The 115,343-nt window shown below is 46.7% G+C and carries 92 protein-coding genes, 1 tRNA gene and 3 pseudogenes (2 of these 96 cut by a window edge); 46 read left to right on the top strand and 50 right to left on the bottom strand.

Annotation, left to right across the window (positions count from 1 at the left end; all coding sequences use genetic code 11):
• Both ACUJFK_RS02415 and ACUJFK_RS02410 read right to left on the bottom strand, forming a co-directional pair.
• Positions 1 to 1,191, bottom strand: partial view of an EAL and HDOD domain-containing protein gene (locus ACUJFK_RS02415; protein ID WP_445425964.1) — the 5' portion only. It extends 18 nt beyond the left edge of the window; the window shows 1,191 of its 1,209 coding nt (coding positions 1-1,191); it begins with the start codon at positions 1,189 to 1,191; the stop codon falls past the left edge of the window.
• A 110-nt stretch (positions 1,192 to 1,301) separates the two neighbouring features.
• Positions 1,302 to 2,558, bottom strand: coding sequence for a DEAD/DEAH box helicase (locus tag ACUJFK_RS02410; RefSeq protein ID WP_445425963.1), 1,257 nt, complete (start codon positions 2,556 to 2,558; stop codon positions 1,302 to 1,304).
• A gap of 276 nt (positions 2,559 to 2,834) precedes the next feature.
• Here ACUJFK_RS02410 and ACUJFK_RS02405 point away from each other — a divergent pair, with 276 nt between their 5' ends.
• A complete protein-coding gene (locus ACUJFK_RS02405) occupies positions 2,835 to 4,256 on the top strand; it encodes a hypothetical protein (RefSeq protein WP_445425962.1) in 1,422 nt (473 codons plus the stop codon).
• A 65-nt stretch (positions 4,257 to 4,321) separates the two neighbouring features.
• Positions 4,322 to 4,504 carry a hypothetical protein gene (locus ACUJFK_RS02400; protein WP_445425961.1) on the top strand — a complete coding sequence of 61 codons (183 nt, stop codon included), beginning with the start codon at positions 4,322 to 4,324 and terminating at the stop codon, positions 4,502 to 4,504.
• Here ACUJFK_RS02400 and ACUJFK_RS02395 read toward each other — a convergent pair.
• Both ACUJFK_RS02395 and ACUJFK_RS02390 read right to left on the bottom strand, forming a co-directional pair.
• On the bottom strand, positions 4,461 to 5,960 hold the full coding sequence (locus tag ACUJFK_RS02395; RefSeq protein ID WP_445426749.1) for a tryptophan halogenase family protein: 1,500 nt from the start codon (positions 5,958 to 5,960) through the stop codon (positions 4,461 to 4,463). The two genes, ACUJFK_RS02400 and ACUJFK_RS02395, sit on opposite strands and share 44 nt — an antisense overlap.
• A gap of 81 nt (positions 5,961 to 6,041) precedes the next feature.
• Positions 6,042 to 8,750 carry a TonB-dependent receptor gene (locus ACUJFK_RS02390; RefSeq protein WP_445425960.1) on the bottom strand — a complete coding sequence of 903 codons (2,709 nt, stop codon included), beginning with the start codon at positions 8,748 to 8,750 and terminating at the stop codon, positions 6,042 to 6,044.
• A gap of 377 nt (positions 8,751 to 9,127) precedes the next feature.
• On the opposite strand from ACUJFK_RS02390, the gene malQ reads away from it, so the two are divergent.
• Entirely contained in the window at positions 9,128 to 11,266 is a 2,139-nt protein-coding gene (gene malQ, locus ACUJFK_RS02385; protein WP_445425959.1) for a 4-alpha-glucanotransferase, read from the top strand.
• A gap of 74 nt (positions 11,267 to 11,340) precedes the next feature.
• On the opposite strand, the gene ACUJFK_RS02380 is transcribed toward malQ, so the two are convergent.
• Positions 11,341 to 13,614: a CHRD domain-containing protein gene (locus ACUJFK_RS02380; RefSeq protein ID WP_306177356.1), complete on the bottom strand. Its 2,274-nt coding sequence runs from the start codon at positions 13,612 to 13,614 to the stop codon at positions 11,341 to 11,343.
• 446 nt (positions 13,615 to 14,060) lie between these two features.
• On the opposite strand from ACUJFK_RS02380, the gene ACUJFK_RS02375 reads away from it, so the two are divergent.
• Both ACUJFK_RS02375 and ACUJFK_RS02370 read left to right on the top strand, forming a co-directional pair.
• Positions 14,061 to 15,296 carry a cystathionine gamma-synthase family protein gene (locus tag ACUJFK_RS02375; protein WP_445425958.1) on the top strand — a complete coding sequence of 412 codons (1,236 nt, stop codon included), beginning with the start codon at positions 14,061 to 14,063 and terminating at the stop codon, positions 15,294 to 15,296.
• 89 nt (positions 15,297 to 15,385) lie between these two features.
• Complete coding sequence (locus ACUJFK_RS02370) at positions 15,386 to 15,898, top strand: SixA phosphatase family protein (protein WP_445425957.1); 513 nt, start codon at positions 15,386 to 15,388, stop codon at positions 15,896 to 15,898.
• A gap of 233 nt (positions 15,899 to 16,131) precedes the next feature.
• Here ACUJFK_RS02370 and ACUJFK_RS02365 read toward each other — a convergent pair whose 3' ends face one another.
• Positions 16,132 to 18,552 (bottom strand): prolyl oligopeptidase family serine peptidase, encoded by a 2,421-nt coding sequence (locus ACUJFK_RS02365; RefSeq protein WP_445425956.1) that lies wholly within the window; start codon positions 18,550 to 18,552, stop codon positions 16,132 to 16,134.
• Between the two features lie 244 nt (positions 18,553 to 18,796).
• Here ACUJFK_RS02365 and ACUJFK_RS02360 point away from each other — a divergent pair, with 244 nt between their 5' ends.
• Positions 18,797 to 19,372: a porin family protein gene (locus ACUJFK_RS02360; RefSeq protein ID WP_445425955.1), complete on the top strand. Its 576-nt coding sequence runs from the start codon at positions 18,797 to 18,799 to the stop codon at positions 19,370 to 19,372.
• 106 nt (positions 19,373 to 19,478) lie between these two features.
• Here ACUJFK_RS02360 and ACUJFK_RS02355 read toward each other — a convergent pair whose 3' ends face one another.
• Positions 19,479 to 21,539 carry a M13 family metallopeptidase gene (locus tag ACUJFK_RS02355; protein ID WP_445425954.1) on the bottom strand — a complete coding sequence of 687 codons (2,061 nt, stop codon included), beginning with the start codon at positions 21,537 to 21,539 and terminating at the stop codon, positions 19,479 to 19,481.
• 203 nt (positions 21,540 to 21,742) lie between these two features.
• Between ACUJFK_RS02355 and ACUJFK_RS02350 the strand changes: the two genes are divergently transcribed.
• The 4 genes from ACUJFK_RS02350 (at position 21,743) to argA (ending at position 25,396) form a co-directional block, all read left to right on the top strand.
• Positions 21,743 to 22,156, top strand: a complete 414-nt coding sequence (locus ACUJFK_RS02350) for a DUF350 domain-containing protein (protein ID WP_306177362.1) — start codon at positions 21,743 to 21,745, stop codon at positions 22,154 to 22,156.
• A gap of 10 nt (positions 22,157 to 22,166) precedes the next feature.
• Complete coding sequence (locus tag ACUJFK_RS02345; protein WP_306177363.1) at positions 22,167 to 22,784, top strand: DUF1190 domain-containing protein; 618 nt, start codon at positions 22,167 to 22,169, stop codon at positions 22,782 to 22,784.
• Position 22,785: 1 nt separating this feature from the next.
• A complete protein-coding gene (locus ACUJFK_RS02340; protein WP_445425953.1) occupies positions 22,786 to 23,937 on the top strand; it encodes a glutathionylspermidine synthase family protein in 1,152 nt (383 codons plus the stop codon).
• A gap of 139 nt (positions 23,938 to 24,076) precedes the next feature.
• Entirely contained in the window at positions 24,077 to 25,396 is a 1,320-nt protein-coding gene (argA, locus tag ACUJFK_RS02335; RefSeq protein WP_226750490.1) for an amino-acid N-acetyltransferase, read from the top strand.
• 13 nt (positions 25,397 to 25,409) lie between these two features.
• Here argA and proB read toward each other — a convergent pair.
• Positions 25,410 to 26,532: pseudogene (gene proB / locus ACUJFK_RS02330) on the bottom strand (glutamate 5-kinase).
• Between the two features lie 158 nt (positions 26,533 to 26,690).
• Here proB and ACUJFK_RS02325 point away from each other — a divergent pair.
• Complete coding sequence (locus ACUJFK_RS02325) at positions 26,691 to 27,329, top strand: OmpA family protein (RefSeq protein WP_445425952.1); 639 nt, start codon at positions 26,691 to 26,693, stop codon at positions 27,327 to 27,329.
• Positions 27,330 to 27,458: 129 nt separating this feature from the next.
• Here ACUJFK_RS02325 and ACUJFK_RS02320 read toward each other — a convergent pair whose 3' ends face one another.
• Complete coding sequence (locus ACUJFK_RS02320) at positions 27,459 to 28,208, bottom strand: LamG-like jellyroll fold domain-containing protein (protein WP_445425951.1); 750 nt, start codon at positions 28,206 to 28,208, stop codon at positions 27,459 to 27,461.
• Between the two features lie 396 nt (positions 28,209 to 28,604).
• Between ACUJFK_RS02320 and ACUJFK_RS02315 the strand changes: the two genes are divergently transcribed.
• The 3 genes from ACUJFK_RS02315 (at position 28,605) to ACUJFK_RS02305 (ending at position 32,026) form a co-directional block, all read left to right on the top strand.
• Positions 28,605 to 29,570 (top strand): hypothetical protein, encoded by a 966-nt coding sequence (locus ACUJFK_RS02315; RefSeq protein ID WP_445425950.1) that lies wholly within the window; start codon positions 28,605 to 28,607, stop codon positions 29,568 to 29,570.
• A 196-nt stretch (positions 29,571 to 29,766) separates the two neighbouring features.
• On the top strand, positions 29,767 to 31,374 hold the full coding sequence (locus ACUJFK_RS02310; RefSeq protein WP_445425949.1) for a sensor histidine kinase: 1,608 nt from the start codon (positions 29,767 to 29,769) through the stop codon (positions 31,372 to 31,374).
• Complete coding sequence (locus ACUJFK_RS02305; protein WP_445425948.1) at positions 31,355 to 32,026, top strand: response regulator transcription factor; 672 nt, start codon at positions 31,355 to 31,357, stop codon at positions 32,024 to 32,026. The genes ACUJFK_RS02310 and ACUJFK_RS02305 overlap by 20 nt, the downstream gene beginning before the upstream one ends.
• A 135-nt stretch (positions 32,027 to 32,161) precedes the next feature.
• On the opposite strand, the gene ACUJFK_RS02300 is transcribed toward ACUJFK_RS02305, so the two are convergent.
• On the bottom strand, positions 32,162 to 32,719 hold the full coding sequence (locus ACUJFK_RS02300; protein ID WP_445425947.1) for a phosphoribosyl-AMP cyclohydrolase: 558 nt from the start codon (positions 32,717 to 32,719) through the stop codon (positions 32,162 to 32,164).
• A 361-nt stretch (positions 32,720 to 33,080) separates the two neighbouring features.
• On the opposite strand from ACUJFK_RS02300, the gene ACUJFK_RS02295 reads away from it, so the two are divergent.
• The 3 genes from ACUJFK_RS02295 to ACUJFK_RS02285 are packed head-to-tail and all read left to right on the top strand — an operon-like array spanning position 33,081 to position 35,228.
• A complete protein-coding gene (locus ACUJFK_RS02295) occupies positions 33,081 to 33,461 on the top strand; it encodes a MerC domain-containing protein (RefSeq protein ID WP_445425946.1) in 381 nt (126 codons plus the stop codon).
• On the top strand, positions 33,442 to 34,662 hold the full coding sequence (zigA, locus tag ACUJFK_RS02290) for a zinc metallochaperone GTPase ZigA (RefSeq protein WP_445425945.1): 1,221 nt from the start codon (positions 33,442 to 33,444) through the stop codon (positions 34,660 to 34,662). Before ACUJFK_RS02295 ends, zigA begins: the two co-directional genes overlap by 20 nt.
• Entirely contained in the window at positions 34,659 to 35,228 is a 570-nt protein-coding gene (locus tag ACUJFK_RS02285) for a DUF1826 domain-containing protein (protein WP_445425944.1), read from the top strand. The genes zigA and ACUJFK_RS02285 overlap by 4 nt, the downstream gene beginning before the upstream one ends.
• A gap of 94 nt (positions 35,229 to 35,322) precedes the next feature.
• On the opposite strand, the gene ACUJFK_RS02280 is transcribed toward ACUJFK_RS02285, so the two are convergent.
• Positions 35,323 to 35,790, bottom strand: a complete 468-nt coding sequence (locus ACUJFK_RS02280) for a CreA family protein (RefSeq protein WP_306177375.1) — start codon at positions 35,788 to 35,790, stop codon at positions 35,323 to 35,325.
• Between the two features lie 248 nt (positions 35,791 to 36,038).
• Here ACUJFK_RS02280 and ACUJFK_RS02275 point away from each other — a divergent pair, with 248 nt between their 5' ends.
• Positions 36,039 to 36,857, top strand: a complete 819-nt coding sequence (locus ACUJFK_RS02275) for an HAD family hydrolase (RefSeq protein WP_445425943.1) — start codon at positions 36,039 to 36,041, stop codon at positions 36,855 to 36,857.
• A 273-nt stretch (positions 36,858 to 37,130) separates the two neighbouring features.
• On the opposite strand, the gene speE is transcribed toward ACUJFK_RS02275, so the two are convergent.
• On the bottom strand, positions 37,131 to 37,997 hold the full coding sequence (speE, locus tag ACUJFK_RS02270) for a polyamine aminopropyltransferase (protein ID WP_306177377.1): 867 nt from the start codon (positions 37,995 to 37,997) through the stop codon (positions 37,131 to 37,133).
• A gap of 134 nt (positions 37,998 to 38,131) precedes the next feature.
• On the opposite strand from speE, the gene speA reads away from it, so the two are divergent.
• From speA to ACUJFK_RS02255, 3 genes are all read left to right on the top strand, one after another.
• Positions 38,132 to 40,018, top strand: a complete 1,887-nt coding sequence (gene speA / locus ACUJFK_RS02265) for a biosynthetic arginine decarboxylase (RefSeq protein WP_226750505.1) — start codon at positions 38,132 to 38,134, stop codon at positions 40,016 to 40,018.
• A 107-nt stretch (positions 40,019 to 40,125) separates the two neighbouring features.
• Complete coding sequence (locus tag ACUJFK_RS02260; protein WP_445425942.1) at positions 40,126 to 41,016, top strand: acyltransferase; 891 nt, start codon at positions 40,126 to 40,128, stop codon at positions 41,014 to 41,016.
• A gap of 14 nt (positions 41,017 to 41,030) precedes the next feature.
• Entirely contained in the window at positions 41,031 to 41,960 is a 930-nt protein-coding gene (locus tag ACUJFK_RS02255) for an acyltransferase (RefSeq protein WP_445425941.1), read from the top strand.
• Between the two features lie 66 nt (positions 41,961 to 42,026).
• On the opposite strand, the gene ACUJFK_RS02250 is transcribed toward ACUJFK_RS02255, so the two are convergent.
• Positions 42,027 to 43,235, bottom strand: coding sequence for a methyltransferase (locus tag ACUJFK_RS02250; RefSeq protein ID WP_445425940.1), 1,209 nt, complete (start codon positions 43,233 to 43,235; stop codon positions 42,027 to 42,029).
• Positions 43,235 to 44,080 carry a co-chaperone YbbN gene (locus ACUJFK_RS02245; RefSeq protein WP_445425939.1) on the bottom strand — a complete coding sequence of 282 codons (846 nt, stop codon included), beginning with the start codon at positions 44,078 to 44,080 and terminating at the stop codon, positions 43,235 to 43,237. The genes ACUJFK_RS02250 and ACUJFK_RS02245 overlap by 1 nt, the downstream gene beginning before the upstream one ends.
• 312 nt (positions 44,081 to 44,392) lie before the next feature.
• Between ACUJFK_RS02245 and ACUJFK_RS02240 the strand changes: the two genes are divergently transcribed.
• A complete protein-coding gene (locus ACUJFK_RS02240) occupies positions 44,393 to 46,132 on the top strand; it encodes an acetolactate synthase 3 large subunit (RefSeq protein ID WP_445425938.1) in 1,740 nt (579 codons plus the stop codon).
• 2 nt (positions 46,133 to 46,134) lie between these two features.
• Complete coding sequence (gene ilvN / locus ACUJFK_RS02235; protein WP_226750511.1) at positions 46,135 to 46,626, top strand: acetolactate synthase small subunit; 492 nt, start codon at positions 46,135 to 46,137, stop codon at positions 46,624 to 46,626.
• A gap of 27 nt (positions 46,627 to 46,653) precedes the next feature.
• Here ilvN and ACUJFK_RS02230 read toward each other — a convergent pair whose 3' ends face one another.
• Positions 46,654 to 47,901, bottom strand: coding sequence for a cation:proton antiporter (locus ACUJFK_RS02230; RefSeq protein ID WP_445425937.1), 1,248 nt, complete (start codon positions 47,899 to 47,901; stop codon positions 46,654 to 46,656).
• Positions 47,902 to 47,923: 22 nt separating this feature from the next.
• Positions 47,924 to 49,112 (bottom strand): annotated as a pseudogene (locus ACUJFK_RS02225) (NRAMP family divalent metal transporter).
• Between the two features lie 152 nt (positions 49,113 to 49,264).
• On the opposite strand from ACUJFK_RS02225, the gene ACUJFK_RS02220 reads away from it, so the two are divergent.
• Positions 49,265 to 49,531: a hypothetical protein gene (locus ACUJFK_RS02220; protein WP_229584614.1), complete on the top strand. Its 267-nt coding sequence runs from the start codon at positions 49,265 to 49,267 to the stop codon at positions 49,529 to 49,531.
• A 3-nt stretch (positions 49,532 to 49,534) separates the two neighbouring features.
• Positions 49,535 to 49,780, top strand: a complete 246-nt coding sequence (locus tag ACUJFK_RS02215; RefSeq protein ID WP_226750515.1) for a GNAT family N-acetyltransferase — start codon at positions 49,535 to 49,537, stop codon at positions 49,778 to 49,780.
• Positions 49,781 to 49,829: 49 nt separating this feature from the next.
• Here ACUJFK_RS02215 and ACUJFK_RS02210 read toward each other — a convergent pair whose 3' ends face one another.
• Both ACUJFK_RS02210 and ACUJFK_RS02205 read right to left on the bottom strand, forming a co-directional pair.
• On the bottom strand, positions 49,830 to 52,670 hold the full coding sequence (locus ACUJFK_RS02210; protein ID WP_445425936.1) for a M16 family metallopeptidase: 2,841 nt from the start codon (positions 52,668 to 52,670) through the stop codon (positions 49,830 to 49,832).
• Between the two features lie 313 nt (positions 52,671 to 52,983).
• Positions 52,984 to 53,433, bottom strand: a complete 450-nt coding sequence (locus tag ACUJFK_RS02205; protein WP_306177387.1) for a MarR family winged helix-turn-helix transcriptional regulator — start codon at positions 53,431 to 53,433, stop codon at positions 52,984 to 52,986.
• A gap of 161 nt (positions 53,434 to 53,594) precedes the next feature.
• On the opposite strand from ACUJFK_RS02205, the gene ACUJFK_RS02200 reads away from it, so the two are divergent.
• Positions 53,595 to 54,011, top strand: coding sequence for an organic hydroperoxide resistance protein (locus tag ACUJFK_RS02200; protein ID WP_226750518.1), 417 nt, complete (start codon positions 53,595 to 53,597; stop codon positions 54,009 to 54,011).
• 52 nt (positions 54,012 to 54,063) lie between these two features.
• Here ACUJFK_RS02200 and yjjX read toward each other — a convergent pair whose 3' ends face one another.
• From yjjX to ilvG, 6 genes are all read right to left on the bottom strand, one after another.
• Complete coding sequence (gene yjjX / locus ACUJFK_RS02195; RefSeq protein ID WP_445425935.1) at positions 54,064 to 54,576, bottom strand: inosine/xanthosine triphosphatase; 513 nt, start codon at positions 54,574 to 54,576, stop codon at positions 54,064 to 54,066.
• 217 nt (positions 54,577 to 54,793) lie between these two features.
• Positions 54,794 to 54,979: a ribosome alternative rescue factor ArfA gene (locus ACUJFK_RS02190; RefSeq protein WP_226750520.1), complete on the bottom strand. Its 186-nt coding sequence runs from the start codon at positions 54,977 to 54,979 to the stop codon at positions 54,794 to 54,796.
• A gap of 142 nt (positions 54,980 to 55,121) precedes the next feature.
• On the bottom strand, positions 55,122 to 56,693 hold the full coding sequence (gene ilvA, locus ACUJFK_RS02185) for a threonine ammonia-lyase, biosynthetic (protein ID WP_445425934.1): 1,572 nt from the start codon (positions 56,691 to 56,693) through the stop codon (positions 55,122 to 55,124).
• 390 nt (positions 56,694 to 57,083) lie between these two features.
• Entirely contained in the window at positions 57,084 to 58,934 is a 1,851-nt protein-coding gene (gene ilvD, locus ACUJFK_RS02180) for a dihydroxy-acid dehydratase (RefSeq protein WP_445425933.1), read from the bottom strand.
• 24 nt (positions 58,935 to 58,958) lie between these two features.
• Complete coding sequence (gene ilvM, locus ACUJFK_RS02175; protein ID WP_226750523.1) at positions 58,959 to 59,213, bottom strand: acetolactate synthase 2 small subunit; 255 nt, start codon at positions 59,211 to 59,213, stop codon at positions 58,959 to 58,961.
• Positions 59,213 to 60,859 carry an acetolactate synthase 2 catalytic subunit gene (gene ilvG, locus ACUJFK_RS02170; RefSeq protein ID WP_445425932.1) on the bottom strand — a complete coding sequence of 549 codons (1,647 nt, stop codon included), beginning with the start codon at positions 60,857 to 60,859 and terminating at the stop codon, positions 59,213 to 59,215. The genes ilvM and ilvG overlap by 1 nt, the downstream gene beginning before the upstream one ends.
• 436 nt (positions 60,860 to 61,295) lie before the next feature.
• Here ilvG and ACUJFK_RS02165 point away from each other — a divergent pair, with 436 nt between their 5' ends.
• Together ACUJFK_RS02165 and ACUJFK_RS02160 are read left to right on the top strand one after the other, a co-directional pair.
• Positions 61,296 to 61,433 (top strand): hypothetical protein, encoded by a 138-nt coding sequence (locus ACUJFK_RS02165; RefSeq protein ID WP_226750525.1) that lies wholly within the window; start codon positions 61,296 to 61,298, stop codon positions 61,431 to 61,433.
• Between the two features lie 60 nt (positions 61,434 to 61,493).
• A complete protein-coding gene (locus tag ACUJFK_RS02160; protein ID WP_445425931.1) occupies positions 61,494 to 61,736 on the top strand; it encodes a DUF1289 domain-containing protein in 243 nt (80 codons plus the stop codon).
• A gap of 28 nt (positions 61,737 to 61,764) precedes the next feature.
• On the opposite strand, the gene ACUJFK_RS02155 is transcribed toward ACUJFK_RS02160, so the two are convergent.
• The 16 genes from ACUJFK_RS02155 to ACUJFK_RS02080 all read right to left on the bottom strand — a co-directional run bounded on the left by ACUJFK_RS02155 (position 61,765) and on the right by ACUJFK_RS02080 (position 77,025).
• On the bottom strand, positions 61,765 to 62,007 hold the full coding sequence (locus ACUJFK_RS02155; RefSeq protein ID WP_226750527.1) for a GlsB/YeaQ/YmgE family stress response membrane protein: 243 nt from the start codon (positions 62,005 to 62,007) through the stop codon (positions 61,765 to 61,767).
• 115 nt (positions 62,008 to 62,122) lie between these two features.
• Positions 62,123 to 62,797, bottom strand: a complete 675-nt coding sequence (locus ACUJFK_RS02150; RefSeq protein WP_226750528.1) for a GNA1162 family protein — start codon at positions 62,795 to 62,797, stop codon at positions 62,123 to 62,125.
• A complete protein-coding gene (locus tag ACUJFK_RS02145; RefSeq protein ID WP_226750529.1) occupies positions 62,794 to 63,159 on the bottom strand; it encodes a DUF4810 domain-containing protein in 366 nt (121 codons plus the stop codon). The genes ACUJFK_RS02150 and ACUJFK_RS02145 overlap by 4 nt, the downstream gene beginning before the upstream one ends.
• On the bottom strand, positions 63,156 to 63,473 hold the full coding sequence (locus ACUJFK_RS02140; protein WP_226750530.1) for a hypothetical protein: 318 nt from the start codon (positions 63,471 to 63,473) through the stop codon (positions 63,156 to 63,158). The genes ACUJFK_RS02145 and ACUJFK_RS02140 overlap by 4 nt, the downstream gene beginning before the upstream one ends.
• Before the next feature lies 1 nt (position 63,474).
• Positions 63,475 to 64,422: a CsgG/HfaB family protein gene (locus ACUJFK_RS02135; protein ID WP_226750531.1), complete on the bottom strand. Its 948-nt coding sequence runs from the start codon at positions 64,420 to 64,422 to the stop codon at positions 63,475 to 63,477.
• A gap of 209 nt (positions 64,423 to 64,631) precedes the next feature.
• Positions 64,632 to 65,240: a porin family protein gene (locus ACUJFK_RS02130; protein WP_226750532.1), complete on the bottom strand. Its 609-nt coding sequence runs from the start codon at positions 65,238 to 65,240 to the stop codon at positions 64,632 to 64,634.
• A 124-nt stretch (positions 65,241 to 65,364) separates the two neighbouring features.
• Positions 65,365 to 66,057, bottom strand: coding sequence for a 16S rRNA pseudouridine(516) synthase RsuA (rsuA, locus tag ACUJFK_RS02125; RefSeq protein ID WP_445425930.1), 693 nt, complete (start codon positions 66,055 to 66,057; stop codon positions 65,365 to 65,367).
• 45 nt (positions 66,058 to 66,102) lie between these two features.
• Positions 66,103 to 66,864, bottom strand: coding sequence for a 3'(2'),5'-bisphosphate nucleotidase CysQ (gene cysQ / locus ACUJFK_RS02120; protein ID WP_445425929.1), 762 nt, complete (start codon positions 66,862 to 66,864; stop codon positions 66,103 to 66,105).
• 75 nt (positions 66,865 to 66,939) lie between these two features.
• The gene (cysC, locus tag ACUJFK_RS02115) at positions 66,940 to 67,542 is read right to left on the bottom strand and encodes an adenylyl-sulfate kinase (RefSeq protein ID WP_445425928.1); all 603 of its coding nucleotides are present in this window, start codon (positions 67,540 to 67,542) and stop codon (positions 66,940 to 66,942) included.
• Between the two features lie 50 nt (positions 67,543 to 67,592).
• Positions 67,593 to 69,017, bottom strand: a complete 1,425-nt coding sequence (gene cysG / locus ACUJFK_RS02110; protein WP_445425927.1) for a siroheme synthase CysG — start codon at positions 69,015 to 69,017, stop codon at positions 67,593 to 67,595.
• 291 nt (positions 69,018 to 69,308) lie between these two features.
• Entirely contained in the window at positions 69,309 to 70,853 is a 1,545-nt protein-coding gene (gene ahpF / locus ACUJFK_RS02105) for an alkyl hydroperoxide reductase subunit F (protein WP_226750537.1), read from the bottom strand.
• A gap of 181 nt (positions 70,854 to 71,034) precedes the next feature.
• The gene (gene ahpC / locus ACUJFK_RS02100; RefSeq protein ID WP_226750538.1) at positions 71,035 to 71,601 is read right to left on the bottom strand and encodes an alkyl hydroperoxide reductase subunit C; all 567 of its coding nucleotides are present in this window, start codon (positions 71,599 to 71,601) and stop codon (positions 71,035 to 71,037) included.
• A 304-nt stretch (positions 71,602 to 71,905) separates the two neighbouring features.
• Complete coding sequence (locus ACUJFK_RS02095; RefSeq protein ID WP_445425926.1) at positions 71,906 to 72,658, bottom strand: substrate-binding periplasmic protein; 753 nt, start codon at positions 72,656 to 72,658, stop codon at positions 71,906 to 71,908.
• An 81-nt stretch (positions 72,659 to 72,739) separates the two neighbouring features.
• Complete coding sequence (locus ACUJFK_RS02090; protein WP_445425925.1) at positions 72,740 to 73,489, bottom strand: phosphoadenylyl-sulfate reductase; 750 nt, start codon at positions 73,487 to 73,489, stop codon at positions 72,740 to 72,742.
• Between the two features lie 12 nt (positions 73,490 to 73,501).
• The gene (cysI, locus tag ACUJFK_RS02085) at positions 73,502 to 75,220 is read right to left on the bottom strand and encodes an assimilatory sulfite reductase (NADPH) hemoprotein subunit (protein ID WP_306177400.1); all 1,719 of its coding nucleotides are present in this window, start codon (positions 75,218 to 75,220) and stop codon (positions 73,502 to 73,504) included.
• A complete protein-coding gene (locus ACUJFK_RS02080) occupies positions 75,220 to 77,025 on the bottom strand; it encodes an assimilatory sulfite reductase (NADPH) flavoprotein subunit (RefSeq protein ID WP_445425924.1) in 1,806 nt (601 codons plus the stop codon). The genes cysI and ACUJFK_RS02080 overlap by 1 nt, the downstream gene beginning before the upstream one ends.
• Positions 77,026 to 77,311: 286 nt before the next feature.
• Here ACUJFK_RS02080 and ACUJFK_RS02075 point away from each other — a divergent pair, with 286 nt between their 5' ends.
• The 5 genes from ACUJFK_RS02075 to ACUJFK_RS02055 all read left to right on the top strand — a co-directional run bounded on the left by ACUJFK_RS02075 (position 77,312) and on the right by ACUJFK_RS02055 (position 81,241).
• Positions 77,312 to 78,094, top strand: coding sequence for a DUF2884 family protein (locus tag ACUJFK_RS02075; RefSeq protein WP_445425923.1), 783 nt, complete (start codon positions 77,312 to 77,314; stop codon positions 78,092 to 78,094).
• Positions 78,095 to 78,227: 133 nt separating this feature from the next.
• Complete coding sequence (locus ACUJFK_RS02070; protein ID WP_226750543.1) at positions 78,228 to 78,575, top strand: RidA family protein; 348 nt, start codon at positions 78,228 to 78,230, stop codon at positions 78,573 to 78,575.
• A gap of 80 nt (positions 78,576 to 78,655) precedes the next feature.
• Complete coding sequence (locus ACUJFK_RS02065; protein WP_445425922.1) at positions 78,656 to 79,732, top strand: M28 family peptidase; 1,077 nt, start codon at positions 78,656 to 78,658, stop codon at positions 79,730 to 79,732.
• 93 nt (positions 79,733 to 79,825) lie between these two features.
• Positions 79,826 to 80,278, top strand: coding sequence for an NfeD family protein (locus ACUJFK_RS02060; protein ID WP_226750545.1), 453 nt, complete (start codon positions 79,826 to 79,828; stop codon positions 80,276 to 80,278).
• A 33-nt stretch (positions 80,279 to 80,311) separates the two neighbouring features.
• On the top strand, positions 80,312 to 81,241 hold the full coding sequence (locus ACUJFK_RS02055) for an SPFH domain-containing protein (RefSeq protein WP_226750546.1): 930 nt from the start codon (positions 80,312 to 80,314) through the stop codon (positions 81,239 to 81,241).
• Between the two features lie 32 nt (positions 81,242 to 81,273).
• On the opposite strand, the gene ubiK is transcribed toward ACUJFK_RS02055, so the two are convergent.
• Complete coding sequence (gene ubiK / locus ACUJFK_RS02050; RefSeq protein WP_226750547.1) at positions 81,274 to 81,561, bottom strand: ubiquinone biosynthesis accessory factor UbiK; 288 nt, start codon at positions 81,559 to 81,561, stop codon at positions 81,274 to 81,276.
• Between the two features lie 143 nt (positions 81,562 to 81,704).
• Between ubiK and rep the strand changes: the two genes are divergently transcribed.
• On the top strand, positions 81,705 to 83,720 hold the full coding sequence (rep, locus tag ACUJFK_RS02045; RefSeq protein WP_445425921.1) for a DNA helicase Rep: 2,016 nt from the start codon (positions 81,705 to 81,707) through the stop codon (positions 83,718 to 83,720).
• A gap of 27 nt (positions 83,721 to 83,747) precedes the next feature.
• Here the strand turns inward: rep and ACUJFK_RS02040 are convergent, their stop codons facing one another.
• Positions 83,748 to 85,619 carry a diguanylate cyclase domain-containing protein gene (locus ACUJFK_RS02040; RefSeq protein WP_445425920.1) on the bottom strand — a complete coding sequence of 624 codons (1,872 nt, stop codon included), beginning with the start codon at positions 85,617 to 85,619 and terminating at the stop codon, positions 83,748 to 83,750.
• A 202-nt stretch (positions 85,620 to 85,821) separates the two neighbouring features.
• Positions 85,822 to 86,217, bottom strand: a complete 396-nt coding sequence (locus ACUJFK_RS02035; protein WP_226750550.1) for a c-type cytochrome — start codon at positions 86,215 to 86,217, stop codon at positions 85,822 to 85,824.
• 564 nt (positions 86,218 to 86,781) lie between these two features.
• Between ACUJFK_RS02035 and polA the strand changes: the two genes are divergently transcribed.
• Complete coding sequence (gene polA / locus ACUJFK_RS02030) at positions 86,782 to 89,580, top strand: DNA polymerase I (protein WP_445425919.1); 2,799 nt, start codon at positions 86,782 to 86,784, stop codon at positions 89,578 to 89,580.
• 470 nt (positions 89,581 to 90,050) lie between these two features.
• Here the strand turns inward: polA and yihA are convergent, their stop codons facing one another.
• Positions 90,051 to 90,668: a ribosome biogenesis GTP-binding protein YihA/YsxC gene (gene yihA, locus ACUJFK_RS02025; protein WP_226750552.1), complete on the bottom strand. Its 618-nt coding sequence runs from the start codon at positions 90,666 to 90,668 to the stop codon at positions 90,051 to 90,053.
• A 193-nt stretch (positions 90,669 to 90,861) separates the two neighbouring features.
• Between yihA and ACUJFK_RS02020 the strand changes: the two genes are divergently transcribed.
• The 4 genes from ACUJFK_RS02020 (at position 90,862) to ACUJFK_RS02005 (ending at position 93,780) form a co-directional block, all read left to right on the top strand.
• Positions 90,862 to 91,488 carry a c-type cytochrome gene (locus ACUJFK_RS02020; RefSeq protein ID WP_306177408.1) on the top strand — a complete coding sequence of 209 codons (627 nt, stop codon included), beginning with the start codon at positions 90,862 to 90,864 and terminating at the stop codon, positions 91,486 to 91,488.
• A gap of 547 nt (positions 91,489 to 92,035) precedes the next feature.
• Positions 92,036 to 92,683 (top strand): class I SAM-dependent methyltransferase, encoded by a 648-nt coding sequence (locus tag ACUJFK_RS02015; protein ID WP_226750554.1) that lies wholly within the window; start codon positions 92,036 to 92,038, stop codon positions 92,681 to 92,683.
• Positions 92,684 to 92,716: 33 nt separating this feature from the next.
• The gene (gene yihI, locus ACUJFK_RS02010; RefSeq protein WP_306177409.1) at positions 92,717 to 93,301 is read left to right on the top strand and encodes a Der GTPase-activating protein YihI; all 585 of its coding nucleotides are present in this window, start codon (positions 92,717 to 92,719) and stop codon (positions 93,299 to 93,301) included.
• A gap of 2 nt (positions 93,302 to 93,303) precedes the next feature.
• A complete protein-coding gene (locus ACUJFK_RS02005) occupies positions 93,304 to 93,780 on the top strand; it encodes a DUF2489 domain-containing protein (protein WP_445425918.1) in 477 nt (158 codons plus the stop codon).
• A 19-nt stretch (positions 93,781 to 93,799) separates the two neighbouring features.
• Here ACUJFK_RS02005 and ACUJFK_RS02000 read toward each other — a convergent pair whose 3' ends face one another.
• From ACUJFK_RS02000 to ACUJFK_RS01990, 3 genes are all read right to left on the bottom strand, one after another.
• Positions 93,800 to 95,086 (bottom strand): amidohydrolase family protein, encoded by a 1,287-nt coding sequence (locus ACUJFK_RS02000; protein WP_445425917.1) that lies wholly within the window; start codon positions 95,084 to 95,086, stop codon positions 93,800 to 93,802.
• A 106-nt stretch (positions 95,087 to 95,192) separates the two neighbouring features.
• Positions 95,193 to 95,753, bottom strand: coding sequence for a DUF1285 domain-containing protein (locus tag ACUJFK_RS01995; RefSeq protein WP_445425916.1), 561 nt, complete (start codon positions 95,751 to 95,753; stop codon positions 95,193 to 95,195).
• A 90-nt stretch (positions 95,754 to 95,843) separates the two neighbouring features.
• Positions 95,844 to 95,919 (bottom strand) — tRNA-His (locus ACUJFK_RS01990).
• 191 nt (positions 95,920 to 96,110) lie between these two features.
• On the opposite strand from ACUJFK_RS01990, the gene ACUJFK_RS01985 reads away from it, so the two are divergent.
• The 5 genes from ACUJFK_RS01985 (at position 96,111) to ACUJFK_RS01965 (ending at position 105,112) form a co-directional block, all read left to right on the top strand.
• Positions 96,111 to 96,935, top strand: a complete 825-nt coding sequence (locus tag ACUJFK_RS01985; RefSeq protein ID WP_226750559.1) for a mechanosensitive ion channel domain-containing protein — start codon at positions 96,111 to 96,113, stop codon at positions 96,933 to 96,935.
• 2 nt (positions 96,936 to 96,937) lie between these two features.
• A complete protein-coding gene (locus ACUJFK_RS01980) occupies positions 96,938 to 97,687 on the top strand; it encodes a DUF481 domain-containing protein (RefSeq protein WP_445425915.1) in 750 nt (249 codons plus the stop codon).
• A gap of 174 nt (positions 97,688 to 97,861) precedes the next feature.
• Positions 97,862 to 100,171 carry a sensor domain-containing protein gene (locus ACUJFK_RS01975; protein ID WP_445425914.1) on the top strand — a complete coding sequence of 770 codons (2,310 nt, stop codon included), beginning with the start codon at positions 97,862 to 97,864 and terminating at the stop codon, positions 100,169 to 100,171.
• Between the two features lie 49 nt (positions 100,172 to 100,220).
• The gene (gene sbcD / locus ACUJFK_RS01970) at positions 100,221 to 101,444 is read left to right on the top strand and encodes an exonuclease subunit SbcD (protein ID WP_445425913.1); all 1,224 of its coding nucleotides are present in this window, start codon (positions 100,221 to 100,223) and stop codon (positions 101,442 to 101,444) included.
• Positions 101,441 to 105,112, top strand: coding sequence for an SbcC/MukB-like Walker B domain-containing protein (locus tag ACUJFK_RS01965; RefSeq protein ID WP_445425912.1), 3,672 nt, complete (start codon positions 101,441 to 101,443; stop codon positions 105,110 to 105,112). The genes sbcD and ACUJFK_RS01965 overlap by 4 nt, the downstream gene beginning before the upstream one ends.
• A gap of 414 nt (positions 105,113 to 105,526) precedes the next feature.
• Here ACUJFK_RS01965 and ACUJFK_RS01960 read toward each other — a convergent pair.
• The 3 genes and pseudogenes from ACUJFK_RS01960 to ACUJFK_RS01950 form a co-directional block, all read right to left on the bottom strand.
• A pseudogene (locus ACUJFK_RS01960) lies at positions 105,527 to 108,534 on the bottom strand (efflux RND transporter permease subunit).
• Between the two features lie 65 nt (positions 108,535 to 108,599).
• Positions 108,600 to 111,677: a multidrug efflux RND transporter permease subunit gene (locus tag ACUJFK_RS01955; protein WP_445425911.1), complete on the bottom strand. Its 3,078-nt coding sequence runs from the start codon at positions 111,675 to 111,677 to the stop codon at positions 108,600 to 108,602.
• Entirely contained in the window at positions 111,677 to 112,885 is a 1,209-nt protein-coding gene (locus ACUJFK_RS01950) for an MdtA/MuxA family multidrug efflux RND transporter periplasmic adaptor subunit (protein ID WP_445425910.1), read from the bottom strand. Before ACUJFK_RS01950 ends, ACUJFK_RS01955 begins: the two co-directional genes overlap by 1 nt.
• 297 nt (positions 112,886 to 113,182) lie before the next feature.
• Here ACUJFK_RS01950 and ACUJFK_RS01945 point away from each other — a divergent pair, with 297 nt between their 5' ends.
• Positions 113,183 to 113,818, top strand: a complete 636-nt coding sequence (locus ACUJFK_RS01945; RefSeq protein ID WP_445425909.1) for an NAD(P)H-dependent oxidoreductase — start codon at positions 113,183 to 113,185, stop codon at positions 113,816 to 113,818.
• A 263-nt stretch (positions 113,819 to 114,081) separates the two neighbouring features.
• A protein-coding gene (locus tag ACUJFK_RS01940; protein WP_445425908.1) for a CHASE domain-containing protein crosses the window boundary here: on the top strand, positions 114,082 to 115,343 show its 5' portion. It continues 3,025 nt past the right edge of the window; only the first 1,262 of its 4,287 coding nucleotides appear in the window; the start codon lies at positions 114,082 to 114,084; its stop codon lies beyond the right edge, outside the window.

Below are 115,343 nucleotides of genomic sequence, written 5' to 3'. Positions count from 1 at the left end.
TTCGGTCCAGAGCACCGCTTCTTGGTAAAGCTCCTGCAAGTCGGTCAGTGGATCAAGTGCCTGTTTTAGTTGCTCCATTCTTGGCCAATCAGCTTGTTCAAAGGCTTCGATTAATTGCAAGAACTGCCCTAACACGCCTTTTCTTGTTAACAGTGCTTGTTTTACATTGTCTAATAGCGGTAATTGTTGCAATAACTCGGCTAGCGGTTGCTCGACTATTTCATGCACATTTGAAAACAGCCCAGTCAAAAATGCGCTCGGCGGATTGTCGGGCAGATTTTTTTGTTTGGCGAGCTGCCCGCAAAAGTAAGCCCGCACTAAAGATTGGGTGATCCGCTCATCAATGCCGCCATCCGCTAAATTGGCTAACGCTAACAACGAAATAAATTTCTTTAATTCCGTTTCGCCCATAAAGACCATGGCATGCTTTAAGGAAGAAATTTTTTCTGCACGCATGGGCCCGGAATTATTAATAAAACTCAGCAATTTATAAGATAAGCCCACATCGCGCTGACAACACTCGGCTAGCCGATTAAAATTCATTTTGCTGGATGAAGCTTCAGCAATTAACTCCAATAAGGTCGTTTTGTTTACCGGTAATTGTTTATGCTTCATCATCTCTGGGCGAGCGAATAAATAGCCTTGAAACAAATGAAAACCCAAAACCTTTAACTGCTCAAATTGTTCAGCGGTTTCTACACGCTCGGCTAACAAAATTAACGGAAACTGTTTTAACTCGCGCAATTGGCGGCTAATTTGCAGCATATTAAACTGCTGAATATCGACTTTTAAATAAGTAATGTAGGGTAAGAAAGGTTGCCATTTCGGATCGAAATCGTGATCATCTAATGCCAATTTATAACCGCGACTATGTAAAAATTTTAAAGTATGCAGCAGCTCCTCAGTCGCAGGTACCGATTCTAATACTTCAATCACCATGCCTTCTGGGCGAATTGATGTCGGAAAATGGTAAATCAAGGTATCTTCAGAGAAATTGATAAAAGCCAGTTTATTGGCGGCGACTTTTTCGACGCCCATCAATAAATGATGTTGCATCAGGAGTTTAGAAGTGGCCTCGTCAGCGTTAATATTAGGAAAGGCATTGGCTTCGCCATCACGAAATAACAGCTCGTAACCGATTGTTTCCCTTGAGACATTAAAGATGGGTTGCCTTGCAATAAAACCATACATATTCAATAACTCTAAGCACTACTTTTGATGAGTATAAACTTTAACGCTATTAGCACAAGAGCGCAGCAGAATAAATCCGCTGCGCATAATGTACACAAAAAAGTAAGGCTTTAGTGTTTTTGTGAAGCGCTGCGCTGACCCGCTCGGTGATCACGTGCCTGCGGTCTTTTTGCTGCAACGGCCCGAGGCGCTTTGCTGTTAGTCGTGGTAACCGGTAACGGTTGCTGTGGCGTAAAACCGGCAATCATCTGTCTTGGCAGTAGTTGCTTAATTAACCGCTCAATACCCACCAACTCTTTTAACTCTTCTGCACACACTAATGACACCGCTAAACCTGCGGCGCCAGCGCGACCTGTGCGGCCTATGCGGTGCACGTAGTCTTCAGGAACATTGGGTAATTCAAAGTTGACGACTTGTGGCAGTTGCTGAATATCTAAACCACGGGCGGCGATATCAGTCGCCACTAACACCCGTACTCCGCCCGCTTTAAATTCAGCGAGGGCTTTGGTGCGGGCGTTTTGGCTTTTATTACCATGGATAGCCATAGCCGTGATGCCCGCTTTTTCTAATTGTAGCGTTAGCTTGTTGGCGCCGTGTTTGGTTTTGGTAAACACCAATACCTGCTGCCATTTATGCTCGTTAATTTGTTGAATGAGCAAGGCAGCTTTTTGGCTTTTATCTACCGGATACAGCCACTGTTCGATGCGCTCGACCGTACTGTTTGGCGGAGTTACCGTCACTTCTAATGGGTCGTTTAACAGGCCTTTAGCCAAAGTACGGATTTCGTTAGAGAACGTCGCCGAAAACAACAGATTTTGCCGCTTAGGCGGTAATAATGCTAAGATTTTTTTAATATCGCGAATAAAGCCCATATCGAGCATACGGTCAGCTTCGTCTAAAACTAGCACTTCTAATTGATTAAACCGCACGGCATTTTGCTGATATAAATCCATTAAACGACCTGGGGTCGCAATCAGGATATCAACGCCTTTGCGTAGCGCCATCATCTGCGGATTAATTTTAACGCCGCCAAATACTAAGGTGCTTCGAAGTGGTAAATATTTACCATATAACGCCACGTTTTCTGCAATTTGCGCCGCTAACTCACGGGTCGGCGTTAGGATCAAGGCACGTACCTGATTCGGTTGTACTTTGCGCCCTTGCTTGCGACCTTCTTCCAACAATTGTAATAACGGTAAGGTGAAACCGGCCGTCTTACCGGTACCCGTTTGCGCCGCCGCCATCAGATCGCGCCCCGCCAAAACGGCAGGAATAGCTTGTTGCTGGATAGGAGATGGTGTGGTGTAACCTTTTTCTGCTACAGCTTTTAAAATGTCAGCCGATAACGGTAAATCTGTAAATTGCATGCGTAGTCCCGCAATTGTCGCTGCGAAAATCTCTGCCCGCAGCTGCAGTACCCTTCCAAATGAAGGGCGCGCAGCTTACATGAAATTGCAGCAAAAAACGAGTAAATCACTTACTTAGTCCCGTTAATTGGTAATTATGCGGTGAATCGTGCAGAAAATAACTTTTTCGTAAAAACAAAATGTTTTTTAATTTCAACTTTTGCTCTATTGCTACTTTGCAGCCTAGATCGGGAATGGTATTTTGTTTTATAAATCAACTCATATCGGGGCTTAGTTTTGAATCTTGCGCTTCCCAAAAAATCGGTTTTTGTGCGGAACCTTGAGCAGCTATTGGCACAGTTTTATAGCACTCAGCAAGCTTGTTTTTATAACGAGGCGGTAGATTTTTTTGCGCAATATCAAGAACAACAACGTGCTTTACATCAAGCGGAACTTGTTTGGAAGCAAAGTCAACAAGCGGGTGATATTGCCGAGGTTCAACGCAAAAACCGTAGCCTTTTTACTGATTTGCAATTTGAAGACGAAAAGCGACGTATCCGGTGTTGGACGTTGTTGCGCCAAGCCGCAGAAGCCCTGCTAAAACTGAGTGAAGGTACCACGCCGCTCGAAACACAAACGGCTAGTGCTCGCTTGCTTGGTGGTTTGTTAATGACTGCAAGCTCAAATAAACGCAAAACGCTCTTACTGGAAAACGCCTATAAACCTTGTTATCGCGCCTTACTTACCTTGCGCTTGTTAGAAGACTTACTAGAACAAAACATCTTAAAAGAACCACTTTGGCAAGAGTGGTATCAAGAACGCAATGTGGGCTCTTTAACAGACTGCCCCTATCGGCAAAAGCTGCAAATACCGATAGTGATGGGCTGTATCATTCAACATGCGGGCTTAATGTGTTTACCAGCACAGCAATTGCTTGCCAAACAAAATGGTGGTGACAAGGCCGAGCGAGCCTTGACTCAGGAGCAACGGCAAGAGTTATTAAGCCATTGCCTTACCGGCAGCCTCGACTTATTAAAATATGGCCTGGGCGAATTACCTTATAGAGGTAATAAACGCGAAGAACGTGATTTACATCAACAGCAACACGTACGCTTATTAAAACAATTACAACGTTTTATTAGTGCCAAACCCAATACCCCGCTAGGCAGCTTATTTAAAGTGCCGCAAGCTTATGCCTCTGTCGCCTTACCGGGCCGGCCGCGCTATAACTATGATGCCTTACCTAAAGCAGCATTGTTAATGCGAGATGGTGTGCAACGTGGTGATTACCATGGCGTGTTAGTTGACAGGCTGTTTCGGATTGTTGGTTTGTTCCCGCAAGGCTATGGCGTAGTGTTCACGCCTCTGGGTGATGATGGTAAACCACAAATGAAATATGAGTTTGCCATTGTGAACACCCTTTATCCCGAAAAACCGGATCAACCTGGCTGTCGTGTAGTGAGCCGTAATATGCAATATCGCAATACGGGGCATAATATTAGTTTAAGCAGCGAGCTGAATTTATTTTTTAAACCCGCGCGAGACCGTTTAAAGCGGCTGCCAGAAGAGCGGTTAAAAGAGTTGCTAAATATACTGTTTAAAGACGGCGAAGAGAACTACATGAATGTGCTCTTGCCTAAGTGCTGGTATCCAGAAAGCTTCTTTAGCGTGCCAGAAAACCAGAACCTATGGCAAACTGTTCATTTAAAACAAAACTAAGTAAAAATTCAGGTTTTCGCCGCTTTTACGCTGTATTTAAACGCAGTAGACAACATACAGACGGTATGTCGTCTACTGCCAGTACGGTGACTTTCTCTTACTTTGATGGCATTATCCATCCCACATTAGCGGCTTTTCCTCAGCACGGTTATGTACTGTTACCCGTTTCTTTAACAGCACGCTGTCAGCATCAACGTTTAGCCTTTACTGCCCGGCCGCGCTTCGCTGCAAAAATTGTTGGTGACTAGGTAGTTGGGCTGCGGTGCGCTGCATAATTAACTGGATATCATCTAAAAAGCCGGTTAACTGCCCAGCTGACAAACTTTCCGCCAAGGGATGATAGTGCTTAGGTAAGACATGTTGCCCTAGCATCACTTGCTGCCAAGCGACTTCGGTAAATAACTCATCTTGTTGACGAAACACGGCAGCATTTTCAGCAAACAGCGCTATACGTTGCGCCAGCGAATCAGGCAAGGTCATTTGCTGACAATATTGCCACAAGCCCTGATCAGTGCGCTGATTTAAATGATAATGCAGAATAATAAAATCACGGATAGCAACGTATTCCTCAGCGGATTGCCGATTATATTCTTGGCGTAATTTAGCCATATCCACCGAAGTAGGAAAGCACTGTACTAAGCGCACTATGGCACTTTGGATCAGATGAATACTGGTCGATTCTAACGGTTCGAGAAAGCCACTTGATAAGCCAATCGCCACACAGTTGTGCTGCCATTGCTGTTTACGCCGGCCCGTTACAAAGCTAATTTTGCGCGGATCGGCTAAGGCCGGTGCATCTAAATGATCCATTAAAGTGTGCTGTGCTTGTTCATCGCTTAAAAATTGGCTGCTGTACACCAAGCCATTACCGGTTCGATGCTGTAACGGAATACGCCATTGCCATCCAGCATCTCGGGCGATAGCGCGCGTGTACGGTAAAATAGGTTGTGTTGCGGCTGATGGTACCGCTAAAGCGCTGTCACAAGGCAACCAGTGTTGCCAATCTTCATAGCCTACGGCTAATTGCTGCCCAATTAATAAAGCGCGACTGCCCGAACAATCAATAAATAAATCGGCTGCCAACTTTTGGCCATCGGTTAATACCACCTCTGCAATTGCCTCAGAAGGATGCTGGGTTACCGCAGCGATAGTGCCTTCGGTGCGGCTAACGCCTAAGCGCTCACTGTATTGGCGTAAAAAAGCGGCATATAAACCGGCGTCAAAATGATAGGCATGCACTAAACCTTGTAAGGGCGTATTCGGGATCTGCGCTAAAGGCTGGTATTTACCGGCACGCGCGGCCTGATAATTTAATGAAAACTCCCAAAAACTGCGGCGATCACCGCGAGCACGTGCCGCTAACCAAAAATGATGAAACGAGGTAAACCCTAAGGGTTTGCCGATCGGGCCAAAGGCATGCATGTAACTGTCGCCCGGCTTGCCCCAATTCTCAAATTGTATGCCTAATTTGATGGTGCCCTTGGTGGCTTGCAAAAACTCGGCTTCGTTAATACCGAGCGCCGCATTAAAGTGTTGAATGGCCGGAATGGTTGCTTCGCCCACACCAACAGTGGCAATAGCATCAGATTCAATAAGTTGGATTTGTACTTGTTGGCCCATAAACCTTGCCAGCATAGCTGCTGACATCCAGCCTGCTGTACCACCGCCAACAATTAATACTTTTTTAATCGCGCCTTGCTGCATCATCCGTCTGTTGTCTCCATGATAAAAAAGCCCCTGGTTATCGATGATAACAGCAGGGGCGGCTTAGTCAGTTAGACTTTATTAAAACTTATACGACACACCGGCCATAAATGAGCGACCGTAGCGCTGATACTCAATCACGCGACGCGTGTCATCACCTTCAACCCGCACAAAAGGTTCATCGGTAATGTTGTTCGCTTGCAGTAACAAGGTCAGACCTTCATAGTCACCCGAGAAGCTGTAGCTTAACTGAGCATCCACGACGGTTTCTGCTTCAATCATACGTAAGTTACGACCATTACCAAAGCCAGAGATTTCACCTAAGAAGTCTGAACGGTAACGGCTGCTGATCCGCGCAGAGAAGCCTTCGTTTTCGTAGTAGAACGTTAAGTTAGCCACTTTCTCTGATAAACCGGGTAACGGCGTAGCAGGATCATCGGGATTCGCTTTAATATTACTATCAGTCCAAGAACCCGTTAATACCGCACCAAAGTTGTCTAACGCTGGCGTTAGCATGCCGCCGCTAGCCGATAAGGTAAATTCTAAACCGTTGATCCGACCGCCTTCACCATTTTGTGGTGTCGTCGCAATACCTTGGTTAATCACCGGCACTTCGCCACCTGATGGGAAACCAGTAAAGTCTTGGATCACTCGCTGATCATAGATGTAGCTTTCTAAATCTTTGTAGAAAGCAGCAATGGCCACATAACCCATGCTGTTGTCAAAGTACTGCTCGTAAGAGACATCCAGTGAATTAGCAATCCAAGGGCGTAAGGCAGGGTTACCACCACTAGCGCTCCAAGGAGAATTTTGCTCTGGCGTTGCTTGTGCGTTATTCAGTGCAGGGTTGAAGCCGAAATCTTGGCTCGCCCGCATCTGATCCATCCGCGCCCGCGCCATGGTCCGCGCTAAACCAACACGGACATATTTCGCCATACCTACTTCAAAATTCAGGTTTAAGCTAGGCAGTACTTCCCAGTATTTATCGCCACCGTCTAAACGGAAGGACGATACGTTAATACCTGAGCCTGACGCCGCTAACGCGAAAGAAGATTGGTCAGTGTGCACTAATTGCGTACCCACATTACCGGTGACGGGGATTTCACCAATACGGCTGTTAATACCCACTTTGATATAACCGGTGATCACGTCTTCTTCTACGTTCCAATCTTTAATCAAAACGTCAGCATTGGGGTTACGCACTTTGACGAGCGCACCGGTATCAATCAACTCGCGCGGATCATAGCTCACCATGCCTGGAATACCGAAAGCGGCTAAGCTGGTTGTGCCAGCCACGTTCGGGATCGGCGCAGATAAGGCGCCATTAGGTAATGCCAGGAAGAACTCGTTAGCTTGCTTGTCTTTTTCACGGTTGCTGTAGTTAATACCGACTTCTAATGAATCGAAGTTTTCGCTTTCTAGCATGGTTTGTGCACTAAAACGCAGCTGATTCAAATCATCGGTAATACCAGGTGAGTTGAAATAACCTAACTGTCCGCCAGGGATAATATCGCCACCCCAACCTTGCGGGCTGGTGAGTAAAATTAAGCTGGGATCAGCATAGTTAAGCGTAGTGTTAAAGACAGGGCCATTCGGGCCCATGGCGAAAGATAAGTTATCTAAAGCGCCTGTTCCAGCAGGGCCAGTACCGGCATCTGATTCTAAAATTAAATCGGTACGGTCTAAGGATGAGTGACTAATATCTAACGTAGCATCCCAACGATCAGATAACTTGAACTCGTTTTTCCAACCCAACGAGAACAATTCACTTTCGCGGTAGTTGCCGTGGTTACGCACAATGCCTTTTACGCCAGTATAGCCACCTGAGGTCACTAAACCGTTTTCTACCGTTGCATTAACCAGTGGTGCGCCACCCCAAAATAAGGGTAACTCAATAAAGCTGGTGCGCTGCGTTTCATCAAACTGTGAGTAATAGAAATCAAGGGTGCTGCTGAATTTATCGCTAGGCTTGTATTCTAACACGCCGATAAAACCGTCGCGCTCTAATAAGTTAGAGTTTGCATACACTTTACCGCCGCCGATCACTTTATTGCCATCCGCTGTATCAGCATAACCCCATGCTTCAAACCGCTCGATTTGCACTGGGTTAGACATGTTGGCATAACCTAAGGCCACGCCAATGGTGTTATCGGCAAATTGGTCGATATAAGAGATGCTAAAACGTTTACCCGTGTCATCGGCACCGGCATTTAACGCATCAATTTGGCTCCATTCGTAACGCGCGTTCACCACTACCGTGGTTTCACCGTGTGTTAATGGGCTAACCAAACGCATATCCGCCGTACCGGCTAAACCTTGGCCCAGTAAAGCCGCGTCTGGCGTTTTATAAACGACCACGCCACTGAGTAATTCAGAGGGATACTGGTCAAACTCGACGCCGCGGTTGTCGCCTGAGCTCACTTGCTCACGGCCATTTAATAACGCAGTAGAGAAATCGGGAGCTAAACCACGGATACTGATGACCTGGCTGCGACCATTTAAACGCTGTGCCGTTAAACCGGGTAAGCGAGCTAATGATTCAGCAATACTGACGTCAGGTAACTTACCAATATCTTCTGCAGAAACCGCTTCTACAATTGAACTATTGAACATCTTAATGTTCTGAGACTCTTGTAAGCTGCGGCGAAAACCACGTACTGAAATCACTTCAATCGCTTCTTCTTGCGCTTGAGCAGCTTGTGCGTCTGTCGCCTCTTGTGCCAACACCATTGAGCTGCTGCCCGCTGCCGTTAACGCCAATGTCAGCATACTGAGTTTAAATTTATTCATAACCCTACCTTCCCCGGTCTGTTGTTGTTTTATTGCTGCGAAATCCGTAAGCCTGCCCGTAAGTAATCAGTCTCGGTTTCGCCATGCTCATTTATTAAACTTATTCTGTCGTTCACTCAAGATGAATACGTATTCATAAGCAAAATTATGCCCAAATGCTGTGCATCGCAAGATAAGCTTGCACCTTTAATGCACAAAGCTAACATTGGTAGAGCTTTGTTTTTTCTTGAAAAACACAGCACGCCACGCATAAAACACCGTTATCAAGCAGAAGTTTGCACCAAAATGAACTGCATACGTATGCAGCATGTTCCCTAATGTCAGGGAGCTGTTTATGCTTGTGAGGGTAATATCTACACCAGACTAACAGGTGCTTTATGGAACAACTTCAACAGCTAGCCGATCTTGCCGGATTGCAACAAAGCTATGTGCATGCCAATGGTCACCCTGTGACCATTGCGCCAGAGGTGCAACAGGCCATCTTAAATGCCATGGGTTTTAACCTTTCAAATGAACAGGTTATTGCCGAGCAAGTTCAGCAAGCTATTGCATCACGCTGGCAAGAGCCCATAGCGCCGGTTACGGTGGTCACCCAAGGCCAGCCACTACAAGTCAGACTCCAACTCGATGCACAGTACGCTAGCAGCTTGTGGCAATGGCAACTTAACTTAGAAGAGGGTGAAGTACGGCAAGGCGAAATTAGTCTGCAACCAAAAGATATTATTGAACAAGCCGTTTTAGCCGAGCAAAAAATGCTGGCCTTTATGCTGCAGTTACCCGACGATTTGCCACTGGGCTATCATCAATTACAATTGAGCGATGGTCATCATCACTGGCAGCAGCAGGTGATTGTCGCGCCAAGCCGCTGTTTTCAGTTACATGACAGTGCCATCTTACACAAAACGATGGGCCCGGCTATTCAGTTATACGCTATTCGCTCGGCCCGAAATTGGGGGATCGGCGATTTCCTTGATCTTAAAAACATGGTGGCGCCGTTAGCGGCACTGGGTAACGACTTTATTGGTTTAAACCCATTGCATGCGCTCTACCCTATGTTGCCGCAAGATTGCAGCCCTTATAGCCCGAACAGCCGCTTGTGGCTCAATACGCAGTACGTTGCGCTTGAACACAGCGCCGAATTTCAACACTGTAGCGCTGCCCAACAGCTAGTGGCGTCAGCGGAGTTTCAGCAACAATTGGCCGCCTGTCGTGCCGCCAGTGATGTTGATTATGCCCAAGTTGCGGCATTAAAAGCCCCAGTGGCTAAATTGCTTTACCAAACTTTTAAAACCCAAGAGTTGGCCAAACAGAGTGCGCGAGCACAAGCATTTCAGCAATTTGTGCAGCAAGGCGGCGCATCGTTAAAACAAACTGCGCTATTCAAAGTGCTACAAGGTACCCTGTTTTGGCAAGATCACGCGATGGCGGCTTGGCAAAACTTTCCACCGGAATATCAAAATCCGCAAAGCACGGCGGTGCAACAGTTTGCCCAAGAGCATGCAGAACAAATTCATCAGCAATTGTATTTACAATGGCTAGCTCAACAGCAATTAGCCGAAGTAAAAGCTGAGTGTCAAAAGCAAGGTATGGCCATTGGTTTGTATTGTGATGTCGCGGTAGGCACCAGTCGCAGCAGTGCCGAAAGCTGGGCCGCGCCTGAAGATTTCTTACTGGATTTAAGCGTGGGTGCACCACCGGATATTATGGCTCCGAAAGGCCAAAACTGGGGTTTACTGGCTTATAACCCACACACCTTACGTCAAAAAGCGTATCAGCCATTTATTGAATTGATCCGTGCCAATATGCGAAATGCTGGCGCCTTGCGTCTTGATCATGTAATGGCACTGCTGCGTTTGTGGTGCTGTCCCTTAGGCGCGGATGCTACCGCAGGCGCCTATATTGGCATGCCCGCCACGGCGCTTTTTGCCATACTCGCATTAGAAAGCCAGCGTAATCATTGTGTGGTTATCGGCGAAGACTTAGGCACAGTGCCTGTTGCCATCAGCGAATTGATGCAGCGCTATCAGGTGTTGTCATATCGCGTGTTTATGTTAGAACAAAAACACGGCAGCTATGATTATCGTGATCAAACTTATCCGGCTCGTGCACTCGCCACCGTGACAACACATGATATGCCGACGCTGATTGGCTATTGGCAAGAGCATGATTTAGCGCTGCGGCATAAACTGGATTTATTTCCAAGCGCTGAGGTGGCGGCTAATTTGCAGCAACTGCGTAAAGATGAAAAACAGCTGTTACAGCAGCAACTGCAATTACATGAGCCCGATGCCGCCGCCTTAGTAACGGCGTGTCATTTGTATGCAGCTGCTACACCGGCGCAGCTATTTGCCTATCAGTTAGAAGATTTGGTGTTGTTGGATACACCGGTTAATATTCCGGGAACCAGCACCGAATACCCCAATTGGCGTCGTAAATTGCCGAGCAATATTGATGACATTTTAGCGCAAGCGGATGTCCAGCAATTATTACTCAAAATCAAACAGGCACGGGCCTAAAACGAAAAAACCCGATAGCTTACTTACCATCGGGTTCTTTTATGCTTAATCGTCAGGTGACTGGTTAAGCCAACTTATTCAATTTGACCACGGATCTCGCCACTTGGGAAAGCTGGGGTATGAATGTTGACATAGTGCCCACCCGACGCCAACACGGCAAAAATCGCTGCATTCAGGTTAGTACCGGTGCTTGTCTGCCAACGATTCACATCCGCGGTATTTCGCTCAAGCGCAACAAGAACCGGACCATTACTTCCTCTGACACCTGTATGAATGTGCGCCATGGTGGCATCCGCAACGCCGCTCGTCAGCACTTGTAATTCCACATTAAAGTCTTGTAACCGCACTAAGGCATAACCATCACCTCGCGCCATCGTTGTCACTGCAGGTACTTCTTGCGCACCAGACAGCGGGAACGTGACTAAAGCATAATCGCTAGCCCGAATGATTTGACCACGCAATTCACCACCTGGATTGGTTGGCGTATGAATATTCACGTAATGTCCGCCATCTGCTAACACCGCCAAAATTTCTGCGTTTATCATAGTATCTGCTGGCGTAGACCATTTACCTGCATTATCTGCGGCACGCTCCAGTGCAACCAACACACTGCCATTTTGACCAATGCGGCCAGTATGAATGTGCGCCATAGTGGCTGCATCTGCGCCTTGAGTTAAAGCAACCAGCTCTAGATTAAAGTTGCTCGTATTCACTAAAGCATAACCCTGACCCGTTGCCGTTGTGGTTACCGCTGGCACTTCTTGTGCACCGCTGAGGTTAAACGTCGCTAATACAAAATTATCCGTTAAGATTTGCCCACGTAATTCGCCACCAGGATTAGCCGGCGTGTGTATATTGACATAGTGCCCACCTGAGGCCAGTACCGCAAAGATATCCGCATTGATCTCGGTTTCAGCAGGCGTAGACCATTTACCTAAGTTAGTTTGGTCTTGCTCAAGCGCCACTAACACTGGGCCGTTATTCCCCACGCGGCCAGTATGAATATGCGCCATCGTCGCGTCATTAACACCCTGTGTTACCGCAACCACTTCCACACTGTAATCTGTGGTATTGACTAACGCATAACCATCGCCCGAAGCGGTGGTAGTTACACGCGGTACTTCTTGTGCACCACTGAGTTTAAACGTAGCCAAGGCAAAATTATCGGTTAAAATTTGACCGCGCAACTCACCGCTTGGATTCGCCGGTGTATGCACATTGACATAATGACCGCCTGAGGCAAGCACGGCAAAAATTTCAGCATTAATCGCGGTGTTTTCAGGCGTAACCCAAACGCCAACTTCACCATCAGCTTGCTCTAAAGCAACTAATACACTGCCGTTATTACCAACACGACCGGTATGAATATGTGCCATCGTCGCATCATTGACGCCAGAAGTAACAGCGACCACTTCTACAGCATAATTCGTGGTATTAACCAGCGCATAACCATTACCCGAAGCTTGGGTTGCTACTGCGGGCACTTCTTGTGCTCCGCTTAACGGAAAGGTCGCCAGAACAAAGTCATTGGTCAGAATTTGACCACGCAATTCACCACTTGGATTAGCTGGCGTATGCACATTAACGTAATGCCCACCGCTGGCTAAAACAGCAAAGGTTGGCGCATCTAATAATGTGTTATCAGCCAGCACCCAAACATTCGGATCATCCGATAATTGCTCTAACGCCGCTAACACCCCGCCATTCATGCCAATGCGGCCTGTGTGGATGTGCGCCATAGTCGCATCTTCTACGCCCGAGGTGCGTACCGTTAGATTGACTTCAAAATCGGTTTGGTCAACGGCAGCATAAGCATAGCCCATACCTGCCGATGCAACTGCCGGTACTTGCTGCATACCAGACAAGGGGAAAGTGACAATAAGCGTTTGGTCATTAACAATTTGACCGCGTATTTCGCCATCTGGGTAAGCGCTAGTATGCACGTTAATATACCAATCGCCATCTTTCAGATCCGTCATTAAATCTGCAGAAATGGTGGTCTCGGCTAATTGATATATCCCATCATTATTACCATCGGTGAAACTGAACGCGACGGGCCCATTTAAACCCAAATCACCATCATGAATATGCACAGCTTGCACATTGGCGACACTGGTTAAGTTTATCGATGCTCTGACTTGCATCAGGTTTTCATCAATTTCAACAGTACCCGTTGCCATTGCGGTAGACGGCGTGCGTGGCACTTGTTGATCGCCAGAAAGTGCGGCATTAAAGGTTTGTGATACGGTGAATACCGGTGGTGGTGGGACTTCAATTTTATCATTGTCGTTATCATTACAGCCCATTAGCAGTAACCCAATGACACTGAAACAAATCAGCTTTTTCATATGTGGATCCTTAACCGTTATAAGCCAAAACACGCCGTGCTTGGCAAGAGGAAATCTCTGTACATCTAAGGTTGCACATGTTGTAACGTAATGACGGCGAAAAAGGATCGTTAAAAGTGGTGATTATTTAAGCGCGAAGTTTGCAGGTGTTCTTATTAATCGGCTGCAGGCTAAAAGCGGCAAGCCCTTAAGGCATTACTTGCCATTAAAAAATAATTCAGCTCAACATTAAAGTTGCAACACAAAAATTAAATCAACTATTACGCTATTAACTTGGCCAAAATTAGGCATCTATGCTGCTACCTATTTATTATTCTTCGGTTTAGTATGCGTTGACGCTGAAATAGCAACAAATAACCAACACTTATCAGAGAAGCAGAAATCATGGCTAACGACGGCAACTACAAAAAAAGAAAATTGGCGAACATACCTTAAAACCGGAAACCATGATGATGTCTTATGGTTATAACCCGCAATTTTCCGAAGGCTCAGTGAAGCCACCGGTGTTTTTAACCTCGACTTTTGCTTACCAAACCCCTGAAGAAGGCGAAGAGTTTTTTCATATTATGGCGGGGCGAAAACCGGCTCCAGCAGGCAGTGTCGGTGGCTTAATTTATAGCCGTTTTAACCACCCTAATGTTGAGATTATTGAAGATCGTTTGTCGTTATTTGAAGGGTCAGAAAGCTCGGTGGTTTGCTCCAGCGGCATGGGTGCGATCAGCGCTATTTTACTGGCTTACCTGCGTCCCGGTGATGTGATCGTGCAAAGTGCCCCACTGTATGGCGGCACTGAAACCTTGATCCGTAAGTTTTTGCCAGAGTTTAATATTCACACCGGGGAATTTCATAATGGCTTAGATGAAATGGGCATGTTGAGCGCACTGAGAGCGGCTGCAAAAAAAGGCCGCCTGGCCATGGTGTTTGTCGAATCTCCCGCCAACCCAACCAATTCGTTAGTTGATTTTGCTGCCTTAAACCGCGTACTGGATATCATCAAAACGGAAACAGGTCATCGGCCGATCAGTGTGTGTGATAACACGTTAATGGGCCCCGTATTTCAGCAAGCTGTGCCACAAGGCATTGATATGGCGATGTACTCACTGACCAAATATGTGGGCGGCCACAGCGATTTAGTCGCGGGTGCGGTGTGTGGCAGCCGCGATATATTGCGCCCAGTACGGGCTATTCGCGGGGCCATTGGTCTTAACCTCGATCCACACACCAGCTGGATGATTTCACGCTCATTAGAAACCTTAAGTATTCGGATGGAACGTGCTGCTGCCAGTGGGCGTAAAGTGGCAGAATGGCTGGCGAATAACCCTTATAAGCCAGCCAAAGTGCTGCATCCAGACTTGATTACTGACGCGGCTTATCAGGCGGTCTATCAACGGCAGTGCTCTGGCCCCAGCTCAACCTTTTCTTTTGTTATGGACATAGCAAAAGCCGATGCGTTTCGTTTAATCAATAACCTGTCGATTTTTAAATCGGCGGTCAGTCTCGGTGGTAGCGAAAGTTTAGTGTGCCACCCAGGCAGCACCACACACTCTGGTGTGCCAGCCGAGCTGCGCGATCGTTTTGGCATCAGCAACGGGCTGATCCGTTTATCGATTGGCTTAGAACACCCAGACGATTTAATTGCCGATTTGGACCATGCGTTCGCCGCCACTTTTGGTACGAACTAACCACAGCATGCGGTCGGGGGCATCAACCGCCACCGACCGCGCAACCTCGATGCGTTGCACCTAGCAACGATTTTAAAGCGGAATTATTCATGTTGAAGTTATCTCAGGCTCTGGCCATCTGCAGCAGTATGTTTTGCTTATGGCTGCCACAAGTTAATGCCCAGACCTTATATCTGGTGCGGCATGCCGAAAAACTCAGTGGTGCCGATCCGACACTCTCGGCGTGTGGCCAAGCCAGAGCCGAGGCACTGGCCGAGTATTTCCAAGCCATCCCATTGCAAGCAGTCTATGCCACGCCCTATCAACGTACGCAACAAACAGCCGCCGCGGTAGCAAAGCGCCAGCAGTTAACCGTAACAAGTTACCATCCAGCCGCACCTGAGCAGTTAAAACAACAGCTGAGTAGTGCAAACCACACGGTATTAATCGTTGGCCACAGCAACACCGTGCCGGCTTTAGTCAAACTGTTTAGTGAGATCGACGTTGCACCGCTGACGGAACAAGATTACGCCATGCTGTACCAAATCGACTTAAGCGGGCAGCCGACCGTATTACTGCGCAAACAACAGTTTCGTTGCCAACCAGACACAGCCGCTGATTAACACATTACACAGCGTCATTGCTTAATAGTGATTAGTTGAGTGTTGAGTGTTGAGTGTTGAGTGTTGAGTGTTGAGTGTTGAGTGTTGAGCATGACTTGGATTAATTACCTGCAGTGTTCTTTCCAAAAAAAACATCAAATACTGTACTCTTCAGCCTGTAAAACAAAAACCGCCGGTAGCCTTAGGTTACCAGCGGTTTTATTATAACTTAATAAAATACAGCCGTTTAGCCGTTATTTTTGGCTGGCGGGCTCAGCGTTTTTCACAAATTCATCTAACCAAGCCGTCGTTTCCCACAGCATATGTAAGATCGATTCGCGCGCACGGTAACCGTGAGATTCTAAAGGCAACATCACTAAACGTGTGGTGCCGCCATTACCTTTGATGGCTTGGTATAAACGCTCACTTTGAAGCGGGAAAGTGCCTGAGTTGTTATCGTCTGTACCATGGATCATCAGTAACGGTGTTTTGATTTTTTGCGCATGGAAAAACGGAGACATGCGGCTGTATAACTCAGGATCATCCCACAAGGTACGCTGTTCACGCTGAAAACCAAACGGCGTTAAACTGCGGTTATAAGCACCACTACGCGCAATACCGGCTTTAAATAAGTTGGTGTGCGCCAACAAATTCGCGGTCATAAAGGCACCGTAAGAATGCCCCCCTACCGCTACGCGATTAGCATCCGTTACGCCCAGCTTTACACCGGCCGCAATCGCGGCTTCGGCGTTCATGACTAATTGCTTGATAAAGGTATCATTTGGCTCTTGCTCGCCCTCCCCAACGATCGGCATGGTGGCATTGTCCATCACCGCATAACCTTGCGTTGCTAAAAACTGTGGCGTCCAATAACTGATGCGATTAAAACGATAAGGTGAATCACTCACCTGGCCTGCGGCGGCCGCACTTCTGAACTCACGTGGATAAGCCCAAATTACCGTGGGTAAGGCGCCATCACGCGCTTTATCGTAACCGGCTGGCAGTAATAAGGTTGCCGACATCGGCACACCATCGGCGCGTTGATAATTAATTAACTCGCGGCTAATACCCTGGGTATGCGGCATCGGATGTGCAGTTTGTGTTAACGCCGTCAGCTCACCATTTTGCAAATCGCGCAGGTAAAAGTCAGGCGGTAGATCGCTTGACTCACGCTGGGTCAATAATTTGCCTGACGCAAGTAAGGTGTACGGATATTCATAGAAAGGCGCTTCTGAGCGCCATAAGCGACTGGTTTCACCACTGATTAATTGGCGCTTATCAATAAACGGGCGGTTACCTTCGGTAGAAGCACCAATACCGATTAAATAAATCGCGCCATCTTCTATGCGTAATAAACTTTGGCCATTAGCAGCAGTGGTCATTAACGGTGTACCAGGATCGTTATAACGATCTTCAGATGAACGCTCCCACATTAATTGCGCTGGCTGTTTTGGCGCTAAATACCACACTTTTTCGTTGCGATCTTGCCACCAACGCTCCGACACCATCAAGCTACCATCAGCGCCAGCGCGCAGATTAGCAAAGCGATAACTTAAATCTAGCAGCTTTTCAGCGGGTTGCGTAAAGGGGGCTGGCAGTTGGAATAACTGATCACGCACTGTGGCCGTATTGGCCGGATCACCGCCATCTGCCGCTTCCGCCCAATAGAGGGTAGCCGCATGATCGGCACGCCAGCCGATATCACGCCGACCGGTGGGTACCGCATCAAAGGCAATGGGTAAATTATCAGCAACCGGTTGCTGCACCACGTTATAAACTAACTTACCCGTGGCATCCCATACTTCAGCAGTATAGCCAAAACGAAATACCGGTACGGCATAGGAAAACGGCTGCTCTAAACGATTGACTAAAATAAAGTTATTATCAGGAGACACTTCAATACCGCGAAATAACTGCGGTTTGCCAATGGCAGTTACTTTATTATTTAGGCCAATTTTTACTAATTGACTGGTGAAGTAATGGCTAAACAAGGCTTCATCATGTTTATCTTTCAGTAAATCTTGATAAGTCCGCGCTGGCGCGGTGCGACCACGCGCTTCCGTCACGACAGGGCCAGTGGGCACTTTACTCGCTTGCGGCTCGGCACCACGTTTTGCCGGCACACTGCTGGCGAAAATCGCTTTGCTATCAGCTGACCACTGTAAAGCCCCACCCCAGATCGCATTAATGGGTGTTTTACTCCACTGACTGGCTTTCGCTTTAGCAATATCAACCCGCCATAAAGTCGCGATAGTGTCATCTAACTGAATAAACGCGAAATAACGACTGTCGGGCGACCAGCTTAAATTCACCGCTTTTAGGCTTTTTGGTAAACCACTGATCGCTCGACTTTGCTGAGTGGCAAGATCAATAAGTTGTAAAGAAGAGACGTAGCGTGGTTGCGCTGGGCCATTATTCGCTGGGTTAAAACGGACGCCCGCTAAACGGTACTCGGGTGCAGCTAAATCGGCAATACTGGGTAACGCAGGAAAAGCCGTGCTTAGCAATGTACGCCCATCAGGGCTTAAACTGGCACTGGGTGCCGGTGCTGCATCGACAATATCGATAATGTCTTGGCTAGGCTGTTGGTAATTAATATCAACGGCTGTGGCAAGCGCATAGCTACCACAAGCAAGCGCAGCCCCCAGCAGCAGAGTACGTAATAAGCTGTTCATGTTGTTTTCCTAATAAGTTATCAACTTCTTTTTAGCATGTTCTAGCACAGGCTGCTGTCAGTTTCGACCATCTAGGGAAAAGCTGAGATAAATGCACAAAACAGCGTTAAATCTTCATCATTTTTATGAACGGCAGATGAATAAAAAATGTTATTAAAATAAACCATATATGTAAAATCATTCAGATTATATTCAGGCGTTGCAGCAGATAGTAAGGGCGTATAACAACCCACAAGGAAAGACCATGTTAAATAAAATTTTAGCCATTGCCCTGGCAAGCAGTTTAGTGACGCCCGTTTTCGCAGCCGACTCACCTTTTTATATCGGTGGCCAAATCAGTAATACCACCTTAAAAGAATCTGCGGCTGGTTTTAGCGATGATTTTGATTTTACGGTATTAAGCGCCATCGCTGGTTATCAATTCACGCCTTTTTTTGCCACAGAATTACGCTTAGGTAAGGGCGTTAGCGGTGAAAGCTTTCAAGATATCGGCTATTCCGAAAAACTGGACGTAAGCCAACAAACCGCAGTGTTAATGAAAGGCAGCGTACCCATTACCGACGCATTTTCTCTGTATGGTGTTGCCGGTTATGCTGCCAGTAAGTTCACTTACAAAGAACGCGACGGCGATTTCTATTACTCTGATTCAGAAACCGTAGACGGTTTAACTTGGGGTGTTGGCGCGGGGGTAAAATTTACTCAGAACTTATCTGCAACCGTTGAGTATTTACAAATGCCAAGTGAAAAGTTTAACGACGATGGCTTTGGCTACAAGCTAAAAAGTCATAACCTGAGCTTAGGTGTCATTTATCAGTTTTAATTGCAGCGCTTACTAAAAATCCGGTTTGCTCTTCAGCAAGAATGCAGCAAGCAAACCGGATGTTATAAAACATGGCACTAAGGGCCTAGACCCTTAGTGACCACCACTACCAAATTTTCACGCGCACATCTTCTTCACGATACATACCGTCACCCGGTTTGATATCGAAGGCTTCGTAAAACTCTGGCATATTCGACAGTACACCTAACACGCGGTACATGCCTGGCGAATGCGGGCCAGTGATCACTTGCTGGCGCAAGGCTTCATCACGGAATTTAATGCGCCACACTTGCGCCCAACCAATAAAGAAGCGCTGATCAGGAGTAAAACCGGCAATGGTTTGCTGTGGTTTATCTTTAGTGGCGGCCTTATATGCTTTATAGGCCACGGTTAACCCGCCTAAGTCCGCGATGTTCTCACCTAAACCCAAAGCACCTTGCAAGGTTAAGTTATCAATAGGATTAAACGCATTGTATTGATCAATCATCCGCTGCGCGCGCTCGCTAAATTGCTTCGCATCACTGGGAGTCCACCAATCACGCAAGTTTCCGTCACCATCAGAACGGCGACCTTGATCATCAAAACCGTGCGTAAATTCATGGCCAATAACACCACCAATGGCGCCATAGTTAATGGCGTCATCCGCAGCTACATTAAAAAAGGGCGGCTGCAAAATAGCGGCAGGGAAAACGATTTCATTCATGGTAGAGCTGTAATAGGCATTCACGGTTTGCGGTGTCATGCCCCATTCATCACGATTCACTGGCTGGCCTAAACGCGCCACCATGCGTTGGTATTCGCACTCGCTGCTGCGGCGTAAATTGCCAATAAGATCATTAGCGTCAATTGTTAAACAGTCATAATCACGCCAAACATCAGGATAACCGATTTTCGTATTAAATTTGGCTAATTTGGCCTGCGCTTCCACCTTAGTCGGTTCGCTCATCCATTCTAACTCAGCAATGGCGACCTTAAATGAACCGCGTAGGTTTTCGATCATCTCGTCCATACGCGCTTTGGCTTCTGCTTTGAAGTAGCGATCGACATATTGCTTACCAACCATAAAGCCTAAGCTGCTGTCCACCACTCCCACTGCACGTTTTTCTCGGCTGCGCTGCTCTTGTAAACCACTGAGTGTTTTACCATAAAATTCAAAGCTCGCTTGCACAAAAGGCTCACTTAAATTACTGGCATTACTGCGAAGTAAATGAAATTTTAAGTAGGTTTGCCACTGTGCCACTGGCACATCACCCTGCATTTTGGCGAACGCCGTAAAATAAGATGGCTGACGTACCACAACTTCATTCACCTTATCCAGCTCGGCGGCAGCCATAAAACGCGACCAATCAAAGCCCGGTGCCACTTGTTGTAACTCGGCTAAAGTGTATTTGTTATAAGTGGCGTTACGATCACGATTTTGAATACGGCTCCACTGTGCTTCTGCCAATTGGGTTTCTAACGCAATAATTTGCGCCGCAGCTTGCGCTGGATTATCCCAGCCGGCCAACTGCCACAAGGTTTGAATAAAGTCACTATATTGGCTTAACAGTTTTTTAGAGCGCTCATCATCTTTGATGTAGTAATCGCGATCAGGTAAACCTAAACCCCCTTGGCTAGCACCTGTAATATATTGATCAGATTGACGTTGATCCTGACCAACATAAACAGACACCGGTGTCCCGAAACGGTAACGCTGTAACTCGCCCCATAACTCGGTAAGATCTTGGTGTGTGCGTAACTGTTCAATACGCACAATGTCGCCCCGCAACGGATTTAACCCCAAGACGTTAATTAATGGCTCATTTAAATAAGAAGAGTATAAATCAGCAATCTTTTGCGCATCAGAGCCTTTAGCATGTTCACCCGCCGCCAGCTCGCGGATAATCTCTAACACTTGTTTTTCGGCATTTTCACGCAGTTCATCAAAGCTACCCCAACGTGAACGATCACCAGGAATGTCGGTACTGTTTAACCAGTTACCATTAACAAAACGGAAAAAGTCTTGCTGAGGCGCTACCGTTTGGTCAAAGTTTTTTAACTCAAAACCGGCTTTCTGTTCTTGCATCGCCAGTGTTTGCGCGGTTTGTTCCACGGTCGGCTGACTGCTACAGGCCGCTAGTCCCAACGCGGCAGCAATGCCCAGCGCCAGTAAAGAAAGTTTTTTCATCATAGTTCCTTGGTTTTTTGTTTTATTGTTTTAAAACGACTTGTCGAGTGTAGAAAAAGTCAGCAAAGCCTGTCCAATAAACAGGATATTAGCCCTGCCGGCTGCGATAAACTTCGGTAGTTTTTACCTTGATACGGTTTTACTTGAATTACGTCGCAAATTTCCGCAGGATCAGTGCATCATTTAGGTAATAGGACCTTACTATGTTAGATACAGCGTTAAGCTCATTAACCGGTTTACCCTCTTTTTTGGCTTACTTTGCTTTGGCCATTATTTCTTTGCTGCTGTTCATTCGCTTATATAGCTGGGTAACACCGCATGATGAGTTTGGTTTAATTCGGGCAAATAATCCCGCTGCTGCAGTGGCTTTTGCCGGTGCCTTGATCGGTTTTGCTTGGCCACTGTCTAGCGCCATCACCCATTCATTGTCATTGTTAGATTGTGCCATCTGGGGTGCAGTGGCCTTGCTAGTGCAAGTGCTAACCTTTTTTGTTAGCCAGTTGGCCTTAAAACAACTACCAGAACGTATCACCAAAGGCGATATCGCTGCAGGGATTTTTTCTGCAGGCTGTTCAATCAGCGTCGGTATGTTAAATGCCGCCTGTATGAGTTACTAAGGAGCAGATCATGCCAAAAACCACATGTAAACGTAGCCGCAAAGCGGCGCTCATTTTTATGGTGCCCGCCGCCACCTTGTTACTACAAGGCTGTGGCCAAGAAAAAACGGTAGAAGCTCAGGTTTACAATACACCAGATGAGTGTGCTGCTTTTTATAATCCACCGGCTCAATGCCAAGCTGCGTTTGAAGAAGCCGCCGCATTGCATCCGCAAGTGGCTCCTCGTTATGCCAATAAACAAGAGTGTGAGGCTGACTTTGGTACGGGCAGTTGCGAAACCGCACCGCAACAACAAAGTGCTCAAGGCAGTTTTTTTATGCCCATGATGATGGGCTTTATGGCCGGACAAATGCTCAATCGCGGTGGTATGGGTGCACAAGCGCCACAACAAAGCAGTGCAGCGGCGCGCAACAGTGTGCCGACGCAACCGTTGTACAAATCACGGGATGATCGCAGTACTTTTCGCACTGCAAGCAATGCACCGGTAGCTAGCCAATCTGGCCCAACACAGGTTCGGCCATCGGCCGTGCAGCCTAAACCTGCCAGCTTAGCGCGTCGTGGTGGCTTTGGCTCACAAGCGCAGCAACGCGCTACTGCCGCACAGCGCAGCAGCAGTTTCGGCGGTTAACATGAAACGCATCCCCATAGCACCGCGCCCAGGTTGGCAAGATTTCGCTGAAAGTGTGGGCTTTGATTTTCATACCATAGATGGCGAAGTCTACTGGGATGAATCGGCTTATTATCAATTCAGCTTGGCGCAAATTGAGCAAGACTTAGAAGCGCCAACCGAAGAGCTGCATCAAATGGCGTTGGATCTGATCCCCGACATTTTGCAAAACGAACAACAACTTACCCAGCTCGCTGTACCTGAGCGCTTTTGGGATGCGGTGCGTGATAGCTGGAATAATGCTGAACCTCATTTATACGGTCGCCTCGACTTTGCTTACAACGGCCAAGGCCCAGCTAAACTGTTAGAGTTAAATTACGATACCCCAACGTCTTTATATGAAACGGGCTTTTTTCAGTGGGTATGGCTAGAAGATCAGCAGATGAGGGGTGTGCTACCCGCCAATGCCGATCAATTTAACTCCTTGCAAGATAAGTTAGAGCAAGCCTTTGCCGAATTACCCTTACCCCAACCGTTTTATTTTAGTAGCGTGACGCAAAGTATCGAAGATAAAGGCACCGTCGATTATCTGATGGATATTGCGCTGCAAAGCGGCCTAGACAGCCGGTATATTCAATTAGAACAACTGGGTGATATTGACGGCCAGTTAGTCGATTTAGCCGGTTTCCCGATCCAAGGGTTGTTTAAACTATACCCGTGGGAATTTATGCTGCAAGAAGAGTTTGCCGCTACCTTACTGACTACAGAAACGCGTTTCTTAGAACCTCTGTGGAAAACCTTGTTATCTAACAAAGGTATCTTGCCACTGTTGTGGCAAAAATATCAGGGCCATCCTAATTTATTACCGTCATTTTTTGATGACGGTAAAAAGCCATTAACACCCGGCTGGGTACGTAAACCCTTATTCTCCCGTGAAGGTGCCAATATCGAAATGATCACTCCGGATGGACAAAGCTTGTTTGAACCCGGCCCATATAACGATAATGGCTATATTCGACAAGCCTTTGCACCTTTACCCCGTTTTGGTGAACACTTTACTTTAATTGGTAGCTGGGTGGTCGGTGATATGGCCGCAGGTATTGGCATCCGTGAGGATAACAGCCTCATCACTAAAGATAGTTCTCGATTTGTACCGCATATCATCCTAGATTAAAGAATAATTATTCACTTATTGTGGATATAAAGTCACTTTAATGCTATGTTGCCTGCGTTATTTCCGTTCAAGTCTGGCAGTTTATGCCAATAGCTGCCAGACTTAACCTTAAATGTTAACCAAAGGATCTTCATCGCCCGTGCGCACTACTGAACTTGTCAGCGGTTTCCGCCAATCTGCCCCTTATGTGAATGCCCACCGCGGTAAAACCTTTGTCATCATGCTCGGTGGCGAAGCGATTATGCAATCGGGTATCCGCAGTATCGTTAACGATATTGCCTTGTTAAATAGCCTCGGTATTAAAATCGTTCTAGTGTATGGCGCTAGGCCGCAGATCAATCAGGCCTTGCAACAAGCCGGCTTAGAGCCACAATACCATAATCGCGTGCGCGTCACTGACGACGAATCCTTTCGACTGATTAAACAAGTCGCCGGTGCCTTACAATTAGATATTACCGCTCGCTTATCGATGAGTTTGAGCAATACGCCCATGCAAGGCGCACAAATTAACGTGGTGAGTGGTAACTTCGTTATTGCGCAGCCGCTAGGCGTTGACGAAGGTGTCGATTATTTCCACAGTGGTAAAGTAAGACGCATTGATACCAACGGTATTCGCCGGCAATTAGACAACAACGGTATCGTACTGATGGGACCCATTGCGGCGTCTGTCACCGGGGAAAGTTTTAATCTGACCGCCGAAGAAATTGCCACGCAGGTCGCGATCCGTTTAAAAGCCGATAAGATGATTGGCTTTAACGAAGCAGGGGGCATTACTGACGAAGATGGGCAAATTACCGCCGAATTAATGCCAAACCGTGCTGAAGAAATTATGCAGCGATTAGCGGCAGACAGTGATGCTTGTGTAGGTACGGTAGCTTTTTTAAATGCCGCCATTACGGCGTGTCGAGCGGGCGTACCACGCTGTCACTTGGTTTGTTACAACGAAGATGGCTCAATCTTACAAGAATTGTTCTCACGTGATGGTATCGGTACGCAAGTAGTTACCGAATCCGCAGAAAAACTCCGGCGCGCGGCGATCAGCGATATCGGTGGTATCCTTGATTTAATCCGGCCGTTAGAGCAGCAAGGCCTGTTGGTGCGCCGCTCACGCGAGCAATTAGAAATGGAAATTGAACATTTCACTCTGATCGAACGTGACGGTTTAGTCATTGGTTGTGCAGCGCTGTATCCGTTTCCTGAAGATAATGTCGGCGAGTTTGCCTGTTTAGCCGTGCATCCTGATTATCGCGATGCCGACCGTGGCAGCATCTTGTTAAAAAGCGTGATCCAGCAAGCACGACAGCGCAAGTATGACCGGTTATTTGCCTTAACCACCCGCAGCATTCACTGGTTTTTGGAGCAAGGCTTCCAGTTGGTGACTGTCGATGACTTACCTAGTCAGAAAAAGCAGCTGTATAATTACCAGCGCCGCTCAAAAATTTTAGCGCTCGATTTTTAAAACACCACGCCAGCTAAGCTGGCGTTGTTGTTTCAAACAGGGCTAAATCATCTCGATGCACGGCCACTTCACTTGGGCAATACCCTAACAAGCTGGCAATCTGCTGGCTTTTCGCACCACGAATTTTGGCCAGTTCTAAAGCACTGTACTGACTGATCCCCTGCGCCAAGGTAAGCCCCGCCTCTGTTTGCAGCAATACTGCATCACCCTTATCAAAACTTCCTTCTGTCGCCGTAATGCCCGAGGGCAGTAATGATGCGCCGCGCTGTTGTAACGCCTGAGCAGCACCCGCATCAACCACAATACTTCCCTGCGGTTTTAAGTTGTGCCGCAACCAATGTTTCTTGGCGCTGATGCGCTCTTGTTGCCGCTGAAACAAAGTACCACAGTGCCGATCGGCTAATAACGCATCAAAGGTGGTAGCCTTTTGTCCATTAATAATCAGCGTATCAATACCGGCCTTAGTGGCTTTATCTGCCGCTTGAATTTTCGTTGCCATACCGCCCGTGCCAATGGCATGGTGGCTTGCCGCCCGCCATCGCATAAATAGCGGGAGTTACATGCTCAACTAAGGGAATAAGCTTGGCCTCTGGTGTAGTCCGCGGATTGGCATTAAACAAACCGTCAATATCAGAGCAAATTAATAAGGCATCAGCATCGGCTAAAATCGCAACCATCGCGGCGAGATTATCGTTATCGCCCACTTTTAATTCCGCTGTGGCTACCGTGTCGTTTTCATTGACTATCGGCAGCACCTGATTTGCTAACAAAGTGCGCAAGGTGTTATCGATATTCAGATAACGGCGCCGATCTTTTAAATCATCGTGGGTCAGTAAAACCTGCGCACAATCAAAATCAAAAAGCTGTGCCCAGCAAGCCATCATGCGGCTTTGCCCTACTGCCGCCATCGCTTGTTTAATGTTAATCGGCAAAGGTAACTGCTTAAAACTAATCGCATTGCGCCCAGCAGCGACACTGCCAGATGAAACCAGCACCACTTCAGTACCCGCAGCGCGACACTCGGCAATAAAGCGCGCAATCGACAATAAATAGCGTGTTGAACAGCCGTCTGCCGAAGGTGCAATTAAAGCACTACCCACTTTTAACACTATACGTTTCCAACCTCGAACGGGCATATCCTGCATCCTTAGCACTCATTTAACTTACCTAGCTTAAAGTTTGGAAGTCTATATGTCTATTGCTATTTATCTGCTAACACTGATATCAATTCAGCCATGATTCAGCCGCTAGGCCTAAGCTTAGCCTTAATTACCTTGCTTCACGGAGTAACACCATGAATTTAAAAGTCACTACCGCCTTAATAATGTCAGCCAGCTTAGTCTTAGCCGGTTGTGCAACCACAGAAAATCAAAAAACTGCGCGCGGTGCCGCTATTGGCGCCGTTGTTGGTGCTGTTGCGGGTAAAGCTACGGGTAACCATAAAGACAAGCGTATCGTAATTGGTGCTGCCGTAGGCGCATTAGCCGGTGCTGCCGTTGGTAGTTACATGGATAAGCAAGAAAAAGCCCTGCGCGAAGAGCTTAGTGGCTCAGGCGTTAAAGTGATCCGCAATGGCGATAAACTGATGTTGGATATCCCAGCTCAGCTGACCTTCGAGATTAACCGCTCAGACGTGCGTGCCAGCTTATACCCTGTATTAAATGATATCGCCAAAGTATTGCGCGATTATCCTAAAACCATGTTAGTGATTGCTGGCCACACCGATGATACCGGTACACGCCAATACAACATGACCTTATCTACCGCCCGTGCTAATGCCGTAAAAAATTACCTCGTGGCGCAAAGTGTGCAGCCGATACGTTTAGAAACCATTGGTTATGGCCCAGATTACCCGGCTTTACCGAATAATTCAGATGCCAATCGTGCAGCAAACCGCCGTGTCGAAATTCATATTGAGCCAGTAGTTGAATAACCTACAAGCCTTAAACAAAAACGCAGCCTAAAGGCTGCGTTTACTATTTTAATATTTTACCCATGCAACTTTTAGCTTTAGCTAACTCAACACTAAAAGCAGACTTAAAGTAAAGTGGATATCAGCGAATTATTTTTTACCTAATCTGGTTCTAACCGCCATGATTAATCCAAAACCAAACAGCAACAATGTTGCAGGTGCCGGCACGGCAACAGTGTCAGAAACAGAACTAGCACCAGGACCTGTACGATATAATCCGGCCACATCTTCCGCACTTAGCAAGCTATCATTCCATATTTGAATATTATCAATGTAACCTGTGTAGCTTTCTGTTGTTGCTCTGTTAATACCCACTCTGAAATTTTGTAATCCGCCTGGGTTATAACCAATGTTTTGTACGAAAACACCATTAAAATATAAGCGGGCATTACTTCCACTAAATTTTTGCACCACGATATGCTGCCAATCATTCGCAACCGCCGCACCAATAGTTGAGTTAGCACCGTTAGCAGAGATCAGTCTATAATCGCCATCAAAGCTATCTATTTGCCAAGAGTTTGTGGTGTTAGGGTCTACTAAATTTGAAAATATTCCTTTAAATTGGCCTTGGTTTGCTTGCTCAGTGAAAAGCCATAGAGACAAAGTCCAATCCGTTAAACCACCTGGCCCGGTTACGTTTAAATAATTTGCACCATTACCATCAGAGAAATAAGCTTGTTTAGAAAAGTCCGCTGTGCCAACTGTGGCTAAATTGTAAACGGATGATTGGGTGTTGTTGGCAGCATTTCCGTCAAAATCATAAGCGGCAATGAGGCCTGCTGAGGCCTGTGTTGAAATAACAGCCATTGCTGCAAATGCTAATACCCGAACAAATTTCATAGTGCTTATCCCTAAATTAAAACTGTCATTGTTAAGTAAAAATACTTAGTAATACTAAAGTATTAACAAGCAAAAATAATGCCAAAAATTAAACTCATGATTTTATTGAATTTAAAAAAATCCGCTGTTGAGACTGTAAAAAATCCTGACGCTTAAAAAATAGCCAAAATGCTTTATGCCGGGTGAAACGCTTAGCTATAAATAATAATCAGTAAGCTCGGCTTTTTATCGTTTGGCTAACCATAGCGGAGACAACAAAGGGTAACTCAGCGTGATTAGCTAAATGTGTTCTCTTAACATCAACTGTTTTAAAATGTATTACTAAACACTTTCTTTGTGATAAAACGCTGAGCTATTCATGCTCTATATTTGACGATATGCCGCTAAGCAGCCATAGTGGCAGTATTGCAACCGGCATTCATTTTCAATGGCAGTAACGTTTTTATGCGCTTGTCTCTGGTCATTTTACTATTTACAGCTTTCAGCATCAGCGCTTCAGAAAACCTGAGTGACCACGAAGCGTTTTGTCAGCAAGACAACACGATAAGCTGTGAGCATTATCTGCAACAGCAACTTACTGCAACTACCCCCTACAGCAATAATTGGTTTCGGATAAAAGCCTACCAACTCAATTATCTGTTTGATAAACAGCATTTTTTACAATTACAACATGAAGCAGAGTATTTATTAACGCAGCCCGCTATGCCTGATGTGTTTCGGGTACAACTCTATTTTTACTATGCTAAAGCGCTGTTTTATTTTAAAAAAACCGATGAAGCAAAAATCTATGCTGCCAAAGCAGTGGCAATCTTAAAGGAGGTTTACACCGCTTTTGGTAACCCACTGCGAATAGTCGAGTTGGCCAACCTGCAATACTATTTAGGCGAACTTGATCAGGCAGAGCAACTCCTGCGTTTTGCTCAATCGCATTATTCTAAAAGTATCGATCCTCTGTTCTTATTCGAACTGAATTCTAATTTGGCACATATCAGCCATCAGCGAAATGATTTGGCGTCTGCAGCGGCTTACCGTGCAGACGCATTGGCTGCTGCTATTTCGCTTGGTCATACTGGCAAAATGATTATCGGGATGGGCAATCTGGCCCGCACACAACAACTACTAGGCCAGTTAGCGGCGGCAGATCAGCTCTACCAAGATTCGCTAAAGTATACCGCCGAGCCAGAGCACCAAGTGCAACACCATATTCATCTGCTGCGACTGCTGGAGATAAACCTACAGCTCAAACGTCCAGCGCAGGCTTACAGCTACTTTAAGCAAATCGAGCCAGCAGCACTGGGCAGTTTTCATCAACAACTGTATCAGCAACTCGCCACTCGCTTGGCGCAAACCGCTGAGGAATAAAGCATGCATTGCTGCTTAATGTTGTAAAGAAAAACACCGCACTCTATTTTTGCTTAGCGAAGTGTCACAACCCCTGATCACAGCAGTAGAATAGTTTGCTTGATCGATTTACGCACAATGTTAACGTTATTTTCATGCTTAAACCCATTTAACTGCCTATACTGCGCTCATGTTCCGCTCTCAATAAATTAAGTCTATGTACCAACGCAAACTGATTGTCTCGCTTTGTATTTTATTAACCGTGGTACTACTGCAGTCTGTCATCAGCTTTTGGGCGCACCAAAATTCTGAATTTCATACAGAGCGTAACCGAATTGCCAATCAGATGCTGGCAGAGTTTTTCTCGCTGCGTGCGGATAAGCAACGGCTAAAAGTGTGGTTGGCAGAATATCTGCTCACCGAAAATGCCAATACGGATTTTCGTGACACCTTGTCATCCCGTATGCAGGCACAATTGACGGATCTAGACCAACTGGCTATTCGCGATCAACTATACAGTACCAGTGAGGCCGATTTACAACATATCATGGCACAAGTGAAAGTCATTTCACTGCTGCAAAGCAACTTACAAACCTTAGAGCGGGCGCTAAAAACACAAGAAATTGCGCTATATAGCGATGATGCCGAACGGTGGCGTATTTTAATCGCCATGTTTGACACCTTTCAAGACACCGATTTAGCGGAATTGCTGCAACAGGCGATCTTGCAACAAAAACAACGTGCTGAGCTCACCGAGCAAGATGCGCTAAACGCACTGCTGTTAGTCAAACGCGCTATTGCCGCGATCAGTGTCATTGCCATTTTGCTTACCTTATGGCTGGCGATATATCTGTCACGGGCGTTGAGTCGCCCTTTGCAAAATTTGCTAAGCGGCACGCAACAATTGCAGCAAGGGCATTTTTCACACCGCATTCATGAAAGTGGCTCGACCGAGTTTACTGAACTCGCCCGGCAATTTAATCTCATGTCGGGCTATATTTTTGCTTACGCCGAACAAGAAAAGAAAACCCAACAAGCCACCGAGCAACTGGTGCAAACCCGCACCAGTGAGTTGCAAAATGCTTTAACGCAGTTGCATCATGCTGAACAGCGACAAAAACAGCTGTTAACCGACATTAGCCATGAATTACGAACACCGGCCACCAGCATTCAGGGTGAAGCTGAAATCAGCTTACGCGGTAAAGACAAAGATATTGCTGAATATAAAGAAGCATTCGAGCGTATCCTCGCGGCCAGCAACCAACTGAATCAACGCATTGATGATTTGTTATTTTTGGCTAGAGGTGAAGACCGTCTGGTACAGGTTAGCCTTAAACCTTTGCTTACCAGCACTTTTATGGGCATGGCATTGAATATCATTAAGCAACATCTGAATAGCCGTTTTGAACTGGAGCATTGCCTCGTGCCTAGCCTACCTGAAGATCAATGGTTACTGCTCGACGTTGAAAAGTTTGCGGTGGTATTGCGTATTATTACCGACAATGCCCAACATTATTCACGCCAACATACCTGCCTGAAACTGGCGTTTAGCGCTGATCAAAACGAGCTTCGACTGCAACTGACAGACCAAGGTATTGGCCTACAACCGGCAGATAGGCAACAGCTGTTTCAACGACATTACCGCAGTGCAGCAGCACGGCAGGCGCGTCCAGATGGCTTGGGTGTGGGCTTATGTATCGCTAAAGCCATTGTTGAAGCGCATGACGGCAGCATCCGCCTTGACGCTAATGATATTAAAGGCTGCACGGTAACGATTGGCCTCCCTCACTTTTGTGGAACTGAAGATGAAAATACTGATTGTTGAAGATGATGAAAAAGTGGGGAGTTTTTTATCCCGAGGGCTGAAAGCCGAAGGTTACTTGACTTTGTTACTGGACTCCGGCGCAGGTATTTTTGACGTGTTAAGCCAATTTGAGCCCGACGTTATCGTCTTAGACCGCATGCTCCCACAAACAGACGGTATAACCTTGTGTCAGCAATTACGCAGCCAAAAAGTCAATGCCCGTATTCTTATTTTATCCGCACTGTCTGAAGTGGACGAACGTGTTAAAGGGTTACGCGCCGGTGCCGATGATTACCTAGGTAAACCTTTTCATTTTGAAGAGTTACTGGCGCGTATTGAAGCATTAGGTAATCGCATGGCCGCAGGCGAACGCACCAGGCAACTAACAGTAGCCGACTTGCAGCTCGATTTAGATAGCATGACCGCGCAGCGTGCCGGCACCACTCTGACGTTAACCGCCAAAGAGCTCGGCATACTGGAACTGTTAATGAGTAACAGTGGCAAAGTGTATAGCCGCGAGCGCATCCTGACCAATGTGTGGGGCCTAAATGAAGATCCCCTGACCAACATTGTTGATGTGTATATGGCGAGGCTACGGAAAAAAATTGACGATCCTTACCCAATTAAATTGCTCCACACCCGGCGTGGCTTGGGTTACTGCCTGCAAGAATGATTGACTGCGCGACAAGGCATTACGTTTGTCACGTTTTTTCGGAGACTTTTCGATAAAAAGGGCTAGTAACGCTGTTGTGTTACTAGCCAAGGTTGGGATGAGCTGGGTAATACGCGTCAAACACGCGTTGGCAATTTATTGGCTATAAGGTAAAGAAGAATGGTGCAATACGATGCGCAGCGCGCCTTGCTCATCCTTCTTAAAGCCCCAAGTTTTATCCACGGTGGTTACGTTACCGCTTTTGTCAGTCAGCATAACGTGACCCATCGTTAAGGCTAAATCACCATTAATATAGACACTGGCATTGCTAAAGTCATAACCCTGCCAACCTTTTAGCGCAAAGCCGCTGTCATTGGCATATTCGGCATTGTTGCCGATAAAATAAGACAAGGCGCCGTTATAGTTGGTGCGAAATGTCTGGTTGCCATTAGCTAAAGTGGGTTTAAACAACACCGCACCTAAATTGTAACCATAGGCGGCATCTAACACTTGGCGGGCCACTTTTTCAGCTTGCGCTTGTCCACCTGCGGTGTAAGCCGCGCTAATGTCAATGAGTGCTTGTCCCCAAGCTTGCTGCGCTGTTTTCACTTCAGCTTCAGTAATATTGTTGTTTACTACCGGCGAGGCCATAACCGCACTGCTTGCCAACACAGACAGCGCTATTGAAACCATTACTAACTTTTTGTTCATCATAATTATTGTTCCGTTCTATTAAGTTACAAGAGGTTGTATTTAACTGCTGACCACTTTACTCAGACAATCTGAACAACAACTCCCACTAAACATGAACACAACGCAGCACTTAGATTAAAAATAAATGAACAACGGCAACTACGTCGTTTGTTTCAACACACTGGCTTATTTAAAGCGGCACTGTTTGACGCTTGCGCTAACCAGCACTTGTCACTTCTGACAATTCGCATTTGACGGCCATAATGTTACGTTATAACATATGGTAATTGTTATACTGTAACAATTTCCCATGCGCATATTCTGCAAAATACGGCTCGTCATTACTGACAACAGGACCGGATATCGCACACTGAGAGATTTTATGAAAGACATTATCGCCGCGGCGTTATCAGGCCTGTGTATCGTCCATTGCCTTGCTACCCCGATTTTATTGCTGTTGGGCAGCTCTGGCTTAATGCTTGGCGTATTAAGCTCAGAGTGGTTTCATTATTTGATGTTACTTCCCATCAGTGTATTACTGGCTTGGAGTCTGCCTGGTGGTTGGTGCGTACACAAGCATACCGCCCCTTTTGTCTTGGGTTTGGCAGGTTTTTTACTGCTAATCATCTCTCTTTTCGCCTCGCACCATGCAGAAACCGCATTGTCTTTGATTGGAGGTGGGCTGTTAATCGGCGCGCATCTCTATAACCGTCAACTGCTTCTTCAAGCACAAGGAATGCAACATGCTGCCCACTCAGCGTAGTAACGACAAACGCCTCCCCGTTACCGTGTTATCAGGCTTTTTAGGTGCCGGTAAAACCACATTACTCAATCATGTTTTAAATAACCGCGACGGTTTGCGCGTGGCGGTTATTGTGAATGACATGAGTGAAATTAACATTGATGCCCATCAGTTAAATAAAGAGGTCAGCCTTAACCGTGCTGAGGAAAAACTGATTGAAATGAGCAATGGCTGTATTTGCTGCACCTTACGTGAAGATTTATTGATCGAAATTAGTAAACTGGCTAAAGCCGGCCGTTTTGATTATTTATTAATTGAATCGACCGGTATTTCAGAGCCGCTACCCATTGCAGAAACCTTTACTTTTGAGCACGAAGACGGCCAAAGCTTAGCCGATATTGCTCGGCTAGATACACTGGTAACAGTGGTAGATGCCGTAAACTTTATGGCTGACTTTGAGACCGCGCATGACTTAGCCGAACGAGGAGAAAGTTTAGGTGAAGACGACGAACGCAGTGTCGCTGATCTACTTATTGAGCAAGTCGAGTTTTGCGATGTCTTGGTGATCAGTAAAACCGATTTAGTTAGTGCAGAGCAATTAGCACGCTTCAGCGCCATTTTACGTAGTTTAAACAGCCGTGCTCGCATTATTTATGCTGAGAAGGGCCATGTCGCATTGCCGCAAATACTCAACACAGGCTTATTTAATTTTGAACAGGCTCAGCAAGCTGCAGGCTGGTTAAAAGAGTTACGCGGCGAACATAAACCCGAAACGGAAGAATTCGGCATTAGCAGTTTTGCTTTTTATGCTCGTAAGCCTTTTCATCCAGAGCGATTTTACCATTTTTTACATCAAGACTGGCCAAGTGGGCGTTTATTGCGATCTAAAGGCTATTTCTGGTTAGCTAACACGCCTGAGCATGCTTGGCTGTGGCATCAGGCGGGCGGCATTGCTCGTTATCATATCGCAGGACTGTTTTGGCAGGCGGTACCCTCAGAGCAATGGCCCGAAGAGGCAGAGATGCAAGACGCGATTAAACAAAGCTGGCAGGAACCCTTTGGCGACCGCCGCCAAGAGTTGGTATTTATAGGGCAGCAACTGGATAAAACGGCAATACTGGCACAATTGAACGCGTGCTTACTTACTGACAGCGAACTAGCGCAAGGCGAACAGCATTGGCAGCAGCTGCCCAGCTTATTTGTTCAGGAGCTAACCGTATGAGTGCGCTAGCCTTCAATGCATTTCGCCCCCAGATACAACAGGTCATGGCTGAGGATCCCACTGACCTGACCCGCATATTTAATGATGATGTGAACTTAGTCAGCTGGCAACGTAATGCCGATAACGCCATCGCAGAATACTGCCGTACACTGGCGCTCACGATGCCAATCAAACGTATTGTTCACGTCGATTCGATACAAACCGATATTGGTCATGCCTTACCTGATGCGCAGGGAAAAGAGGCTTTTCTGCACGATATTGCCCTGCTCTGCCACATGTTCAGTTGCTTAATGGATTGCCAGCAACTGGGGCTACGTTTAGAAACCTTACGTCAACCGATGTGCCCCAAATTTCATACTGATCATCTGGTGTGCCGTTTGGTATGCACTTATCTTGGCCCTGGCACCGAATGGCTAGACGCGAACGCTAATACCTTAAAAGCTGCCCCCTTTGCCGTTACGTTGCTTAAAGGCTCAGGCTGGGAGGGTAACGAGCAGCACGCTATTGTTCACCGCTCACCCGCCGGTGACGCTCCCCGCGTGTTGCTAACTTTAGATCCGATGTAACATCACACATATCATGACAAACCCGCTAATCGCTGCAATGTGTAATTATCGGCAGCAACGCAAATAAGCTTGTTATCCCAGCTAGTTAAGTAAATTAAGGCTGTACCGTCTTCGCTTCGCTGTAAGCTTGCGTGCCCCACAGCGGTACCGTCGACAGGCTGTGTTTAAAGCTGCCTGAGGTTTCTTTGGTGGAGTAAGACAAATACATTAACGTCTGGTTTTCAGCATCGAAAATACGTCGAATTTTCATGCTTTTAAAAAAGATGCTTTTTGATTTGGTAAACAGCACTTCACCGCTTTTGCTCTTATCTATTTTAGCGATCATCTCAGCAGTAATCGGGCCTGTTTGGCGACAAGCAATACCGCTATCAGAAGGGTCTGAAAGATTTAGATTGGCTTCAATGCTGGATACATGACAAGTCACACCGGTGACCAGCGGATCAGTAAAGGCATCAAGTTTAATATCCTTAGTGGTAAAGACGCCTAATGACACGTCACCTACTTCATTGCGGTTACACCCCGCCAATATTAACAACAGTAAAGCCCCGAAGAGTAAACGCATGTTAAGTTCTCCTTTGTTAAATAAATATATTGGTGCAAGCCACAGCTGGTAACAGTATAGGTACCAGTAAAACACACCGGCATAATTTTTGTCAGTATTAAAGCATGTTGTTCACGTTTCAAGGCCTCAGCCCATACAGATAAAAACCACATACGGTGCCTTTACGTATGGCATACTTCATCATCTAGGTTGTCGGCGGGGTTTGGCTGTCAGCTCGGTTAGTCTTTTTAAGCTCGGAAATGCCCTATATGTATCTGATTTGTTTTGACTTGGACGGCACCCTGTTAAACAACGCCTCTGAGATCTCCCGCTTTACCTACGACACCTTACAACTGTTAAGCGAGAAAGACATTGCCTTCACCATTGCCACCGGGCGCACTATGCTGTCGGCACAGCGAGCGGTGGCGGGTCATAAATTTGTTTTACCGCAAATCTATAATAATGGTGTAACTATCTGGGATCCGAACACCCAGCAACTGACCTTAGAGAACATCTTAGAGCAGACTGAAATTAATACTATTCTTGAGCTTGCTCTGCGCCAAGGGATCTCGCCCTTTGTGCACGTGATTGCACAGCACCAACATGTGGTGTTTCATGCTGAAACCCAGCACGATGTGGAAAAAAGACTGGTCGAAAAGTACTTTAGCGACACGCCACAACAGCTACAGCCGCTAAACGCCTTAGCGCCTGAACATCAGGTCACTAATATCAGCATGATTGGTGAGGCCGCCACCATTCATGCCATGTGGCAAACATTAAACACCTATCCAAACCTGATTGCGTACTCAGGCCCTGCCCTTGAGGGGCCGCAGTATCGTTGGATGGACGTGCATCATTACCAAGCCAATAAAGGCAAGGCCGTCGCGCAGTTGAAAAAACAACTGGGGGCCAGCAAAGTTATTTGTTTTGGGGATGGTGATAACGATTTAAGTATGTTTGCTTGTGCCGATGAAAGTTACGCCCCCGCCAATGCGATAGACGAAATTAAACAAGTGGCCAGTGCGGTGATTGGCCATCACCATGAAGATGGCGTCGCGCATTTTCTTCGCGAACGTTTCTCGTTGTAATAATAAACGCCTGCCAATGCAGCAATACCGATGAGTTTAGTGTTTAGCATGACGCGGTTTGCTCACATCAACACGCCATGAATCATCCCTGAGGCTCCTTTATGAACTTCATTCCAGAAGTTCACCCTTTCGGGCCAGCATAGCTGTTCAAATTCGTTCCCGACGAATTTGTCAGGCCATCCATGGCCTTCAACGGTTGATTTAGAGCAAACAGGTCATGCTTAACTGAATTACATTATACCAATGCAGGCGTTTTTATTATTCAACACTACCTTACTGGTTTGCAGCAAAGGCTTTCTTTACAAAGTTAGGCAAGGCCGCGGCGGCTTTATGCACCTCAACGTTGTAATACTCTGTATCAAAGCCAGCGTTCGCCGCCGCTTCTTCGCGAAAACCGTTAAATTCACCGCTTTTCTTCGCCAAGGTACAGGTCCACCAACCAGAGGGATAAACCATTTGCGGGAAGTTTAGTGTTTGCAAACTGGCAAAACCGGCATCGCTCATCGCTTGACGCATCGCGGTTAATAACGGCATATGAATAAGTGGCGATTCGCTTTGCTGCACTAAGATACCGTCATCGGCTAACGCCGCTAAGCAGCTAGCATAAAAAGCGCGGTTAAATAAACCTTCGCCCGGGCCAATCGGATCGGTAGAATCAACAATAATCACATCAATGGAGCCGGCGGCCGCTTCACGCATAAATTTAATGCCGTCTTCAAATTTCAGCGTGGCACGTGGGTCATTGTTAGAGGCACACAGCTCAGGGAAATATTTTTCCGCCATGCGGGTGACTTGCTCGTCGATATCAATTTGCGTCACGCGCTCAACACCGGGGTGTTTTAACACTTCGCGTAAAGTGCCGCAGTCACCGCCACCAATAATCACCACATTTTTTGGGTTAGGATGCGTGAAAAGTACAGGGTGACTCAGCATTTCGTGATATAAGAAGTTATCACGGCTACTGAGCATAATAACGTCATCAATTACCATTAAATTACCAAAATGGGTGGTTTCGTACATGGCAATTTTCTGAAATGGTGACTGCACTTCGTCTAATTTCTGCGTAATCGCCAGACCAAACACACTACCACTGTCGGCAAACACCTCGGTAAGCCACTTTTTGTCATTAATTACTGACATAATTTCCCCCTGCATCGTATAAGGGGCGTATTTTGCCTGTGTTACAGGCCACATACAAATTTTTTGGGCAATTTTGCTGCACCAACCCGTTATAGGCTTTAAACTATAGCAGTTAATTTTTTTGAGGAAGCACAATGTCAGCTTGGGGTTTTGAAAAAGCGCGATCGATTTATAACGTGGCAGTCTGGAGTGAAGGCTATTTTGACGTCAATCAGGACGGTGATCTTATTGCCTATCCCGACCAAGATCACAGTAAAAACGGGATCAGCTTTCCCGAGCTTACGCAGCGTTTCAAAGAAGAAGGCTTAACCTTACCGGTTTTAGTTCGCTTTACCGATATTTTGCAGCACCGGGTGGACACGTTAATTAAGTCGTTTCAACTGGCCAAAGCAGAAAAAGAATATCAAGGACAATACACTGCCGTTTACCCCATTAAGGTAAACCAGCAGTTCTCTGTAGTAAAACGCTTAATTAGCCACGACAGCGGCAAGGTCGGCTTAGAAGCCGGTAGTAAGCCTGAATTAATGGCGATCTTGGGTGTGACTGAACAACCGCTGCAAATCGTTTGTAATGGTTATAAAGACAGCGAATTTTTACGCTTAGCCACCATCGGCCAAATGATGGGCCACACCGTGTATGTGGTGGTAGAAAAACTGTCTGAGCTTAAAACGCTGATCCGCGAAATTGATAACTTAGGCGCAGCACCGCGCATTGGTATTCGTATTCGCTTAAACTCGGTAGGTAAAGGCAAATGGCAAAACACCGGTGGTGAAAAGGGCAAGTTTGGCTTAACCGCTACCCAAGTATTGCAAGCGATCGACGTACTGCGTGCGGCAAACAAACTCGACCTGCTGCAATTAGTGCACTTTCATATCGGCTCACAAATTGCCAATATCCGTGATATTCACAACGCTATCCGTGAATGTGCCCGTCACTATGCAGAATTGCGCACCCTTGGCGTGCCTATCACCACGGTTGATGTGGGTGGTGGCTTAGGTGTCGACTATGAAGGGTCGAAATCGCGCTCAGCCTGCTCGATGAACTACACCATGATGGAATATGCACGTAACGTCGTTAACGGCTTAAAAGAAGTCTGTGACGAGTACGATTTACCTCATCCAAACATTATTACTGAATCGGGCCGCGCCATGACCGCACACCATGCGGTATTGGTTACCGATGCGATTGATATTGAACGCGCACCGGGTTTAGTCAATTTACCTGAGCCCAGCGAAGATTCACCCACAGTGATCTTAGGTTTGTGGGAAGCTTATCAAAGCGTCACGCCACGTTCAGCAATTGAAGCCTATCACGATGCGATCCACTACTTCACTGACGCTCATGCCCAGTATGTGCACGGTTTATTAACGCTGCAAGATTGGTCGTTATTAGAGCAAATTTACTTCGCTACCATTAACAAAGTGCGCGCAAATTTAGATTTATCAGCGCGTTCGCATCGCAGTATTCATGATGAGCTAAACGAAAAGCTGGCAGATAAGCTGTTCGTTAACTTCTCGCTGTTTCAATCCATGCCAGATGCCTGGGGTATCGACCAACTGTTCCCAGTAATGCCACTCGAGCGGATGAATGAGCCACTGAACCACCGTGCCATTATTCAAGATATTACCTGTGACTCAGACGGTATGCTAAAAAGCTATGCCGATGGTAATGGTATTGAATCCAGTTTACCGCTGCCAGAATACAGCGACGATAAGCAGTATTTACTCGGCATGTTTATGGTGGGGGCTTATCAAGAAATTTTAGGTGATTTACACAACTTATTTGGCGATACCGATTCAGTGCACGTTGAACTAACAGATGATGGCAGCTACAAGCTAACCAATATCATCAAAGGCGACACCGTAGCCGATGTATTACGCTATGTGCAGTTTGATGCGAAGAAGCTGATTGCCTCTTACACTAAACAACTGGCGAAACTTGAAATGGAAAGTGAACGTAAAGATGAACTGCTGGATGAATTAAAAGCCGGCGTTTATGGTTATACCTATTTCGAAGATTAAGCTAGAATAGCAACTGATCGGACGAGTAACGCACCTAATAAGCGCGTTACTCGTCTTACATTTATTTCCTGTTGCCACCTCGGCAGCACTAAATAATCAGGTGCGTTATGTTGGCGTTTTTACCCAAACCCCTTGTCGGTGTGCTCTCCATCCTACTGTATACCATCAATACTTTGTTCTGGTTTGTCCCTATTTTGTTACTGGCCATTCTGAAGTTGCTGCCAATACCACTTTGGCAAAGCGGCCTCACTTATCTGCTGGATGCCTGTGCCGTATGTTGGATCAGCATCAATAACTTCACCACGGCATTATTCACCCGTATTCGTTGGCATTTGCAAGGCATCGAGCAACTGTCGCGTAAAGAGTGGTATTTGATTATTGCTAATCACCAATCTTGGGCAGATATCTTGGTATTACAGAAGATTTTTAATCGCAAAATTCCATTTATTAAATTTTTTCTGAAAAAAGAACTGCTGTATGTGCCGTTTCTGGGCATTTGTTGGTGGGCGCTCGATTTTCCTTTTATGAAGCGTTACAGCAAAAGCTTTTTACAGAAAAACCCGCATTTGCAGGGTAAGGATATCGAAACTACGCGCAAAGCCTGTGAAAAATTCCGCTATAAGCCGGTCTCGATTATGAATTTTGTTGAAGGCACCCGCTTTACCAAGGCGAAGCATCAACAGCAGCAATCGCCATTTGCGCACTTACTGAAACCCAAAGCCGGCGGTACCGCCTTTGTGCTTGGCGCCATGGGCCAACAACTGCATAAGCTGCTAGATGTGACCATTTATTATCCGCAAGGGATCCCAACATTTTGGGATTACATCTCAGGCAAAGTTCATGCTATAACAGTAAAGGTTCAGGTATTGCCCATTACAGAAGACTTGATTGGCGACTACAATGATCCTGCTTACAAAGCACATTTTCAGCAATATATTAATCAGTTGTGGTTAAATAAAGATCAACAACTGGTCGAGCTAGATAAAAACAGCCAGTAAACAAGGAGTGGACGATGTTAAGCATGTTGCCAGGGTTTCTGTTATTGCCGATAAGTTTTAGCTTATTTGCGCTTAATTTGGCATTTTGGGGCATCGTCGTCACCCCGCTGGGTTTATTAAAACTACTGATACCTAACGCTGCCGCCCACCGCTTGATTGCTAAGCTGGGTCGCTTTTGCTATCGCGGTTGGACACGAGTTAATACGGGTCTGATTAATCTCTTTAACGATGTCGATTGGCAAATTAGCGGTGAGCAGCAACTGGATAAAGAAAGCTGGTATTTGCTGATCGCCAATCATAAAAGTTGGTTAGATATTCCGGTGGTCAGTGCTTTTGCCGCCAAACTGATCCCCGAACCCAAGTTCTTTTTAAAAGACCAATTAAAATGGGTGCCCTTTTTAGGAACAGGTTGCTGGGCCTTGGATATGCCCTATATGAAGCGCTATAGCGCAGCGACCTTGGCAAAGCGTCCTGAATTAAAAGGCAAAGATATCGAAACAACGCGTAAATCTTGCGCCAAATTTCGCCACGCTCCCACCACTATTATCAATTTTGTTGAAGGCAGCCGTTGTACTGCACAAAAACAAAGACTACGGCAAAGCCCCTATAGCCATTTACTGCCGCCAAAAGCCGGCGGTATTGCCTTTACCCTGGCCAGTATGGGTGAGCAGTTTAACGCCATCTTAGATATCACGCTGATTTACCCCGATAACCAGCAAAATATTGCGCTTGATATGTTGATGGGCCGTTTAAAACGCGTGGTGATAAAAGCCGAGATTTTAGCCGTTGATCAACACGTCATGGGTGATTACTTTAACGATGCGGTATTTCGCGAGAATTTTCAGCAATGGCTGAATCAGCGTTGGCAGTTAAAAGATCAATACATTAGTGCTTATTATCAGCAGCTACAAAGCGATACGTTTAAACAACCTATCCGCTGTTAATCTTCAGCAACATGGCCGTAAGCTGGCCTGTTGCTTAGAAACCGCTGGCCATCATTGGCTTGGCCGTTAAACAGCGGGGTTTAAACTGGCTTGCAGTAATAAATTACGTGGGGTCAGCTGATAATCACAAAAGGCTTGCACGCTCACCTGATAACCGTGTTGTTGCAAGTACAAGGCTCTATCAAGCACCAAATACAGCTCTAATGGCCGCCGAAACAGGTGCCGAACGGCATCTAACCGCTGTACCAACAGATAACGCGCCTCGCCAGCCGCAAAATAACTCGGCCAGTCTGTAACTGCAGGTGCAGTTAAATGCTGTAAACTGGCCGCCATCTTGGCAAACGCAGCAAAATCGCCACTAAACCACTGCTTGGGTAACGAAGGTAACGGTTGATATGCCCGCTGCCCCGTAAGCTGAGCGCGCCATTCATCATAGGCTAAACGCCAAGTCACTTCGGTTTGCCGCAAACGACTGACCCGCTCACCCGCTGTAACTTGCCCTTGCACCGCCAGTTTTAAATCTTGCCGACTTAGCGCTAACGCATCGGCTTGTGCCTGTTTAGATAACGGCTGATAGTCTGAGCTGCTAATTAAATGATAGCAACAGGGGGCAACTTGTAACTGTTGGCAGCGATGGGCTACCGCCACCGTGAGTAATTGCAGATGGAGTTGACCGCAAGCATGCAAGGCCAGCACTTGTTGATCGGCATGCACTGCTGCAGCGCCAGCGGCACTGAGTACATCTGCCTGAATAAACTGCTGCGAAAGGTTGTGCTGTAAGGCTAAAGCTCTGCCCGCCTCACATAAGCTTGGCTGCCATTCAATACTGGTAACAGCACGGCTTGATTGTGCGGCAAACAGCCGGCCTAAATGGCCTTTACCGGCGCACCATTCCAGCACCGGCAACGCTTGCTCAGGAATAAACTGACAAAACTGCTGAATTTGCGCGAGCTTACGACCATGAATACCATTCGTTAACCAAAATGGCCAGATGCTGCAGTCTGCATCACGCTGGGCTTTCAGCCACAAAGTTAAGTCTGTCAGCTCTGGGAAATACTCGGCAAAATAGTGGCGTTGTTGCTGCGGATCCTGATCTAGCACCGCGAGCTCACTGGCGCCAAGTTGCGACAGTTGTGCATTCAAGGCTGGCGAGAAGGGTAATGTCTGGCAGTCCATCGGTGAGAACTGCCAATACTGGCGATAGCGCTGCAATACACTGCTGAGCTGCTGAAACAACTCAGACAGCGCACTGCCCTGCAGCGGTGCGTTCGACATTAATACAACAGGGCGTATAAACGACGACGATATTGGCTGGCCAACGGATCACCTTTCGGCAATGCCGCCAAAATATCTAAATACAATTTTTTGCTCTGACCAAAGTTTAAATCTTGCTGCAAAATTTTCAGTAACAGCGCTAGCGCTTCTTCTGAACGTAATACCGCCTGATATTGCACCGCTAATTGTTCAATTACCTGCTTATCTTCCGGCGCCGCCGCTAACTTTGCTTCTAAGGCCTGAATTTCTGGCGTATTTGTGGCTTGCTGAGCTAATTCTAATTTGGCTAACACCGTTTTGTACAAGGTATCCTGATCCGCTAAGCGCACTTCCGCTAACAGTTTTTCTGCCTGCGTCAGCTGACCTAAGCTAATGGCACAATCTGCTAACCAAATTTTGATCTCTACACGCTCCGGCGCCAGCGTTAAGGCCTCGGCGAGTAACGGATAAGCGGCGTTCATCTGCCCAGCTTCTAATTGTCGCTGCGCTTTCGCTAGCAAGTCATCTTCCGGCTTGGGTAAGTAAGCGGCCAAGCGTTGTAAAATTTGTTGTTCGGTTTCGACACCGGCAAAACCATCAACCGGTTGGCCTTCTTTAATAAACATAACGGTGGGCAGCGATTGCACACCAAATTGCATGGCTAAATCTTGCTCAGCATCGCAATCCACTTTCGCCAAACACAGTTGCTTGGGATATTGCTGCACTATTTTGCTTAATGTTGCCGTGAGCTGCTGACAGCCGGTACTACGAGCCGACCAGAATTGAAAAAGCACTAACTGTTGCATCGAGCGATCGAGGATCTCCCGCGCATTCATCATGGTGACGTCAACAATAGGGTTTTGCATTAGCGGTAAATCCTGTAACAAAAGTGATAGTTGATACTATGGTGGCGCCGCCGCCCTTTTTAAAGCAGTAAAGATGGCTAAAAAGTGAAAAAGGCATCGACATTCCCAAGCAGTTGCCGTAAATTAATTAAGCGCACAAAAAACGCCAGCAGAGCCATAAAGAAAGCGCAGGAACTGTAGCGAAAAGCTTACGCTTCCCGACATACCAGCCCACGTAGCACCACTGACAATCCGGTAACGGAATGTCGGCAGTTTTTGGTATTTAATGCCTTAAAACTGCTTTTACCTCAGCAACTGATGAGATACTACATTATGACAAGCCAATCCAAACAAGCCGAGATGTTATCGGGCGCAGCTATGGTGATCCGCGCGCTGGCCGATGAAGGGGTAGAATACGTCTATGGCTATCCCGGTGGCGCTGTGCTGCATATTTATGATGCGCTGTTTCAACAAACTCAAGTAAAACATGTGCTGGTACGCCATGAACAAGCCGCCACGCATATGGCCGATGCTTATGCTCGTGCTACCGGTAAAGCCGGTGTGGTGCTCGTGACTTCAGGTCCGGGTGCCACTAACGCCGTCACCGGAATTGCCACCGCCTATATGGACTCGATCCCGATGGTGGTGCTCACCGGCCAAGTGATGAGCCATTTAATCGGCGAAGATGCCTTCCAAGAAACCGATATGCTCGGTATTTCCCGGCCGATCGTCAAACATAATATGTCGGTGCGCCGCCCCGAAGATATTCCGGCACTAATTAAAAAAGCCTTCTATATCGCCCAAAGCGGCCGCCCAGGCCCAGTAGTGCTCGATATCCCGAAGGATATGACGATCCCCAGCCAAACCTTTGCTTATGATTACCCAAGCGAAGTGAAGCTGCGTTCATACCAACCAAAATTAAAAGGCCATAGCGGCCAGATTAAAAAAGCCGTTACCGCGTTATTAGCCGCGAAAAGACCGATCATTTATGCTGGCGGCGGGGTCATAATGGGCCACGCATCAAGTGAACTGACTGAACTGGCGCAGCTATTAAATGTCCCCGTAACCAACACCTTGATGGGCTTAGGGGCTTATCCGGGTGAAGATAAGCAATTTATAGGCATGCTGGGGATGCACGGCAGTTACGAAGCCAACCAAACCATGCACCACGCCGATGTTATTCTAGCCGTTGGTGCGCGCTTTGATGATCGGGTGACCAACAACACCAAAAAATTCTGCCCAGATGCCACGATTATTCATATTGACGTTGATCCGGCCAGTATTTCTAAAACGGTTAATGCGCATATTCCTATCGTTGGTTTAGTGCAGCCGGTGCTAGAAGAAATGCTTGGCCTGGTAAAGCAGAAAAAGAAAAAACTGGACGAAACCGCACTGGCCAGTTGGTGGCAACAAATTAATGCTTGGCGTGCCGTGCACGGCGGTCGTTATGACACCACCACCTCGCAAATCAAGCCACAGCAGGTCATTGAAATGGTCAGCAAAATTACCAAAGGCAATGCCTTTGTCTGTAGTGATGTTGGCCAGCATCAAATGTTCGCGGCACAGTATTACAAGTTTAACAAACCGAATCGTTGGATTAACTCAGGCGGCCTTGGCACCATGGGCTTTGGTTTACCGGCGGCAATGGGCATTAAGCTAAATTTTCCTGACGATGATGTGGTGTGTGTTACCGGTGAAGGCTCTATTCAGATGAATATTCAGGAGCTATCAACCTGTAAACAGTACGGGCTGGGTGTAAAAATCATCAACCTGAATAATGGCTATCTAGGCATGGTGAAGCAGTGGCAAGATATGAACTATGAATCGCGCTATGCCAGTTCCTATATGGATTCATTACCTGATTTTATTAAGTTAGCCGAAGCCTACGGCCATGTCGGTATTCGCGTGACGAAACCAGAAGAACTTGAGCCGGCCCTAGAGCGTGCTTTTGCCCTCAAAGATCAGTTGGTGTTTTTAGATATTCATATCGATCCGAAAGAGCATGTTTACCCGATGCAAATTCCAGGCGGTGCCATGAATGAGTTATTTTTAAGTAAGACAGAGAGGACTTAACCATGCGACATATTATTTCTGTTTTACTCGAAAACGAATCGGGTGCTTTAGCGCGTCTTGTCGGTTTGTTTGCTCAGCGCGGTTACAACATTGATTCGCTTACCGTAGCACCAACGGAAGACGCCACGCTTTCGCGTTTAACCTTGGTGACACACGGTAATGATCAAGTGATTGAACAAATTACTAAGCAGCTGCATAAACTAATTGAAGTAGTGAAATTGACTGATCTAAGCGAGTCCGCGCACATTGAACGCGAATTGATGCTGGTAAAAGTGAAAGCCGCCGGCAACCAACGCGACGAAGTAAAACGCTGTGCGGATATCTTCCGCGGCCAAATTGTTGATGTGTCTGCCAATACCTATACCGTGCAATTGGTCGGTACCAGCGACAAACTGGATGCGTTTATTCAGGCGTTAGCCGGTTCGCAGATCTTGGAAGTGGTGCGTAGCGGTGTGTCGGGTATTTCACGCGGTGAAAAAACCTTAGCGATGTAACGTGCACTAAGCTTACAGAGCGGCGACCTAGGTCGCCGTTTTCTTTGGCTGATGACGGCCATACACCCATTGAAACAGCGGGGAAGCCATCAAAGTGGTGACGATGGCCATTACCACCATAATCGAAAATAGCCCTTGCTGAATAATGCCGTAATTCAACGCGATATTAATAATAATCAGCTCCATTAGCCCACGCGCATTCATTAAGGCGCCCACTGCTAAAGAGGTTGGATTATCCGCACCGTTCCAACGAGCCGCGGCCCAACAGGCGGCAAACTTAGCTAAAATTGAGCACACTAAAATAATGAGTGTAATCAGCAACAAATTACCGCTGCCTAAAACATCTAACCGGGTATTTAAGCCCGAATAGGTAAAAAACATCGGCAACAATAACAAAATGGTAAGGCGCTCTAATCGCTTGCGTAGTAATTCGGCCATCAGGCCGCGCGGAATGGCAATACCCAATAAGAACCCGCCAAATACCGCATGCAAGCCCACCCAATCCATACTCCACGCCGATAGTGCGAACAACAGCATTATAAATACAAAAGGTGGCCACTGTAATTGTTGCTGCTGCGCCACCCGATCTGCCAAAGGTTGTAACCACCCCCGCACCTTCGTTAGCATCAATAAGGCATATAAACCGCCCCCCACTAAAGCGGTTAACAGTACACTGATGCCACCGCCAAAACTGGCCAATACCAAGGCTAAAATTAACCAGGCCGCAGCATCATCTATCGCACCCGCGGCCAAAGCCATTGTGCCCAGTGGCGTATTAGCAAGGCCGCGCTCATAAATAATACGGGCCAGCATCGGAAAGGCGGTAATCGCAATGGCAGCACCTAAAAAGAGCGCAGCATTAAAATAGCTGATACCGGGCGCAAATAAGCCTGGCTGCTCTAACAGCCACAAGCAGAGTAAAGCCGCCACAATAAAGGGTACCAGCATACCAGCCAGCGACACTGAAATGGCACTGCGGGCATGTTGTTTAAAAAGACGCGTATTAAATTCTAAGCCCACTAAAAACATATAAAGGCCGACACCTAATTGCGCGCCAAAATACAACCAACTGCGTGTTTCAGGGATAAAAATACTTTGTTGAAACGCGGGCAAAAACCAACCAAACAAAGAAGGGCCGAGCGCCACACCGGCAATCATCTCGCCAACGACTTTCGGTTGCCCAACAAACCTAGCCAGCCGACCAAATAACTGAGCCGCCATTAAAATCAGGGCTAACTGCGCAACAAACAACAAGATTAACTGCCAAAGAGACAACGTTAACTCCTAATAACCATATTTAACTGAGCAAGCCGAGATACCAACACAAGAACAATACGGCAAAACCAAACAAATAACTCAGTCCTAGCCAACTTAATAGGGTTAACCCTTTCGATAATGGCGGCATATCTGCGCCACGCAGTAAACTAAAATTCAGCCAAGCAAAAACGGGAGTAGTTAAAAACGCTAAGGTCATCGCAAAAGTCAGCATCGGGCCGAGCGCCGAGCGGAAAAAACAAGATCACCGCCATACCGCACAGTGCCTGCACAATCAGCCAACTGCTTAAACTCAGTCGATTATCTACTTTTTGCCAACCCAGTAGATAAAACGATTTATTCAGGGTGCGAGCATACCCATCAAGAACCGTGATGGTGGTGCCAAACATACATAAAAAGGCAATCAGCGACACTAACGGCTTTGACCATTCGCCAATGGTAGCGCCATACATATCGACCAATTGTTGGGCAAAGGCAGCACCGGCTAGGGCAATCGGTTGCGCCGTGCCGTATTGCACTAAAGCCCCTAAGGATACAAAAACCAGTGCCAAACCTGCGGTTAACCAATAACCGAGGTTAAAATCGAACAGGCCCTGAGCGCGCGTTACCGGTTGTCGCCGCTGTTTCGCGGTTAGCCACAATGAGCTAATCGCCGAAATTTCAATCGGTGCAGGCATCCACCCCATTAACGCCACTAAAAAGCCCAGCATCACTAATTGCCAAGGGGATTGCCCAACATAATCAGCGGGCGCTGACGCACCGTTTTTAGCCGCAATAATAGCCGCGGTTACGGTGGTGAGGGTTAAGAGCAACATAATCACTTTCGCGACGCTGTCTAGCGCCTGATAATGCCCCAGCAACAAGATCAGTAAGCAAGCCAATAAGATTAAGCAACACAACAGGGTTAAAGACCAGTTGCCAGGCAGTGCATATTGCAACAAGGCTGCTGTTAAAATTAGCACTGCCGCGGTATTCACCACCGCCGCGACGACATTTAACACAACAAAACTGTAAAAGTAGCCTTTACCCTTGCGTTGATAGCCTTCAAGCAGGGTTTCGTTTTGTTCTAAGGTGTATTGCACACCAAACCGAAAAAACGGGTACTTAAGAATATTGACCAATAAAATTAACCATAACAACTGCCAGCCGAATAAAGCCCCTGCTTGCGTTGATGCCACCAAATGTGAGCCACCAATCGCGGCTGTGGCCATTAAAACACCGGGCCCCAATGTTTGCAGGCGGGTGCGCCAGCCAGAGAAAACTTCGTGCATAATACGACTTGTTGATTGTTATTTAATGCTCGCTAGCTTAGCCTAAGCATCACAGTGATGCACTGCTTTTACCGCGAACAGAGGCTTGGAACATGCAAGAAAGCGATTTAACCGATCAGGCAACCCTACTTGAAGTACTCGAAAACCAATTAGCCGATAATTACCCAACAGAAGTGATGGCGACCTTAATGCGTTTACGTATGACAGGCCACAGTCGTGAGGCGGCTATGGAGTTAATGGCCTGCGCGCTAGCCCCAGAAATGTTTGCCGTGGTTGAACAGCAACAAAGCTTCAATTTAGAACGCTATACCGCGCATTTAGCGTTGTTACCTGCAACCCCTTGGTTAGATGAGGAGTAAGCTATGACAGAACCGCTTATTAAGCATCTCGCATCAGAGCAACGCTTTACGCTCACCTTGGCGGATGCCAGTGCACAGCTAGATTATCACGTGAATGGCAAGGTGATTAATTTTCACCATACCTTCGTGCCGCCGGCGTTTCGCGGTAAGGGTTTAGCAGAAAAATTGGTACGACATGCGCTGCAGTGGGCGCAAACAGAAGGTTATGACATTCAAGCAAGCTGCTCTTACGTGCAGCGTTTTCTCTAATAAAAAAGCCAGGTGACATCACCTGGCTTTTTCTATTTACTGATGCGGCTTATAGCTTCATGTCGATAATCGGCAATTGCAATTTTTCTAACTCAGGCTTGAGCTTATCTGCTTCACCCACTACCACAATCACCATCTCTTCTGGTGATAAATAACGGCTGGCTAACGCATTTAGTTGCGCTTGCGTGCTTTGCTGTAAGATCTGATTACGCTGCTGAGTAAACTCCGCACCGACGTTAAATTCTAACATCTGCGCCATAAAACCTAACTTGGCATTCGGTGTTTCATAACGTAACGCTTCAGATTGGTTTACCGCACTGCGCATAAAGGCTAACTCTTCAGCAGTAATACCCTTTTGTTGGTAATTGTTAAGCTCTTTTAAGAACTCTTCAATCGACTCACGCGTGACATCAGCCCGCACTGCGGCACTGGCCGAAAACATGCCGACTTGTTTATCACCACCAAAACCACTGCGCGCGCCATAGGTATAGCCTTTATCTTCACGTAAGTTAAGGTTGATACGGCTGTTAAAGTTGCCACCTAAGGTAAAGTTCATCAAACCCGCTTGATAGAACTCACCGGTCAGATCACGCGGCATAGCACGGCGCACAATACGGATCTCGGATTGTGGTGATTGGTCTTTATGCACTAAGTAAATCGCGCCTGTCTTTACCTTAGGTGCAGGCAGTGCCAAGTTTAACTCAGGTGCTTTACCTTGCCACTGTGGTGCCATATTCGCTAACAACGGCAGTAGTTCGGCTTGAGGTAAATCCGATACCGCCACTAACTGCGCGCCAGCAGGTTTAACAAAGGTTTGATAGAAACTATTAATCTGCTCTAAGGTCATCGTCGCTAAGGTTTGTTCGTTACCCATGCTTGGCTGACCGGCAATGGTGTCACCGAACATCAACTGGCTTACCGCTCGCTCGGCCAAGTAACTGGCATTTTTCTGTGCTTGCGCCAGTGATTGTAAACGTTGTTGTTTTAAACGATTAAAGTCTTCAGCTGAAAAAGCTGGGTTTAATAGTTTTTCCTGCACTAACTGCAAAGTTTGCGGTAAGTTACTGGTTAAACTGCTGACAAACACATTTAAATCGCGGTCATCGGCACTGATTGACACCGAACTGCCGAGTAATTCCAGCGCCATGCTCATTTGCTCGGTGCTGTAATTTTTAGTGCTCTCGTTCAGTAAGGACGCCATCATCGAGGCGACACCCGCTTGTTCTACGCTGTTAGCATAGCTACCGGCTGGGATCCGCAACAATAACGACGTAGTCGGTGTTTCTTCGCTAATTGACGCCAATACTTTGATGCCATTGGCTAACTCGCTGGTCCATGTAGCAGGTAAGGTGATCGCAGGGTTAGCACCGGCTTTAGGTACGGCTGTACGATCAAAGGTATGACTCGCTACACGTGTCGGTAAACTCTCAGACGCTGTGGCTTCAGCAGGGTCGAAAGTGCGCGGTGTGAAGTTATCTGGCGCTGCAATCATATCGGCCTTACCACGTGGCACCACACTACTAATCACTGCAGGTTTATTCTGCACATATTGCTGATATACCCGCATAACATCTTCTGCGGTGACTTCAGCATATGCTGCTAACAAGGTCGCAATACGGTCAGGATCACCGTAAAAGGTTTCATTGTAAGCCAACTGGCTCACTTTACCGGCCACGCTTTGTAAACCGAAGATACTACGCGCTTCAACGCGCGCTTTTGCCCGAGCTAGATCTTCAGGTTTAACGCCGCGCTCCGCCACTTGTTGTAAGTTTTGCCGTAACAGTTGCTCTAACTCAGCTAAGTTTTTACCTGAGGCTGGGTGTGGTAATGCCGTCAGGTTAAAGGTACAGGCTAATTCTTGACAGCGATGGCCTGCACCGGCTTGCACCGCAATTTGTGGCCGTACTAAGCTTTGATATAACAAAGAGTTGTTACCGCTTCCTAGAATATCACCTAAGATATTCAGCGCGGGTTCGTCTGGATGACCGGCATACACGGTAGGGAATGTCATGCTAAGTAACGGCAAGTGCACGTTATCTTCCATCGAGATATAACGATCGGCGGTTAATACCGCTGGGGCTTTTGCCATCTTTTCAACAGCAGGGCCTGCAGGAATTGTGGCAAAATACTTTTGCACTAAGGGCAGCACATCTTCCGCTTTAACCGCACCACCGATTGTCAGAGTGGCGTTATTCGGGCCATACCAACGTAAAAAGAAATCTTTTAACGCTGGCATATTGGCGCGATTTAAGTCATCCATATGACCAATCACCGGCCAAGAATATGGGTGACCATAAGGATACAGTGCTTGCGATAACTGCTCCCAATAACGGCCATAAGGCTGGTTATCTACCCGCTGCCCGCGCTCGTTTTTTACTGTCGATAATTGAATATCAAACTTTTCTTGCGTCACCGCATCCAGAAAATACCCCATGCGATCCGATTCTAACCACAGCATTTTTTCTAACTGGTTAACCGGTACCGTTTGGAAATAATTGGTGCGATCGCTGTTCGTGGTGCCGTTTAGCGTACCGCCAGCTTCAGTAACATATTTAAAATGCATTTCCGGGCCAACATTTTCTGATCCCTGAAACATCATGTGTTCAAAAAAGTGCGCAAAACCTGACTTACCTAACTCTTCACGCGCCGAACCAACATGGTAAGTTACATCAACATGCACCAATGGATCAGACTGATCTTCATGCACAATAACCGTTAAGCCATTGGCTAATTGGTATTTTTTATAGGGTAAATTTAATTCACCCGCTTGCTGTTGGCCTTCGGCCACTAGGGTAACACCCTCAGGTAAAGATTTAACCGATGTGGTGTTAGTACAGCCAGCTACACCGAGGGCAACCAGTAAGGCGAGACTTAAAGTAGATAATTTCAAAGCAGGCTCCGCTAATAAAAAAGGATTTACGCCTAGATTAAAACAGCTGTAGCCATTAATGAAAACCTTACAGATGTAACAAAATATAACACGCCAGCACCGCTGGCCTTAACAGACACCACTGTAACCAGTTGGTTTAAATCAATAAATTATTTAACCGCGCGTTGAAATGCATTTTACACCCTGATAGCGCTCGACCAAGACCCTAAAAATTACGTTAGTTACCGTTAAACGCGCCAGGCAAACACGATGAAGGCGCAGCGTCATCACGCTCTAGCGGGCGGCTCACTAAACCAAACCGACTTTATTCAGCCTACTTACGGCACTGCTCAAGCTGTTGAATTTGCAGTTGCAAAGCACGCGCCTGTTCACGCAGTAACACCAATTCATCATCGGATAAGGCAACCTGACAACGTAAAGCCGGCATCACATTGACCACTTGTTGCTCTAATGCTCGACCAAAAGGCGTGAGCACCACTTTTTTTACGCGCTCATCAGCGGGATCGCTTTGCCGCTGCAAAATGGCTTTTTGCTCTAACTTTTTAACCAGTGGCGTTAAAGTGCCCGAATCAAATAACGTCTGCTGCCCTAGTTGCCCCAAACTAATATTGTCTTGCTGCCATAAGGCGAGTAACACCACATACTGCGGGTAGGTCAAATCAAACGGCTGCAATAAGGGCCGATACAAACGCATCATGGCGTTATTGGCGCTGTATAACGCAAAACACACTTGCTGCGCTAAAGGTAAGGTTTTCTCTGTCATACCGCTGGTCTCATTTCGCCTTGCATGCTGCCTAGTATACGCTGAATCTCAGCCGCATAAAAATATTTCACGCAATTATATTGCGCGCAATATAAATTGACGTTAGTATCTGTCCGTCCGGTGCTTAATCCGGTTTACTTACTCACCAATTGGAGCGACACATGGAAATATTATATAAAGCCGTTGTTACCGCAACCGGTGGCCGTGATGGTCAAGTTAACTCAGATGATAATTTATTGAGCAGCAAATTATCTGCGCCAAAAGCCTTGGGGGGTAAAGGTGATGCAACTAACCCTGAGCAATTATTTGCCGCCGGTTATGCCGCCTGTTTTATTGGCGCTTTAAAATTTGTTGCTGGCCAGCAAAAACTTGCCTTACCTGCAGACAGCACCATTCGTGGCGAAGTAGGCATTGGTAAAATCGAAGGGGGTTTTGGTTTAGATGTTGATTTATTTATTAACTTACCGGGTTTAGCCGCAGACCAAGCCGAGCAGTTAGTCGCCGCAGCGCACCAAGTTTGCCCATACTCAAACGCTACTCGCGGTAATATTGAAGTACGCTTACACACTAGCGTTTAATAAAAAAGCGTGCCGCTGCCACGGCACGTTTTTCCAAGTGGATCCTGTTTTCTTAAAACCACTCGGTATTAAGAAACGGGATCAGCGCTAGTGTTAAGGCTTGTTGATAGACTTGGCTGCGACTTAATCGGTTTTGGGTTAATAAGCCAATTGCGCCACCCGCTTGTTTGATATTTTGCGTACCAAACAAGGTATCCATTGCATCACCCAGCTCTTGCCCTTGCTCTATGGCGGCAAGCGCCGCCTTGGGTAACATTAAACTCGCAGAACGTGCCTTACCGACATTGCCATTATGCTCAATTAACATCCACGCAAAGGTTAAATCGCCATCTAAACCAGCTTCAATCGACACATAGTAATCAGCAGCAATGGCCTGTTTTAAGGCCGTTAAACGATTTTTCGCGCCGGCATAGGTTTCTTCACTGCTCATCGGCTGATCGGGCACACCCGATGGCACATTAAGCCCTGTTACTGTCAGTGCTTGCTCTGGAAAGTTAGCATTAAAACATTGCTGTACCGCATTAATTTTCGCCGGATTCGCCGACGCGACTGCTATGCTCCACATGTATTCTACTCTTCGTTTCATCAGAGGCTTAGCCTAACGCGAGCCATGCCGACTTGTAAACAAAACGCCACCCTACCGACTCACGACGGACTTAATACTTTACGTAAAAGCGTTAATAAAAGAGGGCGCTAGGCCAGATACAACAGGGTTAATGCTCAGAAAAGTTAAATAAAGCAGAAGTACTCACAGAAGATAAGTAGGCGGCGATGCAAAGCAATCAGTGCGAGGCGTTAGAAACAACAAGGGCGTAATCTTGTGAATTACGCCCTTTGCGGTTGTAGGAACCTTTGCCCTTTTTCGCCTTAACCACCCTAGTTTGAAACAACTTACTGGTCACTAAAGCTTTTAACGCATTATCACGGATCTCTCCGCGACCATGCTCGCTGGTCGCTGATTTACTCATAGTGGTACTCCCCTTTAAAAACCAACAAGAAAAACGTCCAAAGTGTCACTGCAGGCTTAGGCAGCAACCCAGGCCGTAAGTTCCCTACTATTCGACTCACACACTGAGCCGAATAGTTGCCCGGTTCAAGCAATAACCGCCACTATTCGCCTGCGGTTAAGAAAGTTTGATAACTCTGATTGTTGCTAACCAATTGATACTGATAACCCAGCTTATCTAAGTAACTGGCAATATCGCTATGCTCAGCCACTTCAAAACCGGCCAACACATCCCCCGTGGCGGCACCATGGTTACGATAATGGAATAAGCTGATATTCCAATCTTCGCCTAATGTGTTGAGAAAATTCATCAATGCGCCAGGATATTCAGGGAAATTAAACTGATAGACCTGTTCAGTAATGGCTCGTGGCGGCATACCGCCGACCATATGCCGTACATGCAACTTGGCCAGCTCGTCATCAGAAAGATCTAAGTATTGATAACCGGCATCACTGAGTAATGTTTTTACGGTGGCTAGCTCTTGCTCACCGTGCCGCAGCTTGATGCCAACAAAGATATGCGCTTTACGATCACTGGCATAGCGGTAATTAAATTCAGTAATGGCTCGGCCGCCGAGAGTTTGGCAAAAGCGCCGAAAGCTGCCTTTTTCTTCTGGTATCGTCACGGCAAATACCGCTTCTTTTTTCTCGCCAAGTTCACAGCGCTCAGATACATAGCGCAAAGTATCAAAATTTAAGTTTGCACCACTGAGTACCGCTGCATAATGCTGGGGTTTTTCCAGCGTACTATTACTTAAACGTTGGCTGTATTTTTTTAACCCGGCCAAAGCTAAAGCGCCAGCCGGTTCCGCCACCGCGCGTAAATCATCAAAAATATCTTTAATGGCCGCACACATTTCGTCACTGGTTACGGTGATCACTTCATCACAAAAGCGTTTAGCGACATTAAAGTTTTCCGTACCAATACGCTTTACGGCCACACCATCTGCGAATAAACCTACTCGCGCCAAAGTCACCGGCTCACCCGCGGCCATGGCCGCCTTTAAACAGGCCGCATCTTCAGGCTCAACACCGATCACTTTAATATGTGGCTGAATAGCTTTGATATACACCGCCATACCCGCCATCAAGCCACCACCACCCACGGGAATAAACACGGCATCCAATTGATTATTTTGGCTTAATAGCTCTTTTGCTACCGTACCCTGCCCAGCTATAACATCGGCATCATCAAACGGCGGAATATAAATAGCGCCTTCGTCTCTGGCTTTAGCAATCGCAAAACTGTTAGCTTCATCAAAGGCCGTGCCGTGCAGCACCACATTACCGCCCAAGGCTTTGACCGCCGCCACTTTGATTTCAGGCGTGGTGATCGGCATAACGATAGTCGCTTTTAAGCCCAGCTTACTGGCTGATAAGGCCACACCCTGTGCATGATTTCCGGCAGAGGCGCAGATCACGGCAGCAGTAGGATACTGTTGTTTTACTTTATGTAGCTTATGAAAAGCCCCACGCACTTTAAAAGAATAAACCGGCTGTTTATCTTCGCGCTTTAATAATACCTGATGCCCCAAGCGTTTACTGAGCTTGGCCATGTCATCTAACGGAGTTTCAACCGCAGCTTGATAAACCGGCGATAACAAAATCTCCCGCAGATACTGTTGCATCACGTCGGCATCCGTTTGCTCGGGGTGGACTGTTGCCAGATTATTCATTGTGACTCCATTGCTCTTACTATTTACTGTATTAAAAAACCATTTACGCAGCTAACTGCTCTTCACTAAACCCACTTTGCAGCCAGCTAATCAGCTAACGTTACACACCCACGCGCCCCACTAAACGTGCAGCTCGCTAAACGCTAAGCGGGGCATCTCCAATACGGATGCTAGAGAGGAACCTACAAGGACCTACTCACAGCGTCCTTGCATATGGTTAACTTGCGAAACTGCAAAACCAACCAGGTAGCTAGTAAATCACTAAGCAAGGCGTCTCCAGCATTGATGCTGGAGATGAGCCTACAAGGACGTATCCACGGCGTCCTTGCGTGTGATTAACTAGCAAAACTGCACCTCATTGCACCACTTAATTACAATAGCCTTACTTAATTAATCTTCCAGCTTAGAAACATCGCGCACGGCGCCCTTATCGGCACTGCTTGCTAATAGCGCATAGGCTTTTAAGGCACTGCTTACCACACGCTGCCGATTTTCCGGCTTCCACGCCAGCTTACCTTTTGCCTGCATAGCCGCACGGCGCTCAGCCAACACCTTATCACTCACTGCAATACCAATTTTACGGTTAGGAATATCAATCTCCACCCGATCGCCTTCCTCAACCAGGGCAATCACCCCACCACTGGCCGCTTCTGGCGAAACATGACCAATAGATAAACCCGAGGTACCGCCAGAGAAACGACCATCCGTAATCAAAGCACAGGCTTTACCTAAGCCCATCGATTTTAAATAACTGGTCGGGTACAACATTTCTTGCATACCCGGGCCACCTTTGGGCCCCTCGTAGCGAATAATCACCGCATCACCGGCCACCACTTTGCCACCCAGAATGGCGGCAACAGCATCATCTTGGCTTTCAAAGATCCGAGCACGGCCAGTAAACACTAAGTTTTCTTTCTCTACGCCGGCGGTTTTAACGATACAACCATTAGGCGCTAAGTTGCCAAACAACACTGCTAAGCCGCCGTCTTGCGAGTAAGCATGCTCTTTACTGCGAATACAGCCATCGACCCGATCATCATCTAAACTGGGATAACGGCAACTTTGCGAAAAGGCTTTAGTCGTGCGAATACCGGCTGGGCCGGCTAAATACATTTGTTTGGCTGCCGCGTGCGCCGTAGACGCGATATCCCACTGCGCTAATACATCGGCTAAATCTTTACCCGCCACATGCGGTACATTCGGATTAAGTAAACCGGCACGATTTAACTCTGCCAAAATAGCAATAACCCCACCGGCACGATGCACATCTTCCATATGGTATTTTTGAGTAGAAGGTGCCACCTTACAAAGGTGTGGCACGATGCGAGATAAACGATCAATATCCGCCATGCCAAAATCTACTTCGGCTTCAATGGCCGCAGCTAATAAATGCAAAACAGTATTGGTAGAACCGCCCATAGCTATATCCAGCATCATGGCGTTTTCAAAAGCCGCTTTATTGGCAATATTGCGAGGTAAAGCACTGGCATCATCTTGTTTATACCAGCGATTACACAATTCCATAATGCGGAAACCGGCTTGCACAAATAATGCTTTACGATCAGCGTGCGTAGCTAATAACGAACCGTTACCCGGCTGACCTAAACCTAAGGCTTCCACTAAGCAGTTCATCGAATTGGCAGTAAACATGCCAGAGCAACTACCACACGTTGGGCAAGCACTGCGTTCAATTTGCTCGCTGTCACTGTCGCTCACTTTAGGATCGGCCGCAGAGACCATCGCATCCACTAAATCCAATTTGATAATTTGATCAGATAACTTGGTTTTACCCGCTTCCATCGGGCCGCCAGACACAAAGATCACCGGAATGTTTAAGCGCATCGCCGCCATTAACATGCCGGGCGTAATTTTATCGCAGTTTGAGATACACACCATGGCATCGGCACAGTGCGCGTTAATCATGTATTCAACAGAATCGGCTATTAGCTCACGCGAGGGTAAGCTGTACAACATGCCACCATGCCCCATGGCAATACCGTCATCCACCGCTATGGTATTGAATTCTTTGGCAATACCACCCGCTTCTTCAATGCTATTTGCAACCAGTTTACCTAAATCGCGTAAATGCACATGGCCTGGTACAAATTCGACAAAAGAGTTCACTACCGCGACGATGGGCTTACCAAAATCGGTGTCTTTCACACCTGTAGCGCGCCATAATGCTCTGGCGCCAGCCATATTACGTCCTTCGGTAACGGTTGCAGATCTTAACTTTGGCATTGTTATCTTTCCTAAAAATAAACGTTAGGCGCGAAGCGCGGCGACAGCAGCAGACGCTAATTCCAACTGCTGCACATCATAAAGTTTAACTAATTGACTGGTGAGTAAAGCGATAGGCTTATCACTTTGTACTTGTAAGGTAATGCGCATACCTGCGCGATCGGTCAGCGGTTTTAATTCTAAACCTGCCAATTTGTAACCACGATAACGGGTAACCTGCAATAAGCGCTCAACAACCGTTGCCTCATTGCTGGTGGTGATAGTTAGGGTATGTTGCATTAGTTGGTCTCCGTCATCATATCTTGGTTAGCGGCACCTGGCGGAACTAATGGCCAGACATTCTCTGTTTCATCAATGCGTACGTGCAGTAAATAAGGACCTGGCCAGGTGAACATTGCCTCTAGCGCATCGGCGACTTCGTCTTTGCGGGTGATCGTATGGCCAGGGATAGCAAATGCAGCGGCTAAAGCCACAAAGTCAGGGTTATCGGATAAGTCGGTTTCGCTATAACGCTCATTAAAAAACAATTGCTGCCATTGCTTAACCATGCCCAAGCGTTGATTATCAATTAAGACAATTTTCACCGGTAAACGAAAACGCTTAATGGTGCCCAGCTCTTGCACATTCATCATAAAAGAGCCGTCGCCACTGACTGCTAAAACCGTATCTTGTGGTCGTGCTAACTTGGCACCTATGGCGGCCGGCAAACCAAAACCCATAGTCCCTAAACCACCACTGGAAAGATGATTGCGCGGGCTGTTAAAGCGCATATGTTGCGCCACCCACATTTGGTGCTGGCCTACATCACAACACACCACGCTGTTGTCGGGCATGCGCTCGCTTAACTGTTTTAACAGCAAGGGAGCATAGATTTTTTCGCCGGGATGATCATAACGCCAGCCATGCTGCTGCTTTAATTGTTGGCAGTGAGCCAACCACGCATCGCACTGTGTCGGCGTAGTGATCGCCGGTAAGATTTGCTTCATATCACCCAGCAAGGCGCAATCGGCAAAACGTACTTTGTTAATTTCTGCCGGATCGATATCTAAATGGATCACTTTGGCATCGGGCGCAAATTTTTGTAAGTTGCCGGTTACGCGGTCATCAAAACGTGCACCTAAACACACTAATAAATCGCATTGCTGCACCGCTAAATTGGCCGCTTGCGTACCATGCATGCCCAACATGCCTAAATAGTGCACATTATCGCGAGCCACCGAGCCCATGCCTTTTAGCGTGGTCACGGATGGCATCACGCTTTCGGCTAAAAAGGCCTGTAAATGCGTTAAGGCATCAGCCATATGCACACCCCCGCCGATATAAGCCATCGGCTTGCTTGCGGCACTGATCAATTGACGGGCGGCTGCGGTATTCGCTAAAGAGGTACTTACTCGTTGGCTCGGCGCGTTAATCCACTCTGGTTCAGCAACCGGTGCTAATTGCACATCTTTTGGGATATCGACTAGCACAGGGCCTGGCCGACCACTGCGAGCTAAGGTAAAGGCTTGTTGTAAGATCGAAGCCAGTTCGTTGACATTACGCACCATAAAGCTGTGTTTGGTGACACTTAAGCTTAAACCTAACACATCAATTTCTTGAAAGGCATCCGAGCCCATCACCGCTTGTGATACCTGACCGGTGATCGCTACCAAGGGTACAGAATCTAATAACGCATCGGCCAACGACGTGATCAGGTTAGTGGCACCCGGGCCAGACGTAGCTAAACATACCCCGACTTTACCAGAGGCGCGCGCATAACCAATCGCTGAAAAAGCGCCGCCTTGCTCATGCCGACACAGATAATGCTTTACCGTGCTGTGATAGATCGCATCATAAATGGGCATAATAGCGCCGCCCGGGTAACCAAAAATGGTATCAACCCCTTGCTGCTGTAACACCTTTAATACCAACTCTGCGCCATTCATTTGTAACCTCAACCTTTTACTGATTTGGCCGGTGAAATTTTACCCAGCCCTGAAACGACAAAACCCCCGGTCTTTGCAGAGCGGGGGTTTTGCTGGAAATCGATTTGCATCTTATCTTCCGAAAACACCGCCCCCGCGGAGATTAATAATCACCACGCTTACGAGGACAAGAATGTTTAGAATGGAAGCTAAACGCATATTATTTACTCACTAACTCTAATCGGTTAATTGTTGAGGATCAGTTCACCTAATCACAATGTGTCTATTAATAGACGTCTATCTGTCTGGAGTCAACCGATTTCTAAAAAAAAGACACTTTTTGTACAAATAAATTAAAATTTGTACCTTGGCCAGTCTGCTATTACAGTATAGGTAATACCACTCATCGTTTCGCTGATGTTTTAAACAGTGCGGCTTTACTGACTTGGAGTTAATAATGAATGCCAATCTCTGGTTTTTCTTAAGTGTTTGTGTGATTTTTGGTGTAGGTTTTTGTATGTTTATTGTTTATTTGCAGCATTTAAAAACCATGAAGCAATTAGAACTAAACGCGACGCAGCACAAAAAAGACTAACGCTATCTAGCTTAATCACGCGCTAGCGACTCAGTTCAAAGCTAACAGGCAAACAAATGTATGGATCAACTTGAGCTGTTTGACATACCGAACCCCTGTATTGGGATTTGCCAAAGTAATAATAGAGGTTATTGCTTAGGGTGTTTGCGCTCGCGAGACGAACGTTTTAATTGGCCACAAAAACCCGCCAATGAACGATCGCGAATTTTACGGCTGTTAGCGCAGCGGCGTGCCCGGCTAAAAGTGAAAGCGCTAAGTGCCGAGCCAGAGGTTACACCCGCCGGCTCGTTAGATTTATTTTAAAGGTAAATATCATTAGGGCTGAAAAGCCCTAGCTACGTTTGACTAAACTGATTAAATACAATAACACCACCGCCCCTACCGTTGCCGTGATTAACGAACCCACAAAACCAAAGGCTTTTAAGCCTAGTGCACTAAATAAAAAACCGCCCAGCATAGAACCGACAATCCCCACCACAATATTACCTAGCAAACCAAAACCGCGGCCTTTCATAATATTGCCCGCTATCCAACCCGCCAAGGCGCCTAAAATTAAAAAAGCGATAAAGTTCATAGCATTCCCTTTTGACTCGTCTTAATTAAACACTAAGACTAGTCTACTTTGTTGTTTTTTCAAATAAAAAAAGCCATGAAGACACTCATGGCTTTTTAAAATGAATTATCAATTATTATTTAGTCTGTGTACTCTGATTTTTATTTACACTTTGCATCGCACCGTCTTTACCATGAGCAACATGATATTTTCCTACAGGCATAGTATTAACTACTGTTGCATTAACAATGTGTGCAATAGGTACATAATCAGTTAAAGCTGTTGTAATTGCAGTAGAAATTATATCTGCTATTAAATTACCGCTATTACCAGAAGTATTATGAACAATCATACTGTTATAGTTCCATAACACCTCTGAAGTTTGCGTTGAAACCAAATCAAACTCTGCTCCAACCGTCACGTTGCCACCAGTTACATAATAATTCGTATCCCATTTATTTATCGTGACGAAAAGTACCGCATCTGCACCAAATAGTTGTTTAAACTTTGATGCATTGACTTCTCGTAGTTGCGCGCCATCAATTATACCCTCTTGATTGAGTAATAAATTGGTCAAAGGTATGGGCATAACATAATAACCCGCTTCGGCTATCGGTTGCGCTATGGTAATTGAGTAAAGATCAGGAGCATCGGCTGCTGTTGAACGGTTGATTGCCGGCACAACTAAAATGGATAATGGTCGCTCAGTATACATTTTAGGAAATGCATCTTGCTTAGTGACCATCGGCGAAGCACAGCCAGTTATCAAGGCAACAAAACCAATAAAGGCTAACTTTACATTTAATTTCATTTGCTTGCTTCCTTAGCCATGTTCATCTGAATGAGTTGAATTAATTTTTCTGACTCGGGAAACAAACGTTTCTCTTCTTCAAAATACTGCATTGCTAAAGTCAGGTTTTTATCTTCAGCTTCTAGCAAAGCTAATTCTGCATAAATCCCTGGAGGTATTTTCTTCTTTTTCGTCGCTGCTAAAGTAACGATATTCATTAGTTCGGCTTTGTGTTTGCTGCGAACTTCATCCGTTGGTGCAGATTTTAATTTATATGCCGTCTGCGAATAACTGCCCCAATAATAGATGCTGTTATTATTAACCGTACATGCACTAAGGCCCACGGCAAGAACTGCAGTTATGATAATTTTTTTAATATTCATGGGATTCTAAGCTCAAAAGTATTGCCGTTAGTGACATAGATTTTTCTATTTACAATAATTTGACCCGAGCGCTCTACGATAACTTGGTGCGTACCGGTAGTAACCGATAATTTGGCAACTTTCTCACCTTTAAGTTTAAACGTTTTCATACTTTCTAAATCTATCCCGTCATCATTATCTAAGCGTAATACCGCCCCAGAAAAATTACCGACTAACTGAAGATAGGCTTTATCATCTACTTGAGTACTGGTTTGAAAGCTACTGCTACAGGCGGTTAGTAACAAAACCAAAAGGCTTACTAAAAATATTTTCATCTCAAACTTTTCCTTGTTCTTTAACTATCAGTTTTTGTATTTCTTTATCGGCAAGTGAACCTGAAACCACCTGACAGATTGATAATTCATTATCACCACTGCCTATAAACCCAATTACTTTTAAAGTAGCGACTTCTTCACCTGGAAGAGTAATTAACATACCGGTTTGCGGATTGCGAATTGGTTCACTTAGCACTTCAACTGAAAAAGTATCATTCAACTTGATGCCTTGTGATTTACCACCCGTCATTAAGAAGTTAGAGCCCTGCTGACTCACCAAATAAGCCTGCCAAGGCGCATCTAACAGATTTTCTGTAATGTTACTAACCAACTTAGAAATAGCAGCAGACAAAGCTTTATCATTAATAGCAGTATCATAGGCAGCGCGTTCACCAACACCTAGAACCGTATTGGCTTCAACTCTTGCTTCGCCTGTCGCTTCTTCTGAATAGATAACTTGTCCAGTTCGAGTATTAATAAGCCTGACATTGACCGTAGCCGTTGCCGTTTGCACTAGATTACGACTAAATACACCGACCTCACTATTGGTAGAACGACCAAACTCAGACACAGAGCCAACAATTAAGTAGTCAGATCCAATATTTTGAACAGTAGTCCCGCTCATGCTCTGCTCTTGCTGAACTTTATCCAAGTCTGAGCGCTCTAGCATAATAAACTTCTGAGTATCAGTTAGCCTTGCAGATAGAATATCGGATGCTTGCTTACCTAATCGATCAGCATTCTGATCTATTAAAAAAGCATTACCCCTTTTAGTTTCATCAGAAAAACGAGCAATCGCAATCACGCGCTTCAAACTCATGTTTTGTTGTTGAGATAAGGTAGCACTGACAACAGGTTTAGTTGTAGTTGGTTGATTAACAACTTCGCGGGTTGCGGAAGTACAAGCAGTAAGCGTTAACAACGCCAAAGGTATGATTATTTTTTGCATATTCCCTCAAATAGGCACAATGATACTGGATACAATTATGCAACCAGCGTCCATGCCGTTATAAAACAATTCAATTAAAAGTAGCGATAGAATATCAGAGGATGTAAATAATTTACACAAGAAACCAAATTAATAATTTTAAATTAACTCTTGAATACACAATAAAAAGCGCCTAATCATTTAAGCGCTTTTTTGTCAGTACACCATTCTTAGAATGCGTAACTCAGACCGAATTTGATGTAGTCTTCATCACTTCCGGTAGCGAATGAAGCCACTAAATGGAATTTTTCATTAAATTTGAAACGCCCATCAACTCCAAAATAAGTTGAACCGCCGTCATCATCACCAGACAAATCAGCGTGTTCAACATATACGCCACCTTCAAACATATCCCAACTATGTTTTAAACCTGTCTTTAATAAAAATCCATCTGCAGAACCAGACTCACGAAAATTTATTGCAGCACTTGAAATCGCAAGATCTATTTCTTGGCTGATGTAGCCAACTTGAGCATACCAATCAGTATTTTCGCCAAGGGTATAACGATAACCAACAGATAATTTTATTTCGTCAGCTGTTAATTTAGCTGAAAAACCATCATCACTATCTGAGTCACTTACTGAAAAATAAGAGCCATGTAAATAAATGTTATCTGTTAAAAGCTTCGAAGCTTCTAAACCTGCGCCTGTTGCGTTTAGGTCTATGTCATCAACTTTTAGATTCACATAGGTTGCATTGATAAAATCAAAGGTATTTGTTTGTGCTGCAGCAACTGAAGAAAACCCAGCAAGCGCCATCGCTAAAAAGGTAAATTTCATATTTAAACTCCATTTAAATGTTTTGAAAATATTGCGCCGCTAAACTAATACAGCAAAGCGCTAACAGTCAACACTGAAATGTTAAATTTATTAAATTAAATAGAGTTTTATGGTTGCAAAAATACTAATTCAGCTTTTCCATTTCTTCTGTAGTTAACTCGCGATACTCCCCCTCAGCCAAATCATCCGGTAAAGCTAAACCACCAATTTGCTCGCGATGTAACTGCTCAACTTTATTGCCAAGCGCGGCGAACATGCGTTTTACTTGATGATATCGCCCCTCATGAATGGTCAGCAGGGCTTCGCATTCATCAACAATCACCAACTCTGCGGGTTTAGTGGCGTCTTTTTCGTTGCGCAGCATGATGCCTTCGGCAAATTGCGCGATAGCCTCTGTAGGGATCGGATCGGCAGTCCAAACACGATAGGTTTTCGGCACATGATGCTTTGGCGCCGTTAATCGATGTGACCACTGCCCGTCGTCGGTTAACAGTAAGAGGCCGGTAGTATCCAGATCCAGCCGCCCTACACTGTGCAGGCGCTCAACAAGTGGCTCGTCGAGTAAGGTAAACACGGTAGGATGTTCTGGATCGTCATTAGCGCAGATGTAACCGGCAGGCTTATGCAACATAAAGTAGCGTAAACCAATCAGCTGCAGCGGTTGATCATCCAAGGTTACGCTGTCAGCCGCTAACACTTGGCGCGCGGCTTGTTTCACCACTTCGCCATTGACCGTCACAAGGCCTTGACGAATATTTTTACCGGCTTGCGAACGCGTCAAACCAGTACAATCACATATAAATTTATCTAAACGCATAAGTCACCTTTATTAGCTGCGCTTAGTGTAACCAAATTTTTGCGGTTAGTCGTTAAGTGCTGACACCATAAAGTGCGGATTCAGTAGGTTTTCACGATGATAAACCTGCGCATCAATGCCGCTAAAACTCACTTTTGCCCCGGCCTCTAGTGCAATAATATGGCCAGCGCCGGTATCCCATTGCATGGTTGGGCCAAAACGGGGATAGACATCAGCACTGCCCTCAGCCACTAAGCAGAACTTGAGTGAGCTGCCCACCGCGACCATTTCATGCTGCGGAAATTGCGCGAGGTAACCGGCTAAATCGGGGCTTGGATGACTGCGACTGCCGACCACACGAATGACTTCACCCGGTTTACTCACCTGAATAGGCAGGCTACCACTGGCGTTTTTTACAAAACTGCCGATGCCTTTTGCGGCAGAGTACGTTCTTTCCAGCACAGGCGCATGGATCACGCCAAGCACCGGCTCACCCTGTTCAATCAGCGCAATATTTACGGTAAATTCACCATTACGTTTGATGAACTCTTTAGTGCCATCCAAGGGGTCGACCAGCCAATAACGCTGCCATTGCTGGCGAATCTCCCAGCTAATATCGGCGGCTTCTTCAGACAAAATGGGAATGTCAGGGGTCAATGCGTTTAATGCCCGCACGATCAACTGATGTGCCGCTAAGTCGGCTGCAGTGAGAGGTGAAGCATCGGCTTTATCGGTGATATTAAAATCACTGCTGTCTTTTTGGTATACCGTTAAAATAGCCGCACCGGCTTGTTCGGCGATCTGAATAATGTTTTGTAAAAGTTGCATGGTGAATTCCAGATTAAATTAGGCTGTCATGCCATGAATAAGCTCATTTAGCCGATCAGGCCACGCCAACTCACGTTAAATAATAATGTGCCGGCGTTGTAAAAGCGCCAGCAATTGCTCAACACTTTGCTCAATAGTAAGCTCAGCGGTATTAAGCACTAAATCAGCGGCGATAGGCGGCTCATAAGGATCAGAGATGCCCGTAAAGTGGCTAATTTCTCCGGCACGGGCTTTTTTGTATAAGCCTTTGACATCGCGCTGCTCACAAACAGCCAAAGGCGTGGCGATATGCACTTCAATAAATTTACCTGCGGGCACTAAGCTTTTCACTAATTCACGTTGACTGCGATAAGGCGAGATAAAAGCACTTAATACCAATAAACCAGCATCGACCATTAAGCCCGCCACCGCACCGACGCGGCGTAAATTCTCGGTACGATCGGCGACGCTAAAGCCTAAGTCAGCACACAAACCATGCCGTACATTATCACCATCGAGCAAATAAGTATGGGTACCTCGCGCCAGCAGCGCTTGCTCTAAGGCATTGGCCACCGTCGATTTACCTGAACCACTGAGCCCCGTAAACCAGACTACCGCACTTTGATGACCATTAAGTTCAGCTCGGGTTGTGGCATCCACTTGATAGTCTTGCCATTTAATATGCGCATTATTCGCCATTATTCACTCTCTGTTAGTACGCTTAGGCAGAGTATACCCTGCGCTGGCGGTTACTGCAGTTGGGTTAGCGGCTGTGCAAACACTGCGGCACTGGGCCGCTGCCCAAACCAATGTAACTGCGATTGTAACGCAACCACTTCACCTATAATCACTAACGCCGGCGATACCACCTGATGTTGTTGCACCAAGCTGCCCAGTTCAGCCAAAGTACCGGTGATCAAACGCTGCTCGCGCCGAGTACCGTTTTCAACAATGGCTAAGGGGGTGTTGGCATGCCGCCCTGCCGCGATTAACTGGGCTTGAATATCTGCCGCTTTTAAAATACCCATATAAATCACTAAGGTTTGCTGCGAGCGACTCATACTATGCCAGTCGGGCTGATCACCGTCTTTACGACAATGGCCAGTAACAAACTGTACGCTTTGTGCATGCTCACGATGCGTTAATGGGATCCCCGCATAAGCGGCACAGCCTGCGGCAGCCGTCACGCCCGGTACCACTTGAAACGGAATAAGGTGCGGCAATAACGCCTCAATTTCTTCGCCGCCACGACCAAAAATAAAGGGGTCGCCGCCTTTTAAACGACACACTTTTTTACCCGCTAAGGCTAGTTCGATCAGTAAGGCATTGGTTTCTTGCTGCGCGACCGAATGCGCCCCCGCTTTTTTACCCACACACAGCCGTTCAGCGTCACGCCTTACCAGTTCTAAAATTTCTGGCGAAACCAGATAGTCATACACAACAACATCGGCTTGTTGCATTAATTGTAGCGCTTTTAAGGTTAATAACTCTGGATCGCCTGGACCGGCGCCGACAATCCACACTTCGCCTTGCCGCGCAGGCACCTGCTCTTGCAGCATCGCATCTAAACGCTGCTCCGCTTGCGCGGGTAAGTTTTGCTCAAGATCGCGCACCACATCAGAATCAAACACTTTTTCCCAAAACTGCCGACGCGCAGCAAAACCTTGAAATTTAGCTTTAACTTTATCGCGAAATCGCCCCACTAACTGTGCTAGAGGCCCAAGATGCTGGGGTAATAAGGTTTCGAGCTTTTCGCGTAAACGGCGCGCTAACACCGGTGCCGTACCAAAACTGGAGATCGCAATAATAATCGGGCTACGGTCTATAATCGAAGGGAAAATAAAACTGCATTTAGGCTGATCATCTACCGTATTGGCCAACATATTGCGGGCGGTGGCGGCGGCAAATACAGCAGCATTAACGCTATCGTTATCGGTGGCGGCAATGACTAATAATTTACCGTCCAGCAGCTCTGGAGAAAAATAGCCGGTAATCAGCTCTGCCTTACCTTGCTGCTGCCACTCGATAAATTCTGCGGCAAACTCGGGAGAAATCACCGTCAGCTTGGCACCTGCCGTAAGCAGCGTGCCGGCTTTGCGTAAGGCAACCGAGCCACCACCGACAATCAGTACCGGTTTATCGGTAAGTTTTACAAACAAAGGCAGATACTGCACAAAGGCTCCTACAGTTAGCGGATACAGGCCATCTTAATGATGAATCATAGCGCTCAGCCTAACTGAACGGAAATAGATATTCGCGCTCTGTTATAACCAAAAGGCATTAAAACGATAGCGCCTTATTAAAATTGCCATACCAAACGGCTGAGCTAAGATCAGCTTACGGCGAAGGTGCAACGCGTGTGGGTGTTGTCGTTTTTAACAACATGACAGCAAAAAAAAGCGGCAACCGAAGTTGCCGCAAGCAGGGATGAGAATAGCAATAACAAAACTCAGGGGAACCAGAACCTACTGGCGAATTAAATAATCAAACGCGCCTAAAGCCGCTGTTGCGCCAGCCCCTAAAGCAATAATGATTTGCTTAAACGGCGCTGTGGTGGCATCACCGGCGGCAAACACACCTGGGATAGAAGTTTGACCGCGTTCATCGATAATAATTTCACCGCGTGGTGATAATTCCACTGCACCACGTAACCATTCCGTGTTCGGCACTAAACCGATTTGCACGAAAATACCGGCTAACTCAACATGTTTCGCTTCACCACTTGGACGATCGATGTAACTTAAACCATTTACTCGGTTACCATCACCGGTCACTTCGGTAGTCTGCGCTTCGGTGATAATGGTGATATTGCCCATTGAGTTGGCTTTTTTCACCAATACCGCATCAGCGCGAAGCTCCGCAGCAAATTCCAGTACAGTCACATGTTCAACAATACCGGCTAAGTCGATAGCCGCTTCAATACCCGAGTTACCACCACCAATCACGGCAACCTTTTTACCCTTAAATAGCGGGCCGTCGCAGTGTGGGCAGTACGCTACGCCTTTACCACGATATTCTTGCTCGCCAGGCACATTCATTTCTCTCCAGCGGGCACCGGGGCTTAGGATAATCGTCTTACTTTTCAGTACCGCGCCGTTCGCCAGTTCTAGCTCAACTTTATCGGTTTTACGTAACTTCACCGCGCGTTGGTTATTCATAATATCAACGTCATACTCACGCACGTGTGCTTCTAAGCCAGCCACCAGTTTTGGGCCCTCGGTATATTTCACCGAGATAAAGTTTTCGATACCCACGGTATCCGCCACCTGACCACCAAAACGCTCTGCGACAATACCGGTATTTAAACCCTTACGTGCAGTATAAATAGACGCTGCAGCACCGGCTGGACCACCACCGACCACGAGCACGTCAAAGTCTGGTTTATTCTTCAACGCTTCAGCTTGACGCTTTTCAGCATTTACATCGATTTTCTGTAAGATTTTCTCTAGGGTAATCGCACCTTGCGAGAATAATTCGCCATTTAAAAATACCGACGGTACAGCCATGACATTCTTAGCCGATACTTCGTCTTGGAACATAGCACCATCAATCATCACGTTAGTGATATTCGGGTTAATGGCAGACATAATATTTAAGGCCTGCACCACTTCAGGACAGGTTTGGCAGCTTAAGGAGATATAAGTTTCAAACTTAAACTCGCCTGGAATATTTTTGATTTGTTCAATCAAATCGGCTTCAACTTTGATAGGGTGGCCGCCCGAGTGTAATAAAGCCAGTACTAATGAGGTAAACTCATGTCCTAGCGGCACACCAGCAAAAGTGATTTGCGTATTTTTCGCAGCAGAGCGAACCAGCATCGACGGTTTGCGGTCAGCTGCGCTGTCATCACGCGACACACTGACTAAATCTGATAATTCAGCAATTTCCGTTGCTAGTTCATTTACCTCAGCTGCCTTGGCGCTATCATCCAAAGATACCACCAGCTCTACCTGAGTTTTCAGGTTCTGCAGATAAGTTTGTAATTGTTGCTTCAGGTTAGTATCTAACATAACTCATAAATCCTTAAAAAATATGGAGATTGCGGCGCAGCAGGGCAAGGGAGAGCGAGGCCAGCGAAGCCGCTGGCCTGACACCAAACTTGAGTTTGGCAGTGTGAGGCTAGATTACAGCCTCACGGGGAGTACTGTATCTAGCGTGTCACACTGCAGTTGCCTGCAGTTTGCATCAAATTTAGATCTTACCAACTAGGTCTAAAGAAGGCGCTAAGGTCTTTTCACCTGGCGTCCACTTAGCTGGGCAAACTTCACCGTCATGATCTGCTACGTATTGTGCAGCTTGCACTTTACGGAACAATTCAGCAGCGCTACGGCCGATACCTAAGTCGTGGATTTCACATACTTTGATCACGCCTTCAGGGTTGATCACGAAAGTACCACGTAACGCTAAACCATCTTCTTCAATCATTACGCCGAAGTTGCGTGTGATAGCACCCGTTGGGTCACCGATCATTGGGTATTGAATTTTCTTGATGGTTTCTGACGCGTCATGCCATGCTTTGTGCGTGAAGTGCGTGTCAGTCGATACTGAGTAAACTTCAACGCCCATTTCTTGGAACTTAGCGTAGAAATCAGCCAAGTCGCCTAATTCAGTTGGGCAAACAAAAGTAAAGTCAGCTGGGTAGAAGCAAACAACAGACCATTTGCCCAGTAAGTCTTGCTCAGTTACTGGTACGAATTTACCTTGATGAAAGGCAGTCGCTTTGAAAGGTTTGATTTTAGTGTTAATTAATGAAGACATTGTCTTGCTCCTTTGGGTTAATAAAAACAGTTTCTTGTTTCAACGCCGACTAGTCTATCTAACTCGACCAGACTTTTAAAACGAATAAAACAAATCATCCTAATCACTTTAATTGATGAAGATGTAGTGCTTCATCCGTTATATATGTTGCACAGCAGCTATCAGGTCAAAAATAATCGCAACCTCAATAGTGCTAAGGTAATTAGGGCGGCTCAACGGAATTTCAATAGCCTATTTTTATCGATACGTAGTGCACCGTCACTCAGCAGTATGGTTTGCGCTGTTTAACGACATTGGTACTTAATTAACGAGAGCTTGGTGAAGGTTTCACTAAAAACTGTTTTGAGAGGGCATCAAATTCACCATTCGCCTTGAGCTGATCAAGCGCTACTTGCAAACGCTCAACCGTGGCGATGGGCATTTGTGGGTGCAAGGCGAGATAATTATTGCCAATCGTAGATAAATCGATTACCGCAGTTACCGCTGATGGGGTTTGTTGATGTTGCTCTAACCAGACCGGTAAAATCAAATCGGAAGCAATAATCAAGTCAACCTTACCATGTAAAAATGGCAAAACAGCATCGGCTTTACTGTTAAATTGAATTAAATTGACGCCAACTTCAAAACCTTGGCTTAGCAAATATATTTCGTAAACGTCGCCACGGGCAACCGCAACAACATATTTTTTGGCTTCTTCAAGATCCTGAGGTGGTGCATCCCGGCGTGAGGCAAGCCAATACATATTGGCGGAGGCATGCACTAAAGGGCCAACCCACTGAAATTGTTTTTCACGCATAGCATTACGAGCAGTCGAAAATAAGCCGCTATAAGGTGTGCGCTGTGTTGTTTCTAGTGCCCGCAGCCATGGCATTAGTTGAAAGTCACACTTTAGTAACGCCACTTCACAAGTGCGCCGCACTAATTCTGTGTTAAGACCTGTCACATGCTGATCTTGTTCAAAGCTATAAGGTGGAAAATGCTCGGTATACATCACCAGCGGCTCCGCCAGACTTTGCTGCGACAGCCAGCTTATACACAAGATGACAAACCATTTCATAGCAATACGATTATGTTGGTAAAAAGCATACCGTTACTATGGCTGAAATTTCAGCGAAGTGAAAGTGCAACGCTAAAAAACCTAAATACCATCACCATCCATATGCAAACCGCACTCACGGCCGAGGCCGTTAAAGCGGGTGTCTTCTTCGCGCATACCGGGTTCAAACTTAACGGTGGAATGCGTATCGCCGACAGAGAGATAACCTTTTTCCCACAACGGGTGATATGGCAAGTTGTGCTCTTTTAAATAATAAAACACGTCTTTACTTGACCAGTCGATAATCGGTTGCACCTTCATCACACCACGGCTAATTTCAACAATGGCTTTATCGGCACGCGTACTGCTTTGACTGCGGCGCAAGCCGGTAAACCAACAGCCTACTTCGAGTTGTTGCAGCGCACGCTGCATCGGTTCCACTTTATTTAACTGATTGTAGTGTTTTAACCCCTCCGCTGTTTGCCATAACTGACCGAAGCGAGCTTCTTGCCAAGCGGGGCTTAATGTGGCGCGATACACTTTTAAATTCAGTTGTAGCCGCTCTGTCAGCTGATCAATAAATTGGTAGGTTTCAGGAAATAAATAACCGGTATCGGTTAACACTACCGGAATATCCTGCTGCTGACTGCTGACTAAATGCAGCATCACCGCCGCCTGGATCCCAAAACTGGAACTAAGCATCGGATTGAGCGGTAGATTAGCTAACGCCCACTGCACCCGCTGTGCGGCACTCATGGGAGCGAGCAGCGCATTGATCTGTTGCAACCACGCTTGCTGAGTTGCGGCTGATTGCCGCAAAATGGCGTGATAGTCTTGGGCGATAGCATTCATTATTGTTACCTTTTACGCGTGAAAATCCGTTTTTGATACTTTGACTGCTGCGACCACACCAACGCGGATCACAAAATCACCAAAGCACTCACCGCTTTGCCGCTCTTGACTCCAGCGGCCAATCAGTTGATCCAGCGTATCGAGGATCTCGGCTTCAGCGACGTTATCTAATAACAGTTTTGGAATACGCGTACCAATGCGGTTGCCTCCCAAATACAGGTTATATTTACCTGGCGCGCGGCCTACCAGCCCCACTTCGGCCAGCATGGCCCGACCACAGCCATTCGGACAGCCGGTTACCCGCAAGACAATATGATCGTCGCTGATTTGATGCTTAGTTAATAAGCCCTCGACCTTAGTCACTAATTCAGGTAAGTAGCGCTCGGCCTCTGCCATGGCTAACGGGCAGGTTGGAAAAGACACACACGCCATGGAGTTTTTGCGTTGCTCACTGTGGTTATCGTCAATTAAACCGTGCTCACGGGCTAACTGCTCAATTTGCGCTTTTTGACTGGCCGGCACCCCTGCAACAATTAAGTTTTGATTGGCAGTCATCCGAAAATCGCCCTGATGGATCTGGGCAATTTTGGCTAAACCGGTTTTTAACGGTTTATTCGGAAAATCTAAGATCCGGCCATTTTCAATAAACAGCGTTAAGTGATGTTGACCATCTATGCCTTCTACCCAACCGAAACGATCACCGCGCGTGGTAAACTGATAAGGCTTCACCGGCGCAAAACGGACACCTACGCGTTGCTCCACTTCAGCGCGGAAGTTATCTAAGCCGATGCGGTCAATGGTGTACTTGGTTTTGGCCGTTTTGCGGTTCACCCGATCACCATAATCACGCTGCACCGTAACCACATGCTCGGCCACTTTTAATACGTGCTCAAGGCCAATAAAACCCAGCTCTTCTGCTTGGCGTGGATAGGTTGCCGTGTCACCAAAGGTCATGGCTAAACCACCGCCAACCAGCACGTTAAAACCAATTAATTTGCCCTGCTCGGCAATGGCCACAAAGTTAAGATCATTGGCGTGTAAATCCACGTCGTTATGCGGTGGGATCACCACGGTGGTTTTAAATTTACGCGGTAAATAATGTTCACCTAACACCGGCTCGGTTTCAGTGGTTTCGACTTTTTCTTCATCTAACCAAATTTCGGCATACGCGCGAGTTTTCGGCAGTAAATGCTCACTGATCTGCACCGCCCATTGATAGGCCTGTTGATGTAGCTCACTTTCTACCGGATTAGAGGTACACAGCACGTTACGGTTTACATCGCCGGCCGTGGCAATGGAATCAATACCGATACTGCTTAAAAATTGGTGCATTGGTTTCACGTGCGGCTTTAATACACCGTGAAATTGAAAGGTTTGGCGTGTGGTTAAACGAATACTGCCGTACAGCGTTTTATCCGCTGCAAACTTATCGATGGCCAGCCACTGCGTTGGCGTAATAATGCCACCTGGCATGCGCGCACGCAGCATCACATTGTGCAGCGGTTCTAATTTTTGTGCCGCGCGTTCAGCGCGGATATCGCGGTCATCCTGCTGATACATGCCATGAAAACGGATCAGCATAAAGTTATCGCCGGTAAAACCGCCGGTGATTTCATCTTTTAAGTCAGTGGTAATGGTGCCGCGTAAATGCTCACTTTCGGCTTTTAAGCGTTCGTTGTCAGACAGCTTACCCTGTGCGACAAATTCTGGCTTGATTGGATATTGGCTCATTAATACACATCCTTCTGATAACGCTTAGCAACCCGTAATTGGTCTAAATAGTGTTGGGCCGCTTTTTCATCTTTGCCGCCCTGTTGCTGAATGATGCTCAGCAAAGCTTGGTGTACGTCTTTCGCCATGCGATTGCCATCACCACAAATATACAGATGCGCCCCCTGCTCTAACCACTGCCATACTGTCGCAGCTTGCTGCATTAACTTATGCTGCACATACACTTTTTCGGCCGTATCGCGGCTAAAGGCCACATCCAGCTGCGTTAGCACGCCTTGCTTCAGGTAATTTTGCAGCTCAACTTGATAGAGAAAATCTTGGGTAAAATGCGGATTACCGAAGAACAACCAGTTTTTACCGCTGGCACCGCGGGCATCTCGCTCTTGTAAAAAGGCGCGAAACGGCGCTATACCGGTACCAGGGCCAATCATGATGATTGGGGTGTCGTCGTTTTCGGGTAAGCGGAAATTGTTATTATGCTCAACGAACACCTTAATCTGCTCACCTTCCGCTAGGCGCTCAGCTAAAAAGCCTGATGCGCCACCGAGATGCGGCAGGTTAAAGGCGTTATAACGCACCACACCCACCGTAAGATGTACTTCGTCTTCCACTTCTGCTTGAGACGAGGCAATCGAATACAAACGTGGCTGCTGCTTACGTAACGCATCCACCAATTGCTGGGCATTTAATAAACCTGGGTAATCACGCACGATGTCGATAATTTGTCGATCGGCTAAATACTGTCGCAACGCCACTTTGTCAGCCGTCAAGGTTTGTAATTCGGCATGGCCGATAGCCGTGGCATAACGGCTAACAAACCCCGGATACGATTGCGTTAGCTCTAGATGCTCAATCAAGGCCTCGGCTATCGGTAGCTGCAACTCGGCTAACTGCACCGGCGTATTACTGGCAATGCCGGTGAGTAATAACAACTCGCGCACTAACAACGGATCATTACGGAAATAGACCCCTAAGGCATCACCCGGTTGATAAGTTAAACCTGAACCGGCTAAAGAAATTTCGATATGCCGCACATCTTTAGTCGAGTCTCGACCCGTGATTTTTTGATTGGTATACAATTCCGCACTAAAGGGTTGCTGCTTGTTATAGCTACTGACTGCCGCTGGCGCAGCTACACTCGTCAAATCCACCGCTACCGCACTGCTTACCTGAGCCAATTCAGGCTCCAGTGCTTTTATCAGCTGCTGTTGCCATTGCGCGGCTTGCTCAGCGTAGTCAACATCTAAATCGGCACGGGCAATCAGCGCTTTTGCACCAAGCGAACCTAAACGCTCATCAAAGTCTTGCGCCGTTTTACAAAAGAATTCATAGCTGGTGTCGCCTAAGCCTAATACGGCATAGCGTAATTCAGGCAGCGCAGGCGCTTTCTTGCTAAAGAGAAAATTATAAAAACTGATGGCATTTTCGGGCGGTTCGCCCTCACCATAAGTTGAGGTGACCATCACCAACAAGCGTTCATTTTTCAAGCTGGTATTTTTATACTCAGCCAAGTCTTGTACTTTTACCGCGAACCCCTTGGCCGTTGCTGCGGCTGCAATATCCTCCGCAACATGTTTGGCATTACCCGTTTGAGAGCCAAACAACACCGTTAAGCTTGGCGCGGCAGCAATGGGGGCGGCGCTGGGTGCGGCTAACGTCTGCCCCGCTAACTGGGCACTGGCCGCTAAATAACCACTCACCCACGCTTGTTGGATCGGATTCAATTTCACCAGCAAAGCTTGCAACTCAATAATTTGCTGCTCAGACAACGGGCTAGCTTGGGCAACAAGAGACGATAAAAGCATAAAATATCCTGCAAAAAATCTAGATGATTATTTTAGCCAGCTAAAGTCATTCAGGTAAAAGAATGGATCTCTCTTCTTTATGCCAATTAGTAATTAAAAACCACTCATGCTGACCAAAACCCCTTGAAACAATGTGGTCTAATTCGCCAAAAAATAGTATTTCATGCCAACACTAAGCAGTCACAACTGCCACCTTAAAAATTAAAGCTATTAAATCCAATAATTTGCAGTTGGCATTGGCTTTGCAAACTACTCAGCGTGATTGAAATACAACCAAGGACTGATCATGAGAACCTTATTACTTATTTGCTGTGTCTTTTTTGTTGGAAAACTCAGTGCAGCAGAAAATTGTCATTTAACGTTAAAACATGATTTACGCATTACAGCGCAAGATGTCAGCCTGCAAGCTGAAGAGCAGCCGCTGTGGCGTATTTCAAACTCAGGCCAATTGTGGCTTGCCGAGCAATTACACCCTACCGATGCTAGTACTGCGGCGCTATTACAGCAATACCAGCAAAGTGTTCGCCAGCAAGCTTTCAGTACGCTGAATTTAGTTAACAACGCTTTGCAGTTAGCCACCAGCGCCTTAGAGCAAACGTTTGCAGGGTTAACTGGCCAATCAGACATGGAACAAAGCGCACTGCAACCGGCTTTTGCACACCTTCGCCAAAGCTTAGACTTAGTGGTAAGACAACAAGGCGATACCTTGCTATTGAATGGCAGCAAGCTAGAGCAACTGGACCAAGCCTTTGGGCCAGAGTTTGATGCGGCCATGGAAGACATGGTGCAGCAACTAATGGGCAATATGTTGATGCATGTTGGCAAGAGCATGTTAAGTGGTAGTGGCTCATTTGAAGATCGCATGAATGCTTTTGGCGAGCGAATGGAAACCATGGGTGAGCAACTCGAGCAAAACATGCAAGGTAAAGCCCTACAACTTGAAGAGCAAGCCGCAACCTTGTGTACTGAGCTTGAACAATTACAGCAATTAGAGCGCCAGTTACAACAACAGTTACCCGCGATGCAGCCCTTTACGCTAGTGACATTGCATAACACAAAAGCAGAATAACCCCCATCCTAACCGCGAGCTTGGCGTACGCAACTCCGTTGCCGTACGCCCTTTTTGCCATCCCGCACAATAGCCTGCATAATTCAGCTTTAATAAGCAGCAATGCCTGCTGCACTATTTTTTTGGAGTGATTATGAGCATACAACGTATTGATCCTGCTAGTCGTTATTCTGAAGCGGTAATTGTGAATGGTTTAGTGTTTTGTGCTGGCATGGTGCCTGACACCGACAGTAATGATATTACGCTGCAAACCCAAAACGTATTAAGCCAAGTTGATGCCTTGTTAGCGCGCTGTCAAAGCAGCAAGGATAAACTGGTTGATACCACTATTTATTTAACTGACTTTGCGGATTATGCGGCAATGAATGCAGTATGGGAGCAATGGCTCAGCCCAGGCTGTGCACCAGCACGGGCAACGGTAGCGGCAAAATTAGCGGATCCGCATTGGAAAATAGAAATTAAAATCACCGCTGCACAATAATCTGAAGTTAACCGCTGAGCAGCAGGCTTGTTGCACTCAGCAAACTGCGCTGCTGTAATGTATTAAGGATCGATTGACACATGGCTGTAAAGACGTTGCTAAACAAAAAACGACTGTGGTTGCCCGCTATTTTCATCTTGTTCGGCTGGGCATTGTATCAATGGGCTTGGCCCTTTTGGCTTAATCAACTCACAGAACGCGAAGCCGAACGGATCCGTGTTATCACACCGACCTTTGTTGCTGAACCCACTTTAAACCGTTTAGACCCCGATCGTTTACTGGCCGACCTGAGCTGGTTAGCCGCTGCTGAGCGTCAAGGTCGAGCACCGGGCACACCAGGTGGTATTGCTGCCCGTTTATGGATTGCCGAGCAATTTGCCGAAATCGGTTTAACCGCTGCTGGAACCGACGGTTATTTGCACCCTTACAGCGTGGCAGAACATTTTTCTTGGCGTCGTTGGCTGCGTGGTGCGTCTTCCACTATCCCCGGCGTAGATAATGCGGCAAATGTTATCGGTTTATTACCCGGCACCGAAGCTAACCTTAAGCCACTGGTGATCACCGCACATTATGATCACTTAGGTATGCACGGCGACGATATTTACTTTGGCGCCGATGACAATGCCTCGGGTGTAGCCGCCATGCTTGAGCTGGCACGCTATTTAACGGCTCATCCTTTGCGTCATCCGGTGTTGTTTATTGCGTTAGACAGTGAAGAAAAAGGCTTACAAGGTGCGGTGGCGCTGTTCCGAACCGGCTTGTTACTACCTGCCGATCTGGCCTTTAACATTAATATTGATATGTTAAGCCGTGATACCCACCAATTATTGTATGCTGTTGGCACTTATCATCACCCTTGGCTATTACCGCTAGTTGAACAGTTACAAACTCGCAGCGCAGTGAAATTACTGCCCGCCCATGATCGCCCTTGGTATCTCGCTGGTAACACGGCAGATTGGACCCTTAGCTCTGATCACGGCGTGTTTCATCAGCAACAGGTGCCGTTTATGTACTTTGGGGTAGCTGACCATCCCGATTACCACAGCCCGCGCGACACCGCCGACAAAGTAGATTTGGCGTTTTATCATCAAGTCGTTGAAACCGTGCTGCATTTTTTATTAATCCTTGATCAACAATTAGCAGTGCAAATCGAGTAAATACTTGCTAATAATAAAATGTAAATATACAGTTACTAACACGTTTTCGGGCAGCCATGTTATTACGTAATGGCCGTTAAATAGGAGGAAAAAATGAGTACAGCAATGATTTGGATCATTATTGGTGTGGTACTGATTTTAACAGAGTTAATGGCAACCAGCATTGTGGCGGTATTCCTCGGCTTAGCCGCTATCGTCGTCGGTATTTTATTGCACTTTGGGCTCATTGAATCAGCCAGCATGCAATACAGCGTGTTTGGTCTGGTCAGCCTGCTGTTGCTCTTCACCGCACGAGGCCGCTTTAAAAGCTGGTTTGTCGGCTTTACTGCTGATAGTGAGACGCAACCCAGCTCGCTGAGCCAAGATATCGGCGATCGCGTTACGGTTTTATTGGATTTTCAACAAGGCCAAGGTCGTGTGGTGTTAAATGGCGTGCAATGGGATGCGCATTCTAACGACATATTAAAAGCCGGGGATGTGGCTTGGGTAATTGCCAATAAAGGCATCCACCTCGAAGTCGCGGCCAATAAGCCACAATCGTCTTAACTTTACAGCACGTATTAATCGTAGGAGAGTGTTATGGAACAACTGGATATTCAAACGGTATTAACCCTCGGCTTTGCTGTCGCGGTGGTGATTACCATCCTTAAATCAGCACGGGTTGTGCCACAACGTAGTAACGTTGTAGTCGAGCGTTTAGGTAAATACTCACGCACACTAGACTCGGGCTTTCATATTTTGATCCCCTTTATCGATAAAGTTGCTTACACCCACACGTTAAAAGAAGAAGTGATCGATGTTCCTCGTCAAACCTGCGTGACCAAAGATAACATTCAGGTCGGCATCGACGGTATTTTATATATACAGGTTATCGACCCGCACAAAGCCAGTTATGGTATTAACAATTATCGCTATGCTGCGTCACAATTAGCGCAAACCACCATGCGTTCTGTGATCGGCCAAACCGATTTAGATAAAACCTTTGAAGAGCGGGCTAAAATTAACGAAGAAGTGGTACGCGCTTTGGATGATGCCGCAGCGCCTTGGGGTGTTAAAGTATTACGCTACGAAATAGCCGATATTGAATTGCCAGTCAGCATTAAAGACGCGCTAGAGCAACAAATGCGCGCCGAGCGTGAACGCCGTGCTGCAATTGCCAAGTCTGAAGGTGAACGCCAAGCGATGATTAACGTGTCTGAAGGTCAAAAGCAGGAAGTGATCAACCTGTCGGAAGCCGATAAAACTCGACAAATCAACGAGGCCGAAGGTCGAGCAAAAGAAATTGAATTAATCGCTATTGCTACCGCTGAGGGTATTCGACAAATTGCTGAAGCCATCAATCAACCGGGTGGTCAAAACGCGGTAAATTTACGCGTGGCCGAGCAGTATGTAAAAGAGTTCGGCAACCTGGCTAAAACCAACAACAGCATGATCGTGCCGGTAGAACTGGCGAACATTGGTGGTGCAGTGGCGGGTTTAACTGAAATTTTAAAAACCGTCCAAAAATAACCATGGCGGGCAGTGAACTGCCCGCTCATCATTTATTCCTGATCAGAACTGGGTAAGGCGTTTTTACTGAAATCTTGGGTTTTCTCAGCTAATAACGCGGCCAGTTGCTGTTCCATAGCTTCCACTTTTTCGCGCGTTCGCAACAGCACTTGACGCTGCACATCAAATTCTTCGCGGCTAACAAAGTCTAACTCTGACAGCTTTGCCTGCAGCACTTGCTTAACTTTGCCTTCTAATTCATCGGCAAACTGTTTTAATTGTGGCGGGATAATACTGCCAATTTGTCGTGCAATATCTTCAACTTTTTTCGGATCTAACATCAGGTTCTCCGTTACGCTAAGCAGCCAGGGTTCAGGCTGCACTGTGATAGTATCTAACCATTCTACGGTCTTCTGACCAGAACGCGAATGAAATTTACCGCAAAAATTGGTTACAATGCAGCTCCTCAGTTCAGGCAAACACTATGAAGTTAAATCCACAGCAAGACGCAGCAGTAAAATTTATCTCCGGGCCCTGCTTAGTATTAGCCGGTGCGGGTAGTGGTAAAACACGCGTAATTATTAATAAAATAGCCTATCTGATCCAGCAGTGCGAATTACCCGCTCGTCATATTGCCGCCGTGACCTTTACCAATAAGGCCGCACGAGAAATGCGTGAACGAATTAACACCCAATTGCCGAAAAGCGCTACCCGTGGCCTAACTATTTCCACTTTTCACACCCTTGGCTTAGATATTATTAAAAAAGAATATCGACAGCTGGGTTATAAAGCTAATTTCAGCCTGTTTGATGATCAAGACAGCTTTGCGCTACTCAAAGAGTTAACCGCCAACGAATACAATGGCGATAAAGAGCAGATTAAAGCGCTGCAAAGCAAAATTTCTAACTGGAAAAACGACTTAACCTTACCTGCGTTGGCTGTGCAACAAGCGCAAGATGCCGCGAGTATCAGTTTAGCCAATTATTATCAGCAATACAGCACCATGCTCAAGGCCTGTAATGCCTGTGATTTCGATGATTTAATTATGCTGCCAACCTTGCTGTTTCAACACGATGTAGCAACACGTGAGCGCTGGCAACAGAAAATTCGCTATCTGTTAGTAGATGAATATCAAGATACCAATACCAGCCAATATGAGTTAGTCCGCTGGTTAGTGGGCGAGCGTCGCCGCTTTACCGTGGTCGGTGATGATGACCAGTCTATTTATTCTTGGCGCGGTGCGCGGCCGCAAAACTTGGTGTTATTGAAAAAAGACTTTCCTGAATTAAACGTGATCAAACTTGAGCAAAACTACCGCTCAGCAGAACGCATTTTAAAAGCGGCTAATATCTTAATTGCCAATAACCCGCACGAGTTTGAGAAAAAACTGTTTAGCGTGAATGGCTATGGTGTGCCACTAAAAGTCTTACCTTGTAAGCATGAAGAAGACGAAGCCGAAAAAGTGATTGCCGAAATTATCTCGCATCGCTTTACCCATCGCAGCCATTATCGCGACTATGCGCTGCTGTACCGTGGCAATCATCAAGCACGCGTGTTTGAAAAAGCGCTAATGACCAACCGTATTCCCTATCGAATTTCCGGTGGTACGTCTTTTTTCTCACGCAGTGAAATTAAAGATGTAATGGCCTATCTGCGTTTGTTAGTGAATCAAGATGATGATAATGCCTTGCTGCGGATCATCAATGTGCCGCGCCGCGAAATTGGCCATGCCACCTTGGAGAAAATTGGTAACCTAGCCAATCAAGAACACATCAGTTTATTTGCAGCGTGCTGCCACCCGGGGCTAAGTCATACTTTACCGATACGCAGTTTTCAGGCCGTGAAACAATTTGCCGATTGGATTAATCAATTAGCCGATAATGCCGTGCGAGCAGAGCCTGCCGAAGCCATCCGTGATTTGATCCGGCAAAGTCACTATGAAGCCTGGTTGTTTGAAAGCAGTAACAGCCCTAAAGCAGCTGAAATGGCCCTGAAAAACGTCAATGAACTGTACCGCTGGATTGTCGAAATGCTCAACGGCAAAGATGATGAACCGCCGATGCCCTTGAGTGAAGTCGTTAGCAAATTATGTTTACGCGACATGCTTGAACGGCAAGAACAAGAAGATAACGCCGATCAGGTGCAATTACTGACGTTGCACGCTTCGAAAGGCTTAGAGTTCCCTTATGTGTTTATGGTGGGCATGGAAGAAGGCATTTTGCCGCATCAAAGCTGTATTGATGAAGATAATGTCGAAGAAGAACGCCGTTTAGCCTATGTGGGTATCACTCGGGCACAGCGCGAGCTCATTTTTACTTATGCGCGAGAGCGTCGGCAATATGGAGAAGTGGTTCGGCCAGAACCCAGCCGCTTTTTAACCGAGTTACCACAAGACGATTTGGAATGGCAACAGCCTAATCAACCTAAAACTGCAGAGCAACGCCAGCAAACTGCGGCATCGAATATCGCACGTTTGCGGCAAATGCTGAATAAAGATTAGCCTTATAAACACACCGCTCAGTTAGCGCTAATTAGCACCTAGCGCTTTTAACATTTGATCGCGCATACCTGATTCAAACGTCACATAGCGACCACGCCCTAATGCTTTGGCGTGATACATGGCGGCATCAGCGTCGCGTAACATCGCATCGGCATGGTGATAGTCTGTGCTGAATGGCGCAATACCAATACTGATGCCCGAATTGACACTGTTATTCTCTAACACAAAGGGCTGGCGGAATTTGTCGATAATGCGCTGGGCAATTTCTTCGGCATCTTGCTCAGATTGCAAGTTTAATAACATAATCACGAACTCATCACCGCCGAAGCGTGCGGCCACATCATGCTCGCGGATCGCACTGAGTAAACGTTTGCTACTTTCAATTAAAAACGCATCGCCAATATGATGGCCTAAGGTATCGTTGATCAATTTGAAACGGTCGAGATCTAAAAACAGCAATGCCATTCCGGTTTGCGGTTGGCGTTTATTTAATAAAAATTGTTGTTTTAATTGCTGCAGAAACATCTGCCGATTGGCAAGCCCGGTTAATACATCATGATTCGCATCATAGAACAATTTTTGCTCCGCTTTTTTACGCTCTTCAACTTGCAGGCGTAAAAATAAGTTGGTTTGACGCAACTCACGGGTACTTTCAAAGACTTTACGTTCCAGTTCTTCTTGATGTTGTTTTTGCTTCTCCGCAGCAAGCTTACGCTGGATCGCTACCGCGATATGCTGTGAAACGAAACGTAAAATAGTGAGCTCTTGCTCGCTATAATGATAACCATCAACATAAGACTGAACCGCAACCACCCCAATGACTTTTTGGTCAATCCTCAGCGGAGCACCGAGCCAGCTTTTTGAATGGCGAGCTGCTTTCTCTAGCTCAGTGGTACCACTCATACCTCGGCGGATCTCACCTTGCTCAACCAGTAATGATGCTTGCTCAGGGTTAATGAGTCGCGCTTCAGCACAGCGGATAACATATTCGGTAAAACCTCGGCTTAGTGGCCGATCAAAGGCTGCAGGGCTAAATTGGTCAACATAAAACGGAAAGGTTAATTTCGTCCCATCGGTGTTGAGTAAGGCAATATAACAGTTTTCCGCAGCCATAAAATTACAGAGCACTTTATGGATTGCTTGGTAAAACGTTTGCATGTCTTGGCTACTGGCCGTTAGCTCAGATATTTTATATAACGCCGCCTGTAGCTTTTCACCGTGGATACGTTCTCTAATTTCTTTTTGTAAAAAGTCGTTGGTTTCTTGCAATTGCAAGGTGCGTTCTTTCACCGTGCTTTCTAATAGTTCACGACTCTTTACTCGATCTAAAGCAATAACAGTGTGAGAACCAATACTGCTAAACAATTTTAAATCTTGCTCGTTATAACGATACTGACTGTCATAAGACTGGATCGCCATAACGCCGATAATTTTTTCACCACGACATAAAGGGATACCCATCCAATGTGCTGAGGGTGAACCTTGTGCTTCAATCTCGCCGCTTCTCACTAATTCGTTAAATTCCTCTTCGTCACATAACAATGGCCGCTGGTAACGAGCCACATAACCGGTTAAGCCACGAGAGAAAGCGTTGTCTGGAATAGAAGTAATGAGTTGCTGATCTTTTTCGTCAGAGAAGTACTGCAGTTGGTAATGCTCAGTATCAGCATCATAAAGCACCACATAAAAGTTTTCGGCGCGTAACTGCTCAGAGACCATTTTGTGGATCGCCGGATAAAAATCGGCCATATCACTAATATGGCTGGCCAATTCTGACAGCTGCAACAAAGCCCCCTGAATGGTATAGGCTTCTTTTTGCCGAGCGATTAACAGCAACAGCCGTCTGATTTTATTGCCCGCTTGTTTTAATTGATATTGGAGCGTTCGTTGTTTAGTCAAGCTTCCGATCCTGAAACGATTACAAACTGGTCAGATGTATAATAACAATGGGCTATTATGCACAAAGTTTAAACACATGGAAGGGCTACAGAGCAAATTCGTTTAATTAAATACCCAGGGTGCTGTTAAACAAGCATAGCCCAATCGGCACAAAAAAACCGCGACTGGCGCGGTTTTATTAAAACGAAAATGCTGGTTCTGTTTATACACCATCCGTCATAAAACGAATGGCGGCAGCAATTTCATCATCAGAACAAGTGGTACAGGTGCCTTTAGCGGGCATGTTACGAATGCCTTCAATAGAGTGCTTTAATAACACATCAAAACCTTGCTCTAAACGCGGCTTCCAATCAGCAGATTGATGTTTTGGCGCATCAAGTGCACCCGTGCCATGACAGGCAAAACAGGCAGATTGATAAACTTGCTCGCCACTGCGTGGACCTGTTGCCGCGGCAGCCACAGCTGGGGTAGCACCAGCAACATAAACCTGACCTACTGGCGCAATGCGTTTTGCAATAGCGTCGGCATCAGAGGTTGCGCTCGCGTGGACGCCGATGGTAATCAGCAGCAAACTTACTGCAACTGTCAATTTATTCATAGTGTTGATCCCATACTGAAAGCCATAAGTAATTGGTCGCATTATAGCCTGCATCTCAACCGAAACGGAAGAGCTTAGGCAGATTGTTAGTGCAGCGCATTGCATTGCCATGTGTAAACTTTTAGCCGCGACACCGCCGCAAAGGCTTATGCTTATTGCTTTATGCCAAAAGGCGCAGCAAAACGGTTTTTTTAAAGCGAAATTTTTTAAAAAAGAGGCTAGGCAAACCCGGTTATTGTGATAGTCTGTTCGACCTGCTTGATGAGGATATTTGGCACCTAGGAAGATTGCGGGCCAAGCAGTAAATCGTTTTCCACATTACGCAATGCAAAAAAATAAGAATAACGGCACTTGCAGTTTCCCCGTTTAGTTAAATAAAAACAACCACTTAAATCACCACCATTAACATTCTGCCTCAAGCAGGATGACATTTTTCTATGGGTTTTGCACAAAGTTATCCACAGCTTACTCTCTTTTTAACGCAGCAAAGTCAACCGGTTCAGCTGGTGGTAGGGGGATGGCTGTGGCATGCTACTACGCATCAGCGTTGCAGGAATTATTATCATGGTCTATATCCCCAAAAACCCGTTAATTTTGGTTGACGGATCCTCCTATTTATTTCGGGCTTATCATTCACCACCGCACTTAACCAATTCAAAAGGTGAAGCCACTGGTGCTATTTATGGTGTGGTGAACATGCTTAAAAGCTTGTTAAAACAATATCAGCCCAGCGAAATGGCCGTGGTGTTTGATGCGAAAGGCCCAACGTTTCGTAATGAAATGTATCAAGAGTACAAAGCACATCGCCCGCCGATGCCTGATGACCTACGCAGCCAAATTGCCCCGTTACATCTGATCATCGAAGCTATGGGTCTGCCTTTACTTTGTATTAGCGGCGTAGAAGCTGATGATGTTATCGGTACTATTGCCCGTCAAGCTAGCGCTGCGGGGCGTCATACGTTGATTTCAACCGGTGACAAAGATATGGCGCAGCTGGTAGACGAACATGTCACCTTAATTAACACGATGAATAATACATTGCTCGACCCTATCTCGGTTAAAGAGAAATTTGGCGTCGGGCCGGAATTGATTATCGATTATCTCGCGCTGATGGGCGACAAAGTGGATAACATTCCTGGCTTGCCTGGTGTCGGTGAAAAAACAGCCGCGGCCTTATTGCAAGGGCTGGGCTCAATTGAACACATTTATCAACAGCTTGATCAAGTCGCCACACTGACCTTTCGTGGTGCCAAAAATATGGCTGCCAAGTTGGCAGAACATAAAGCACAACTGGCGTTGTCTTACCAACTGGCCACGATTAAATGTGATGTCGAATTACCCTATCAACTCACCGATTTACAGATCCGTCCCACAGACAAGCAACAGCTAAGCGAGCTGTATCGACAATGCGAATTTAAACGCTGGTTAGCCGAGATCCTTAGTGACACTGACACGAACACCGCGGGCACGTCGCAGCAACTCGAAAATGCCACTACTACTCACACAGCGACAGAACACACCGCCGATGAACCCGTCAGGCAAGTGATTGATCGCAGTCAGTACCAAACGGTGCTGAACGAACAACAATTTACTGCATTGCTTCAAGAAATAAACCAAGCAGAATTAACCGCTTTTGATACGGAAACCACCAGCTTAGATTATATGCAGGCGGAATTGGTTGGTTTATCTTTTGCCACAGCAGCAGGAAAAGCATGGTATCTGCCTTTAGCGCATGATTATTTAGGCGCGCCAGCGCAACTCGATCGCCAGTGGGCTTTGGCACAACTGCAACCTTGGCTGGAAGATGACAACAAAGCCAAGGTTGGCCAAAACTTAAAATACGATCAAAGCGTGTTAGCGCGTTATCAATTAACCTTACGGGGTATCCGCTTTGATACCATGTTGGAATCTTATGTGCTGAACTCGGTAGCGGGCCGTCACGATATGGATTCGCTTGCGCTGAAGTATCTAGGTCATAACACTATTAGCTTTACTGATTTAGCCGGTAAAGGGGCTAAGCAGCTGACGTTTAATCAAATTGAACTTGCCCAAGCCGCTGAATATGCCGCTGAAGATGCCGATGTGACGCTGCAACTGCATCAAACGCTATGGCCACAATTGCAACAAAGTCGTGAGCTGGTCAAGGTGTTTACTGAGATCGAGCTGCCTTTAGTGAACATTTTGTCGACAATAGAGCGCCACGGCGTGCTGATTGATAGCAACTTGTTGGCCAAGCAAAGTGAACAGTTAACTGCCCGTATTAAAGAGCTAGAACACTTGGCTTACGATGCAGCAGGCAAAGAATTTAATCTGGCCTCGCCAAAACAACTGCAAGAGATCCTGTTCGAGCAGATGAAGTTACCGGTATTGAAAAAGACACCGAGTGGCACCCCCTCGACCGCCGAAGAAGTGCTCGCTGAGCTCGCTTTAGAATATGACTTTCCAAAACTGATCACTGAGCATCGTGGTTTAAGTAAGTTACGCTCTACTTATACCGATAAACTGCCGAAGATGGTGAATCCCGCTACGGGGCGCGTTCACACTTCCTATCATCAGGCGGTAGCCGCCACCGGTCGCTTGAGCTCAACAGAACCGAATTTACAGAATATTCCGATCCGTACCGAAGAAGGCCGACGCATCCGCCAAGCCTTTATTGCGCCTGCCGGTAAATGCATCCTGGCCATCGATTACTCGCAAATCGAATTACGTATTATGGCGCACCTATCGCAAGATAAAGCCTTACTGGATGCCTTTGCTAATGGTCTTGATGTGCATAGAGCCACCGCTGCTGAAGTGTTTGCCATTAGCTTAGATGAAGTGACTAGCGAGCAGCGCCGCCGCGCCAAGGCGGTCAACTTTGGGCTAATTTATGGCATGTCTGCGTTTGGTTTAGCCAAACAACTGGGTATTGCTCGCCATGAAGCACAGCATTATGTTGACCGCTATTTTGAGCGTTTCCCTGGTGTACTGGATTATATGGAGCGCACGAGAAAGCAAGCGCATGACCAAGGCTATGTTGAAACACTGTTTGGTCGCCGCTTATATTTGCCTGACATTAATGCCCGCAATATGGGCAGGCAAAAAGGCGCCGAACGTGCGGCCATTAATGCCCCCATGCAAGGCACCGCAGCCGACATTATCAAATTAGCCATGATCAAGGTGGCGGCATGGTTGGAACAGCAAGATAACAACGCTGTGCAAATGATTATGCAGGTGCACGATGAATTGGTGTTTGAAGTGGCAGAGCAAGAGGTTGAGCGCGTTGCTGCCGAGTTAAAAACCTTGCTAGCCAGTGCCGCATCATTAGATGTGCCACTTTTAGCAGAAGCCGGTTATGGTAAAAACTGGGATGAAGCACATTAAATTTCGTTGTTAATAAAGGTAATTTAATTACATAAATCAGAAAGCAAGCGCTTACATTTTCAGTTTTGTAGTTTAATTACAGTTTTTGCTTGCAATAGTGCAAAAATTAGCTAAAATTTGCGCTGTAGGGTACAGAGGTAAGATATTCTATCTTTCGCTTCGGTATGTTTTTACTATTGAAGTTCAGAAAGTAGGCTTTATTAGCCGCCCCGCTGCTTGCAGCGGGGCGTTTTTTTTGCTGCAAAAGTCAGAATGATGATTGCGCGAGGCTTATTCGCTTGGCGTGTAGCGGTAAGATCACGCTTATCTTTGCTATCAGGCGAGTCAGGCGTTAAATTTTTAGAGTAAATACTTTAAACCGCATAGGTTGGGTGTTATGATCAACACGTCTTAACAGTAAGACATCCTGTTGATTGAATTATATAGCTTCTCCCCTGCTTGCTATAACCGACCCTCTTGGGTCGGTTTTTTTATGCCGCGTTATCGTCGTTAAACCACTGATCTAACGTTTGTTCTAACTCGGGTAAACCAAACTTATTTAACGAGCTAAAAGCCTGCACCTTAACATCACCCATAAAGGCCATGGCCGCATCACGTACTTCCAGCACAATTTTATTCCGAGCACCAGGCCCCAGTTTATCGGCCTTAGTCAGTAATATCAGCACCGGCAATTGGCTTTGCACCGCCCAATGAATAAGCTGCTGATCCAAATCTTTTAACGGATGACGAATATCCATTAATACCACTAAGCCTTTTAGACTTTGCCGTTTTTCTAAATACTCAGACAGTGACTTCTGCCATTTTTCTTTTACAGCTAAAGGCACTTTCGCAAAACCATAACCGGGTAAGTCGATTAATCTTTTATTCTCGGCCAACGTAAAGGTATTAATCAGCTGAGTACGACCTGGCGTTTTACTGGTTCTGGCCAAAGCATTTTGGCGAGTTAAAGTATTTAATGCGCTGGATTTACCGGCATTTGAACGTCCGGCAAAAGCGACTTCGATGCCGTTATCTGCGGGTAATGCCTTAATATCCGGGGCGCTGGTAAGAAAACTTGTTTGTTGATAATTTAATTTAATAGACGACACAGCCTGCTCCGGCGGTTAATTTATGGCTATTGTAGCGGATCAAAGGAGCAGTAAGAAGCATTTGCCGTGCTTTTGACCATAGTATGGGATTTTACTTTGGGCAGTTTCGTGTAAAATAGCTAAAAATTCACCTTAATGTTATTCATTGCTGCCAGCAAGCTGGCTTTTGAATGCGGACTGAGACGGATCAAACATGAAAAAAATCATACTTCCTCTGGCGCTGTTATTCGGTTTAGTCGGTACAGCTCATGCTTTTGACGGTGACGCCGAAGCAGGCAAAGCAAAATCTGCCACTTGTGCTGCTTGTCATGGTCCTGACGGTAACAGCGTTGTAACTATTTATCCTAAATTAGCAGGTCAACACGCTGAATATTTATATAAACAATTAACCGACTATAAGCTAGGTATGACCACTGGTGGGAAAGAAGGTCGTGCTAATGCCATCATGTACGGTATGGTTGCTGCATTGTCTGATCAAGATATGCAAGATTTAGCAGCTTACTTCTCTTCTCAGCGCATTACATCTGGCACAACACCAGAAGAAGTAATCGAAGTAGGTCAAAAGCTGTATCGTGGCGGTGATGCCGATCGCGGTATTCCAGCTTGTATCGCCTGTCATGGTCCACGTGGCGCAGGTACTAGCTTAGCGGGTTTCCCAAGAATCGGCTTCCAGAACGCAGACTATGTTAAAGCCACTCTAGAAGAATTTCGTGCTGGTACTCGTGCCAATGACATGAACGGCATGATGCGTGACGTGGCCAAAAAGCTGACTGACGATGATATTAAAATTCTGTCGCAATACTTAGGCGGCTTACACTAATACTTAGTTATTAGAAAAAACCGGCGAATAAGCCGGTTTTTTTATGCCGCTTTGTGAGAAATATCTTACAAAGCATGTAAGACATCACCTATAGTTGAATTTTAATTGAACTATTTCAACTTTCTATACTTAACTTAAATCACTGAAAAACAATACGATATAGACTAAAGTCTAATTTTTTTCAGGTTTTTTATACTCAAGCGCTTGTTATCTGATTAGATCGGAGTAAATTAACTTTATCGCCGTTAGCGGTAAAACAACAGGGAATTTAGGTTAAGGAAGCCGCATGCACATTATGTGCGCTGTGTTTGAAGATGCTAAGATGGTATTACGCGTGAACCACGCGCAAGGAAGATTACGAAAGCATTAGGAAGATCATAAATAAAAAAAATTTTGCACGGACAGCAAACAATAATATAGGGATAATTGCAACACGGTGTTGACTGCGCATCAGGATGAATTGCATTATTCAGAAGATGTGTCCATCTCTAGGCACGAATAAACAGGGCGATAAGGTTATCTTATCGCCCTTTGTTTTGGATGTAATATGCAACAATCAATCTGCCCATTATGCGGCCATGCAGATACCCTTCGCTATAACGCCCAACTGCATCCCCCTTACTGGCAATGTCAGCGATGCGCTTTGGTGTTTTTAGACCGACACCACCTACTCTCTGCCGAGCAAGAAAAACAACACTATTTGCTACACAACAATGATCTGAACGATGCGGGTTATCGGCTATTTCTGAATAAATTGGCAGCGCCCTTACTGCAAACCTTGGGCAATACCACGAAAAGTGGCTTAGACTTTGGATGCGGTCCCGGCCCGTTGCTAGCCAATATGTTACAGGAAGCCGGTCATCAGATGCAGGTTTGGGATCCCTTCTTTGCCAATGACCCCGCCCCGTTAGAGCAGCAATACGATTTTATCAGCTGCACCGAAGCGATTGAGCACTTTGTCGATCCGCTTAACGAGTGGCAATTATGGCTACAACTGTTAAAGCCGGCAGGGGTGCTTGCGATTATGACCAAATGTTATCCAACAGCAGAGGCGTTCAGCAATTGGTATTATCGACGAGATCCAACACATATTAGTTTCTTCAGTCAGGCCACATTTCGTTGGTTAGCAGCACAATATCAGCTTAAGGTGGCATTTCCAGCGAATGATGTGGTGATCTTCAGCAAAGCTGGGTAAAATGATCGGTCTTTTTACAGGTAGCAAAATACTATGACGCGTCAAAAAAAATCCCGCAATGCTGGCAACAATGGCCAACGCCATTTACCTGCCAGTGAGATCCGCAAAACCCGAGAAACCAAAGAAGAGACTAAGAAGAAAGGCTCAGGCCTGAAATCGGGTACTCGTAACAGCATGCAACAAAGTAAAGATGCACAAGCTGAAGCGAACAAAGCCAAAAAAGATCCGCGAATTGGTAGCAAAAAACCTATCGCGTTAATCGCTGAGCCTACTTTGGTTGAGCAGATGCCCAACGTGGTCAGTGCCATACCCAAAGCACAGTTAAAAGCGGTTAAAGCTGAAACACTGACACCAGAGCAAGAGTTGGCCAGTATCGAAGCCGATGAGCGCCTACAAGCCCTATTAGAGCGCGTTGAGCAAGACGAAGTATTAACCGGCAAAGATGCAAAATACTTTAATAGCAAAACGGCACGCTTAAGCGAGCTGTTACAGTTATTAGGCTTAGATGACGCTGATGACGAAGCAACGCGCAGCGATAGTGCAGACGAAGAAGAAGATCCATTAGCGCGTTTTGAGCGTACCGACTGGCGTAAAACTTTGCTAGGCGATGAGGATTAAGCGTGGCGTTATTATGGGCAAGTATGTTGGTGTTAGGTGTGGGCATTATTGCCGTACTGGCTTTTTATGCCGGTAAGCTATTGTGGCAGGTCAAGTTACAAACCCAGCGCCAACAACTCGAGCAACAGCAACTCGAGCAGAAACAGCAAGAGAAAAAACGCTACCTGCATGAAAGTATCGTGTTGATTAGCCGAGCAATGCTGGAGCAACAATGCGAGTTTTCCGAGGGCGCATTACGCCTTTGGGTGCTACTCGATCATTGGCCCGAGAAAGATAAGCCGGATCCCGTTGTGCACTATCCGGCTTTGCATAAGATGTATTTAGTGGTTCGTGATATGCCGACACATCAAGCTCGGAAAGAGCAAGATAAAAAGCTTACGAAGCAACAAGATAAAATTCGCCAACAAGCAGAAATCGACCTTAAAAGCGAGATTGAAGCTGACGTTAGCAAATTATTAGCAAGATTTCAGCAGGCCTAAGCCTGCTGCAATTTACTGATTACTGCTTATATACTTGCCCTGCTTTCATCACAAAACTGACGTTTTGCATCAGCTTCATATCCTGCAGCGGATCGCCTGCAACAGCAATGATATCGGCAATCTTACCAGCTTTAATCGAGCCAAGCTCTTGCTCAACGCCAAGTAATTTTGCGCCTTCAATCGTTGCACTATGAATCGCCGTTAACGCCGGCATACCAGCTTCGGTCATATAAACAAACTCTAGCCAATTATCGCCATGCGCGCCGACACCCGCATCAGTACCAAAGGCAATATTCACCCCAGCTTTATAGGCCCGAGCAAAAGTTTGCTGAATGAGTGGCCCGATGGTGGCGGCTTTAGGCCGAACAATTTCAGGGAAGAAACCGTCGATTTGCGCTTTATTTTGCACCCATTTACCGGCACTGATCGTCGGCACATAATAGGTACCGTGTTTTTTCATCAGGGCAATGGTGTCTTTATCCATGTAAGTACCATGCTCAATCGAATCCACCCCAGCAATAATCGCTCGCTCCATCCCTTCTTTACCATGAGCATGCACAGCGACTTTCATGCCGTAATCTTTCGCGGTTTGCACCACAGCAGCTAACTCTTCAACGGTAAATTGAGGGTTCATGCCACTTTTTGCCACACTTAATACCCCACCGGTTGCGGTGATTTTAATCAGATCTGAGCCTTCTTTATAACGCTGACGAACCGCTTGCTGGGCTTGAACCGGGCCATTTAGCACCCCATCAGTAGGGCCTGGGTTGCCCAATAACGCATTGGCTAAACCGTTGGTAGGATCAGCGTGTCCACCGGTGGTGGCTAATGATTTACCTGCAGCAAAAATACGCGGCCCTTTAACGTAACCTTGAGCAATTGCTTTGCGCAGCGCAATACTTACCTGATGGCTATCGCCCAACTCACGTACTGTTGTAAACCCGGCCATTAAGGTTTTTTCAGCAAACGCCGCGCCGCGAAGCGCAAAATCGGCTTCATTCAACCGGCTCCAATCGCTGTAAGAGGTTGCACTTAATTGCGTTGAAAAATGTGTATGCATATCCATCAAACCCGGCATAACCGTGTGATTGCGTAAATCCACCACAGTCGCTTCCGCACCGGGCTGTTGGTAACCGGCAACGATGGCGCTAATTTTATCGTCTACGACAATGATGGTTTGTGTTGTTAAAGGCTGTTTATCTTCGGCAGTAATCAATTTACCAGCGTGAATATAGGTTGTTGCCGCCTGTAAGGCCGATGGCGTAGCACAAAGTGTCGCCAGTGCCAGTAGAGAGAGTCTTATCATGGTTATTATCCTCTTAACATTATTAGCTTGTTGCCCTGTTATTGAAACTATGGGCTGCCTGGCCAAACCAAGCAATGCGCTTGCGGTATCTAGCCAGAATATGCGATTAACCGCTCAACTCGTCGCTATTCGTCAGTTCAGCTAACACAAAATCAACACCGCCACTGTTAATCAGCCAACGGGTGTGCTTGCCCTGAGTGACCATCTTGGCTTCTTGCAATAATTGATAATATAAGTTGCGATGTAATCTGGCGGATAACCCTCGCCACAACTGCAAGTAAGGTAATTGCTGCCCAGCATAATATTGGATCTGTAAAGGATAAGCCGCACTGAGTGGCACAGCATCTTCAATGTTAGTGGTTAGCCATAACTCTGGGCCTGAGACAGCCTGTTGCCAATGACTTTGCGTGACTAAAAAAGGCACGTCTGCCACCTGGATGCGGACTTTTTCAGCAGGTGTTTGTAGAAAATAGTCGTTATCCTGCTTGAGTAAAACCGACGCGAATAAACGCACTAAGGCCGGTCTTTGAATAGGACTATCTTGATATAACCACTGGCCATCGGCAGTAATTAACAACGGCAAATCACCACAAAATGGCGGATCCCAGCTTTCAACTGGTGCTAAGTTAGGTTGGCTGAGTTGCTGTTGTAATTGAGATAAATCCATACCACAAGGAACCATTGGCGTGCTAATTAAACTGCAGTATAGCTGGGCAACACTGAGAAAGTAAGGTAATCACAAAGGCAGGAAAATAAGTGGGGTGACTGATGGGGCTCGAACCCACGACAACCGGAATCACAATCCGGGGCTCTACCAACTGAGCTACAATCACCGCTGAAGTGGCTATTTTAACCAAAAACCTCGCATGGCTCCAAGCTCTTTTTTGTAATTTGTCATCTAAGGGTACAAGGCTTTATGGTATGATCACCAACGTTTGCTGAGGTTTCCGGATTTACCGTCAGCAACACGCATAGTTTAGAAACCTCATCACACACCCTGCTAAAAAATTCAAAGGAGTGTTACATGGAACAAATCAACGAGTTATTCCAACAAAACCATGAGGTTTTACTCGGATATTTCATACAGCTTGTTGCTGCTATCTTCATCTTTTATGTAGGCCGTATTATTGCTCGCGGTATTAAACGATTAATTGAAAAAGGCTTGTTATCACGCAGTATTGATAAGGCCGTTGTTTCCTTCTTAAGCAGCATTGTGTATGCCGTTTTAATTATTGCCACAACCTTGATGGCACTATCGCAAGTTGGCGTGCAAACGACTTCGTTTATCGCTATTTTAGGTGCTGCCGGTTTAGCGATTGGTTTAGCATTACAAGGTTCTCTGGCTAACTTTGCCTCTGGCGTGTTGATAATTCTTTTCCGCCCATTTAAATCGGGTGACTTTATTGATGCCGGTGGTATTTCCGGTACTGTAGATAAAATTGAAATCTTCCAAACCACCATGAAAACACCAGATAACAAACGCGTTATCGTACCTAATGCCAAAATCACCGGTAGTCATATCACGAACTTTTCTGCTGAGGCCACGCGCCGTGTCGACTTAGTGATCGGTATCAGCTATGACGCTGATTTATTAAAAGCGAAAAACCTACTACAAGACATCATCAAAAATGATGAGCGTGTTTTAGCTGAGCCTGCGCCCAACATCCGTGTGTCTGAATTAGCCGACTCTTCAGTTAACATTATTGTGCGCCCTTGGGTGAATAGTGCTGATTACTGGGGTGTGTATTGGGATACGCTTGAAAAAGTAAAATTGACCTTTGATGAACACGGTATTGGTATTCCCTTCCCGCAAATGGACGTTCATCTTAAACAAGAAACAAAGGAGTAAACATGAAATTATTCACTGTAGCCGCAACGTTAAGTGTCTTATTTGCGGGTGCCGCGCAAGCTCAAGCGCCAGAGGAAGAGCAAAAGGTGTGGCAAACCTCAGCAGAGCTTGGCGCCATTACCACTACAGGTAATACAGCAGGTACGTCTATTACCGGTAAAATTGATGCCAGACAAGAGCTGGAAGAATGGAGCAATCAGTATATTTTCAGCGCGTTCTTTAAAGAAGATGAAAAAGTTGATGCTGATGGTAACAGAGAGAAAGAACGGTCAGCGCAACGCTATCTGGTATCCGCGAAAGGGGCTTACAAAATCGGTGATGAACACGATAATTTGTTTGTGTTAGGTTCGTATACCGATGATAAATTTGGTGCTTACACTAAATACACCACCATCGCCGCCGGTTACGGTACCCGTTTAATGGATCTGGAAAACCAGACGCTGGATGTAGAAATCGGTCCGGGTTATTACAACGCCCGCCGATCTACTGACGAAACAGAAAATGGCTTGCTGGCCCGTGGTGCTGCGGAATTTAAATGGACCATCAGTGAATCTGCTTCTTTTTCACAAACACTCAGCGTTGAAATCAGTAACGAAAATACGCGGACTATCGCTGAAACCGCACTCAGTGCCAGAGTGAATGGTGCTATGCAGATGAAAGCCGCCTTTTTAGTACAAAATGACTCTGATGTCACTGCCGATAAAAAGAGTACCGACACGCAAACCTCTTTAACCTTGGTTTACGCGTTCTAAGTACACCTATTACACAGCGGCTTCGTGCCGCTGTGTGCTTTATTTACCTTAATTCGCAACAAAAACCGCTATTTGCCCCCCTGCTCGTTTCGAATACCAACAAGTTCAACTATGCTTAGCACTTATCTTAGTCATAACACAGACGCTGTTTATCGCTGAAAATATGGAATTAACATGAATCCAAGGGCATCCAAACTGAGCAAACTGCCTTACTACCCTATCTTGGGGGCAGCGATCTATTTGCTATTGGGCTTGCTTTGGATCGAGTTTAGCGATGTGTTTTTAGCGTCCATCGTTAGCGATCCGGTTTTACTCACCCGTTATCAAACTTATAAAGGGTTTGTCTATGTGCTGCTGACCGCCATCCTCGCCTGGGTATTGTTAAAGCAGCGACTGCAATTTGAAATGGCGCTGACCGAATCACAACGCCTGAGTCATATGGCGTTTGACTATGCTGCAACCGGTATTGCCTATGTCGACGTTAATGGGCAATTCATTAAGGTTAATAAAGAACTGTGCCGTATGCTGGAATACAGCGCTGACGAATTAAGAAGCATGACGTTTCAACACATCACGCACCCTGATGACTTATTACTTGACCAAGGTTTGCGAGAAAAGATTTTAGCCAATGACATCAAGCAATTTTCCATTGAAAAACGCTACATCACTAAAAATAACCACACTTTATGGGTACGTTTATCTGTCGCTTTATTACCGCCACAACCGCATCTATCGGCTTATTTTATCTCGGTCGTGCAGGATATTTCTGCGATAAAACACGCACAACATCAACTGCAAGAAAGCGAACAACGCTTTCGCACCTTACTCGACAGCATGCCCAATATCTCGGTACAGGGATATGACGAACATGGCGTAACGCTTTACTGGAATAAAGGCAGCGAGTTAGTGTATGGCTATAGCAAACAAGAAGCGCTTGGCCGTAACTTACTGGATTTAATTATTCCCCAGCCAATGCATAACGATGTAAAAGCCGCTATTCAAGCAATGACACATTCTGGCCACCCCCTGCCAGCAGAGGAGTTACAGCTACAACGCAAAGATGGCAGTCTGGTCAGCGTATACTCGTCACACGCGGTGATCTTCGACCCGGATAATAAACCGCGCATTTACTGCATAGATATCGATTTGACTGAACGCAAGCAACAAGAAGCGCAATTAGCTTTTTTAGCAGAGTACGATCCCCTTACGCACCTACCCAATCGCCAATTTTTTACGGGGCGTTTAGAACAAGCCATTAAGGTTGCCCGGCGCGAAAAGCTGCAATTAGCCGTATTGATAATCGACTTAGACAATTTTAAAACCATCAACGATTCGTATGGCCACAGTGTCGGCAATTTACTGTTAAAAAACGTCAGTGAAAAACTTAAAATTTTCTGTCGAGACACCGATAGCTTGGCGCGTCTAGGGGGCGACGAGTTTGCGATTCTGATCGAGCACTTACCTCACACAGAAGATGCCGCACGCTTTGCTTTAGAACTGCTGCAAGCCTTACAACAACCGGCAAATTTAACTGAACGAATTGACGTCACTATAACCGCGTCTATTGGCATTAGTTTGTACCCTGAGCATCACAATAACGCTGAATCATTATTGCAAGGTGCTGACGCGGCACTGTACAAAGCCAAAGCGGAAGGTCGCAGCACATACAGCTTTTTTAGTAGCCAACTGACTTCGACAGCTCGGCAACGCTTGCAGCTGGAAACTAAGTTGCGCCTGGCGATTAGTCAGCAACAATTACAATGTTACTTTCAGCCGCAAGTAGCTATTCAAAGCGGTCAAATCATCGGCGCAGAATTACTGATCCGCTGGCAAGATGCCGAGCAAGGCTTTATTTCACCAGAGCTTTTTATTCCCGTGGCGGAAAACTGCGGGTTAATTCATACCATTGGCCATTTTGTGTTAGAGCAAGCCTGCCTCTTAGGCAAACAATGGTTAGAGGAAGGCTTACCTCAAGTGAAGTTAGCGGTGAATGTCTCGGCGCATCAATTTAGTAAAGGTGACTTCGAGCAACAAGTGATCTCTACCCTGCTCGCTACTGGCTTCCCCGCCCATTTACTTGAGTTAGAAGTCACAGAAACCGCGTTAATGCACAACAAAGATGCCGCCATTCGCACGATGCAACAATTACGTGCTGCCGGTATTCGCCTTGCCATTGACGACTTTGGCACAGGCTATTCGTCCTTAGCCTATTTACAACGCTTGCCGCTGGATATTCTTAAAGTCGATCGCAGCTTTATTGATAATATCACCGACAATGACGATGACCGACAAATCAGTAAAGCGATCATTGAGTTAGCGCATACGCTACATTTTGATGTATTGGCTGAAGGCGTTGAAACAGCCGAGCAGTTGGCCTTGCTAAAAGAGATGGCCTGTGATTACTATCAAGGCTATTATTTTAGTCAAGCCGTACCCGCTGAGCAATTTCGGCAGCTGCTACTGAATCAGTCGCAGCACGCTTAAACACATGCTAGCAACTCGGCGACACGTTTAACTTGCAAAGGACGCCTGGTTGAAAATCCTGCACACCTCCGATTGGCATTTAGGCCAAAGTTTTTTTACTAAAACTCGTAAAGATGAGCACCACGCTTTTATCCAGTGGCTACTGGCCCTAATCAGTCGCGAACAGATTGACGCGGTGATTATCGCCGGTGATGTATTTGATACTGCCACTCCGGCCAGCTATGCGCGAGAGCTTTACAACGAGTTTGTTGTGCAACTGCAACAACGTCAATGTACGCTGGTGGTGTTAGGCGGGAATCATGACTCCGTTGCGGTACTTAATGAATCACGACAATTACTCGCCTGTTTAAATACCTATGTGGTAGCCAGTACCGAATTGCCTGTTGAACAACAAGTGATCCTACTTAACGATAAACAAGGTCAACCGGGCGCTTTGCTTTGTGCAGTGCCGTTTATTCGAGCTAAAGATGTGCTGCAAAGCCAAGCCGGCGACACCGGCCAACAAAAACGCCAAGCACTCGCCAATGCCATTGCCGAGCATTACCAACACCTCTTTCAACTCGCCGAACAACAACGGCAAGAGCAGCAACTAAACATTCCCATTGTAGCCACGGGCCATTTAACGGCGCTTGGCGTCAGTAAAAGCGAGAGCGTACGCGAGATTTATATCGGCACCTTAGAGGGTTTTGCCGCAGAGGGTTTCCCACCGGCCGATTACATTGCGCTGGGGCATATTCACAGGCCGCAGCGCGTGGCGAAAACCGAACATATTCGCTATAGCGGCTCGCCATTACCCTTGAGCTTTGACGAGCTGGGTACAACCAAACAAGTGGTGCTGGTGGAGTTTAACGGCCGCGAGCGCCAACAGATTCGCTGTATTGATGTACCGCTGTTTCAACCCATGCAGGTGATTAAGGGAGATCTTGACACTCTGGCCGTGCAACTGGCCGCCATTGCACAACAACAGCACATTAAGCCCGTTTGGCTCTGTTTGGAAATTGCCACCCAAGATTATTTGTCTGATTTACAGCAGCGCGTACAACAACTGTGCGAAGGCTTGCCTGTCGAGGTATTGTTGGTACGCCGACAACGCGCTGCGCCTAGCCAAGCGTTAATACAGCAGCAAAAAGAAACCTTGGCCGAGCTGACACCTGAGCAAGTATTCGCTAAACGCTTAGCAATTGAATCTATTGAAGATACTGAGCGACAACAGCAACTGCAGCAACGCTTTTTAGCGGTACTGTCCGCCGTGCAGCAGGAGCAGAGCCGATGAAAATTCTGACTTTACGGCTGAAAAACCTCAACTCATTAAAAGGTGAATGGAAGCTCGATTTTACCCAATCGCCTTTTGCCGAAAATGGGCTATTTGCGATCACCGGGCCAACCGGCGCCGGAAAAACAACCTTATTAGATGCGATTTGTTTAGCCCTTTACCATCAAACACCCCGTTTAGGCCCGATTAGCCAAACTTCCAATGAAATTATGACGCGCGGCAGTGCCGAATCGATTGCTGAAGTGGAGTTTGAAGTAAAAGGCATTGCTTATCGCGCCTTTTGGAGTATGCGCCGTGCTCGTGGCCAAGCCGACGGCAATTTACAGCCAGCCGATGTCGAGCTGGCTGAAGTGCAAAGCGGCAAAGTGTTAGCCAATCAGGTGCGACCTAAAAACGAAGAAATTGAACGCATCACAGGTTTAGATTTTGCGCGTTTCACCAAATCCATGCTGTTATCACAAGGCGATTTTGCCGCTTTTCTAAATGCCAATGAAAGTGAGCGCGCCGAGTTGTTAGAAGAGCTTACCGGCACAGAAATCTACGGTTTGATCTCGAAGCGTGTGCATGATGACTACACCCAAGCCAAACAAGATTTACGAGAATTACAGGCCAAATTAGCGGGATTTCAGCTGTTAAGCGCTGATGAGCTAACGGCTATTGAGCAAGAGCAGCACCAAGTCAGCACCCAGCAAGCCTTACTGAGCGAGCAACTGAGCGCTTGGCAGCAACATCAACAATGGTGGGAGCAACAGCAGCAGGCTACACAGCAGCAGCAACTCGAAGCCAACCGCGCCCAACAGGCGCAACAAGCACTGCACGATGCAGCAGCGGATCTGGCTAAGCTTAGCCAAAATGAACCGGCTGAGCGCTTACGCACCCCCTTTAGCTTATTACAAAAGAGTCGTGATGATTTACAGGCATTAATTAGTGAACTGGTTAAAACAGAGCAGCAGCAACAGCTTACCATCGCAGATTTAGCTAAGCAGCGCAGTCAGCTTGAACACGCCGAGCAGGCTTTAGAGCACACTAAACAGCAAAATCAGCAGCAAGAAACCTTGCTCAATGAGCAGGTGGTGCCGTTAGATCATCAAATCGACGGCCTAGCGCAACAACAAAGCGCCCAGCAACAGCGTTTAGATAGTCTGCAGCAAAAATTACAACAAATGCAAGCGGATGACCGCCAGCTGCAGCAAAAGCTGCAACTGCTGCAACAACAACTCACCACTACCGCACGTTACCTGACAGAGCATCAGACCGATGCCGAGATCAATCGTTATCTTAGCAGTTGGCAACAGGCGCTTGGCCAGCTTGAAAAAAGCCAAGTGCAGCTGAATCAATTAGCCACTGAGCAGCAGAAAATTGAGCGAGAAAGCACAGCACTGCAAAGCAGCTTACAAGCACAACAACACACCTTGCAGCAACATGATAAGGCCCTACAAGCCCAGCAACAGCAGCACTTGCAACGGCAAAACGAATGGCAACATCTGTTACAACAAGCTGATGAAGCCACCTTACAGCAACAACTGCAACAGCTTACGTTGCGCTGGCCGAGGTTGCATCAAGCAGAAAATTGCCAGCAACAGTATTGGCAGGCCACTCAAGAGCTGCAGCAGTTACAAGCAACGCAGCAACAATTACACACTCAACAGCAGCAGCTGACTACCGCGCGCGCCAAGCTTTTAGATGAATATCAACGGCATAAAGTACAAGTCGACGATTTGCAGCAACTGATTAGTCAAGAAGAACAGCTAGCGTACTATCGCCAACAGCTTGTTGCCGGCGAAGCTTGCCCACTGTGCGGTGCCAGCGAACACCCTGCCGCGGCGATCCCATTAGATCTGCCCGATACGCAAGCGCGGTTGCAACAGGCGCAGCAACAAGCAGAACATACTTTATTGGCGGGTCAACAAAGCCGCGAAGCCTTAGATAAATGCACGGCAGAGCTGGCTGCACAAGAACCTCGCCTCAGTAAATTGGCCGAACTCATTAGCGCAACGCAGCAGCAATGGCAGCAGCACTGCGTGGCACTGGACGTCACGTTAGAAATAAACGATTCGCAAGCCTTGCCACAGTTAAGCCAAAGCTTACAGCAACAATTAGCGCTGACCAATGCGCAATTAACGGCTTTACGCCAGGCTGAAAAAGCGGTCATTCAGGCACAACAAAGCCTGATCGAACAGCAGCAAGCGCAAGCCCAAAAAGCACACCAGCTCAATTTACTGCAACAACAACACCTTAATCTGCAACAGCGTCAAGGCCAATTAACACAACAGCAAACGGCGCAACAACACGACCAACAGCAGCAGAAACAGCAGCTACAAAATCAGCTTAGCGTTCAAGGCTATCAGGGCACGCTGCAGCAGCTACCTACTTGGCTAGAGCAAAAACAGCAAGATGCAAAGCGGTATCAACAGACACTACAACAACAGCAGCAAGGACAACAAAACTTAGCCAGCAGCACGGCGGCACAACAGGCTCTACAGCAGCAAATCAGTACACTGAGCACTGAACTACAACAAACTGAACACGTCGCAAAGCGCCAAACCACGCAGTTGCAAGCGCTAAAAGCGCAACGGCACAGCTTATTTGGCGAGCAAGTCGTCAGCCAAGCACGGCACACGCTGCAGCAACAACTGCAGCACGCTCAGCAGTTATGGCAACAACAGCAACAGCAATATCGCCAAGTGGAACAGCGCCATACCGAACTCAGCAGTGTGCTAAACAACTTACAGCAGCGCCAGCAACAGCTGCAACAACAGCTTAAAGAGCAAAGTACCGCTTGGCAAAATAGCCTGCAGCTTAGCCCTTTTGCTAATGAAGCCGCTTTTCTTGCCGCCTTATTACCCGAAGCAGAGCGCAGCCACTTACAAAGTAAAAAGCAGCAACTTGAAGAAACGTGGCAAAGCGCTAATACCTTATTGCAAAAAGCTAACGAGCAATTACAAGCACTGCTCGAACATGAGCAAGCCTCGGCGTGGCAAAAAGTCAGTGCGACCGAGGTGGCTGCAACTCGACAACAACTTAGCCAACAGCAAACCGAACTGTTGTCACGCTTAGGTCAGCTAAAAGAGCAGTTGAATCAGCAGCAACAATTACGAGAGCGGCAGCAAAGTTTATTAGTTGACATTAACACGCAGCAACAACGCTATGATGAAATCACCCAGCTGCATACGCTGATTGGTTCGGCCAGTGGCGATAAATTCCGCCGTTTTGCACAAGGCCTGACGCTGGATAATCTGGTGTATTTGGCGAATAATCAGCTGCGACAACTGCATGGTCGTTATTTACTGAAACGAAAAGAACAAGCCGGCTTGTCGTTAACCGTGCAAGATACCTGGCAAGGCGATAGCGAACGCGATACGAAAACGCTGTCGGGCGGTGAAAGCTTTTTAGTCAGCCTAGCCTTGGCCTTAGCGCTATCGGATCTGGTCAGCCATAAAACCAGCATCGACTCGTTATTTTTAGACGAAGGCTTTGGTACCTTAGATGCACAAACGCTGGATATCGCCTTAGATGCGCTGGATAACCTCAATGCTACCGGTAAAATGATTGGCGTGATAAGCCATATAGAAGCGATGAAAGAGCGTATTCCAACCCAACTACGGGTGAAGAAAAATACCGGCTTTGGTTTTAGCCAATTGGACGAGTGCTATCGGGTAACCAACTAACACTCGTCATGTCATGGCCGCGCTTTATGCTGCTGCGCGATCTAGGGCTTGTTGATGACGTTTGCTGGTTGTTTTTGCAGCTGAGTGGCTGGTATTTATACAAGGCAGAGCTTGTGCCGTGTAGTTATTCTACATAAACAAGCGACCCGTTTGTCTGGAACAAACGGGAACAGCTCTGCTGGCCGAAGGCGAAATATAGGATATATTTCGTAAAACGCAGTAGAAATGCCAGCCACTCGCTGCCCGAAGGGTTCCTCTGGCGATGCTTTGCTCTTTGTCTCTCGTCGTTTATTTAGAATAACTAAATTACACTCCTCGTTTCGCGATCAAAACATCGCCAAACGAACAAAATCTAAACAGCAAACGTCAACAAGCCCTAGTTATGTTGTCTTTTTAACGTTGAAACTTGCTAAGTTATTTCAGCGACACCTCTGCAGATGGCGTCACGCTTTCAGCACGCGGTGCACGGCGAAACTTGCTCAACAACAAGTACACCGCAGGCGTGGTGTACAAGGTCAATAATTGACTGACTAATAAGCCGCCCACGATGGTGATGCCCAGTGGTTGTCGCAACTCAGACCCCTCACCAACCCCTAATAATAACGGCACCGCACCTAATAAAGCGGCGAAATTGGTCATTAAGATTGGCCGTAACCGCTGCTGCGCCGCTAACGCAATCGCCTCGATTGGTGCCAAACCTTGATTGCGCTCGGCGGCCAATGCAAAGTCGACCAGCAAAATGGCGTTTTTCATTACAATACCGATCAGCAAAAACAGCCCTAACAGGGCAATTAAACTAAAATCGCTATTAGTTAAATACAGCGCTAGCAGGGCACCTAAGCCAGCACAAGGCAAGGTAGACAAAATCGTGATCGGTTGTAGCAAACTCTCATACAAAATGCCTAACAACAGATACACCGCCACAACCACCGCAATCACCAACCAGGTTTGATCGCTACTTTTAAAAATAGCATTGCGCTGGTTTTCACCACTGACCACCACAATAGCCCCGGGCAACATCACTTCTGCCATAGCTTGCTCAATCGCTATAGAAGCTTGCTCCATAGTGGTGCCTTCTTCTAGACCATAACCAATATTTACCGAAGCGAATTGTCCTTCATGCTGCACTCGGTCATTAACTAAACCATACTGATAGCTGGCGATAGCCGCTAAAGGTACACGGCGACCATCATTGGTAATTACCTGTAACTGCTGCAACACTTCGGGCTGAGCGGTATAACCGGGTAACAGCTCCATCACGATGCGGTACTGGTTTTGTTGATCATACAAGGTCGCGACTTGTCGTTGCGAAAAGGAGTTATTCAGCACCGTGGCCACCGTGCGCATATCCACGCCGAGCCGCTGCGCCGCTTCGCGATCAATGGTTAACTCAATTTGCTGTGCATCTTCACCGCCGGGGGTATCAACATCGACTAACCCAGGGACTTCTTGCAGTTTTTCGCCGACAACCTTGCCCCATTTTCGCAGCAAATCTAAATCATCTGATAACAACTGCACTTCATAGTCACTGCGACTAAAGGGTGAGGATAAACGAATATCTTGATCGACATTCATAAACAGAATGCCGCCAGGCACTTTTGGCGCATTGGCTCGAAGCCGATCCACCACAGCACGAGCCGACACTTGGCGCTCTGCAAGCGGCTTTAACCGCACGCGCATTTGCGAATTACTGACACCGCGATCCCCCCCGCCGAGCCGATTAAGTCAGCCACGGCAGGATCTTGCAAGACATACTGGCGAAAAGCTTCGATTTTTGGCTGCATCATTTGATACGACGCGCCATCATCGCCGCGAACAAACCCATTCAACTGGCCAGTATCTTGCTCTGGTAATAAACCCGATGGCACCTTGTCATATAACCAAGCGCTGGCGGCAAATAACAACACTAATAACAGCAATAACCAGCGATAATGCCGTAAGCACACATCAATACTGTGCCGATATCCTTGCTGCAAACGCCAAAAGAAACCTGATGTGGCCTGTTGCTTAGTGGGTTTACGCAACAATAATGCTGACATACTGGGCGTTAAAGTCAGCGAAATAAGCAATGAAATCACCATCGCCGCCACTAACGTAATAGAGAACTCTCGGAATAACCGCTCAACTAAGCCCCCCATAAACAAAATAGACAGGAAAATCACAATCAGTGCCAAATTCATCGCTAACAAGGTAAAGCCCACTTCAGCTACGCCTTGCCGTGCTGCTTGTAGCGGCGTTAAACCGCGTTCAAGATGGCGACGAATATTCTCGACGACCACAATGGCATCATCGACCACTAAACCGGCAGCGACGATTAGCGCCATCACCGATAAGTTATTCAATGAAAACCCAAACAAATACATCGCGGTAAAAGCGCCAATTAATGACACCGGGATCGCCACACTGGGAATTAACGCGCTGCGAAAATTGCCTAAAAAAGCCCAAACAACCAACACCACCAAAATAACGGCCAGTGTTAAACTCCATTGCGCTTCTAAAAGCGTGGCACGGATCACCGGGCTGCGATCCATCACCACCGCTAAATCGGCACCGGCTGGCGTTAAGGCTTGCAGTAAAGGCAGTTCGTTGTAAATAGCATCAACGGTTTCGACTATATTGGCACCGTTGCGCCGACTGACCATTAAAATCACCGCGTCTTTATCGTTATGAAAGCCCGAACTGTAGCGGTTTTCCGTCGAGTCACTAACAATGGCTACGTCAGATAAACGGATCGGCGCGCCATCGGTATATTTAACAATTAAATCTTGATAATCCGCCGCACGGCGCAAGGTTTCACTGGTGGCCAATTGCCAGCGATGGCTATCCGTTTCTAATACACCTAAGGGTACTGAGGCATTAACCGTATTAATGGCGCTGCGCACTTCATCTAACGCCACTCCATAATGCGCCAGCATACCGGGGTTCAGTTGCACCCGCACCGCCGGTAGCGACGAGCCCGTGACCTCGACTTCACCCACCCCTGTAATTTGCGCCAACTTTTGCGCCAACACCGTTGAAGCATTGTCATACAGCGTGCTGCCCGCCAAATGACTAGAGCTCAAAGCTAACGCCATAATCGGCGCTTGCGATGGGTTAAACTTGCGATAAACCGGATTGCCAGGCATCCCAGCGGGTAACTGGCCACGCGAGGCGTTAATGGCCGCCTGTACTTCACGGGCCGCGGCATCCACATTACGATCTAACTCAAATTCTAAACGAATTTGCGTAGCGCCCTGACTACTTGACGAACTGATGCGGCGAATACCTGAAATGCTGCCTAATGCGCGCTCTAACGGCGTCGCAACCGTAGCCGCCATGCTGTCGGGGCTGGCACCAGGTAAGTTGGCCGTGACCACGATCATCGGAAAATCGATAGCCGGTAGTGGAGACACTGGCAGCAAGCGCCAGCTCAACAAGCCCATTAACAAAATCGCCGTCGCGATTAACGCACTGGCCACCGGCCGCTGAATAAAAGGCTGCGCCAGATTCATAGCGGTGCCACCTCAGCACTTGGTTTAATTTGGCGTTGACCAAACATACGGTCAAACCATAAATACACTACCGGCGTGGTAAAGAGGGTTAATACCTGACTAACCAATAACCCCCCCACCATCACTAAACCTAACGGCTGGCGCAGCTCAGCACCTGAACCACTGGCAAGCATCAGCGGGATGGCGCCAAACAAGGCTGCCAAGGTGGTCATTAAGATCGGCCTAAAACGCAGTAAAGCAGCCTGATAAATGGCTTCGGCTGGAGTCATGCCGCGATTACGCTGCGCGTCTAACGCAAAATCGACCATCATAATGCCGTTCTTTTTAACCAAACCTATCAACAACACGATACCGATAACGGCAATCAAATCGAGCGGCTGCCCTGTTAACAGTAACGCCAATAAGGCACCGACAGTGGCAGAAGGTAAGGTTGATAAGATGGTCACGGGATGGATTAAGCTTTCATACAAGATCCCCAGCACGATATACATGGTGATAATAGCCGCAAGAATTAACCATAGCGTGTTATCCAAAGAAGAACGGAAGGCCTCTGCTGCACCTTGGAAACTCAGCTCAACTTCAGCGGGCAGTTGCAGTTGTTGCTGCACTTGCTCGATCGCGGCTACCGCCTGACCGAGTGAATACCCTTGGGCTAAGTTAAAAGATAAGGTCACGGCCGGGAACTGCCCTTGCTGGTTAATCAGCAAACGGGTAGGTCGCTGACTCACCTTCGCTACTGCCGCTAGGGGTACTGAGTCGCCTCGGCTATTAGTTAAATACAACTTATCAAGCGCGTCCACCCCTTGCACCTGTGCAGGGTCAACTTCTAACACCACCCGATATTGATTACTTTGCGTAAACAAGGTGGCGATTTGCCGCTGACTATAAGCACTTTGCAACACTGAGCTAATTTGTGACACCGTTAACCCCAATTGCGCAGCGGCATTGCGGTCAATATCAATATAGGCTTGTAAGCCTTGCTGCTGCAGATCGTGCGCCACCTCAGAGAGCTCAGGTTGTTGCTGTAAAGCCTCAACCAGCTCGGGAAGCCACTGGCTAAGGGTCTCGTAATCAGGTGTACTAAGCGTAAACTGATATTGCGTGCGGCTAACCCGATCTTCAATACTCAGTTCCTGCACCGGCTGAAACCAGCCTTTAATCCCGGGGACATCTAACACTTGCTGCTCCAGCTCACGGATAATTTCTACGGCAGATTGCGAGCGCTCATTGTGCGACGTTAAGTTCAGTAAAATACGACCGCTGTTAATACTGCTATTACTGCCATCGACACCAATAAACGACGATAAGCTAGCGACATCTGGGTGTTGCAGCATATTTTCGGCTAAAGCTTGCTGACGCAGTGCCATCGCTTGAAAAGAAACATCCTGTGGCGCTTCGGTGATCACTTGAATGACACCACTATCTTGCACCGGGAAGAACCCTTTGGGCACCGCCATATACAAGCCCACGGTTAACGCCACGGTAGCGGCTAAACTTGCCAGCGCCAGCCGTTGATGGCGCAACACCCATTGCAAACCACGACCATAACGCTGGATCACCCGCTGCATTAAATCATTCGGGTTATCATGCGCTGGCATTTTGGTTAGCAAACGCGCACAGAGCATCGGCGTTAAAGTGAGCGACACCACTAGCGAAATCATAATGGCCACCGCTAAGGTCACGGCAAATTCAAAGAATAAGCGCCCCACTACATCGGCCATAAACAATAGAGGGATCAGCACCGCTATTAGAGAGAAGGTCAATGAAATCAGGGTAAAACCAATTTCTTTCGCGCCTTTTAGTGCCGCTTCCAGCGGCGAAGCGCCTTCTTCACGGTGGCGCGCAATGTTCTCCAGCATCACGATGGCATCATCGACCACAAAGCCAGTGGCAATGGTCAGTGCCATTAACGTCAGGTTGTTCACTGAAAAATCTAACCACAACATGACCGCGAAAGTACCAATTAACGACAGCGGCACAGCTAAGCTAGGAATGATGGTTGCCGGTATGGTACGCAGAAACACAAAGGTCACTAAAATCACCAAAAACACAGCAAAAACCAGTTCTTTTTGCACATCGCGTACCGACGCTCGAATGCTTTGCGTTCGATCGGTTAACACCATCACATCAACTGCGGCAGGTAAGGTCGCGGTTAATTGCGGCAATAGTTGCCGCACACGATCGGCAACTTCAATGACGTTGGCACCCGGTTGACGCTGAATATTCAATAACACCGCCGGTTGCTCATTGGCCCATGCGGCTAAAAAGCGATCTTCAGCGCCTTGCTCAATACTGGCTACATCACGCAAACGCACCGGCGAATTATCGCGCCAGGCAATGATCAGATTCTCGTATTCAGCCGTGTCTTGTATTTGATCATTCGCATCTAATAAGGTTGAACGAAACGGGCCGTCAAAGCTGCCTTTCGGTTGATTGGTATTGGCAGCAGCAATGGCTTGGCGCAAATTTTCTAAGCTCAAGTTCATATTGGCTAATGCCGCCGGATTGGCTTTAACCCGGATGGCAGGGCGCTGTCCGCCGGCGAGGCTAACCATACCGACCCCCGGTAATTGCGCTAACTTTTGTGCCATACGTGTATCAACTAAATCATAAACTTGCGGTAAACGTAAGGTTGCCGAGGTAATGGCTAAGGTTAAGATCGGTGCATCAGCTGGATTCACTTTGCGGTAAATCGGCGGTGTCGGCATATCCGATGGCAATAACGAGGAAGCAGTATTAATCGCCGCCTGGACTTCTTGCTCGGCAACGCCCATATCCACCACTAAAGCAAACTGCAGGGTAATAACCGACGCGCCAGCCGAGCTGCTAGACGACATTTGTTTTAAACCAGGAATTTGCCCCAAGCGCCGCTCAAGCGGCGCGGTAATGGTTCGCGTCATAATGTCTGGGCTAGCGCCCGGGTTAAAACTAAATACTTGGATGATCGGATAATCAACCTGAGGCAATGCTGCTACCGGCAGCTGCCGCCAACTGAGCACGCCAGCAATTAAAATTGCTAGCATTAACAGCGAGGTAGCAACCGGTCTAAGAATAAACGGGCTGGAAAGGTTCATTATTGCGCCCTCTGCGGACGTCTTCTTGGTTGCTCAGTTACGGGTTTTGCTTCTTTAACCGAGCCATCACTCTCTATCACTTCAACTGCACGCCCCGGCCGTAAACGGTCTAAACCTTCTAACACTACTGGCGTACCCGCTTGCAATCCGGCAGTAATCGCCACCTTGCCATTATCAACAGCCCCTAAGGTAACTTGACGAATTTGTGCTCGGTTTTGCTCAATAGTGTAAATATAGGTTCCGGCCGAGCCATATTGCACCGCATCTTGCGGAATAGTGATAGCCCCTTGTTGCACTGAAACATTTAAACGCACATTAACAAACTGATTTGGAAACAGCTCTTCTTGTTCATTTTTAAACTCGGCTTTTAAGCGTAGCGTGCCCGTTGTCGCATCAATTTGGTTATCTAAAGTGGTTAGCACGCCTTGACTCAGCAGCTGCTGCTCTGCGCGATCCCAAGCTTCTACGGTTAACACCTGCCCACTGCGAAAGGCATTACGAACTTGTTGCAGCTGGCTTTCAGGAATGGCGAATACCACCGTAATTGGCGAGCTTTGGGTAATGGTAACCAGCCCTTCGGCACTATTCGCTTGCACCAGGTTACCCACATCAACCCGGCGTAAGCCTAAACGCCCGGTAATGGGTGCATGAATCTTGGTATATGATAACTGTAACTTCGCCGCATCTAACTGCGCTTGAATACTCTTGCGGCTACCTTCTAATTGCGCGACCAATGCCTGTTGCGTATTATATTGCTGCGCAGAAATAGAGCTTTGTTCGCGTAATTTGCTATACAGCTCTAGATCCATCTTCGCATTTTTCAATTGCGCGCTGTTTTGCTCTAACTGCCCCTGAGCTTGGGCTAATTGAACTTGGTAATCAGCGGGATCAACTTCCGCTAACAACTGACCGGCGGTCACTTTATCGCCTTCATTAAAATGCAGTTGGGTTAATGGCCCACTGACGCGGCTTTGTACAATCACCGTATTGAGCGGCGTAACAGTACCAATGGCTTTTACTTGCACGCGTAAGTCTGCCAACGCAGCTTCAACAACGCGCACCGGCACTGGCATTGCCCAAGGACTAGTGGGTCGTTGCCCAGCCTCTGCAGCCGGCACCTCTGCAGTTTTTGGCCAAAACCAATAAGCGCTTGCTGCTGCCACCAACACCGAGGCAACGATGAACATTGTTTTTTTCTGCCAAGCCATTTTGTATTTCCTTCACCCTGGATCTTAAATTGCTGACACTATAATGTGCCGACAGCCCGCACTCAACGCGACAACCGTCAAGATTTGGTAAAGACGCGCCTGCATTCGCCCAACTGCATTTTTCTGACGGTAGATAGCAGTAAATGCCCTCACGCACCGCAGCGCACACGCCCATAAAACCGCTACAACAAGCTAGCGTACGTAAAAAAACAGTTTGCGCTAAACCTTGAAAGTCAGGCTTGCCGTACCTAACTCCTAAACCACTACTGCTTATACATAGAAATAGGAATGATGATCATGTCCAACACGCTTGAATTACTTAACTGGCGATATGCCACCAAAAAAATGAAACCCGATGCGATAGTGCCCACTGAAAAGCTCGATATTATTCTGGAGTCAATTCGTTTATCCGCCAGCTCAAGTGGCCTGCAGCCCTATCAGGTATTAGTGGTAACGGATGACGCCTTAAAGGCACAAATTCGTAAAGTGGCGTGGGATCAGTCACAAGTTACTGATTGCTCGCATTTATTGGTGTTTGCTGCTTGGGATAACTACACCCCTGAGCGCATTAATATGATGTTTGATTTGGTAAACGAACAGCGCGGCTTTAAAAACGAAGGGTGGGAAGCCTATCGGCAAAAACTCTTGGCTTATTATCCACAACGTCCGGCCGAGCAAAACTTTGAGCATGCCGCACGTCAAGCATACATTGGTTTAGGCTCCGCCCTGATCGCGGCAGCGGAACAAGAGGTGGATTCTACGCCAATGGAAGGTTTCGAACCTGAGCACGTTGATCGCATTCTGGGTTTAGGTGAACTGGGTTTAAAATCGGTGATATTACTGCCATTGGGCTACCGCGAAGCCGGTGCTGATTGGTTAGTCGACTTGAAAAAAGTACGCCGCGACAGCGCTGATTTCCTGATTCATCGCTAAATACCCACCGCTTCCACATGGTGGGAGCGGTGTTTTACCTCTCCCTCGGCTTTTTCATTAAAACCAAAAACAACATGTTAAAACGTGGCTTTTCAATCTGGCTCAAGCTATCTTTAATATGCTTGTTATTTCAGCGCATTAAAATGCGACAAGCTTGCTACGATGTATCTTAAATAACAAAAAAGGAAGCGCCTCTGTTGCCCAAATTTAACAAATCGCTATTAAATAAATGGTCATTGCTTGTTTTAATTTGCAGCCTAGCATTGAGTATTACCCTGAGTTATAAAGTTCATCAAACAAACCAGTCACGTATTCATACAGCCGCCAAAGCCTCACTGCAACAAAAAGCACAAGATATATTAACGCGTTTTCAACTTTATCAATATGGATTACGCGGTGCTCGTGGAGCGCTAATAACAATAGATGAAGAAAAAATAAGCCGAGACCTATTTCTTCGTTATAGTCAAACCCGAGATGTGGATAGCGAATTTCCTGGCGCGCGTGGTTTTGGTTTTATTCGCAGAGTACCACGCCAGCAAGAGGCGGCCTTTTTAGCAGCAGCCCAAGCGGATGGTTGGCCTAGTTTTAGTATCAAAGAGCTGACGCCTCATATAGGCGAGCGCTATGTTATCCAATATATTGAACCGGTAGATCGAAATCTCGCGGCTATCGGCTTAGACATCGCCTCAGAACATAATCGCTATCAGGCGGCTTTGTCTTCCATGCAAAGCGGCGAGGTGCGTTTAACAGGGCCAATCACCTTAGTACAAGCTACCGGTCAACCTCAACAATCCTTTTTAATTATGATGCCAATGTACCGTGGTGCAGTTACACCAAAAACAGTGGCCGAGCGCGAAGAATTAGCTTTTGGATGGAGCTATGCAGCACTATTGATGTCAGAGGTATTAGTCGATAAAAGTATTGATAGCCAACAGGTCATCTTGCATTTAACTGATATTACCGATCCCGAAAAACCTGATCTATTTTTTAAAAATACGACACATAACCAAATCGGGCTTTACCCCATCAGGGAAACACACCAAGTTTATGGTCGTACTTGGCAGTTTGATTACTCAGTCACGCCACAATTTATCGCAGAACTGCGACTGCCCTCACCTTCACAACTCGGTATTATTGGCTCAATGCTGTCCTTCTTGTTGGCCTTACTAACAGGGTTAATTAATATCAATTTAACCCATAAGCGTTTGTTACAAGCGGAACAAGCTAAACTCGCAGCTATTGTACATAGCTCAGCAGATGGCATTATTGGTCATACTATTGACGGCAATATAACAAGTTGGAACCAAGGCGCAACAGCTATTTTTGGCTTTAAAGCGGATGAAGCGATAGGCAAAACGCTAAACAAACTGATTGTCAGGCCAGCGGATATCGACGCCGACTTGGCTTTTTTTAAACGCGCCGCGCAGGGCGAATACATTCCTAATGTTGAGGTTGTACGTCAACATAAAAATGGCAAATCTATCGATGTGTCTGTAACCTTTTCACCCGTTCGTTCGTCAGAGGG

The sequence above is a fragment of the Alishewanella sp. HL-SH06 genome (genome assembly GCF_052656265.1).
This window is presented reverse-complemented; position numbering and strand designations above follow the sequence as displayed.

Bases quoted from the DNA above. Each gene is read 5' to 3' on its own strand.
- ACUJFK_RS02410 (WP_445425963.1), bottom strand. From the start codon at position 2,558: ATGCAATTTACAGATTTACCGTTATCGGCTGACATTTTAAAAGCTGTA.
- ACUJFK_RS02400 (WP_445425961.1), top strand. From the start codon at position 4,322: ATGTCGTCTACTGCCAGTACGGTGACTTTCTCTTACTTTGATGGCATT.
- ACUJFK_RS02395 (WP_445426749.1), bottom strand. From the start codon at position 5,960: ATGCAGCAAGGCGCGATTAAAAAAGTATTAATTGTTGGCGGTGGTACA.
- ACUJFK_RS02390 (WP_445425960.1), bottom strand. From the start codon at position 8,750: ATGAATAAATTTAAACTCAGTATGCTGACATTGGCGTTAACGGCAGCG.
- malQ (WP_445425959.1), top strand. From the start codon at position 9,128: ATGGAACAACTTCAACAGCTAGCCGATCTTGCCGGATTGCAACAAAGC.
- ACUJFK_RS02380 (WP_306177356.1), bottom strand. From the start codon at position 13,614: ATGAAAAAGCTGATTTGTTTCAGTGTCATTGGGTTACTGCTAATGGGC.
- ACUJFK_RS02375 (WP_445425958.1), top strand. From the start codon at position 14,061: ATGATGATGTCTTATGGTTATAACCCGCAATTTTCCGAAGGCTCAGTG.
- ACUJFK_RS02370 (WP_445425957.1), top strand. From the start codon at position 15,386: ATGTTGAAGTTATCTCAGGCTCTGGCCATCTGCAGCAGTATGTTTTGC.
- ACUJFK_RS02365 (WP_445425956.1), bottom strand. From the start codon at position 18,552: ATGAACAGCTTATTACGTACTCTGCTGCTGGGGGCTGCGCTTGCTTGT.
- ACUJFK_RS02360 (WP_445425955.1), top strand. From the start codon at position 18,797: ATGTTAAATAAAATTTTAGCCATTGCCCTGGCAAGCAGTTTAGTGACG.
- ACUJFK_RS02355 (WP_445425954.1), bottom strand. From the start codon at position 21,539: ATGAAAAAACTTTCTTTACTGGCGCTGGGCATTGCTGCCGCGTTGGGA.
- ACUJFK_RS02350 (WP_306177362.1), top strand. From the start codon at position 21,743: ATGTTAGATACAGCGTTAAGCTCATTAACCGGTTTACCCTCTTTTTTG.
- ACUJFK_RS02345 (WP_306177363.1), top strand. From the start codon at position 22,167: ATGCCAAAAACCACATGTAAACGTAGCCGCAAAGCGGCGCTCATTTTT.
- ACUJFK_RS02340 (WP_445425953.1), top strand. From the start codon at position 22,786: ATGAAACGCATCCCCATAGCACCGCGCCCAGGTTGGCAAGATTTCGCT.
- ACUJFK_RS02325 (WP_445425952.1), top strand. From the start codon at position 26,691: ATGAATTTAAAAGTCACTACCGCCTTAATAATGTCAGCCAGCTTAGTC.
- ACUJFK_RS02320 (WP_445425951.1), bottom strand. From the start codon at position 28,208: ATGAAATTTGTTCGGGTATTAGCATTTGCAGCAATGGCTGTTATTTCA.
- ACUJFK_RS02310 (WP_445425949.1), top strand. From the start codon at position 29,767: ATGTACCAACGCAAACTGATTGTCTCGCTTTGTATTTTATTAACCGTG.
- ACUJFK_RS02305 (WP_445425948.1), top strand. From the start codon at position 31,355: ATGAAAATACTGATTGTTGAAGATGATGAAAAAGTGGGGAGTTTTTTA.
- ACUJFK_RS02300 (WP_445425947.1), bottom strand. From the start codon at position 32,719: ATGATGAACAAAAAGTTAGTAATGGTTTCAATAGCGCTGTCTGTGTTG.
- ACUJFK_RS02295 (WP_445425946.1), top strand. From the start codon at position 33,081: ATGAAAGACATTATCGCCGCGGCGTTATCAGGCCTGTGTATCGTCCAT.
- zigA (WP_445425945.1), top strand. From the start codon at position 33,442: ATGCTGCCCACTCAGCGTAGTAACGACAAACGCCTCCCCGTTACCGTG.
- ACUJFK_RS02285 (WP_445425944.1), top strand. From the start codon at position 34,659: ATGAGTGCGCTAGCCTTCAATGCATTTCGCCCCCAGATACAACAGGTC.
- ACUJFK_RS02280 (WP_306177375.1), bottom strand. From the start codon at position 35,790: ATGCGTTTACTCTTCGGGGCTTTACTGTTGTTAATATTGGCGGGGTGT.
- ACUJFK_RS02275 (WP_445425943.1), top strand. From the start codon at position 36,039: ATGTATCTGATTTGTTTTGACTTGGACGGCACCCTGTTAAACAACGCC.
- speE (WP_306177377.1), bottom strand. From the start codon at position 37,997: ATGTCAGTAATTAATGACAAAAAGTGGCTTACCGAGGTGTTTGCCGAC.
- speA (WP_226750505.1), top strand. From the start codon at position 38,132: ATGTCAGCTTGGGGTTTTGAAAAAGCGCGATCGATTTATAACGTGGCA.
- ACUJFK_RS02260 (WP_445425942.1), top strand. From the start codon at position 40,126: ATGTTGGCGTTTTTACCCAAACCCCTTGTCGGTGTGCTCTCCATCCTA.
- ACUJFK_RS02255 (WP_445425941.1), top strand. From the start codon at position 41,031: ATGTTAAGCATGTTGCCAGGGTTTCTGTTATTGCCGATAAGTTTTAGC.
- ACUJFK_RS02250 (WP_445425940.1), bottom strand. From the start codon at position 43,235: ATGTCGAACGCACCGCTGCAGGGCAGTGCGCTGTCTGAGTTGTTTCAG.
- ACUJFK_RS02245 (WP_445425939.1), bottom strand. From the start codon at position 44,080: ATGCAAAACCCTATTGTTGACGTCACCATGATGAATGCGCGGGAGATC.
- ACUJFK_RS02240 (WP_445425938.1), top strand. From the start codon at position 44,393: ATGACAAGCCAATCCAAACAAGCCGAGATGTTATCGGGCGCAGCTATG.
- ilvN (WP_226750511.1), top strand. From the start codon at position 46,135: ATGCGACATATTATTTCTGTTTTACTCGAAAACGAATCGGGTGCTTTA.
- ACUJFK_RS02220 (WP_229584614.1), top strand. From the start codon at position 49,265: ATGCAAGAAAGCGATTTAACCGATCAGGCAACCCTACTTGAAGTACTC.
- ACUJFK_RS02215 (WP_226750515.1), top strand. From the start codon at position 49,535: ATGACAGAACCGCTTATTAAGCATCTCGCATCAGAGCAACGCTTTACG.
- ACUJFK_RS02205 (WP_306177387.1), bottom strand. From the start codon at position 53,433: ATGACAGAGAAAACCTTACCTTTAGCGCAGCAAGTGTGTTTTGCGTTA.
- ACUJFK_RS02200 (WP_226750518.1), top strand. From the start codon at position 53,595: ATGGAAATATTATATAAAGCCGTTGTTACCGCAACCGGTGGCCGTGAT.
- yjjX (WP_445425935.1), bottom strand. From the start codon at position 54,576: ATGTGGAGCATAGCAGTCGCGTCGGCGAATCCGGCGAAAATTAATGCG.
- ACUJFK_RS02190 (WP_226750520.1), bottom strand. From the start codon at position 54,979: ATGAGTAAATCAGCGACCAGCGAGCATGGTCGCGGAGAGATCCGTGAT.
- ilvA (WP_445425934.1), bottom strand. From the start codon at position 56,693: ATGAATAATCTGGCAACAGTCCACCCCGAGCAAACGGATGCCGACGTG.
- ilvD (WP_445425933.1), bottom strand. From the start codon at position 58,934: ATGCCAAAGTTAAGATCTGCAACCGTTACCGAAGGACGTAATATGGCT.
- ilvM (WP_226750523.1), bottom strand. From the start codon at position 59,213: ATGCAACATACCCTAACTATCACCACCAGCAATGAGGCAACGGTTGTT.
- ilvG (WP_445425932.1), bottom strand. From the start codon at position 60,859: ATGAATGGCGCAGAGTTGGTATTAAAGGTGTTACAGCAGCAAGGGGTT.
- ACUJFK_RS02165 (WP_226750525.1), top strand. From the start codon at position 61,296: ATGAATGCCAATCTCTGGTTTTTCTTAAGTGTTTGTGTGATTTTTGGT.
- ACUJFK_RS02160 (WP_445425931.1), top strand. From the start codon at position 61,494: ATGGATCAACTTGAGCTGTTTGACATACCGAACCCCTGTATTGGGATT.
- ACUJFK_RS02155 (WP_226750527.1), bottom strand. From the start codon at position 62,007: ATGAACTTTATCGCTTTTTTAATTTTAGGCGCCTTGGCGGGTTGGATA.
- ACUJFK_RS02150 (WP_226750528.1), bottom strand. From the start codon at position 62,797: ATGAAATTAAATGTAAAGTTAGCCTTTATTGGTTTTGTTGCCTTGATA.
- ACUJFK_RS02145 (WP_226750529.1), bottom strand. From the start codon at position 63,159: ATGAATATTAAAAAAATTATCATAACTGCAGTTCTTGCCGTGGGCCTT.
- ACUJFK_RS02140 (WP_226750530.1), bottom strand. From the start codon at position 63,473: ATGAAAATATTTTTAGTAAGCCTTTTGGTTTTGTTACTAACCGCCTGT.
- ACUJFK_RS02135 (WP_226750531.1), bottom strand. From the start codon at position 64,422: ATGCAAAAAATAATCATACCTTTGGCGTTGTTAACGCTTACTGCTTGT.
- ACUJFK_RS02130 (WP_226750532.1), bottom strand. From the start codon at position 65,240: ATGAAATTTACCTTTTTAGCGATGGCGCTTGCTGGGTTTTCTTCAGTT.
- rsuA (WP_445425930.1), bottom strand. From the start codon at position 66,057: ATGCGTTTAGATAAATTTATATGTGATTGTACTGGTTTGACGCGTTCG.
- cysQ (WP_445425929.1), bottom strand. From the start codon at position 66,864: ATGCAACTTTTACAAAACATTATTCAGATCGCCGAACAAGCCGGTGCG.
- cysC (WP_445425928.1), bottom strand. From the start codon at position 67,542: ATGGCGAATAATGCGCATATTAAATGGCAAGACTATCAAGTGGATGCC.
- ahpF (WP_226750537.1), bottom strand. From the start codon at position 70,853: ATGTTAGATACTAACCTGAAGCAACAATTACAAACTTATCTGCAGAAC.
- ahpC (WP_226750538.1), bottom strand. From the start codon at position 71,601: ATGTCTTCATTAATTAACACTAAAATCAAACCTTTCAAAGCGACTGCC.
- ACUJFK_RS02095 (WP_445425926.1), bottom strand. From the start codon at position 72,658: ATGAAATGGTTTGTCATCTTGTGTATAAGCTGGCTGTCGCAGCAAAGT.
- ACUJFK_RS02090 (WP_445425925.1), bottom strand. From the start codon at position 73,489: ATGAATGCTATCGCCCAAGACTATCACGCCATTTTGCGGCAATCAGCC.
- cysI (WP_306177400.1), bottom strand. From the start codon at position 75,220: ATGAGCCAATATCCAATCAAGCCAGAATTTGTCGCACAGGGTAAGCTG.
- ACUJFK_RS02080 (WP_445425924.1), bottom strand. From the start codon at position 77,025: ATGCTTTTATCGTCTCTTGTTGCCCAAGCTAGCCCGTTGTCTGAGCAG.
- ACUJFK_RS02075 (WP_445425923.1), top strand. From the start codon at position 77,312: ATGAGAACCTTATTACTTATTTGCTGTGTCTTTTTTGTTGGAAAACTC.
- ACUJFK_RS02070 (WP_226750543.1), top strand. From the start codon at position 78,228: ATGAGCATACAACGTATTGATCCTGCTAGTCGTTATTCTGAAGCGGTA.
- ACUJFK_RS02065 (WP_445425922.1), top strand. From the start codon at position 78,656: ATGGCTGTAAAGACGTTGCTAAACAAAAAACGACTGTGGTTGCCCGCT.
- ACUJFK_RS02060 (WP_226750545.1), top strand. From the start codon at position 79,826: ATGAGTACAGCAATGATTTGGATCATTATTGGTGTGGTACTGATTTTA.
- ACUJFK_RS02055 (WP_226750546.1), top strand. From the start codon at position 80,312: ATGGAACAACTGGATATTCAAACGGTATTAACCCTCGGCTTTGCTGTC.
- ubiK (WP_226750547.1), bottom strand. From the start codon at position 81,561: ATGTTAGATCCGAAAAAAGTTGAAGATATTGCACGACAAATTGGCAGT.
- rep (WP_445425921.1), top strand. From the start codon at position 81,705: ATGAAGTTAAATCCACAGCAAGACGCAGCAGTAAAATTTATCTCCGGG.
- ACUJFK_RS02035 (WP_226750550.1), bottom strand. From the start codon at position 86,217: ATGAATAAATTGACAGTTGCAGTAAGTTTGCTGCTGATTACCATCGGC.
- polA (WP_445425919.1), top strand. From the start codon at position 86,782: ATGGTCTATATCCCCAAAAACCCGTTAATTTTGGTTGACGGATCCTCC.
- ACUJFK_RS02020 (WP_306177408.1), top strand. From the start codon at position 90,862: ATGAAAAAAATCATACTTCCTCTGGCGCTGTTATTCGGTTTAGTCGGT.
- ACUJFK_RS02015 (WP_226750554.1), top strand. From the start codon at position 92,036: ATGCAACAATCAATCTGCCCATTATGCGGCCATGCAGATACCCTTCGC.
- yihI (WP_306177409.1), top strand. From the start codon at position 92,717: ATGACGCGTCAAAAAAAATCCCGCAATGCTGGCAACAATGGCCAACGC.
- ACUJFK_RS02000 (WP_445425917.1), bottom strand. From the start codon at position 95,086: ATGATAAGACTCTCTCTACTGGCACTGGCGACACTTTGTGCTACGCCA.
- ACUJFK_RS01995 (WP_445425916.1), bottom strand. From the start codon at position 95,753: ATGGATTTATCTCAATTACAACAGCAACTCAGCCAACCTAACTTAGCA.
- ACUJFK_RS01985 (WP_226750559.1), top strand. From the start codon at position 96,111: ATGGAACAAATCAACGAGTTATTCCAACAAAACCATGAGGTTTTACTC.
- ACUJFK_RS01980 (WP_445425915.1), top strand. From the start codon at position 96,938: ATGAAATTATTCACTGTAGCCGCAACGTTAAGTGTCTTATTTGCGGGT.
- ACUJFK_RS01975 (WP_445425914.1), top strand. From the start codon at position 97,862: ATGAATCCAAGGGCATCCAAACTGAGCAAACTGCCTTACTACCCTATC.
- ACUJFK_RS01965 (WP_445425912.1), top strand. From the start codon at position 101,441: ATGAAAATTCTGACTTTACGGCTGAAAAACCTCAACTCATTAAAAGGT.
- ACUJFK_RS01955 (WP_445425911.1), bottom strand. From the start codon at position 111,677: ATGAACCTTTCCAGCCCGTTTATTCTTAGACCGGTTGCTACCTCGCTG.
- ACUJFK_RS01950 (WP_445425910.1), bottom strand. From the start codon at position 112,885: ATGGCTTGGCAGAAAAAAACAATGTTCATCGTTGCCTCGGTGTTGGTG.
- ACUJFK_RS01945 (WP_445425909.1), top strand. From the start codon at position 113,183: ATGTCCAACACGCTTGAATTACTTAACTGGCGATATGCCACCAAAAAA.